The following is a 115,343-nucleotide window of genomic DNA, read 5'->3' on the forward strand; positions in this document are numbered from 1 at the left end:
TCACCGATCTGCATCCGCCGGGCAGCCTGAGCGAGCAACAGGACGCCCCCGTCCGAGGTCAGGCGTCCGCCATCGAAGGCGGCTGTGAGCTTCTTGCCCCGAACGGATGGAAACGCGAACGGGAGACACGTAGGATCGGACATGGCGGGCGTGGCGGGCTCGATCTGGTCTGAGGACTTGGCGTCAGCACCCAATCCCTAAGCCACATCAATGCTTTACGCTACGCTCGCCACCACAGATCCACTGCCCTCGTGAATAAGACGGGTTAGAGACACGAACACTGGTGGCGGTGCGCCTGAAAATGGTCTCGATCGATCCAAGATCGACCATCGCATCGCCGCAGAAAAGCCGGCCCGACCCCGCTGTTTCGCTTTGAGCGGGGCCGGTCCGCCCGCGGCGATTCCTCACCCTGTGGTGGAAGGCTGCCGCCGGTCTGCCCCGTCTCGCGACGAGGAGCATGGGCAACCGCATGGCTGTCGAATCCGTGCCGCTGGACGGCCTCAAATCCCAGACTGCGCGCGGCGCCTGGCTGGCGCCCCTTTCGGTGCTCACCGGCGTGGTAGCCCTCGCTGCCCTCGGAGGCAGCGTCCTGCACCGCGCCCCGGATCCGGCCGCCGAGATCGAGATCGCCCGAACGGAGGCGTCGACCGAAAGATCGGATGCCGCTGAGACGGCGGCGGCCACCGTCGTCGAATCGGAAACGGTGGGATCGCCTGATCCGTGGCGGGAAGCCGCCGGCGGAAAGCTGTCGCGCTGGGCTTGGACCCAGATCGCGCCGCCCGCTTTGACACCAGAACCCGTGCCGGAGCCCGGCGCCGAGACCGAACCGAAAGCCGCGGAGCCGCCGCAGGCCGCGATGGTCGTCCCGCTTCCGATTCCGCGGCCGCCCGAATTCCGTGCGCCGGCCGGAACCGGCTTCGCGCGTCGGTCCGACCGGCGCATGGCGCGCCGCGACGTCCCGCCTGTGGCGCAGCCCGCTCCCCAGACCGACGAGCGGTCCTTCCTCGAGAAGCTCTTCGGCATCGAGCGCGGACCGGCTCTCGCCTACGCCGCTCTGGAGAGCAAGCCTGCGGACGTGGCGCCACAACGGCGCATCTCGCCGCCGCTGGCGCTGTCCCCGGCGCCGAGCCCGACGGGCGGAGTGGCCGTCTACAACATCGCCGCCAAGACCGTGACGCTGCCGAACGGCGAGCGTCTTGAGGCCCATTCGGGTCTCGGGGAGGGGCTGGACGATCCCCGCCTCGTCAATGTGCGGATGCGCGGGCCGACGCCGCCTGGAACCTACGATCTCACCGAGCGCGAGCGGCCGTTCCACGGGGTTCGGGCTATCCGGCTCACGCCGGTGGGCGGCAACGAGGCGGTCTATGGCCGTGTCGGCCTTCTGGCGCACACTTACATGCTGGGGCCGCGAGGTGATTCGAACGGCTGCGTGTCGTTCCGCGACTACGAGCGGTTCCTTCAGGCCTTCCTGCGCGGCGAGGTGCAGCGCCTCGTCGTGGTCAGCGGCACGCAGGATCCGCTCCCGAGCCTCGCCGCCGGTACGGTCACGACCCGGATGGCCCGCAACGGCGGTTGAGCCCGCCCCGCGACCTGAGCCGGCGGCGCGCCGCGCATCGCGCCTTGAACCGGCCGGTCGTGCCGTCCGAGGTCACGGACCGAGAGGCCGGCCCGCTCATCGATGCGATGGGCAGCGTCCGCAAGCTGGAATCCTCCGGCCCGTTCGGACCGCGCACATGGAGACCCTCGTCGCCGGTACCGTCTGCCACCGGATCGGGAGAGACCGGTGGGTCACCGGCGTCCAGACCGCCAAGGCGCCCGAAAGGCTCGCCACCGAGCTGCGACGCGCCACCCGGATGGACGGCGACTGAACCGACTTGACGACGCCAGGGCGCGTCATGCCGCACTGAACCGACGGCCGACCGTCGCGCAGCATCAGCCGTTGCCAGTCCATCCGATAACGTCGATCGCGGATCCGGACGCACGATCCCGGACAGTCTATCGGCGGCGCCCGATCGTGCTGGCCTGTCATACCGCGGTTGGTCGTCAACCTTCGATGCTTGCATCCGGGCCTGACAGGCAGACGGTGAATGCAACCCCTGCAGCGATTGTCCTTTCGAGTCTCGTCCTCTAAGAGGCCGACATCAATCTGCTGAGCTAAGCCAGCCAGCGTCTTTCCTCCCCCTCGGCGATCGCGTTTGTGCGCGTTCGAGGTCTTGGACCGAAGATTACGGCTCCGGCCGGATCGAGCGTCCGAGTGGCAGGAGACACGCGCGTCGCATCGGTACGTTCCGTCGCCTCGCGATCTGCGCGGGCACCGGAATTTCGCACCGCTGCGGACACGCGCCGGACCGTCGTGTCGGGTCGATCGAGACCGCCGGCACGCCGCCACGGCAACGGGGAAACGATCCGGAAGGCCTGACGAGCGGGGCTCTCGCTCGTCGTATCGAGTGTCTTCCGTACGCGGATCGGCCGATCGGGCCTGTCCGGTACGCAAAAAGCGGGATCTGCCCATGCGTGGCGACGACGATACTCACGACCTGCGTAACCGCCGTGCCTCGGCCGCGCTGCCTCTCAGCCGGCGTCAGATCCTTGGAACGGCCGCGACGGGCCTAGCCGTGGCCGCGCTGCCGGGCTCGCCGGTCCTAGCCGACGGTGCCGACGGCACGGTCGACGTGCTGCTGATCGGCGGCGGGATCATGAGCGCGACCCTCGGCATCTGGTTGAATGCACTGGAGCCGGATTGGTCGATCCAGATGGTCGAGCGGCTCGATCAGGTCGCCCTGGAGAGCTCCAACGGCTGGAACAATGCCGGCACCGGACACTCGGCCCTGGCGGAGCTGAACTATACGCCCGAGAACAAGACGGGACAGATCGAGATCGCCAAGGCGGTCGAGATCAACGAAGCTTTCCAGGTCACCCGTCAGTTCCTGGCGCATCAGGTCAGGACCGGCGTGATGAAGGATCCGCACACCTTCATCAACTATACGCCGCACATGAGCTTCGTCTGGGGCGACGACAACATCGCGTATCTGAAAAAGCGCTGGGAGGCTCTCAAGGCGAGCCCGCTCTTCGCCGGCATGGCGTATTCGGAGGATCCGGAGCAGCTCCGCAAATGGGTGCCCCTGATGATGGAGGGGCGCGACCCGAAGCAGAGGGTCGCCGCGACGTGGTCGCCGCTGGGCACCGACTGCGAGTGGGGTGAGGTGACCCGTCAATACGTCGCCCATCTGCAGAAGCAGCCGAGCTTCAAGCTCCGGCTGTCGACCGAAGTCGAGACCATCGCGAAGAATGCCGACGGCTCGTGGCGTGTGACCGCGAAGAACCTCAAGGACGGCACGCGCCGGACGGTCGACGCTAAGTTCGTCTTCATCGGCGCAGGCGGCGGCGCCCTGCACCTCCTGCAGAAATCCGGCATTCCGGAGGGTGACGATTACGCCGGCTTCCCCGTGGGCGGCTCGTTCCTGATCAACGACAATCCCGACGTCGCCATGCTCCACCTCGCCAAGGCTTACGGCAAGGCGTCCGTGGGCTCGCCGCCCATGTCGGTGCCCCATCTCGACACCCGCATGCTCGGCGGCAAGCGCGTGATCCTGTTCGGGCCCTTCGCGACCTTCTCGACCAAGTTCCTGAAGGAAGGCTCCTATTTCGATCTCCTCAGCTCCACCACCACCAGCAATCTCTGGCCGATGATGAAGGTCGGCGTCGACGAATTCCCGCTGGTCGAGTACCTCGCCGGACAGCTCATGCTGTCGGACGACGACCGGATCGCGGCGCTCCGCGCGTACTTCCCGAACGCCAAAAAGGCGGAGTGGCGTCTCTGGCAGGCGGGCCAGCGCGTCCAGATCATCAAGCGCGACGCGAACAAGGGCGGCGTCCTGAAGCTCGGAACGGAGATCGTCAACGCCAAGGACGGCAGCATCGCGGCCCTGCTCGGGGCCTCGCCCGGGGCCTCGACGGCGGCGCCGATCATGCTGCAGGTGCTGGAGAAGGTGTTCGCCCAGAAGGTCGCCACGCCGGAATGGCAGGCCAAGATCCGGGCGATTGTCCCCAGCTACGGCACGAGGCTCAACGACGATCCCGAGCGCGTCGCCCAGGAATGGGCCGAGACCAGCGCACAGCTCCAGCTGCCGACGCCGCCGCAGATCGACCGGGCCGTGCTGAAACCGGTCCCGACCGGAAGCACCGTGCTCAACAGCAGTGCCACGCCGGTGAAGGAGCCGGTCCACGACCTCGCGCCGTAGGACCGGTTCGGCGTGCGCGACTGCGCGCACGCCTGCCAGGGTGGTGGCCGGATCCGCCGCTCAGAGGCCGAGCCGGCCCACCGCCGGCAGCTTGATCCCGGGTCGCCGCAGGTCGATCCCCGCGACGCCTCCGAGCAGGTTCAGCTCGAATCCCTCGACCCAGCCGAGGGTCACTCCGGCATAGCCGCCGAGATTGACGCAGATTCCGGTCCGGGAGGGCGTCAGGCCGGCCCAGCGCCCGTCGTAGGGGAAATCCTTGCCGATCGCCGTCGTCGGCAGGCTGGCGCGGATCTCCGGCACCGCCGCCATCACGGCGGCCACGAAGGTGTTCGAGTTGGGCCCGGGCCAGACGACATAGTCGCCGGGCCGGCTGTAGCGGTACTCGGCCACAGCCCTGCGGATCCGCGGGAGCATCGCCTCCGCCTCCGGCCCGTCCGCCGCGAACACGACCGACGGCGGATTTCCAAACCAGCGCCCGTCCGGCACGAACCGGTCGACCCAGATCGGCTGGCCCCAGGCCGTGTAGTCGAACCGGCTGAAGGCGGGGGCGTCGCGGTCCTTGATGACGATCCAGCTATGCGTGGCCACGATGCCGCGCCAGCTCACGGTCCGCGCCGAGAAGATGCGCAGCACGGCGCCGGGATGCGCATCCGCGCGTGGCAGCAGACCGACGCTGGACCGATCCGCGAGACGCCAGTCGCCACTCGCCCGGGTCGCGTAGAGCACGGCCGATGCCGCCACGGGCAGGACGAAGAGCACGGCGAGCGCGAGGAGGACGATCCTGAAGCAGGTCACGAACGAGGGGGCTCCCGATGATGGGCCGGCCGGATGAAGGCTGCGCGTGCCCCGACGTATGCCGCCAGTGGAACGCGGCCGCGCGGATCGGTTCGCACCGTCGCTCTCAACCAGCGGCGGCGAGCGCGTCGAGCAGAAGCGTCGCGGCGAGGAGATCCGCGCAGCCACCCGGGCTGAGGCGCGTCGCCACGAAGGCGCGGTGGATCGCAGCCGCCCGGTCCCGCCAGCCCGGCGCCGCGATTCCGCCGTCCGCGAGAAAGTCCGCCGCCGCCGCCTGCGCCCATCCGAGGCCGTCGGGTCCCCCGCGATGGAGCAGATTGGTATCGTCGACCACCGCCAGCAGCGCGAAGAAGCAGTGCACGCGCGCCGCCTCAGGCTCGCCCGGCCGGCAAACGCGCCCGGCGCGCAGCGCCGGCAGGCCGACCGTACGGATCGTCGGGAAGCCGGCCGCCGCCTCGGCGCTGGCACCGCCGACTCCGAAGCGGCGCACCGCCCGTCCGCCATGGCTCACCGGCGAGACAGGGGCCCCGGCGATCGCCGCTCCCCACAGATGCCCGACGCGTTCGGCCCGCGCCTCGGCGGAGCCGCGCCCCGTGTCCGGCGTGCCGGCCGCCGCGCAGATCAGACCGAGGGAGAAGATGGCGCCGCGATGCGCGTTGACGCCGCCGGTGGCCCGCATCATCGCGGCCTCGGCCCGCAGCCCGATCCCGCGGAGTTCCGCCATCTCCGCCCCTCGGCTGCCCGCCGAGACCAGATCGGCGAAGAACGGCCGGATCGCCACGGCGCTCCGGTGGAGGGTGTCGGCATCCATGTCGTCGTGGCTGCCGGAATCCACCAGGCTGACGAGGCCGGGCTTCGGCCAGGTCTCCAGTTCCTCGATCAGAGCCGCATGGGCGAGGTCGGCGACGCGCTCGGCCCAGGGGGGCTGGGCGCGTCCGGCATCGGCCGTCGCGACGGCGAGGTTCTGATGAGCGTGCAGGAGCGGACCTCCCCGAGGCGTGCGCCGACATGGCCGGACGGAACTGGGCCGGCCCAACCTATACGGGAAGAAACGGCGCGTGCATGCGTCGGAATCAGCCCCAGTCTGCTTGGGCGTATCCGGCCTGGAGATCCTCCGGAAACACTATCGCCGCGGATGGCGGGTCGGGCTCGGCGAACGCGTGATCTGTCGATAACCGCGGGGAGCCGGGGCTTGGCCCTCCCACGAGAGCCACCGACGACGCGCTGAATGCCGGCCCCGGACGGTCCACCACGCCGACCCGTCCGGGACGGCGCGGCAAATCCCCCGAACTGCCGGCCGCCTGCAGCCGGCACTCTCCTCAGGCCGCCGAGGCGACCGCCGGAGAGATCCGCTTCCGGGCCTTCTTGTCCTCGGTGCTGCTGACGAAGGCCTGCGCCTCCTCCTTGCGCTCGAAGACGTGTGGTGCGACCCCGCGGTTGTTCAGGGCCTCCTCCATCTTCAGGCGCAGGAACGCACTCGTCGCGTACCGGGTCGTGGTGGCGTAGTAGTTCGCCTGCAGATACTGGACCATGCCGGCGTAATCATCGACAAGGTTCTCGTTGAGCCGGAAGCCGTCGTGGTTGATCACGGCGTTGACCCGCTGGCCGGCCTTGCGGCAGGCCTCGACGATGGTCATGCGCAGCTCGTCCATGTCGCCCTTCACCCGGCAGTACCAGCCTTCCAGGTTGATGAAGAGGATGTTGCGCTCGCCATCGTAGCTGACACGCGACTTGAGATCGAGGTTGAGCAGATCCGAGATCAGCTCCATCGGCTCATCGCGGAAGATGCGCGGATCCATCGGCACAGGATTGCGCACCACGGGGGCGAAATCCATGTGGGCGATGATGTCCCGCTCGATATCGATGCCGGGTGCGACTTCGATCAGTTCAAGACCGTCCGATGTCAACTGGAACACGCAGCGCTCGGTCACGTAGAGGACCGGTTGCGACCGCTCCACCGCGTAGGGACCCGAGAAGGTGTTCTGCTGCACCTGCGTGACGAATTTGCGCGCCTTGCCCTCGCTGACGATGCGCACCTGACCGTCGTTCACCGCGATCTCGAGGCCGCCGGCCGTGAACGTGCCGGCAAAGACCACGGTGCGGGCGTTCTGCGAGATGTTGATGAAGCCGCCGCAGCCATTCAGCTTGCCGCCGAACTTGGACGTGTTGACGTTGCCGGCGGCATCGCACTCGGCCATGCCCAGGCAGGTCATGTCGAGCCCGCCGCCGTCGTAGAAGTCGAACATCTGATTCTGGTCGATGATGCAGTCGGCATTGGTCGCCGCACCGAAGCTCGAACCGGAGGCCAGCACCCCGCCGACCGCGCCCGCCTCGGTGGTAAGAGTGATGTAGGGCGTGATCTTCTCCTCGTTGGCGACCGACGAGATGCCCTCCGGCGCACCGACGCCGAGATTGACGACGCCGTTCGGCGGCAGCTCGAAGGCGGCGCGCCGGGCGATGATCTTGCGCTCGTTGAGCGGCATCCGCTTGATGCCCGTCACCGGAACGCGGATCTCGCCCGCGAGCGCGGCGTCGTGCATGACGCCGTAATTCATGCGGTGCATCTCGGGCTCGGCGACCACCACGCAGTCGACGAGGATACCGGGGACGCGCACGTCCTTCGGCAGAAGATATCCGTCGTCGACGATGCGCTCGACCTGGGCGATGACGATGCCGCCGTTGTTGCGGGCCGCCATGGCCTGCGCGAGGCAGTCCAGGGTCAGCGCCTCCTTCTCGTAGGAGAGGTTGCCGGACGGGTCGGCCGATGTCGCGCGGATGAACGCCACGTCGATCTTGGTCGCCGTGTAGAACAGCCACTCCTCACCATCGACCTCGACGAGCTTGACGATATCCTCGGTGGTCAGCTCGTTGACCTTGGCGCCGCCATGACGCGGATCGACGTAGGTCTTCAGGCCGACCTTCGAGAACAGGCCCGGCTGGCCTGCGGCGCAGGCCCGGTACAGCTGTGAGATGACGCCCTGAGGCAGGTTGTAGCCGCGGATCAGGTTGTCCTGCGCGGCCTTCGCGACCTTCGGCATGCGGCCGAAATTGGCGGCGATGACCCGCGAGAGGAGGCCGTCATGGTGCAGGCGGCCCGTGCCGAGCCCTTTGCTGTCACCGGCGCCCGCCGTCATGATCAGGGTGAGCCCACGGGGCGATCCGGTGTCGACGAACCGCTTCTCGAGGGCGGCGTGCAGGGCCTCCGGGATGCAGCTCTGGACGAACCCCGTTGTCGTCACGACGTCGTTCTCGCGGATCAGCGCGATCGCCTCTTCCGCCGAGATGACCTTGTTCTTCCTCATGGAGCCCGTGATCCTCCCCGGCCTTCGGAGGTGCGGCCGGCCGTGATGCCCGTCCCCTCCGATTCTGCCATACGCCGCCCCCGTGGTTCCGGGACATATCGGCCCCGGGAGTCAGCTGAGTTTTGAATACGATCGTTATTGCACCGCATCAATATTTGCGGCATTGCACGAGGGCCCATGCCGGCCGCGTGACAGTACTCCTAAAATGCAGACCGGCGCTGCTGAAAAACTCTTCGGTCCACGATCAGAAAAATTGCGCGGTGTCAGCGCCGCAGACGAGGATCGGCTCGAGCGTGACCGCATGTGCTCCCCCGCACGCGGTTTCCGCGGTTCGCGTGCGCGGCCTCACCGCGGAGTCCCTGGATTCGGCGTCTCTCTCTGTCACGCAGGGAGGCGATCATGAATCGAGATCCGAGAGACCGAAACAGCCAGCGCGAGGGCAGGGGCCGGCCGGCCGATCCGACCAGGGGCGCAGAGGCCGGAGCACGCGAGGCCGTCGTGGCCGCCTGGCGGCGGGCGCTCTGCAGGATGCGCGAACGGCGGGCCGCGCAGGATCGGACCGATCCCAGCGGCTGAGCCACGGGCGCAAGCGCGCAGGCCACACCCACCGCCGACGTTGCCCGAATGGTGACGGGACCGACCCCTTTTTCCCTACTTTGCGCGGCGCCGCGCAGGCGGCACAGCGGGCCTGACGGATGAGGAGTGCATAGGCCGATGGACGACGACGTCGCAGACGGTACGGACGGCGGCGACGCGAGTTCAGACGCGGCCCGGGAGGCGAACGGGATCGCCTTCCTGCTGGCGAGCGCGGCCTATCTGACCCTCGCGGACGCACATCTCCGGAGGGAAGGTCCAGAAGGCCTCGCCCTGATGGACGAGATCGAGGATCGGATCACGGAGGCGCTGCAGAGTTTCGTCGACGAGACGTCCTACGAGGATGCCCGACCGGATATCCTGCTGCATGCAACCCGCAAGGTTCGGGCCCTGCTCGAGGCCGGACGCTCCCTTTCACCGGAGATGCGGCGGTTTCAGTAAGCCGCTCCACCGGCGCGGCAGGCCTGTTCCGATGCGGCTCGATGGCCGGGTCGCGATTGCCCCGAGAAGCCGATAGCGTCCGCTTCCCGACCTGTCGGTCGGGATCCTGGCACCTCCGCCCGCGGGGGTCTCGCTGGATCGTCGAGACGCCGGGCCTTGCCGCCTCAGCGGATGCCGCCATCGCTCAGGCGATACCAGGCGATGATCGCCGACACGTACAGTCTGTGGAGGGCGTGAAGCGGCAGCGGCGCGATCGGAGTGAGCGGGAGCGGCAGGTTGTCGGCATCGCCGGTGGCGATGTAGGCGGCCATCGCACGCCCCATCGCCGACTGGAGGCCGACGCCCCGGCCCTGGCAGCCGATATCGATGAGGAGGCCGGGTGCCGGCTCGTGGAGATGGGGCAGGTAGTCCCGGGTGATCGCGACGCGGCCGCACCAGCGGTGGTCGAAGGCGGTCCCGTCGAGCTGCGGGAACAGCTTGCCGACGATCCGTTCGAGATGGGCCCAGTCGGCAGGACTCCGCGGCTCCCGGAACGGACCGCGGCCGCCCATCAGCAGGCGACCGGTATGGTCCAGCCGGAAGTAGAGCAGGAGCTTGCGCGTGTCCGACGAGACATGGCCTTCGGGCAAGATCGAGCGCCGCAGGTTGTCGGAGAGCGGCACCGTGGCGACCTGGAAGGAGTTCGCCGCGATCACGGTCCGCGCGAGGTCCGGCCAGAGGCCGCCCGTGTAGCCGTTGGTGCACAGAACGACCCGTTCGGTATTCAGCCGGGCCCCCTGGGCCGTCTTGACCGTCCAGCCCGACCCCGTCCGTTCGAGAGAGGTCACCGGCGATGCGCCGTGGATCGACGCTCCGGCCTTCAGGGCCGCCCGGGCGAGGCCGCGGGCATAACTCAAGGGCTGGATCGCGCCACCGCGTCCGTCGAGCCAGCCGCCGCGATAGCGACCGGTCCCGAGGAGCCGTTCGGCCTCGGCCTTGTCGAGGACGCGGGTCGGCGCGCCGAGATCGGCCCATTGCGCCGCCCGTCGCTCGACTTCGGCGAGCCCCGTCTCGGTATGGGCACCCTGAATCCAGCCGGCACGCCGGTGCGGCACGTCCATCCCGTGCCGGGCAATCAGGTCGAACACCACGTCGGCGGTTCCGCCGGCGAAGCGTGCGAGCCGCTCGCCGCGCTCTCGCCCGAACCGGGCGACGAGATCCGCGGGATCGTATTTCAGGCCCGGGATCACCTGGCCGCCGTTGCGACCGGACCCGCCATAGCCGACCTCCCGCGCTTCCAGAACCACCGGGCGGATGCCGCGCTCGGCCAAGTGCAGGGCGGTGGACAGGCCGCAGAATCCGCCGCCGACGATCACCACGTCGGCCGTGCCGGATTCGGCGAGCGGCGGTGTGTCCGGCGCGGGCGCCGCCGTAGTGGCCCAGAGCGAGGGGGCGAGGGGGAACGGTTCGGCCACGGCCTTGTCCTAAAGCGGGTGCAGCACACGCTGCAGGAAATCCTGCGTGCGCGGGTTCTGCGGACGGTTCAGGATCTCGGCGGCGGGTCCCTGCTCGACGAGCCGGCCGCCATCGAGGAACAGCACCCGGTCGGCGACCTCCCGGGCGAAGCCGATCTCGTGGGTCACGACGATCATCGTCATGCCCTCGTCGGCGAGCCCGCGCATCACCCGCAGCACGTCGCCGACGAGTTCGGGATCGAGGGCCGAAGTCGGCTCGTCGAACAGGATCGCCTCCGGGCGCATGGCGAGCGCCCGGGCGATGGCGACGCGCTGCTGCTGGCCGCCGGAGAGTTCGTCCGGCCGGGCGTGCTCCTTGCCGGAGAGACCGACCCGCGCGAGGAGCGCCCGGGCGCGCTCCTCGGCCTCCGCACGGGGTTCGCCCTTGACGTGGATCGGCCCCTCGACGACGTTCTCGAGGGCGGTCCGGTTGGCGAACAGGTTGAATCTCTGGAAGACCATGGAGACCCGGGTCCGGATCGCCTTGATGCTGCGCTTGTCCCGGTCGACCCGCTGACCGTCGACGCGGATCTCGCCGCCGTCATAGGCTTCCAGGCCGTTGATGCAGCGCAACAGGGTCGACTTGCCGGACCCCGAGGGTCCGATGATGCACACCACCTCGCCCTTGGTGACTTCGGCCGAGACGCCCTTGATCACCTCCAGGGTGCCGTAGTGCTTCCGCACGTCCTTCAGCACGATCATCGATGCCGCCCCTTGGCCTCGAGATGCCGGACCAGCAGGATGAGCGGCAGGCTGAGCGCGAGGTACATCAGCGCCACCATCGTGTAGACGCTGGTATTCTTGAAGGTCGACGACGCGATCAGCTTCCCCTGGAGTGCCAGTTCCGCCACCGTGATGGTGGAGGCCTGGGACGAATCCTTGAGCATCATGATCATGATGTTGCCGTAGGGCGGCAGTGCGATCCGGATGGCCTGCGGCAGGATCACCCGCCGCATCGTCATGCCCCAGCCCATGCCGACCGACAGCGCCGCCTCGACCTGGCCGCGATCCACCGCCTCGATGCCGGCGCGGAAATTCTCCGCCTGGTAGGCCGAATAGGCGATGCCGAGCCCGATGATCGCCGCCTGCACCGCGGTCAGCGACAGGCCGAAATCGGGCATGACGAAGTAGATGTAGAACAGCTGCACGATGATCGGGATGCCGCGCAGGATGTTGATCATCACCGCGCTGAAGCCCGCCAGCACGGCGATGCCGGAGACGCGCATCACCGCCCAGACCAAGCCGAGGAGCGTCGAGACCACCAGGGAGGCGAGGGTGATCAGGACCGTCAGTTGCACGCCCTGCAGCAGGATCGGCAGGTATTCCTGAGCATCGGCGAGGAACTCGCGCATGGAGCTCAGGACCGGTCGGCCGATGGCGGCAGGCCCCATTTGGTGAGAATCGCCTGGAGCGTCCCGTCGGCCTTCAGCTTGGCGAGCGCCTTGTCGATCTTGGCCAGCAAGTCCGCGTCGGTCTTGCGGACGCTGAGGCCCACCGAGGCCACCACGGTCGGCTTGAAGGTCTCGACCAGGCGGACGCCGGGGAACGCTCCCTGCTTCACGTAGTAGGCCAGGATCGGCGCATCGGCGAAGCCGGCCTTCAGCCGTCCGGAGTTCACGTCCCGAATGATGTCGGGGATCGTATCGTAGATCTTCACCTCGCCGAACAGGCCGGATTTCTTCAGCGGCTCGACGAAGGCGGTGCCGACCTGGGCGCCCACGGTCTCGCCCTTCAGGTCAGCGAAGGACATGTAATCCTTCGTGTCGGCCTTCGGGACGATCAGCCCCTCACCGTAGCTGTAGACCGGCGCCGAGAACGCCACGACTTCCTTGCGCTGCGGCGTGATGAACATCGCCGCCGAGATGATGTCGATCTTCGAGGCGGTGAGCGCCGGGATCAGCGTCGAGAATTGCAGCGGCTCGACCGCCACGGTGAAGCCCGCCTCTTTGCCGACCGCGTTGACGAGGTCGACCATCACGCCCTGGATGGTGTTCGTCTTGGTGTCCAGGAAGGTGAACGGCAGGCCTGTCGGCGTCGCACCGACCTTCAGGGATTGGGCGCCGACCGCGCTCCCCAGGATTCCCAGGAGCAGCGTCGACGACAGACACAGCCCGGCCAACCGTCTTCTCATCCTGCCGCTCCCATCATGACCGGATTGCGCGACGAGAGCCGCCACCCGATTTCATTCTCGTGAAGAATACCGCACGTTTCCAATATCGACGCAAGGGACTTTCACGTGCATGAAGAGACACGCGAGAGGCAGGTTGGTGCGACGGTGAGCATTCCCCAAGGCGACGCAACGGGTCCGGAACCGGTCGACCGGGCCGTGGGTCAGCGCCTGCGCGGCCTCCGGCGCGCCAGGGGGCTTTCCCTCGAGGCGATCGCATCCAGCACCGGTCTCTCGATCGGGTTCATCAGTCAGGTCGAACGGGGTCTGTCGTCGCCCTCGCTCCGGGTCCTGGCGCTCCTCGCGGACACGCTGCAGATCGGTATAGGCGGCCTCTTCGAGCCCAGCCCGCACGAGCCCGATCCGGACCCGATCGTGGTGTTCCGGAAGGACCGGCCGGAACTTCAGCTCTGGCGGGCCGGCATCACCAAGCAGTTGCTGACCCCGCCCGGCGGCACGCACGGGATGAGCCTCTTCCACATGGTGCTGAGGCCGGGGGCGAGCACCGGCGACGAGCCGTTCAGCCACGAGGGCGAGGAGGCCGGCCTCGTTCTGGAGGGGCGCCTGACCCTGGTCGTCGAGGCGCGGACCCTTCAACTCGCGGAAGGCGACAGCTTCCGCTTCGAGAGCCGGCGACCACACCGGTTCAGCAATCCCGACCCGCATGGCCAAACCATCGTGCTTTGGGTCAATGTCCTCGGACCGACGCCGGCCGGATCGCCTTAGCGGAACGCAGGGCCGCCGACAGGCAGGGCCATGCCGGCCCCCGGAGTGACCGGAACCCGTTCAGTTGCTGATCCGGACGGATGCCACCGCGGTGGAGAACAGCTTGAGCATGGCGGCGGTGATGTCACCCCCGGACGCAACGGGGAAGTACAGCCCGTCCGACGCGCAGGACCGCAGCGCCGGCCCGATCTGGCCCTCATAGGGTCTGACGTACCGATTGTAGAAGTCGTTGTCGTAGATCGGCAGGTATTGCGTATAGATGATGCCGATCCGCACGTTCTTGCTCTTCAGCGCGTTGCATGTCGATGGGCTGAATGGGCCGATGAAGCGGTCGCTCTGGATTTGAAAGCCGGCGCTCTGGTTCGTGACGCTGCCACCGGTATCCTCGACCCCGTCGGTGACCAGGAACAGAAAGCGGATCGGAGAGGACGCCGTGATGCCGGTCCCGCTCGCCGGGATCGTGGTATTCATGACCGCGATGGCGCGCTCGAAATCCGTCTGGTTGTCCGACTGGTTGTAATACGCGTACGCGATATCGATGTTCGGCGCCGCAGCCTTGATCTGGCTCAGGGTCGGCGTCATCGCCTGGAGCCGGGTCTGCGTCGTGGAATCGTTGAACGTCCACATTTCCATTTGATACTGCTGCGACAGCGACATGCTTGCGTTCGCCTGATCGACCAAGGCCGACACGGCGTCACGCAGGACCTGAATGCGCAGCTTGATGTTGTTCTTCAGCGCCACGTGATAAAAGTCGGTCTGGCTATCCCCTGTGATACGACCTTTATTGTCGTAGGTGTGCTGATGACACGCGAAGGCACAGCCGCCTGTCGCGATCTTCATGTTGGCGACATCGGTGTCGGTCGCCGCCAGCCCCATCGACGGCGAATTGTCGAGCAGAAGGTAGAAGTTGATATATTGGAACATGTTGCGGGTGCTGGACGAGCTCCCGTTGATGTTCATGACCGGCACCTGCATCAGCGATGAGATCGTCGTCTTCACCGTGGCCGTATAGCTCGCTGCCAAGCTGAGTGTGGCCGAGTTGCTGACGGGTGTTCCCGGGTTGAAGGAGGTCACGGTGACGCCCGGAACCTTGGCGGCCTCCGCTCGGAACTGCGTCTCCATGTTCAGCAGGCTGGTCGATGAGATCGAATTCGTCTTCTGCGAGATCACCGCCAGGACGGCGCCGTCGAGGGCCGCGTCGAGCTGTGCCTTGGCGGCGTTGCGTCGACCGTAATCCACCGCCGCCCCCGTGGCGAACAGCACCGGCAGCATCACGAGGGCGAAAGTGATCGCGACCTGGCCGGATCGCGAGCGCGCACACGTGCGGACGCAGCGCGTGAGGAGGCGGCTCATTCCGGCTGGAACAGCGGACACGTTGGGCCCCCGTCGCGCTAGTTGAAGATCGGGCAAGCCACGCCGCCCGGCATGATGATCTCGCTCGCGGTGCGCTCCGACCACGGGATCTGCCGCGTGAAGGTCAGGCCGCGGTTGCCGAAGATCCAGCGGTAGAGGGCGCTGCCGATGATCGGCGTATAGGTCATCGTCACTTCACCGAGGATGTAGCGGGCGCCGTCGAACTGATAGACGGCCGGCGTCTGGGGCAACCCGTTGGTCCCGTTGCGCTGCTGCGCCGGCCGCTTGGTCGCGTTCTGGGCCCAGCTGGAGCAGACCCCGCCATAGAGCGTGCCTGAGACCGACTCGACACCCATGGCGTTGACGACGATCTGCAGATTCGAGGCATCGAGGGGACGCAGGATCGCGGTCGCGGCGCCCGCGATCGTCGCCATGGCTTCGACCGTCGGACTCGGATTGTCCGCGCGTCCCGACAGATCACTCAGCGTGCGCGCGAACAGCGTCAGCTTGCGGTTCGCGTCGACCAGGCGCGTGAGTTCCGCGGTGGCAAAATACAGGATGATGAGGAGGGGCAACACGAACGCGAACTCGACCGCGGCGATCCCGCGCTCGTCGCATCGGTAGCGCGCGAGACGTTCCAGAATCCGGCGCATCAGGAGCACACGGACTGGGTTGTGTACGGTTCGACCTTGAAGACCGTCGCCGCCTGAATCACCCGACGCCTGTTGGGCAGGCTCGGCGTCGCCGCACCGAGCAGCGGGAAGAAGATCGGGACGTCCACGGCCGCCTGCACGATCACGATCGCGGAGGCGCCCGCGCAGGAATAGCTGGGGAAGCTCGCGTTCCAGTCGCTGGCGCCGCTGGCATTGGTCGCCACGGGCGAGACCGGGTTGGCGGCCGCGTAGCTGCTGGCCTGCGTGACGCTGACCCGGACATTGGCGCAGTTGAAGATCGTCACCCGCGGGGTGCCGTTCGACTGCGTGCAGATCGCCGTCCGGAACCGGCTCATCAGGGTCGCAGGATCGGTGGTGCCGGTGTTCGCGGTCTGAAAGGAGCCCGTATAGATCTGCCGGCCGGCATCGGACACTGCCTGCTGGAGGATCTCCTGCTCCCAGAAGACGATCCCGTTCTCCAGGCAGGCCCCGATCAGCGCGAAGAACGGAAGGGCCACGAGGGCGAACTCCACGGCAGTCGCACCCCCGCGCGCCCGCACGAAGCGCGCCGCCTGCGCTCGTCCATCAAGCCAGCGAACCACCGTTCGGATTTCCGTGCTCAATACCCAGCCTTCGACCGGACCACGCCGCTAGAAGAGCATCAAAAGCTTACTTTTTTTTCGCGCAGCATTGTTCAAAATCGATCCATTCGGAATGCTGTCACTTAACATGCAATTGCAAATTTAACCGTCACGTCCACCTCAAGTTGAAAGAACTGGCAGAGATTCCACGAGGCTTGCGACGGCGCCCCGGATCGCTGCCGCTTGTCAGATCAGCAGATCACCGTTGCACGCCCTCGAAGACGCCGCTGATGAGTCGGCGGAGATCGAATTGACCGATCGTCCGGGTCGAAGCGCAAAATCATGAAATCTTTAAGTCATCAATCGTACGATACGCTGACGAGACACGGAAACAATCGGCATTAAGCCCAGCTTAAGACATGGTCGATAGTTTCGGCGCCTAAATTAAAGCGCATGGTGATCGTCGATCATGGCCCGTGCTGTACCGGACGTCGTTTCCATCGAAGAGGGTGTCGGGCTCCTGCGGAGCCAGCTCGTGTCGATCTCGGACGCGATCGCGCGGACGCGCCAGGAAATCGCAGACCTTCGACAGGAGCAGGAGACCAGTCGCGCCTGCGACGAGCTCCACGCCGTCGTACAAGGCACGGAAGACGCCACGAACGCGATTCTGACGGCGTCGGAGACCGTCGATGGGCTGGCCCGCGGGATCGTGAGGCGTTCGGAACACCCTGCGACCCGGGCCGACGCGGAGGCCATTCAGGCCGAGATGCAAACCATCTTCGAGGCGTGCAACTTCCAGGATCTGACCGGGCAGCGGATCTCGAAAGTCGTGCGCACGATCGTTCTCGTGGAGGAGCGGATCGGCGAGATGCTGCGCGTCTGGTCGGCGTCCGGCGATGGCCCGGCACGGCCCAACCTGCCGCACGACAGACGCAGCGGCGAAGCGGCCCTGCTGAATGGCCCCGTGCTACCCGGCGACGCCTCGGTCTCGCAGGACACGGTTGACGCAATGTTCCCGTAGGCCGCGATCAGAAAGCGTGCCGATGGGCCGTATCCTTCTGATCACGGACGATCCCGTACGCAGCCTGGGCTTGCAGGGGGACCTGTCCGATGGTCTGTCTTGCGAGATCCACGACCTCCGCGCCGCGGCGGCGCCGGTCGGCACACCGACCGCGATCGTCACCGACGTCCTCGATCTCGGTACGGCATCCGTCGAGCGACTGCGGCGCCTCCTGGTGCAGATCCGGCACGGGGTCCCCCTGGTCGTCCTTTTGCCGACCGAGAGCCCGCGCACCCGGCTCGTCGGCGTCGCGCTCGGTGCGACGCACACGCTGTGCGCCCCCATCGACATCGATCACCTGCGGGATCGGCTCGGCGCGCAGCGACCGCCGTCACCCGTCGCGGCGCATGTCGAGGAGCCGGTGCCCGCCTGCGCGGTCCGGATGGCGGCAGAGGTGCGCGGGTTCTACGCATCGGTCTTCGTGGCGGATCAGCCGATCACGCCCGCTGTCATCGACAACGGCACCCAGGCCATCGACGTCGCGATCCGGGATACGGGGATCCGCGACTGGATCCGAGCGGTGCGCCAATTCGACGATGCCACGCACCAGCACTGCCTGCTGGTGGCCGGGCTGGCGGCCGCCTTCGCGACAAGTCTCGGCCTCGGCGTGCAGGAGCGTCACCGGGTCACCAAAGCGGCCCTGCTGCACGATGTCGGCAAGATCCACATCCCGGCCGCCATCCTCAACAAGCCGGGCCGGCTCGACGACACCGAGATGGCCGTGATGCGGCTGCATCCGGAAAAGGGATACAGCATGCTCGCCGAGCAGGGCTTCGAGCAGCAGATGCTTCTGGTGGTCCGGTCGCATCACGAAATGCTCGACGGTTCGGGCTATCCGGACCGGCTCAAGGGACGTGACATCCCCGACCTCGTCCGGCTCGTCACCGTCTGCGACATCCACGCGGCCCTGATCGAGCAGAGGCCCTATAGAGCGCCCATGGCGAGCGAGGCGGCATACGCGATTCTGGAAGGCATGGCCGGCCGGCTCGATCCTGCGATCGTCGGCGCGTTCCGGCCGGTCGTCGCCGCCTTCGCACCCCAGGCCCTCGCGCAGGGCTGACGGCCGTGGATCGGCCCTTGGAGTCCCGGGACAGCCGCCCGCCGGTCTGCGCGGGCTGATCGCATATCGCTTGTCTAGGATGTGGCCGTCGCGAGCCGCACCCGCGGCCCGCGACGGCCGCGGCTCACTCGGCGGCCTGCAGGGCCGGCGTGTGGCCGGCCGGTCGGGTGGTTTGGCCGGCAAGGGCCGCCGCGAGCTTGTCCTCGTCGACCTCGTTCTCCCAGCGCGCCACCACGATGCAGGCCACGGCGTTGCCGATGAAGTTCGTGAGCGCCCGGCACTCGGACATGAAGCGGTCCACGCCCAGGATCAGCGCCATCCCCACCACCGGCACGGAGGGCACCACCGCCAGCGTCGCCGCCAGCGTGATGAAGCCCGAGCCGGTCACGCCCGCCGCGCCCTTGGAGGACAGCATGGCCACGAGGAGCAGAAGGGCCTGTTCGCCGAAGCTCAGGGGCGTATCGGTCGCCTGGGCGATGAACAGGGCCGCCATCGTCATGTAGATGTTGGTGCCGTCGAGGTTGAACGAGTAGCCCGTGGGCACGACGAGGCCGACGACCGGCTTGGAGCAGCCGGCCCGCTCCATCTTCTCCAGCAGCGAGGGAAGCGCCGACTCGGACGAGGACGTGCCGAGCACGAGGAGCAGCTCCTCCTTGATGTAGCGGATGAGCCGGATGATCGAGAAGCCGTTGTAGCGGGCCACCGCCCCGAGCACGACCAGCACGAAGATCGTCGAGGTCAGGTAGAACGCGCCGACGAGATAGGCGAGGTTGGCGAGCGAGCTGATGCCGTACTTGCCGATCGTGAAGGCCATCGCGCCGAAGGCGCCCACGGGGGCGACCTTCATGATGATGTTGACGACGCCGAAGATCGCCTCGGACAGCACCTTGATGATGTCCAGGACCGGCTTGCCGCGGTCGCCCAGGAAGGCGAGGCCGAAGCCGAACAGCACCGAGAAGAACAGCACCTGCAAGATCTCGCCGCCCGCGAAGGCGCCGACCGCCGTCGTGGGGATGATGTTCATCAGGAAGTCGACGATGCTCTGCTCCTTCGCCTTGCCGGCGTAGGTGGCGATCGCCTTCGGATCGAGCGACTTCGGGTCGATGTGCAGGCCGTTGCCCGGCTGGAGCACGTTGGCGACAATGAGGCCGACGATCAACGCCAGCGTCGAGAACGTCAGGAAGTAGATCAGCGCCTTGCCGCCGACGCGTCCGACCTTCTCCAGGTTGGTCATGCCGGCGATGCCGGAGACGACGGTGAGAAAGATGACCGGGGCGATGATCATCTTGACGAGCTTGATGAAGGCGTCGCCGAGCGGCTTCATCTCGGCACCGAGCTGCGGATAGAAGTGGCCGAGCAGGATGCCGATCGCGACGGCGACCAGGACCTGGAAGTACAGCGTCCGGTACAGCGGCTTCGGTTTGGCGGGCGGATGCGGGGCGGTGAGTGGTGATGGCACGGCAGCCATGGGGCGTTCTCCCTGTCGATAGCTTCGGTTTGGGCGGCTGGCGTCGAAATGGTCCGACGCTGTCCGCGCTTGCTCTTGGCCGTTTGGCTAGCAGCCGTTCACTGACGACATGGCTGCGTTACGTGGCGGGAATGGCAACCGGCATGCCATCGAAAGGCGGCGAGTTGCATTTCATCATTTCATTGAAAGGAAACGGTTTTTTACGGCCGTGGTGCAACCGCCTGATCGGTTCTCTTGCGGATTTCCGCACGCCTCGGGCCGAAGCGTTCCGGCTTTCCGCACGGGTTGGAGCCCGTTGATCCGCTCGGCGGCACGCGAAAGCGGAGCCCGGACGCCGGACGGAACGCCGTCGCGGCGGGGTCTCGCGATTCTTCTCGGGCTCTGCGCAGTCCTGGCGGCGACGTGGCTCGCAGGCCGCACCGCAGAACGCTGGGCCCTGTCGGATCTGCGGCGGGCCGCCCGCTCGGCCATCGGGCTTCAGGTCGGCGTGCTGCTGGCCGAGATGCAGAAGCAGGCCTCGCTGCCGCTTGCACTCGCCACCGACCCCGAAGTCGTCGCCGCACTCGGGCCGGATCCGGACCGCGGCCTTCTGGATCGCGTCGACAAACGGCTCGCACAAATCGCAGCCGCCACCGGCTCGGCTGTCATCTACGTGATCGGCGCCGATGGGCTCACGGTCGCAGCCAGCAATGCCGGGAGCGACCGCAGCTTCGTTGGACAGGATTACGGTTTCCGTCCCTATTTCAAGCAGGCCCTGGCCGGCGGCGCCGGATCGCAATTCGCCCTCGGCACGGTCAGCAGCCGGCCCGGCCTGTACCTCGCGCGGCGCGTCGGCACTGGCGCCGGGGTCGTCGTGGTGAAGGTGGAGTTCGACGCGGTCGAGGCGGCGTGGCGCGCGGCCCACGAGGTGACCTTCGTCACCGATGCCCGGGGCATCGTCCTCGTCACCAGCGAGCCGGGGTGGCGCTTCGATACCCTCGACGCCATCGATGCCGCCGAGCGTGCCCGGATCGAGGCGGGGCAGGAATTCGGGGCGGCGTCCCTCAAGCGGCTGCCGCTGCATCCGATCGCCGGCAAGCCGGACGCCGTCCGCGTCGCCCGGGGTGCACTGCCGGCCTGGACCGCGATCCTGTCGCAGGCCCCCGTGCCCGGCACGGACTGGCGGTTGCATACGCTGACACCGGTCGGCACCGCCGTCGAGCGCGAGCGGCTTCAGGCCTGGATCATCGCGGCGCTGGCCACGGCGCTCGTCGGGTATGGGCTCTTCGCCCTGGCCGACCGCGGCCGCCGGACGCGGACCCGGCTGGCCGAGGCCGCTGCGCGCCGGGCGGAGCTTGAAACCCGGGTGGAGGCGCGGACACGCGCGCTGCGCGAGACCAACGCGCAGTTGCGCGCCGAGATCGCGGAGCGGCAGCGCGGCGAGGCCGAACGCGAGCGCCTCGGCCGCGAATTGGCGCAGGCCGGCCGGCTGGCGGCCCTGGGCCAGTTCGCGGCCAGCATGGCGCACGAGATCAACCAGCCGTTGGCGGCGATCCGCTCCTACGCCGACAACACCGCGATCCTCATCCGCCGCGGGCGATCCGACGACGCGGCCGAGAATGCGGCCGCCATCGGCCGGCTCACCGACCGCATCGCGGGCCTCACCCGGCAGCTCAAGGGCTTCGCCCGCCGCGCCTCGCCGCGACGCGAGCCGGTGGCGCTGCGCGACGTGGTGGCAAACGCCTTGGAACTCGTGACTGCGCGCGCGGCGGCCCTCGACGTCCCGCTCGCGGCAGACCTGCCCGACCCGGATCTGCGCGTGCTCGGAGACGGTCCGCGGCTGGAGCAGGTTCTGGTCAATCTGCTCCAGAACGCCCTCGACGCGGTGGCGGGCCGACCGGACGCCCGCGTCGGACTGCACCTTCGCTCCGACGGTGGCGAGCGCATCGCGGTCGAAGTGGCCGATACCGGGCCCGGCATTCCCGACGCCCTACGCAGCCAGGTCTTCGACGCGTTCTTCACGACCAAGGCGGATGGCCTCGGTCTGGGTCTCGCCATCGCCCGTGGGATCGTGGAGGATTGCGGCGGCAACCTGATCCTGGCGGGCGGCGCGGACGCCGGCACGGTCTTCCGGATGGAGTTGCTCCGGGCGACGGAGAAGAGGCCGGGCGTGGACAAGCCCTTGGGAGCAACACCGTGAGCGGATCGGCGGACGCGGAGGCGGCGACCGAGCGCGTCGTCTTCATCGACGACGAGGCGGAGGTTCGCCGGGCCAATTGCCAAAGCCTGGAACTGGAGGGATTTGCCGTCGAGGCCTTCGCCGCCGCAGAGGCGGCTCTGGCGGCGATCCTGGCCGCGCCACCCGGCGTGGTGGTCACCGACGTGCGGCTGCCCGGACTCGACGGCGTCGGCCTGCTGGCGCGCCTGCGCCGGGTGGATCCGGACCTGCCTGTCATCCTGATCACCGGCCACGGCGACATCCGCATGGCTGTGGCCGCCATGCAGGGCGGCGCCTACGACTTCCTGGCCAAGCCCTATCCCGCGGAAGCGCTCGTCGCCTCCGTGCGCCGGGCGCTGGAGCGGCGGCGGCTCGTGATGGAGAACCGGGCGCTGCGGGCACGGCTCGACGCGGCGATCGAGGAGGATCCGGCGTTCCTCGGGATCTCTCCGGAGATCGCGAACCTGCGCGCCCTCGTGCGCGAGGTGGCGCAGGCCGATGTCGATGTGCTCGTCTTCGGTGAGACGGGATCGGGCAAGGAGGTGGTGGCGAGCGCCCTGCACCGCTGGAGCCGGCGCTCCGGGCGGAATCTCGTGGCGATGAATTGCGGGGCGTTGCCGGACAGCGTCGTCGAGAGCGAATTGTTCGGCCACGAGGCCGGGGCCTTCACCGGGGCGCTGAAGCGCCGGATCGGTCGGATCGAGCACGCACAGGGCGGAACGCTCTTCCTCGACGAGATCGAGAGCATGCCGCTGCCGCTGCAGGTCAAGCTGCTTCGGGTGCTTCAGGAGCGCACCGTGGAACCGCTGGGCACGAACGAGGTGCGGCCGGTCGACATGCGGGTCGTCGCTGCCACGAAGGTCGATCTCGGGCAGGCGGCCGCTCAGGGCACCTTCCGGGACGACCTCTATCACCGCCTCAACGTCATCACGATCGCGATCCCGCCCCTGCGCGACCGGGGCGAGGACGTGATGCTGCTCTTCCAGCACTTCCTGCGCCGCGCCGCCGAGCGGTTCGGACGGCCGGTGCCGCCGGTCACGCCGTCCATCCGCGATCATCTGCGCCGTCACCCCTGGCCGGGCAATGTCCGCGAACTCGGCCATTTCGCCGAGCGTTGCGCCCTCGGGCTCGGAGCCGTGCCGCAATCCGCCACTGAGGCGGCGGCCGGCAGCCTCACCGATCAGGTGGATCGTTTCGAGCGGCAGTTGATCCGCGACGAGTTGATCATGGCCGGCGGCGATGTCCGGGCCGCCGCCGAGGCGCTCGGACTGCCCCGCAAGACGCTTTACGACAAGATCGCGCGTCACGGCCTGACGCCGGGCGACTTTCGCTAGGGGCGCCCGTTCGACCTGTTGCCCGGACCGAAGGGCGCGACCGACGCGTGTGGCGCCGCGGTCCGGGCAAGCTACCGAAAAGGGGTAAGCGGACAAGTGCGGAAACGGCTTAGCGTGGCGGACGGATCAGCCTCGCCGAGCCGCCTATGCCGCGTTATTTCATCGATCTGCACGACGGAACCGACATCGTCCGCGACAGAGACGGCTACGACCTGCCGAGCCTTGAGGCCGCCCGGTCTCAGGCTGTGAAGATCATGACACGTATCGCGCAGGGATTCTCCGACGCGCCCGGCCGGCAGGACTACATGGCGGCTGTCCGCGACGAGATGGGGGTGGTGCGGATGCGCCTGCGCGTATCGCTCGACGCGGACCCCGTCGGCTGACGCCGCGGCAGCCACTGCGGGCGTACGCGGTCAGAAGCGCCCCGACGCAATACCGGTAATTCGGACCGGGCCGAGGGAGAGGCGACTGCAGGGCCGCTGCATGGGCGGCGGATGCCCCGACGCCAGAGGACTATCTTTATCGCGCTCGAAGGCGCAGAGTGAGACCATCATCGGATCGACTGATCCAGGCGCCGGTGACTGAGGGCCTGCGCCCCCGCCTGCAATGGACAGGCGTGCTTGGCAAACATCCCGTCAGTTTCAGGACGGTTCCGCTCTCATCAGGTGCGCCAAGCCTATCGGCGACATCGGCCTGCATCCGAACGTGGGGTGCTGACGCTTCGTTCCTATACCGGGTACGGCGCGCATGACGGCCCAACGGAGATTCGACCGCTTGCCATCCGGCCGTCCGACAGATCCCGGAGTCGGTCCTATTCTGCCTCCGAACGTGACGCGGAGCGCGATCATGGCAACCGAATCGAGCCGCGGGCCCAGCGAGTCAAAGAAAGCGGAAGAGCCGCCGGTGACCGTCAACAGGGCGGCTCAGTCGATTGTGGGCCTCGCCGAGCCCCGCTGTCGTGGCTGACACGATGGCGGAAATTGGGAGATGACAATCGTGGTCGAGCCGTACTCAGCACCGCCTTGCCCGGTGATGCAAAGATTGATCAGGATGGTTGCACGTTCATCGCAGCTGCCTGGTCTTCAGGAGCGTGGGTGGCTGATCGATCAGCTCACGGACCTCGAAGCCGAAGGTATTGCCACAGATGCGCATCGGCGCACCCTGGACGCGATCCGGGCGACGCGGCTGAAGCTTCGCATCGAGAGCCTTTTACCGATGGCTTCGGCCTAGAACAGGCACTGATCTATCCGCAGACGGTCGCATGCGCGGCCATTCAGGACTGCTCTTCAAGCGCCCGTCGAACCGGGGAGGGCGGATACCGAGCCGGATACCCGGATCCGCGAGACGGCGCGACAGCACCGAGCATCGCTCAACGGCCCTTAAGTCAGGAGGACAGAATGCACGTCATGCGCTGGTTGACCAGCAAAATCATCGGTCTTTTCCTTGGCGAAACTCAGAGTCGCAGGGCGAATACGATGTCCAAAGAGCGCGAAGCCGGCACCTTCGAAGGCGGGTATTCCACAAAATCCCGACAGTTCGAAAGCGATTACAATGCAGCAACGCGAATGCTCAAGCTGCGGATCGATGAGCGCTTTCCGGACAGCTACTATGCCAGGCTGAGTTCCGACAGAAACAGCTCTTACGATTATGGTCAGGATCGCGCGCTGGCGATCGACACCATATCGACGGCCATCGCCATGGCCCTGCGCGGCGGTGCTTCCGTGGAACAAGCCGCGGCCGCTGGGGCGGCGAGTGTGAGGATCTGAAGGCAGCGTGCAGCTTCGTTCGGGTAACCGGGGACCCGGATTGGGAATCCATGGCGCGGTCGGTATGGAAACCGCCGCCTAGCTTCGCGCCGCTGATTTGCACCGCCAAAATCTTCTGCGCCGCGTGTCAAACATCCTGCATTTTGACTTAGTGCTTGTGATTATCTCTCCGATGCCGTACAGATGATAAATCGACTTTTGGCCAGATATTCGGCCGCATCGCCTCAACAGGGCGAGCGCTCTGCATCTCTCCCATTTTCGAAAATTCGCGACCGAGCGCGTGCATGGCGTGCGCTCGACCTATTTAACTACCTATAACGATATGGAATACCTATGAGCATCGGCACCGTTAAGTGGTTCAACGACACCAAGGGCTTCGGCTTCATCCAGCCGGATGACGGCGGCAAGGACGTGTTCGTGCACATCTCCGCCGTCGAGCGTGCCGGCATGCAGGGTCTGACGGAAGGCCAGAAGGTCTCCTACGAAATGGAAACCGATCGCCGCAGCGGCAAGCAGTCCGCCGGCAGCCTCCAGGCCGTCTGAGCCACACTCCGTCTTCCAAGACGCGTCTCGAAGCCGTTCCCCCGGGGGCGGCTTCATCTGTATTTCGCAGCCAAAGCTTAGCTCTGGCGCGCACAAGGAATATTCGTGGGACCATACAAAGCAAGTCAGCTTGTTGACCATCTGGCGACGATCGCCAAGTCGCGACAGGACACCCTGGCCCGGTTCCGGGCCCGCCCGTCAGCCGACGATCCGGCCCTTCGCGCCCGGCAGGCAGCCCGCCAGGCTGTGGTCGCGGCGCGGACTGCACGCAACACCGAGCGTGTGGTCGCCCGCCTCGCCGACGAAGCCGCACGCGAGGCTGAGAGTCTCGCTGCCAGCGCGCAGGCCGAAGCCGACCGGATTAGGTTGGTGGCCGAGGCAGCAGCTTTGCAGACGGCCCGCGCCGCTGAGCAGAAGGCCGCCCGCGACGCGCGCTTCGCCGCTCGCAAAGCCAGAGCCCGCCGGTAAGCCGGTCGCTCCCCGCCCAGCGCTTCTTTGGAGGACGAAACATGTCTCACAAGTTCAAGATCGGCCAGCACGTGCGGCAGCTGGGGACCAGCTATACGGGCAACAAGGGTATCGTCGACGGCCTGTTCGAAGTGGTCCGCCTGACACCGGATGACCGCTCCGGCGAACCCACCTACCGGATCCGGTCCGACGGCGGTGAGCGCGCGGCACGGGAAGGCGAACTCGTTCCGGCCTCTTGATCCATCCGGCCCGACCGGGCTTCCGCACGGCCGCTGCGTCCGGCAACGCTGCGGGGGGCGATCGGGCCAGAGAAGAACGCCCTGAGGGAACGCTGCTGAAGCCGCCGCGGCTGTGGCCGCGATCGACGCGGCGAGCCGAGCGCCACTCTCAGGTCCGACAGGGACGATGATCCGTCCCGGCCTCGCCTGCCGCGTCGAAAGCCGCGGGAGATTGGCGGCCACACGGTGCCATCATCGGTGCGCCGCGCGAACTGCTGCGAGCAGAGCTTAGGCGTCCGGTCTTGTTTCTTTAAACGATCAGCAAAGCTGCGACGATTGTTTCGAGCAGGGCATCTCGGATGCTCTGCCATGCCCGTACCGATCATCCGTCGCGACGGCACGAGCGATTGAGTTTGTGATGCACAGGCGCGCATCCTCTCGCTCGGCCTTCGGCTGCCCGTCGGCTCACGGCGAGTGTTCCCGCGCGGGAACCGGGTTCCGGAGCCAAACCATCATCGATCGCTGCTGCGAACTCGACATGTTCAAACGTGAGGATGTTTCATGCCCCCGGCCGGCGCCCATTCCCCCGAGGCGGCCATGATCGAGCCCAATCAGACCGCCTATATCCTCAAGGTGACGCGCCCCGACGAGGCGGAACTATCCGGTTCCTTGGTGATGTTCTACGCCGTGATCACGACCTCCGAAGACGAGGCGCTTGCGGTCGTGCGCCAGGCCGTGAAAGCGGATGCGGTGGTCAAGCCAACGGGCGTCCGCCTCGCTCAACAGACGGCCAGCGCCCTCAACCTGGAGGCGGGTCTCGCAAGAGCACTCTGACGCGACTTCCAGGGCTTCCCCGGTCCTCGAGCGGGCTCTCGTGTCGCCAGCCCGGCGGTGCGGCGACAGGCAGTAAACGGGGAACCTCCGCCATGGATATCGACCGCTTGGCAGAAACCGAGCGCGTGCTTGCGGTCACCGACCGTCTCTGGCGTGCCGAGATGCATCGGGTCTTCGGTCCCGACGCGGTGCTGCTCCACGGCTTTGGGGAGGAACGTCGGGGCGCGCCTGGAACACGCCTGCGGTCGACCTTCGAAGACAGACGCAGCGCGATCGCGGCTTGGCGGCGGGTGAGGAGTCCGGCGCCTTCGCGCGCCTTTACGGGCAGGCCGGTCGTCCCGGGAGCCTAACGCCCCTCATCGCAGAGCGGCGATGACCGTCCGCGCGAAAATCGGACACGGGGCCCTTTTGATGCGCGTTCCGCATGCGCAACGCAGCCGCCGCGGATCTCCGAACTGGCGAAACCCGCGCTCAGCCCCCTCCGAAAGTCGTCCCACCGTCGACACCCTGCGTTGGGAGTGGCGTTTTGGCTTCGGACGGCGCATAGCTTCGGCATCCCTCCGCGCAATCCCGTGCCCTGGGCGACGAAGCGGAGGCCGAGATGGCACGCGAATTTACGACCGGCAAAGCGCAGGCTGTTACGCCCGAGGACTTCAACGAGCGCGTCAAGCGTCTTTTCGCCGACAAGCCCGACCCGCGAAAGGCCGAGCCGAAGGGCAAAAACTACAAGTCGAACAATCCGTTCACAAAGAGCTGAGACCGAGCGCCCCGGGATAATTGCAGACGGGCCGCTATGAACTTGCGGCGCGTCGGGGATCCTGATCTGGGCATGACGCCGACGAAATCGGTGATTGTCCTGCTGCTGGACTGGTGGAGGCAAGTCTGATCGATGCGAGCTCGGTTCTCCAGCTCGACCGGGCCAGGCTCGCCGAGCGTCTACGACGCCGCGTTGCGTCGTAGACGGGCCCGATATCATCGAAGACGTCCACCTGCGCCTCGTCCCGCATGCAATGGGTCCGCGCCGGGCCGTCCGCTCGGCGCGGACACGTTCAGCGCCGCACCCCTTCAGGCGACCGACCGACGGCCCCGACGCGCATTCCGTGGGCTTTTCATCCGGCCTCACCGAACCGCTGAGGCCTCGCAGCTTCAGCCTCCTCGGGTCAGGCCGGACGGACAATCTCTTGAAGCTGCGGATTTAGCCAAGAGCGTCCTCGAACGTGCTCGACGCCGCCGCAAGGTCGGTGAGCAGGCGCGGAATGGTCGTTGTCGCGTCCGCCGCGTAGACGGCGAAGAATTCCACCAGCGGCCCCTCCGGGCAGGTCTCCAAAACCCGCAGGGCGCCGGATGCGATCTCTGCCCGGTAGCATTGGATCGGGAGAAGGCTGACGCCCACGCCGGCCTGCGTCAGGGAGGCGACGGCGCCCATGCTGTTGCAGAGATCGACGACGCGCGGCGCGTCGCCCCGTTCGTTGAGCCAATGCTCCACGGTTCGATGATGGAAGCTGTTCTTGCCGAGCGACAGGATGCGGATCGCCCGGAAGTCCGCAGGCTCGATTCTGCGGTTCGGAAGATCGAGGCCGCGGCCCGCCATCCAGGCGAAGCGCACCTGTCCGAGGGAGCGCGTGGCGAGGTGCGGGTCGAAGCGCGTGCCCGGCATCAGCGCCATGTCGATCTCGCCATTCGCCATCAGGTTCTGGAGGTCGGCCGTCAGGGCGACCTGCAATTCCAGGGTCAGGCGCGGATAGGATCGATGGATGAGGTCCACGAAATGCGGGAGCCACGTCACCGCGACCAGTTCGGCCACGCCGAGCCGGACGAGGCCGGACAGGGCGTCGCCGCTGCCGACCCGCGTCCGAATTTCAGCGCAGGCTGCGATGGCGCGCTCGGCATAGACCTGCAGTTCCCGGCCTTTGGCGGTCAGCCGGACCCGCCGCTGCGAGCGGTCGAAGAGGGAGACGCCGAGATCCAGTTCCAGGTCCTGGATCCGGGCCGAGATCGTCGACGGCGTCGCGTTCAGACGGTCCGCGGCGGCCGTAAAGCTTCCGCACCGCGCGATCTCGAGGAAGGTCTCGAGCTGTTTGATGTTCACGACCGAGCAGCCTTGATGACCGTGTAGCCTCTTCGGGATCTACGGGGAGAGAGCCCGCCAATCTGGAGGCGCGCGGGACGAGCCGGATCAGGCCTAGCAACCTGATCCCAGTCCTGCAAAATATCGATCGGGCGTCAACGATGACACGATGGTTCGGCATTTTCGAACGTTTGCCTGCGGAATAATTCGCTTTTTTCGTGTCCTGCCAGCGCTATCGTGTCGTTCGTCGAGATGATCGCCGGTCAGAGCAACCGCTCCACCGCTTGTCCGGCCTGTCGCGTGGATTGCGGGACCGGCCGAATGCTGCGCGCGCCGTGACCGCAGGAAGGATGTGTTGTGATGATCCCGTCCCAGAGCATATCGGGAGATCAGTTCAAGTCGGTGATGCGGCGGTTCGCGGCCTCCGTGAACGTCATCACCTCTGCCGACGGGGCTGTGATGAACGGCATGACCGCTACCGCCGTCTGCAGCGTCTCGGCCGATCCGCCGAGCCTGCTCGTCATCGTCAACAAGTCGAACCGCTCGCATCCGGTGATCAGTCGATCCGGCACCTTCGCCGTTAACGTGTTGTCGAGCGATCAGGAGGAGCTGGCCGGGCACTTCGCCGCCAAGAAGCCGGATCCGTTCGCCGACATCGACCATCGGATCGGCCAGACCGGCTGTCCCCTGATCCGCGACGCCGACGCGACGCTCGAATGCGCCGTCGTGCAGGAGACGGATTTCGGCACGCATACGATCTTCATCGGGCGCATCGTGACCTGCGCGGTCGCGAGCAAGTCTCCGCTCCTCTACCACGAGGGTCGCTTCTGCCGTCTGGAGGACATGGCCCTGCACTACGCCTGACGGCGACCCGATCCTCTCCCGACGCAGCCGGCCCGTGACGCCAACGGGAACCGGCCGGAGAGCAGCGTGGCCCCAAAAGGATCTGCACCAAGAAGAAGAGAGCGCAATCGCTCAAGACGCCAACACGAGGGTGGAAACGATGGCCTCTGCAGAAGACAGCCGGCCCGGATTGGATCCGGGTCAGGCGAAGCACGCGCGTCGCGCCGTGATCGCCGCCACGATCGGCACGATGATCGAGTGGTACGACTTCTACCTCTACGGTCTCGTCGCCGCGCTCGTCTTCGGGAAGCTCTACTTCCCGTCGCATGACCCGTTCGCCGCGACGCTCCTCTCTTTCTCGACCTTCTTCCTCGGCTTCGTGGCCCGTCCCTTCGGGGCGGCGATCTTCGGACATTTCGGCGACCGGATCGGCCGCAAGGCCACGCTCGTGGTCACGCTGATGCTGATGGGGGTGAGCACCGTCCTCATCGGCCTGATCCCGACCTACGACTCGATCGGCATCTGGGGGGCCGTCGCCCTGACCACCCTGCGGATCCTGCAGGGCGTCGGGGTCGGCGGCGAGTGGGGCGGGGCCATCGCGGTCGCGACCGAGTGGGGTCAGTTCAACAAGCGGCGCGGCCTGGCCGGGAGCTGGCCGCAATTCGGCTCGCCGCTGGGCATGCTGCTGGCCGTCCTCGTCCTCACCGTCGTCACCCATGCCGGCTCGCCCGAGTGGTTCGAGACGATCGGCTGGCGCATCCCCTTCCTGCTGAGCGCCGTCCTGATCGCCGTCGGCCTCTACATCCGCCTGGGCGTGCTGGAGACCCCGGTCTTCGAGGAGATGAAGGCCAAGAAGCAGGTCGCCAAGGCACCGGTCCTCGACGCCGTGCGGCTGTACTGGAAGGACATCCTGCTCACCTGCCTGATCCGCACCGGACAGCAGGCGCCGTTCGTCCTCTTCACCACCTACCTGCTCTCCTACGGCACCGGCGTGCTGAAGCTCGAACGGTCGTTCCTGTTCAACTGCGTGCTGGCGGCCGCCGCAACCTCGCTGATCACGACGCCGCTGTTCGGCTACCTGTCGGACCGCATCGGCCGGAAGCGGATGTACCTGATCGGCGCCTTCACGATGCTGGTCTTCGCCTTCCCCTATTACTGGTTGATCAACAGCGCGATCCCGGCCGTGATCGCCCTGACGGTGGTCGCCTCTCTCGTCGTCCACGACATGCAGTACGGGCCGCAGGCCGCCTTCATCGCCGAGAGCTTCCCGCCGAACGTGCGCTACAGCGGCGCCTCGATCGGCTACCAGCTCGCCTCCCTCACCTCGGGCGGCCCGGCGCCGATCATCGCGACGTGGCTGATGCACACCTACGGCACCTCCACGGCGATCAGCTGCTACCTCGCGATCATCGCGGCGATCAGCCTGATCTCGGCGGCGCTCCTCAAGGACCGCTCGCAGGAGGACTACATCTCGGTCGCGCCGCGCGCGCCCGATCCGGACGCTGGCCAACCCCTCGTCGCGTCCAGCGCCAAGCCCACGCTCTCCTGACCACCGCCTGACCCGTGAAGGTGACGAGCATGCTCACGCAGAACCCCCTCACGCCGCACGCCCACGACGCGCCGGTCTCGCCCCTGGAGCGCCTCGCGCCGAACAAGCTCATCCTCGGGCTGTTCCTGCCGATGCAGGAGGGCGCCTGGAGCCCGTCGCGGGCCCCGCGCTCGACCTCCTGGACCTTCGACTACCTCGCCCAGTGTACGCGGCAGGCCGAGGATCTCGGCTTCGACCTCGCCTTCGGCCTCGCCCAGTGGATGGGCAAGGGCGGCTACGGCGGCGAGATGCATTTCCGCGAGCACGAGCTCGATCCGATCATCGTCAACACCGCGCTGGCGGCGATGACGAAGCGGATCGTCCTCATCAACACGGTGCACATCCTCTACGCGTGGCACCCCCTGCATCTCGCGAAGTTCGGGGCCGCGCTCGATCACATCAGCGGCGGCCGCTGGGGCGTGAACGTCGTCACGGGCTACAAGCCGAGCGAGTACCGGATGTTCGGCCTCGACATGATCGAGCACGACCTGCGCTACGACATGGCCGACGAGTTCACGACGCTCCTGGAGCGCCTCTGGGCCGAGGACGAGAACCTGACCTTCGCGGGGCGCTGGTGGAAGACTGAGAACGCCTTCCTGGCGCCGCGTCCGGGGCCCCGCCGGCCCTTCCTGGTCAACGCGGCCTCGTCCGGCGCCGGGCTGGCCTACGCGGCCAAGCACTCGGACCTGATCTTCATCACGAGCCCCGGCGGCGCCGAGCCCGCCAAGGCCTACGAGACCCTGCCGCCGGTCAACGCCCGGATCAAGGACCTCGCCGCCTCCTTGGGTCGGCAGGTCAAGACGATCATCAACCCCCACGTGATCTGCCGCCCCACCGAGAAGGAGGCGCAGGAGGCCTACCGCCGCATCCTGGAGCACGAGGATCCCGTGGCGGCCGACAACTTCGTCCAGACCTTCGTGGGTGGGGACACCAAGTCCTGGCGCGGTCACAGCCGCGCCCAGTGGGTGATCGGCGGAAACGTCCACCTTGTCGGCACGCCCGAGCAGATCGTCGAAGGCTTCGTGAAGCTGCAGGCGGCCGGCTGCGACGGCGTCCAGGTCAACTTCTTCGACTACCTGCCGGACCTCGCCTATTTCGGCGAGGCGGTCATCCCGATGATGAAGCAGGCGGGTCTGCGGACATGAACAGCGGCGATCGGTGCCGGTGAGCGGCGCCGCTGCGCCTGTCCCGGCCGCGGTGGAGGCAGGAGGCCGGCTGCCGTTCCCGGCCCTTGCCGCCGGCTTCCTCGCGCTCGCCGTCGCGATCGGCATCGGTCGCTTCGTCTACACGCCGATCCTGCCCGCCATGGCGGACGGGCTCGGCCTCACCCGGGCAGAAACGGGCCTGATCGGCTCCGCCAACTTCGCCGGCTACCTCGCCGGCGCCCTGGCCTCGGCGCACCCGCTTCTGCTCCGGGCACGCAGGCTCTGGCTCGCCAGCGCCCTGGGGACCTGCGTCGCCACGCTCGTCGCCATGAGCGCGTGTTCGACGCTCGCCGCCTTCGTCGCCCTGCGCTTCGTCGGCGGCGCGGCGAGCGCCCTCGGCTTCGTCCTCGCCACGGCCCTGGTCATGGACCGGCTGACGCGGACCGGGCGCTCCGATCTGGCCGCGCTCCATTACGCCGGTGTCGGGAGCGGGATCGCGCTGTCCGCGGCGGTCGTGTCCATCGCGCGGGAAGCCGGATGCGGGTGGCGTGCCCTCTGGATAATTAGCGGCGTGCTGGCCCTGGGGCTCGCGGGACCGATCCTCTGCCTGCTCCAGGGATCCGCCCCGGCCGCCTCCCGGGCGCAGGCGGGGACCGCGACCTCCGCGTCGATCGCCCGGCTCGTGATCGCCTACGGTCTGTTCGGCTTCGGTTACGTGATCACCGCCACCTTCCTGGTCGCGATCGTCCGGACGTTGCCGCAACTCGCGACGGCCGAGGCCTATGTCTGGCTGTGCGTCGGTCTCGCCGCGGCGCCGTCCGTCGCGATCTGGGGCTGGGTCGAGCGGCGCTTGGGCTTTCGGACCAGCTTCGCCCTCGCGTGCCTCGTCGAGGCGTCGGGTGTGATGGCCAGCGTCCTGGCGGCCCATGTGCCGGCCATCCTCTACGCGGCCGTCGCCCTCGGCGGGACGTTCGTGGCCCTGACGTCGCTCGGCATCGACGGGGCGCGGCGGCTGCATGCCGGAAATCGTCAGCGGATCGTCGCGGTGATGATGGCGGCATTCGGGACCGGGCAGGTCATCGGTCCCGTGGCGGCGGGCGTCTTAGCCGATGCGACCGGAAGCTTCATCGTGCCGTCCCTCGCCGCGGCGGCCGCGCTCCTGATCGCCGCGGCCCTGGTCCTGTCGTTGCCGGGCGCCGACGCGGCGGCCTGAAGGCCGGCGGTGCCCACCCGGCGGCGGGGGCGGTCTCCCGCGGGGTTCTGAGAGAGCCGTCGCGCGTCCGGGGCGTCGTGATGCCCAGGAGAGGGGACCGTCACCTGCGTGCGCGGATCAAGGAACGGCCAGCAGGCTGCGCAGCGCCTTGCGATCGGTCTTCCCGACGCCGTTGACCGGCAGCACATCGAGCTTGTGGATCTGCGCCGGCACATAGATCCGCGCGAGGGAACCGCGCACAAAATCCTTGAGGCCCGGCTCGTCGAGGCCCTGGCCCTCCCGCAGCACCACGAAGGCCACCGGCACCTCGCCGAGATCCGCGTCGGGCGCGCCGACCACGCAGCAATCGCGGATGGCGGGATGGGCGGCGAGCTGTCGCTCGATCAGCGCGGGCGAGATGTTCTCGCCACCGCGAATGATCACGTCCTTGATGCGCCCGGTGATGGACAGGAAGCCGTCGGCATCGAAGCGGCCGAGATCGCCCGTGCGCAGCCAGCCATCCACGATCGGCTGGTCCGTGCTGCCGAGATAGCCGGCCATCAGGGCGGGGCCGGAGATGCGGATCTCCCCCTCCCGACCGGTCTCGACCGGGCGACCCGTAACGGGATCGAACAGGCCGACATTCTGCCCCTCCAGCACGGTTCCGATCGTGCCGATGCGGCGCCGGCCTGGCGGATTCATGGTCGAGGTGCAGGTTGCCTCCGACAGGCCGTAGGAGACGAGGAGCGGCACGCCGAAGGCGTCCTCGATCTGACGATGCAGGGTCGGCGTGATCGGCGCCGAGCCGCAGCGCAGGAAGCGCAGGCCCGGGAAGCGCTCGCCCTGGCGCAGCAGGGGCAGCATCCGCGCGTAGATCGTCGGCACCCCGGTCATGTAGGTGATGCCGCCGGTGCGCAGATGGTCAAGGGCGGCCTCGGCCTGGAAGCGCTCCATCAGCACGATCTCGGCCCCAGCCAGGAGCGGCACGATCAGCTGGTTGTTGACGCCGTTCGTGTGATGGAGCGGCATGACGTGGAGAAGCCGGTCTTCGGGCCGCGTGCCGGTGTGGCGGAGCACGCCTGTGGCGTTGCAGATGAGCCCTTCGTGGCGCAGCAGCACGCCTTTCGGCCGGCCGGTGCTCCCCGAGGTGAAGAGGAGCATGGCCTCGTCCCGCGGGCCGATCTCCGCCGCGAAGGCCGCCCCGCCGCTGAAACCGTCAAGCGCCCGGACGTCCAGGCCGGCCAGGGCGCGCCCGGTCACCTGCGCCGCGTAAGCCTCGGCGACGATGAGGTGCCGCATGCCGACAAGAGCCGCCTGCTCGGCCACAACCTCCGGCGCGAGCCCGGGCTCGAGGAAGCAGACGCAGGCGCCGGCCTGCAGGGCCCCGAAATAGGTCGCGATGGCCGCCGCGCTCTTGGGTGCGATCAGCCCGACCCGGTCGCCTTTCTCGACGCCCCAGTCCCGGACCGCCCCCGCGGCGGCGTCGATGCGTGCCCCGAGATCGGCGTAGGTGATGGGGTCCGGGGCCGCGAGGGCCGTGCGGCCCGCCTCGGCGTGATGCGCGATGGCCGCGCGCAGCCGCGCGCTGAGCGAGTCCGGCATGGCGGCGATCTCCTCTTCCCTTGGTCTGTCCCGCGCTTCAGCGCAGGCGGATGCCCGCATCGACCGCGAAACGGCCCGCCGGGTCGAGGGAAGCCAGCGCCGCCCGCTCCTCCGGGGTCGGCGGCGGCGTCGGCCCGGCATCCTCCGCCGAGAAGGCGAAGCCGGTACGGTCGCGGACCTCGTCGAGGCTCGCCTCCGGATGCCAGGAGGTTAGCGCGAGCCGGCCCTCGCGCTTCGTGAAGACGGCGATCGGCGTGACCACGCCGTGCATGCCGCCGGCCGCGGTGACGAAGTCGAGGGTCTCCACCAGGGTGCGCCGGGAATGCTCCGTGCGCCATGTGACCGCCCGGCGGGCGGTGGGCAGCATCACGGCCCCCCCACCGCCGCCCGGCAACCGCACCCGCGGGGCGTGCCAGTCGCCGATGCAGGAGACGTTCGTGCGGCCAAGGCCATCGACCTGGGCGGCGCCCAGGAAGCACAGGTCCATCAGGCCGCGGGTGCAGAGATCGTAGAAATCCTCGTTGGCGAAGATCGCCCGCGAGCCCTCGGCGAGCACGGGGTCGGAGGAGGAGATCGGCACCTCCGACGGGTTCGGATCGACCCCACCGGCGACGTTGATGTAGGTGAACGCGAAGGGATAGGCCTGCTTGGCCAGGAGACAGGCCAGCATCGGCAGGGCCGAGTTCACGCCGCTGAAGGTGATCTCGTTCGGCCGCACGAACCGGGCGAGGTTCGTGACGATGTAGGAGAAGCCCGACCAAGTCCCGGTCACGTTGGACGCCGCCTCAGACATGGGCGACCTCCCGCGCTTCGGGACCGGCGGCGAGGTGGTCGGCGAGCACGCCCGGGGCGTCGGTCATGTAGGCCTCCACGGCCGGGTAATCGATCGCGTAATCCGGCCAGAGCGAACCGGGCCACGCCCCGTTCGGCACGATGCTCACCGCCTCGACGAGGAAGTGGGGCACCAGCGTCAGTTCGGGCTGGTCGCGGAAGGAGGCGTCCGGCGCGATCCGCTCAGCCACCACGAGCACGCGCTTGGCCGAGCGGCTCATGATCCGGTCCCAGTGGGAGGTCCCGAAGACGCGCACGTCTCCCGACTCGCTGACCTCGTTGGCCTGGATCACCGCGAAGTCCGGCTGGATCCGCGGGATGGCGTAGACCGCCTCGCCGCTGCCGTAGGGGTCCTCGATCGTCTTCCAGCCGTTCAGGGCGGCCAAGTCCGAGCCGTGGATGCCGCCGCAGGGCATGAACGGCACGCCGAAGGCCGCCGCCCGCAGGCCCGCGGTCAGGCTGGCGCAGGCATGCTCCTCCAGGCGGACGGCGCCGGATTCGATTGCGCGGCGGTACCAGGGGGCGAGGCCGAAATTGCCCTCCATGGCGACGATGCCGGCCCTGGCCCGGGACAGGGCGCCGGCGCGGCACAGGATGTCGATGTCGTAGCCCGGCGATTGCTTGACGACTTCGAGGTCGCGACGTCCCTGACGGATCAATTCGCGCACGAACGCGAAGGGGCCGCGATGCAGGAAACTGCCGCCCAGCGCGAGGGAGCTTCCGTCCGGCACCCGGGCGGCGAGATCCGCGAGGGGGATGATCTTCTGAGGTCCGGCGCTCACGGGGCGTCCTCCGATCGGAAACGTGTCAGGCCGCGCGGTAGGCGCGGATGCGATCCTTGAGACCCGGGCGCGCGGCCGAGGCGACGAGATCGGCGAGGTCGTCCGCGCGGGTGTCGCGGGCGGCAGCGCGGTTGAGGGCAGCGCCGGCCCAGGGGGACAGCCGCGTCGCCGCCTCCGACGCGGCCGCGACGGTGTCGGACCAGGACTCGGTCGCCGCGATGGCGGTGAGAAAACCGTCGGTCAGGGCCTCCGGGGCATCGAACACCCGGCCCTCCTGCAGGACGAGCCGGGCCTTGGAGCCCCCGACGCGATCGGCGTAGCGCCGCGTGCCGAGCACCAGCCCGAAAGACAGACCCGGCATGCGGAAGGTGGCGGCCGGATCGCCGACCCGCCGGCCGCAGGCGCAGACCACATCGACCCCCGCGCCGAAATTCCGCCCGTGCGCCAGCGCCAGGGTGTCGAAGGGCGCGTGGGCGAGCGCCTGGAGAAGCATCTCGATCCGCACGAAGCGGAGCAGCAGGTCGCCCTCCGACTGATCCTCGTAGCCGCCGAAATCGAACCCGGCGCTGAAGTTCCGGCCCGCTCCCTTGAGCACGAGGAGCCGGGTCCCGTCGCCGGCCGCCTCTCCCACGGCGTCGAGGAGCGCATCGACCAGGGCGGCCGACAGGGCGTTCATCTTGTCGGGGCGATTGAGCGTCAGGGTCAGCGTCTCGCCGCTGCGCGCCTTCAGGAGTTCGTCCATAACGCCGCCCTCAAGCCGTGCGGATGCGGGCCGGCGCGCCGTCGCCGAACAGCTCGGCGTTGTGCTGGCCGAGCGCCGGCGGCTCCCGGTAGATCGGGAAGCCCTCGCCGGAGAATTTCAGCGGCGACACGAAGGTGCGCGTCTCGGACCCGGACGGCAGGGTGAGCGGCTGGACCCAGCCCATGTGCTCGACCTGCGGATCGGCGAGCGCGTCGGCGTAGCCGTTGATCGGCGCGCAGGGCACGCCCGCGGCGCGGAACCGGGCGAGCAGGTCGGCGCAGGTGCGGTCGGCGAAGTCGCACTCCAGGATCCCGAGGAGGTCCTTCTGGTTCTGCGCCCGCAGGGCGGTGGTGGCGAAGCGCGGGTCCTCGGCGAGATCGCTCCGCCCGATCGCTGCGCAGGCGGCGCGGTAGAGGACGTTGTTGCCCGCCGCCATGGCGAAGTAGCCGTCCTTGGCGCGGAAGGCCTGATAGGGCGCGTTGCGTGGGTGGGCCGAGCCCAGCCGCTTCGGGTCGCGGCCGCTGCCGAAATACTCGCTGGTCTGGAGGGCTGCCATCGCCAGGGAGGCCCCGAACATCGAGGCGTCGATGTGCACGCCGGTGCCGCCCGCCCGCACCTGGAGCAGCGCCGCCGCGATGGCGTAGGCCGCGTAGAGCCCGGTGCCGAAATCCGAGATCGGCACGCCGCACTTCACGGGCGGCGCACCGGGCTCGCCCGTGACGCTCATCACGCCGCTCATCGCCTGGAGCGTCAGGTCGAACCCGGCCTCGGACGAGCGCGGTCCCTCCTGGCCGAAAGCCGAGATCGAGCAGTAGACGAGGCTCGGCCGCCCGGCGCTGACGCTGGTGTAATCGAGGCCGAGCCGCTTCATCACGCCGGGGCGGTTATTCTCCAGCACCACGTCGGCGGAGGAAATGAGCTCAAGGGCCCGCGCCTTGTCGGCCGGATCCTTGAGGTCCAGCGTCACGGAGCGCTTGTTGCGGTTCAGCGAGGCGAAGTTCTCGCTGAAGCCCTCGTTGAGGGGTGGCCAAGCCCGCATCGTGTCGCCGCCGTCCGGGTTCTCGACCTTGACGACGTCGGCCCCCATGTCGGCGAGCAGCATGGCGCAGAACGGCCCGGCCGCAACACTGCAGAACTCGATCACGCGGATACCGGACAGCGGTCGCACGGGCCTACTCCTCGATCAGACAACCGTCGCCGACGCAGGCTCGGGCGCGAGGCCTCGGGCGTGGCGCGGCGCCGGATGGGATGAGACGGTGATGGGGTTGTAGCCGAGGGCACGCGACAGGCTGCGCGCCGCGTCGACAACGACGTCGCTGAAGCGGCGCAGAGCCGTCGGGTTCAGGCGGTCGGCCGGACCGGAGATGCCGATCGCAGCCACGGGACGGCCCATGGCATCGTGAACGATGGCGGCAAGCCCGCAGACGCCTTCGCGCCACTCCCCGCGATTGACCGCAAAGCCCTGGATCCGGACCTGCTCCAGCTCTCGCCGCAGCAGGTCCAGCGTCGGGATCGTGCGCGGCGTGTGAAGCGGGAGCGTCTCCGGCAGATGGGCCAGCGCCTCTTCCTGGTAAGCCAGCAGCGCCTTGCCGGAGGCCACGCAGTAGGCCGGGGCGCGGCCACCGATCGACGAGTAGGCGCGGACCGGCTGCGGGCTCTCGATCTTGTGCAGGTAGATGACGTCAGCCCTGTCGAGCAGCGACAGGTGGATCGTCTCCTGCGTCTGCTCGGCCAGGACCCGCATGAAGGGCTCCGCGACCTGCCGGACGTCGATCCGCGCCACCACCGGGCTGGCGAGTTCGAACAGCTTCAGGGTGCAGGCGTAGGTGCCGCCCGGGTTGGCGTGCACGTAGCCGGCGGCCACCAGGGTCTGCAGCGTGCGATGCACATTGCTCTTCGTGAGGTTCAGGGCGCGCGCCAGTTCGCTGACGCCACGGGGCGCGTCGCTTCCGGCGAGGTGCTCCAGAAGCGTCAGTCCTTTGAGGAGTGTGCTGTCCATCGTTCTAATATCCGATACAGCGTTCTGCTAAACGCTATCGCCTCGCATCCGGACCCGTCAAGGGCGTGCTTCCGGATTGCTGCGGAATGTAAGTGCTTGCCCCCGACCAGTTGGTTCGATGATCGCGCAAGCAACAGATTCGACATTGACGGCGGCCAACGACCTTCATAGCCTAACAAATCATGAGACGGCGTTCTAAATAATAGAACAACCTGCGTCGCTTCTCGAACCAGCGGTAGACTTCTGCGGAAGTGACCGCTCCGCTGACGGAGGAGAAACCATGGACGCCTCGGCCCAACGCCCACCTTCCAAGAAGGATGTCTTCCGCGTCGTCAGCGGCAATTTCCTCGAGATGTACGATTTCATGGTCTACGGCTTCTATGCGGCTGCCGTGGCGAAAGCGGTCTTTCCCAACGACAACGAGTACGTCTCGTTGATGCTGTCGCTGGCCACCTTCGGGATCGGTTTCCTGATGCGCCCGCTCGGCGCCATCGTGCTGGGCGCCTATATCGACCGGCACGGCCGACGAGCCGGCTTGGTCATGAGCCTCGCCATCATGTCGATCGGCGTCGCCCTGATCGCCTTCACGCCGACCTACGCCTCGATCGGCATCGCCGCGCCCATTCTCGTCCTGATCGGCCGCCTGCTGCAGGGGTTCTCCGCTGGCGCAGAATCGGGCGGTGTGTCGGTCTACCTGTCCGAGATCGCCACGCCGGGCAACCGTGGCTTCTACGTGAGCTGGCAATCGGCCAGCCAGCAGGTCGCCGTGGTCTTCGCCGCCATCATCGGCGTGTCCCTGCGCGGTTTCCTCTCCGAGGAGCAGATGCTCGCATGGGGCTGGCGCATCCCGTTCCTGATCGGCTGCCTGATCATTCCGGTCCTGTTCTGGATCCGGCGCTCGATGCAGGAGAGCGCCGATTTCGCGCAGCGGGCCAAGCATCGCCGCGCGACACTCGGCGAGATCTACCGGTCTCTCCTCCAGAACTGGGCCATCGTTCTCAGGGCCGTGCTGCTCGTCACGCTGACGAGCGTCTTCTTCTACATGATCACGGCTTATACACCGACCTATGCGCGTCAGGTGCTCGGCCTGAGCGCCCATGACAGCTTCGTCGTTACCGTCTGCGTCGGCATCGCGAATTTCATCTGGGTTCCCGTCATGGGGGCGGTGTCGGACCGCGTGGGACGCCTGCCGGTGCTGCTGACCTTCTCGGTGCTGATCGGCCTCACGGCCTACCCGGTTATGGCGTGGCTCGTGTCGGACCCGTCCTTCGGCCGGCTTCTGGCCGCCCTGATGTGGATGTCATTCCTCTACGGTGGCTATCAGGGCGTGATGGTCGTCACGTTGACCGAGATCATGCCGGCCGAGGTACGCGCCACCGGCTTCTCGCTGGCCTACAGTCTCGCGCAGGCGATCTTCGGCGGATTCACACCGGCGGTCTGCACCTATCTGATCCACGAAACGGGGAACCGTGCCATGCCGGGACTCTGGCTCGCCTGCGCGGCGCTGTTCTCGATCGTGGGTACGCTGACGCTCTATCGCAACGCCGACATCGCGCGACGCGGGACGGCGGCCGTGACGCCGGCTTGAGCGCGGATCGGAACGGTGCGCCCCCGGGAGGGATGAGAACCGTGATGGGCAGGCGAAGTCGTCTGACGACGTCGGCCCTCGGCGCGGGCGGCCGGGTCGTCGCGCCGCTTCGCAGCGGGGCGGCCGACGCCGCGTCGCCGACCTTCGGCACCGGGCAGCGTCCGCGGGTGGCGTATCCGGGCAAGCGCCCGCTCCGGCAGATGCCCCTGCGCCTGCCGCAACGGGAGACGCCGTTTGCCGTATCCGACGCGGGCGCGACGGGCTGCGCCCTGTGGATCGGCATGTCGCTCAAGCAGGTGGTCGACCAGGCGATGATCGAGGGGCGGCAGGCCAAGGCCAGCGCCGCATGTCTCGGCGCAACCATTAGAAGGCCGGACAAGGAGGTGATGCCATGACCGCCAGGATGGCCACCCGGGTCGCACCAGACAGTGTGCCCGCGGTCCGAGCCGGCAGATCCTTTCGGGCCGGTGCAGCGGGCCGGCTGATGCCGGGGCTTTTCCTGTGCCTCATCCTGACCGTCATGGCGCAGGCGCTGCAGGCCGGCGAGGAGCACCTGACCGGCCACCCCTATGTCGAGGCCCTGGTGCTCGCCATCCTGCTCGGGACGGCCCTGCGCACCGCCTGGGTGCCGGGAGCGCGCTTCAAGGCCGGAATCGCCTTCTCGGCCAAGCAGGTGCTGGAGGTGGCCGTCGTCCTGCTCGGAGCCTCGGTGAGTCTCGGGGCCATCGTTGCGTCGGGCCCGGCGCTTTTGGCCGGCATCGTCGGCGCAGTGGCGCTCACCATCCTGGCGAGTTGCGCCATCTGCCGCGCTCTGGGCCTACCGGTGCGCATGGCGCTGCTGATCGCCTGCGGCAACGCCATCTGCGGGAACTCGGCCATCGCCGCGGTGGCGCCCGTCATCGGTGCCGACAGCCGGGACGTGGCAGCCGCCATCGCGTTCACGGCAGTGCTGGGCGTCCTGATGGTGCTCGGCTTGCCGCTGTTCGTACCGCTCGCCGGATTCGGTGAACATCAGTACGGCGTGCTGGCGGGGCTTACGGTCTACGCAGTCCCACAGGTGCTGGCCGCGACCGTGCCGGTGGGCGCGCTCGCGACGCAGGTGGGCACGCTGGTCAAGCTGGTGCGGGTGCTGATGCTCGGACCCGTCGTGGTGGTCCTGTCGCTGATCGCGCCGCGCCTGCCCGCGGACGGGGCATGGGCCGGTGCTCCGGGCCGGCTCGGCTTCTTCAAGCTGGTGCCCTGGTTCATCCTGGGCTTCCTGGCGCTCGCCACGCTGCGCGCGCTCGGCTTCATTCCGGAGGACTGGCTGCAGCCGCTCTCGCGGATCGCCGGTTTCCTCACGATCGTCTCGATGGCCGCCTTGGGCCTGGGCGTCGATGTGCGCATCCTGGCCCAGGTCGGCGGCCGGGTGACGCTCGGAGTTACCGCCTCGCTCCTCGTGCTCCTGGCCATCGCCGTCCTGCTCATCCGCGGCCTCGGGATCGGCTGATCCGGCCGGCAACCGAAGGCGATGAATTTCACGCGCGATTTCTGCGACGGATCTGCTCGCAACACAGTCCTCGCCACGACTTTGTAAGATCCGCGTCCGGAACGCCGACCTCTTCGGCAGCGCGGCCGATATCGGCGCGTAGCGACCGGCCGGATCTGGCCGAGTGCCACCAATCCGCGTCAGATGAGGCCCCCCGGACAGGCGGGTACGGGGCATGTGAGCCGCCGCGTTCATGCAGCCCGCGGCCGCTTCGCACCTGAACAAGCGATGCAAGTCCATACGCGCAGAGTGTGACTGCGGAATTCCAGGCTCTTAAGTTGTGCCCGGATTCGGCGCATGGAACTCCAGCGGAAAGTTGTTCAGGATCCGCCAGAGCTCGTAGCCGATCGACACCGTCTCCATCTGGATAAAGCCGCGCACTTTCGCACCCAGCGGAATGAACTCAGCGTCGGGCCATGCGGGCTTGCCGGGATCCTGCTCGACCAGCACGCGGAACCGGCCAGTTTGTTGCGCAGAGGGATCGACCGCACGCACGCGCCCGTCAAACATGCCATGGGCCACGGAGGGCCAGCCGCTGAACTGAACGGCTGGCCAGCCTTCGAAGGCCAGGCGCACGGGCTGGCCGGGCCTGATCAAGGCGACATCGCGTCCGTCGACCATCAGCTCCACCACGCGGGCCGGTGCGTGCGGCGCCAGAGTGGCCAGGGTGTCCCCTGCGTTCACCAAGGTGCCGCCGGTGGCCGCGTTGATGTGGAGGATCCGGCCGTCCCGCGGCGCGCGAACCAGCTGCGCCGATTGGCGGTTTACGGTCACTTCGAGCCGGCTCAGTTTGGCCTTGGCCTCGGCCAGGCGCGCGCGCCGCTCAGCGACCAGGATCTGTGCCGCCTCGAAGTTGCGCCGCGTAACGAAGCCCTTTTCGGCGGCCTCACGGGTCTGGCTGACCTGACTTTCCGCAACCTTCACCGCCTGCTCGGCTGCCGCGATCTCGGCCTCGATCTGCTCGCGCTCGGCGGCGAGCCGCTGCAGCAGGAATGGATCGTTGTCGACGAGGCGCGCGATCGGATCTCCGGCGCGGACCCGCTGGCCATCCTCCACGTACCAGTGCTCGACTCGGCCCTGGACCAGGGCGGTGATGGCCTGCACGCGGTCCGCTGGATTCGGGGCCATGACGCGGCCCGTGCCGGCCGAGGTCTGTACCCAGGGAACGTACAGGAGGATCAGGACCGCAAGAAGGGTCCCGATCCCGAGCATCCAGCCGACCGCGACAGCTGCGCGAGGGGCCTGGATCGATGTCAGAGTCGGGAAGTGATGCAGGTGTTCAGGCCGCGACAGCATGAGACCTCTCCCGTAGCGTCACTTGATCGGTGCGGCCGTCGTGATCGACGGTGCGCTTCTGCTCAGGCAGGCCGAGCCGGAGGTGGCGATCGTGGATCGGCTGGGCCGGGCGCTGCGTGACATGCAGCACCGTCGTGCCCGCCTCCCGGAACCGCGCGAACGCCGCTGCGATCCGATCCGGGGGCAGCAGATCGTAGAGCGTCGACAAGACGACGAGCTTCGGCGGATGCGAAAGGGCGGCGGCGAGCTTGAGAGCCATGGACTCGACCGTCGTGAGCGGCCAGCCGGACGACGAGAGCAGCGTATCGAGCCCCTGGGGCAGGTGCAGGACGCGCTCGGACAATCCGACGCGCTCAAGGCTATCGTGGATCGTCGCGGCGTTCCGGCCTGGGTCCATCGACAGGTAGGCGCGGATCGTCATCTCGGGGAGCGTCGGCCGATCCAGGACGAGGAGCCCGGAACGTAGGCTGTCCGGGTCGAACGCAGCGATATCGGCACCGCCGATCATCACCGATCCCCGCCGCGGACGGAGCTCCTGCCTGAGCAGCGCCGCGATCGTCCGCTCGACAGTTTCGTCGGCCGTCACGGACAGGATTTCACCGCTCTGGATCGCAACGTCGAACCGGTAGCCTTCGGCCTCGACCTCACGCAGGCGCAGGGATCCATCGACCGGGACCGCACTGGATTGTCCCGCCCGGTCCTCCTGCTCGATCCCGTCGAACTGCGCCAGTTCGTGGAGTGACGCGACCAGCCCGTAGAAGGTTTCCACGTGGGAGCCCAAATGCGAGAGACCATAGAACGCCCCGGACAGGACGAGTTCCGCGGCCACGAGCTGTCCGAGCGACAGCTGGCCCTGCAGGATCAGCCATCCGCCCAACGCAAGCAGTCCGGCGCTGGCGACAGCGTAGATCAGGAGAAATCCGATGGTCTGCGCGAAGGTGTGTCGGAAATGGCGGCGATGCGCCCGCACATAGGCCGCGGTCATCGTCTCGGAACGCCCCATGGCAAAGTCGAGGCGACGGTCGTCCTTGTAGAAGCCGTTCGAGCGGCCGACGCTCTCGAGCCAGGACGCCGTCTCGTGCTTCGCGTGGCTCAGGGCCGCGGCCGACCGGAGAGCCGGTCCCACCCAGAGGAGCCAGATCCCGAGCAGCAGAGAGGCGACCAGGAGATTGAAGGCGAGAAAGAAGGGGTGATAGAAGCTCGTCAGAACAAGACCAATCCCGGATTGCAGAAGGATTGCAAATCCGCCGATCAGGAGATGCGGGACCGCCTTCTGAACCGTCACGAGATCGAAAAAGCGGTTGAACAGAGCGCTGCGCCGAGCGTCGTCGAACTGCGGATCCCTGGCGTGGACGGCGCGCACGGTGATATCCGCGACGATTCTGGCGAAGACGCGCCGTTCGAATAGGGCCATCACGTAGATGCGGGCCGCACTCAGGGCGGCGACGACCAGCAGCAATCCGAGCAAGAGACCCGACAGGACGAACAAGGGCGCCGGCAGCCCCGTGTTCGCCACGGAGTTGATCAGGAGCTGGACGGAAACGGGTGCCGCGAGACCCAGGAGCGCGATGGCACCTCCGTAGACGATCGCCAGCCAGACAAAACGCGCCTCCGGGTTCAAGAGGCGCGCGATGAGCCTGCAGGCTTCCACGACAGTCAAAGGGGTGTGTCTGATCGCATCCATCGATCGAGGACTTTCCAGAACAGGTTCGATTTGTGCGTTCTGCATCACGATTTCGATCGGATGCAGTGCGTTGCTCGCCAGTCATTGGTCAATTGCTGTCTCCCGGCGTCCGGATTGCGCCGCGGATCGGCACCAGAGAGGCACCTTTCCGGGTCGGGGCGCGATCGCGCTGCGGTCTCGCAGAGGACGCGGCGGACGATTTGCGGGAGGACTCCCGGAGGAGACCGCCGGGACGCGCCCTGTGAGGCGAGGATCGGGAGAGCGGTCCGCCATGACACGATGGCGTGGCGGACCGATACGTTGCCGGCCCTCACGTGAGACACGGCCGGCTGTCGGGCCGAGGACGCTGGCCCCGTTCAGCAGCGGTAGCCGCCCGCCGTCTGTCCGTATTGCTGCACCGGAAAGTGCTGCTGATCAGCATTGCCTTCCTGCGCCGAGCTTCTCCGGCAGCCACCAGTGGAAAACCGCGGGGCGTCCGACATGTCGATCGCGCCGGTCGACAGTCCGTCCCAGGTCGTCTGGGGCAGGGGCCGCATTTGAGATCCGACGCGGTAGTCGGCGACGGCCGCAGAGATCGGCGCGATCGCACAGAGGGCCGTCACGAGCGCCACACGGGCTGTCTTCAGCGAAGTCTTCATGGTTCGTCTCCACTCAAGATCACGGTCATATCGACCTGTTCGCGGCTGAGGCGCACCGGCCCGCCAATGCGTGACCGACATTCTCGCCTCATCCACGCAAATGATCTGGAAACGACCGGGCCGCAGAACAACGCTACGGAGCCAATGATGATCATTGTGAAAATAAATGGACACAGGATTGGGCATGGCAGGGATAATTTTTAATCCTGCGACAACTTGTGCAAGCTTATGGTCATGTGCGTTTCATCACGCAGCGGCGTCGATTTTGACAGTGAGGCGGCAGGAAAGCGGCCCGGGTGCTTGCAGGGCGCCCGGAGAGATTTGATGTCGGGACGATGCCGGGTCCACCCCTTCCGTTCGACCTCGATTTGTTGCGCACCTTCGTCGCGATCGTCGACAACGGCAGTTTCACGCGTGCCGCTCAACGCCTGAGCCTGACGCAGTCGACCGTGTCGCTGCAGATCAAGCGCCTGGAAGACGGGCTCGCGCGCCGCTTGTTCGACCGGGACGGCCGGGACTTGCAGCTGACGCCCGAGGGCGAGATCCTGCTCACCTATGCGCGGCAAATCTTGCAGCTGGGAGCCGAGGCGCTCTCGCGCCTGCGCGAGACGGATGTATCGGGCGTCGTCAGGCTTGGAACGCCCGAGGATTTTGCGACGACGCACCTGTCGGAGGTTCTGGCGTGTTTCGCGAGGACCCATCCGCAGGTCGCGCTTCAGGTGCAGTGCGACTTCACCGTCAACCTCCTCGCTGATTTCGCGAAGGGTCGCTACGACCTGATCTTGTTCAAGCGCGAACCGCAGGGGCCGAGCGGCGGGACCAAGGTCTGGCGGGAGGTGCTCGACTGGGTCGCGTCGCCGCGCCTCGTCACGGAAACCGAGGGCCCGATCCCCCTCATCCTCGCACCGGCCCCCGATGTCTATCGCAAGCGTGCGCTGTCAGCCCTCGACGCGGCCGGACGCGACTGGCGCATCGTCTACACCAGCCCAAGTTTGGCCGGGCTTCAGGCCGCCGTCCAAGCCGGGCTCGGCGTAACGGTTCTGCCGACGGAAATGATACCGGCGGACATGGTCTCGGTGTCTGCTCGGCTTCAGCTTCCAAAACTGCCCGATACGGAGATCGTCCTTTACCGGGCTCCCGGACATGTCACGCCGGCTGCCGAGCTGCTGTCGTCGACGATCATCGCCGCCCTGGAGCAGCGCGTCGTGGTGTCCAAGGCCGTCGCCGTGTGACGGCCTTGGAACCGGACCCTGACGCCCGCAGGAGCGTCAGTCGGCTCCCTCATCGGGGATGTTCAGGAGGTTGCCGCAGGCCTTGCAGTGCACCGCGTCCGGCTCATGGCGTTGCAGCCCGCAGGCGTCGCAGGGGAAGCGCACCTTGTACGGCCGGAACACCACCTGCGCGAGGCGGAAGAACAGCGTCACGCCGCAGATCATCACGAAGACCGAGAGCAGCCGGCCCGTCGGTCCCGGCAGTGTGATGTCGCCGTAGCCCGTGGTCGTCAGCGACGTGACCGTGAAGTACAGAGCGTCGATGGGCGTCTGAATGGCCGGATTGGTGTTGTGCTGCGTGGCGTAGACGATGCCCGTCATCGTGAACACGAACACCACCAAGTTGGTCGCGGCCAGGATCGCATCTTCGTTCCGGCGGAACAGTTCGCTGTCCTGCCGCAGCCGCTCCAGCAGATGATAGGTGCGCAGCAGACGGAGCGTGCGCAGGATCCGCAGGAAGCCGACGCCCTCGACGAGCACCGGGGCCAGGAACGAGGCGACGGCCACGAGGTCCGTCCAGGTGCTGAGATGTCGGAATTCGCGGAGCGGGGTGCGGCTGATGCCGAGGCGGGCGGCGAAGTCGAGTAGGACGAACACGCCCAGTGCCACATCGCAGGCGATGATCCAGGGTATCAGCGGCAGGAACGAGGTGACGATGACGAAGGCGATCGTCGCCACGTCGAACACGAGCAGGACGTAGCGGAAGCGGTGCGCGCGCCGCGTGTCCCCCTCGTACAGTTCACGCAGCGTCGCGGTCAGTGTCGTCATCGGTCGTCGGGCTACGGGGTCAGAGCTCAAGAATCCTGCATCCCCGCGTACCCGACCGCGGCTCCCTCTGCACCGCCGCCCAGCCAGGAGAGCAGCAGGAGGATCATCGCCCCGAGGAGCATGACCCCAGTGAGCGCCAGCACGAAATCGGACAGCCGGCCCTCGATGGTGCCGGGACGACGCTTTGGAAGGTGACGGCGCATGGTGCTCCACCAGGTTTCGCGGGAGATCGACGGATCGAGGCTGTCGCGCCCCGTCGCCGCGCGGCGGCGGCTTCGGCTCAGCGGTGAGACGGATGGGCCGGGGCAAACCGCAGAACCAGAGCCCCGGCGGCCATGCAGGCGAGCGACCCGAGCAGCACGCCGATCTTGGTCTCGGCTTCCAGATCCGGCTGCGTCGCAAAGGCCAGCAGGCCGATAAACAGGCTCATCGTGAAGCCGACCCCGCAGAGCACGGCGACGCCATAGACCTGAGCCCAGCTCGCACCGCGCGGGCGCTGCGCCCAGCCGAGCTTTACGGTCGCGAGCACGAAGCCGAAGACGCCGACTTGCTTGCCGAAGAACAGGCCCAGCGCCACGCCCAGCGTCACCGGGTCGAGCAGCATCGCCGGCCTGACCCCGGCGAAGGACACGCCGGCGTTGGCGAAGCCGAACACCGGCAGGATCAGGAATGCCGACCACGGGCTGACGGCATGTTCGAGGATGTGCAGCGGCGAGGTCGGGTCGTCCGGCCTGCCGACGCTCAGCCGGAGCGGCACCGTGAGGGCCAGCAGGACGCCCGCGACGGTCGCATGCACGCCCGACAGGAGCGTGAACACCCACAGCACCGCGCCGAGGGCAAGGTAGGGCCACAGGCGGCTGACGCCGGCCTTGTTCAGCCCGTACAGCGCGGCGAGCGTCGCGGCCGCACCGCCGAGCATCGGCAATGACAGGTCGGCGGTGTAGAACACGGCGATGACGATCACCGCGCCGAGGTCGTCGAGGATGGCGAGCGCGGTGAGGAACACCTTGAGCGAAACCGGCACGCGCGAGCCCAGCAGCGCCAGCACGCCGAGGGCGAAAGCGATGTCGGTGGCCGCCGGGATCGCCCAACCGCGCAGGGTCTCGGGCGTGCGCCAATTGACGGCGGCGTAGACGAGCGCCGGGAGGATCATGCCGCCGAGTGCGGCCACACCCGGCAGGATGCGGTCCGGCCACGTACGCAGCCGCCCGTCCAGCAGCTCGCGTTTGATCTCCAGGCCGACGAGCAGGAAGAACACGGCCATCAGGCCGTCGTTGATCCAGTGCAGGACCGAGAGTGGGCCGAGATGGGTCTTGAGCCCCGCGAAATAGACGTCGGCCAGCGGCGAGTTGGCGACGACCAAGGCCAGCGCAGCGCTCGCCATGAGCACGAGGCCGCCACCCGCTCCGCTCGTGAGCAGGCCGCGCAGGGACGACCGGGGACGATAGGTGAGTGTCGGCACGCGCACAGGCCTTCCGCCGCTGGCGGCCCGACCAACGCTGAAGCCTGCCGATCCGACCTTCGGATCATGCACCCGGGTCGGGATATCTCACCGATGAGCGTTGCCGGCAACCACCCTCCGTGTCGCTGTACAAGGGGCCGGCGGAGCACGGTTCACCAGCACGCGATGGCGAGCTGGCTCATCGCACCTGAGCGCCCCCGGAAGCCGCCGGTTAATCGGGCACCCGGCCCGATCGGCTGCGAAGGCGGAGCCCGTGGCCGCCTCAGGGTGGATCTTCGGATCCGCAGGATGGTCGAGATGGGTGCTCAGGCCGCTCGAAGCTGCCGCAGCGCTGCGATCCCTTCGCGTGCAACCGCCTCGACGGTGGTGGCCGTGGCCGGTCGGCGTTCGGCGTGACGGGCTTGAACGCCACCGGTCCGGTGGCTGCACTGCGTCTGTGCACCGGGCAGAATGCGGAGCCCGACACCTCTGGAGGCTTCGCGCTTCGCCGCGTCCTGGGCCGCACAGGTATTCATGGCCGCGGGGCACGGATCGACGATCCCGGGCCACAGCCGGTTCCACGGAGGAGGCGGACCTTACGCCGAACAGCGCAGGCCTTAACACTTACGCAAGCGATCCGATGCAACTACTGAGTGGTATCGACTCCGAGCCACCACAACTATAAGTGAGTCGGAGGCGACGACGGCGTCGCTGGTTAACGAGGCCTGAGAATCATGAAGAAACTCGACCTGAAGACCTTGAAGACTGTGTCCGGCGGTCATGGCTCCCAGCAGGGCCTTGCTGTCGGCTTAAATCTCGGCGGCCTCAGCGTCGGCGTTGGACTTGGGCTCGGATCGTCCTCCGGCAAGTCTCGCTGACCCAAGCGACCGGCGCGCGGGGCTCCGTCCCGCGCGCCAGCACACAGGCAGCCTAACATCGATCGTTCCGCGGCGGCTCCCGCACCGGTCAGTCAGCGACTTCCAGGGGCGTCGGGCAATGGAGCCGATCTCGGGTATCTCCAGGAAGGCGGCGCTCATCGCCGGACTGCCGCTCCCCCTGCGCCGCCTGGCTTTGCGAACCGTGTTCCGCGTGTACGCAGCGGTCGGCCGCAGCCCGCGTTCCGGCCTCGCGGACCGGTTCGAACGCGTGCTCCGTCTGCCGCGGCGGGAGGCGCGGCGCCTCGACCGCGAGGCGGCCTTCCATGACGCGCTGGCCGAGCTGGAATGGCTCGCGCTCCTGACCCGCAGCCGGGCCGCGATCCAGCGGGACCTCGCCCATGTGGTGACCCAGTCGCCCGAGGTCCTGAGGCGGATCGCGGCGAGCGGTGAGCCGGTCATTCTCGCGCCCCTGCACATGGGTCCCTACGTGATCGGGCTCCTCAGCATCCTGGTCACCTTCTTCCCCGGCCGCTCCGTGCTGATCCTGAGACGCCGGGACGACAGGCCGCTGGAGACCCGGGTAATGGAACGCATCACCGAGTTCGGGATGCCGGTGCGCTTCCTCACCGTCACGGATCGGGCCGGCTATCTCCCCGCCATTCGCTATGCCCGACGGGGCGCGGTCATCGTCGTGTTCGCCGACCTGCCGCCGCGCTACGGCAAGCCGGCACCGATGCCGATCTTCGGCCTACCGACCGCGTTCGCCTTCGGCATCGACAGCTTGGCGCACCTGACCGGCGCGACGGTGGTGCCCTTGGCGATCGGCGCCGAGGCGGGCGGTGCGTTGGTGGTTCCGCGCTATCCCTTCGCCGTGCAGGCAAACGATGCGCACGAACGCGGGCGCGTCGCGGACCTGATGCGCCGGCATATCGAGACGACGATCCGGGAACGTCCCGAACAATGGCACTTCTGGCCGTCGCTCCAGGAGTACCTGGCGGCCGAGGATCCCCTGATGCCCATCGAGAGGGCTGCGTGAGCGACACCATCGCCGCGCCCGGACGGACGCAACTCGGCTTTCTGCAGCGCCGAACGGGTGCCCTCCACCTCCATCGTGATCGTGGCGCCTCGGCCATGGCGTGGTTCTTCGGCCTGATGATCGTGCTGGTGATCAGCGCCCTCTTCTTCGGCCGTTTCGCGCGAACCGAGTCCGTGCGGGGCTATGTCTCGGCGGTCTCCGGGATGTCGCGTCTGGATGCCCGCGCACCCGGCATCGTCGCGACGATCGACGTGCGCCAGGGCGAGACGGTGCGGCGCGGCCAGCGGCTGATGCAGGTGAAGCTGCGCGAGCCGACGGTGGGCGGCGTCTCCACGGTCGCGGCGGATCTGACGAGCCTGACCGAGCGCCGGGCCGTCCTGGAGCGTGAACGCGACCGCCTGACGACCTTCCTCGCGCGGGCCGACCGGGAGACAGCGGAGATCGACGCCAATGTCGAGGCCGTGAGCGCGGCCTTCGCGCAACAGGAGACGATCCTGCGCATGGGCCTCCGGGAGCAGGGGGCAATCGTAGCGCGCGTCCAGACCTATCTCGACCAAGGTTACGCCACCCGAGACGCGCTCAATCTGCAACGCCGGACGCTCCTCGATTACGGACGGCAGATGGCCGAGTTGCAGGCCCGGCGCGCCGAGCTGCGGCAACAGGCGGACGAACGCAAACGCACCCACCGCTTCGGCTTGGCCGAGAAGAATGGACAGCTCGCCGCCGTGCGCAACGAGCTGAGCGGAATCGTGGCTCGGATCGCCGGGCAGGCGGCGCAATCCCAACTCGACATCGTCGCCCCGGTCGATGGGCAGGTTGCCGGCCTGTTCGTGGAGACGGGCGCGTCCGTGGCGGCCGATCAGGTTCTTGCCGTCGTCGGCGACATCCGCGCCGACCCGGTGATCGTGCTCGGCGTGCCCGCGCGAGCGGTCGGCCTCGCCAAGGTCGGACAGAGGGTGGTGCTCAAATACGATGCCTTCCCGTTCAAGACCTTCGGCATCGGCCACGGGACCATCACGTCGATCTCGGAATCGCCCCTGCGTCCGGCTGCCGACCTGCCGCCTGCCCAGGACGCGCGGGAATCGAACCGGCAATCCACCTACCGGATCGAGGTCCTCCCGGAATCCCGCACCATCCGCGCCTACGGCATCGACGAGCCGATCCGGATCGGTTCGACCCTGAGCGCCGACATCGTCGTGGAGCGGCGGCGGCTGATCGACTGGGTGCTCGATCCGATTCGGGCCATGCGCGGCAGGGGCTGACATCATGACGGGTTGGCTGAGCCGTATCCTGGCGCGGCGGCGCAGGATCCGCTGGATGGCCCAGAGCGAGGCCAAGGAATGTGGCCTCGCGTGCTTGGCGATGGTGGCCAATTACCACCGGCACCAGATCGACCTGAGCTACCTGCGTGCGCTTTTCCCTCTGTCGCAGTCCGGCATGTCCCTCGCCGACATCGTCGAGGTCGCCGACGGGCTGGGATTCGATGCCAACGGCTTCGCGCTTTCGAATGTCGGCGAGTTGTCCGGGGTGGCGCTCCCGGCGATCCTGCACTGGAATGGCAACCACTTCGTCGTCCTGGAGCGCATCGGGCGCGACGGCTACCGGATCCAGGACCCTGAATTCGGGCTGCGGATCTACGACCGCGCCGATATGGAACGCCTCTTCTCCGGGGTGGTCCTCGAATTCCAACCGCGCATGGATTTTGCGCGCCTGACGGCCGAACGCCGCCTCGGCTTCATGGAGGTGTTCCGCGCGACCCGGGGGCTCGGCGGCACCGTCTGGCAGATCTGCCTGATCTCGCTCGCCATCGCCCTGCTGGGCCTCGGCATGCCGATCCTCCTGGAGATCGCCCTCGACGTGGTCATCCCGCAGGTCGATCTCGATCTGCTGCGCGTGCTCGCCATCGGGCTGGCGGCGATGATGGCCTTCGAGGCCGTGGGCCGCTGGCTGCGGGACGCCATCGTGCTGCGCTCATCGACGCTGATGCAGTTGCAGTTCACGCGCAACGTCGTGGGGCACGCCTTCCGGCTGCCACTCGGCTATTTCGAGCGGCGCCATCCCGGGGATTTCGTCGTGCGGGTCGATTCCATCGACCACATCAAGACCTTCCTGGTCGGCGGTCTCGTCACCGCCATCGCGGACACGCTCACGTCCGTGCTGCTCGTCGGCCTGATGTACTACTACGCGCCACTCATGGCCGGCTTGACCCTGCTGACTCTCGCGGCCGTTCTGCTGGTCCGGGCCGTGACGTTTCCGGCCCTGAACCGGTACACCGCGACCTCCCTGGAGGCCCGCTCCGAGGAGCAGGGTCGGCTCTTGGACGGTCTGCGCCGGGTCGACACCCTGAAGGCCCATAACGCCGCGGACCTGTTCGCGATGCGATGGTTCGAAAGCTTCGCGCGCTTCGCCAACACGGATTTCCGCGCCCGCCACGCGACCATCGATGCCGAACTCTTCATGCATCTCGTCATCGCGACGAGCACCGTGACGACGCTGTACATGGGTGTGACCGGCGTCATCGGGAACACCCTGACGATCGGCTCGCTCTACGCCTTCTTCGCCCTGCGCGGCGACTTCTTCGAACGGGTGAACCGGCTGACGGTCAACCTGATGCATCTCTCGGTGATGCGGGTTCATTTCCAGCGGCTGGACGATCTCGTCGGCCAGGAGGCGGAGCCGGGCGCGGACGATGTCTGCATCCACCGGAAAGTGCGCCGGACGGTGGCGCTCGAAGGCGTCCGCGTGCAATTCGGCCGGGCGGATGCCCCGCTTTTACGCGACGTCGACCTGACGATCGACGTCGCGGCTGGCGAGAGCATCGCGATCGTGGGTGCCTCCGGCTCGGGCAAATCGTCCCTGCTCAAGATCCTGGCGAGCCTCCACGAGCCGGCGGCGGGCCGTCTCAGTGTGGACGGAGCCGCGCTGCAGCAATTCGGGCGGCGGGAATTCCGGGCCAATCTCGGCGTCGTCTTCGCCGACGATGGCGTGTTCGCCGGGACCGTGGCCGACAATCTCGCCTTGTTCGACCCGTCCGTCACGCGGGCGCAGATGGAGCGGGCCCTCGATCAGGTCGGCCTGCGCGAGGCGGTCGAAGCTTTGCCCCAAGATTTCGCCACCCTGATCGCGGAGGAGAGCGGCCTGCTGTCGACCGGCCAGCGGCGGCGTCTGCTCATCGCCCGGGCCCTGTGCCGGCAGCCGCGCCTCCTGCTCCTCGACGAGGTGACCGCCAACCTCGACCCGGACACCGAGCGGTCGCTGATCGACAGTCTGCGGCGTGTGGAGGCCGCAAAGGTCTATGTCACCCACAGCCGGCAGGTCCTCGCCGGTGTCGATCGGGTGCTGCGGATCCGCGATGGGCGCCTCGTCACGGAGCGTCAGCTGGATCGATCCGCGACAGACGCAGCACCGGTTCCGGAGCCGGCTTGAGCTCCGTAAGGCTTCCCCGCAGCGGGGGGACGCCGGATCGGACCAGCGGCGATTCCGCAACCCGAGACGCGGCCCGCGGCAGCACCCGCGCCCGTTTGCCGACGGCGCCCGGATGGTCGACGTCGAGCAAGCCGGCGGCGGCTGCGAGCGCGAGCGACAGGGCGTCCCGCTCCGCCGCGACGGCCGCCGCGCCGGCCTCCGCGTCACCCAGCTCGGCCCGGAGGTTCAGCGCGTCGAAGATCGTCCGAAAGCCGGCGACACGTTCGATCTCCATGCCCTTGACGGACTGACGCAGGGCAACCACCCGGGCGTAAAGCCGCGCCGCCTGCTCGGCGACGGTTTTGTGCCGGAGGAAGTCGACGCGCGCCGTGCTGAGCGTCGTGCGCTCGATATCCTGGACCTCATAGCCCCGCTGGCGCGCCGCCGCGGAAGCCTCCGCGACGCGCGGGAATGCGCCGGGCTCGTAGAGGGGGATCCGGGCGAGCAGGCGCGTCGTGGTGTCGGTGATCCGATCCAGGGCTGCGCTGTAGCCGAATTGAGAGATCCGCGAGACCTGCAGATTCACGCTCGGCAGCAGATCGGCGGTCACGGCGTCGGCCCGCGCCGCATCCGACTGTACGCCGAGGCGCGCCGCGATCAGCCCTGGATTGTTGGTGCGGACGAGCGCCTCGTAGGCTTCCGGCGTGCGGGGCAGCGTGCCGGGCAGGCGCGGCGGGGCAACCCGCTCTGGATCCATCCCGGTGAGACGGATCACGGTCGCCCGGGACGCCGCGAGATCCGAGCGCGCCCGCTCGCGCTCAGCCTCCGCCGCCTGGAGCCGGGATCGGGCCAGCGCGGCATCGGTGCGCGTCGCGTCCCCGACCGCGAGCTGGCGCTCCGTGGCGTCGAGGATCAGGCCGATCGCTGCGCATTGGGCATCCCTGAATTCCAGGATCTGCGTGTCCCGCATGACCGATAGGACGGCGATCGCCGCGTCGAGGAGCACCTGCTGACGCTTCCCCGCGACGAGGGCGCGTCCGGCATCCGTCTGTGCATCGACGGCACGGAGCGTGTTCAGTCGTCGAAACCCGTCGAAAAGCGGCAAGTCGGCCACGAGTCCGAGTTGGTAGGGCGCGGCGCGCGGCGTCACGTCGAGGCCCACGACCGTCGGAGCGATCTCGGGGCTGTAGCGGATCCGGCTGCTCAGCGGCGCGTCGGCCAGCACTGCGACGGTCGGCATGAAGGCGTCCTTCGCGCCCCGGAGCCGCGCCTCGGCACCCTCCTGCCGTGCATTCTCCGCTCGGAGGGTAAAGCTTTCCACGAGCGCGGCCGCGGCTGAATCGAGCTTTTCACCACCGACAGCCGGTCGCGTCACAGGGATGACGAGAAGTCCGATCGTCATCGCAGCAGCCGCGACTCGGGATCTCCGAGCCGGCATCCACGTCCCCATCGCTTACGACACATTCGAAGCCACTGCGCATCGCGGAGTCGCCTGGGCCAGATCCGTTCGCGTCGCCTGCCCGCCACCGATGTTGTGGCAAAGAAAATATTAACTACAACTTAAAGGTGCGAAAATTGCAGAGGTTCAGGCTGGGGTTCCCCCCTCGGATTCCCGGCGGCAGCGTACACGGCGGGCGAGCGGACGTCGAAGCGGCCGATGCCTGACATTTCCAATCCGGACCGACGCGCAGGCCCCGGAAGCGGTTACAACCTGTGTTTGGGTGCCATGCCCCGGCATGATGAAGCTTCCATCCGAAGCGCGGAGGGTTGCCCGTCCAATCGTGTCCCCCGGCAGGAAGCCGCCCCGAACGTACTGGTCGAGCTCGAATGGCCGGCCAACGCGCATATCGAGGCGCATGCCACCGCTATCGCCGCCGGGGAGGTCGATGCGTTCCTCGGCCGCGACCTTCTGGTCGGTCGTCCCGGAGCGACGACCTTCTCCTTGAGCGTCGTACCGGAGGGGAGCGGCCGCCTCGTCGCCAGAGGCCTGTGCCGCCGGACGAGGTGAGGGCAGAGACCCCGGTGCTGTCTGCCGGCAGCGGCGCCGCCGCGCGTTGGCGAGATCACGTCGATCGGACTCTGGCCGCGTAGGTAGGCGAGTCACCCCGTGAACGGGTGATCCTGATCCGGATCGTCGAGGCCCTGCGCAGACGCGGACAGCGCATCCGACGGATCACCCGACACGGATCGATGACCGGCAGCAGGCAGCGCGTCAGGCTCCGCACGGACAGCGCGACGTGAAAAGACGCGAGGTGCCGCCGACCATCCGGAAAGCCCTTCATCAGGCCGGAGACCCAGTTCTCGCCGAATGGTCCGGCGACGTGGCTGCCTCCGGCGACGTGACGCGGGCCTCGCGATCGACCGCCGGACGCGGAAAAATATCCGTCCTATGAAGGAGCGGGTGTCTGATAATGGACCTAAGGTACTATGTTGCCCTTTGCCACCGTGGCCCGATGCAAGATGCCTTGATCCGCAAGCTTGAGAGCTTCGAGGACCTCACCGACGGCGATCGAGCTGCGCTGAGAGCCCTCGTTCCCCGCGTGCGCCAAGTGCCCGCACGTACGGACCTCATCGAGGAAGGCCATGTTCCCGAGCGGATTCATCTCATCCTCGACGGCTATGCCTGCCGTTACAAGGTCTTGCCGGACGGTCAGCGCCAGATCATGGCCTACTTGGTGCCGGGCGACTTCTGTGACCTGAACGTCTTCATCCTCGATCAGATGGACCATGCCATCGGCACGATCTCCCCTTGCCAAGTGGTCGAGATCTCCCGGAACGCCATCGAGGAGGTTACGGCGCATTACCCTCAGGTGACCCGCGCGTTATGGTGGTGTGCCCTCGTGGACGAGGCGATCCTGCGCGAGTGGCTGGTCAACATCGGCAGCCGGCAGGCCCATCAGCGGATCGCACATCTGTTCTGCGAGCTGTTGTTGCGCTTGGAAGCCGTCGGGCGCGTCAGCGACAACAGTTACGCGTTCCCGTTCACACAGACCGACATCGCGGACACGATGGGCCTGTCGGACGTGCACGTGAGCCGCACGCTGAGGGAGTTGCGTCGACTTCAATTCATCACGCTGAAGCGCCGGGTCCTGACGATCTTGGACGTTGAGCAACTCAAGGCGTATTGCGGATTCAACCCAAATTATCTGCACCTCAGAAACACGCGGTGGAGCGCCCGCCGGCAGGTGCCGTGGCTGAGCAGCAGCCACGGAGCGTAGCGGTTGCGGGCCTGGAGGGCGTCCGAGATCGTGGGCGCTCCAGCGGATCTCCGCCGACACCGGGCTCTGATCACGAAGGCATGCCGGCAGTCGCGAGCGAGCTTTGGGTAATCGTTATCACGGGTCTTGTCGCGCTGAAGGACCCGGCGAATGAAATAGGCCTTTCATCGCTTAATTCGGCCTCTGAGCCGACATACGCGCGCCAGCACCCTATACTGTCGAAGGCACAGCGCCTTTGATACGCGAATTTGTACGTGGAATACGCATAAGGTTTGCAGACTCAGGGCGCAACACCATCGCGAGGCGCTATATGGACCTTTATCTACATCTACAGAAGCAGGATCGTCGAATTGACGATCCTGGGTTGCGTCGGTGTAGCGATCGGCACGCCGTTCTCGCCGGGACCTGGCGAGTCTGACAACCAATTCCAAAAACTGATTTACTCCTCTACGTCGAATACTTGCGCAGAATTGGAACGCCGGCGCGATTCATCCACGTTTCGCGGATGTCACCAAAGGGCGTCCTGACCCGTCGTATCGGCCATGCACCTCATGGCGGCTTGGCGTAGGAGGATGGCGCTGCCGTCCGTGCATCACGGCTTTCGACCTTTCGGTCGCAGGGTTGGCGCCGGAGCACTCCGACACGCCGAAACGAAGGGCGACCAGGGCCAGAGCTCGGCAGCTCCGGAGGGTACCCAGCCCGTAGCGCCCGCAAGAACGCGGCTCGGGTTCTGGTCCGACACCGTGCGCAGCCACATCGCGCGCAGGTACGGTGTGACCGGCGTCAAACGAAACGGCGTCGGCGCTCTATACGCCGTGAGACGCCGGACCGAACAAAATCATTCATTTGATAGATTTGTAAAAATTCTGAGACTAAAACAACAAGCGCAAATCACTCAAGCTGGATCCCGAAGTTTTTAAATAGAACTTCGGAACATCTCGCCAGGCGCGGTCATTGAACAGGAGTACCCCGCTCGATTTTGGCATCTCGGTGGCGGCCCAGCCGGCAACCGAGGTGAGAAAGTTCTGTCGCGTAATCACGCCGTGACCTGATCGCGCTGGCTGTCGGCACGATCAGCGGGGACATCCAGCCGGGAGCCGCGGCCCCGATCGAGGCGCGGTGCGCCGGGACGGAGACGACCCCGAGACAGGCTCACCGTCCTGCACGAGGCGGTCGGCCTCGCAGCGCGTCGAACGCCTGCCCCCATCGGCGCCGCTCCGGTGCCGGAACCCTGAAACGCGCCGCGAACCGGAGACGTTCATGTCCCTCCTTGCCTGGATCATCCTCGGCCTGATCGCCGGCTTCATCGGCAGCAAGATCGTCAACAACACCGGCCAGGGTGTGCTCGTCGATATCTTGCTCGGCGTCATCGGTGCCGTGGTCGGCGGATTCCTGTTCGAGCAGTTCGGGCAACCCGGCGTTTCGGGCCTCAACCTCTACAGCCTGCTCGTCGCGGTCGTCGGGGCCGTGGTCGTGCTGTGGCTCTACCACGCCCTCGTGCGACGCGGCCGGATCGTCTGATCCGCTTCAGCCGCCCGTTCCCTCGCAAATCACAGATCCCGGAGAAACCACAATGGCTACCGTCACCGATACCACCCTCGCGGCGACCGGCCGCGCCATCCCGGACCGGCCGGTGCTCGACCGTGGCCCGCCTCAGGGCAGCGCCGTCACACCGTCCGAGGACATCCGCACGATGATGCTGCACTCGGTCTCGTGGGGGGCGGTCCTCGCCGGCGCCACGGTCGGGCTGATCGCCCAGGTCATCCTGAACATGCTCGGCCTCGGCATCGGCCTGTCGACGGTGGATCCCCTTGGCGACGGCACCCCGGCGGCGAGCGCGATCGGCATCGGAGCGGGTCTCTGGTTCGTCGTCTCCGGCGTCCTCGCCGCGGTGGCGGGTGGCGCTCTGGCCGGCCGGCTTTCGGGCAAGCCGTCGGCCGCAACCGCCGGGTATCACGGCCTTCTCGCCTGGGCGGTCTCAACCCTCGTCGTGCTGTACATGCTCTCGTCGGCGGCGAGCGGCCTCGTCGGCGGCGCCCTCGGGACGGCTTCGACGGCCATCGGTGGGATGAGCAACGCCGCGGGCGGATCCGTCTCGACCCTGGCGCAGGCGGCCGCCCCGTCGTTGACGAGGGTCACCGATCCGTTCTCGGAGATCGAAGCCGGCGTCCGCAGCAACACCGGCTCCGATCCGGCCGCGCTGAAGGACGCTGCGGTGACCGCGATGCGCGCCGCCGTCTCGGGTGACGGCGCCCAGCAGGCCGCCGCCCAGGAGAAGGCGGCCGTCGCCCTCGCCAAGGCACAGAACATCCCGGTCGAGCAGGCCCGGACCCAGGTCGGCCAATACACCCAGCAGTTCAAGGAAACCCTCGCTTCGGCCAAGGAGCAGTCGAAGCAGATCGCCGACGCCGCGGCCCGCCGGGTGTCCCAGGGGGCGCTGTTCGGGGCCCTTGCCCTGATCTTCGGAGCGCTGGCCGCCTTCTTCGCCGGCCGCAGCGCCGCCGTCGATCGGACAGACGCCCGAGCGGGAGGTCAGCCGCTGACGCCGCGCCGCGCATGAGCACCGACGGTCGAGGCCAACCGCGCCTCGACCGGCCTTTCACGTCCCGGACCCGATCCGAACCGGTGCCGGCCCTGGGCGTCCTCAGTCAGACCTCTCCGGCACCGCCCGGCGGCGCGACCGAGCTCCATCTCGCCATCCTGCTCGCGACGGCCTCATGCAAGCCGCTCGGCGCGCGGGCCGAGACGCCATCGACCCGTCCGCCACGGCACCCCCGCCGCGGATCCACCGCCCGCCAGACTTCCAAGGAGTCCACCATGAAGACCGTCTCCACACTGACCGGCGCAATCGCCGCACTGCTCCTCTCAGCCGGCCTCGCCGCAGCCGCCCCGTGCACGACCGGAACCACCACGAACAGCACGAGTCACCAAGCCGGAGATGCCTCCTCGAACGTCGATGGTGGCTCGACCGCGAATGTGACACCGGGCGCCAAGGCCGAATCCCCAGGCACGGTCGGCGCGATGAACAACGTGGGCGCGCAAGCGAAGCCATCCGCGGCCCAGGCCAAGGCGCCGGAGGGCAAGGTGATCAAGCCCGGCGACGACGATTGCTGAGGACGGGACCACGGCACCCCGTTTTCGCCTGGGCGACGCCCGCGGAGGAGCGCGCGTCGCCCAGGTTCGTGAATTCCTGGGCTCGGCATATCCAGGGCCCCTGCGAGACCCTCGCCACCCCCAGCGCAGACGCTGGGCGCGGGGAGGGGGGCCGGCTCTCGCCTCGCCGTCCGCACCCTCGTAGCGGTTTTTGGGGATACCGGTGCCGCTGCACCGATGTGGCGCCGGCCAATCTCGACACCGGACCGGCTGGTCCCCGTCGACAAGCGGCCGGCTCGGATCGTGGCCGGCGCGACTGCCGTCATCCTGTCCGCGGGATCGCCAAGGCTAGGCGGCGGTGAGCGTCACCGGTTCAGATGATGTCGCACCCAGCGCGTGGCGTGGTCGAGGGTGGGGAAGGCATCCACCCGCACGCCCTGGAGCGGTCCGAACCCCGCCTCCAGGAACCAATAGCCCGGATGCGCATGCTCGGGTGCATCGAGGCGCACCAGCACGCCAACCAGCAGGCCGTTGGCGATTATCAGCATGCCGTCGCGGTCAAGGCTGCCGGTGTCCACCGCGATCGGCTGAAGCTTTAGCACGAGCAGCGTCTCGACGTTGCCCCGCCTGGCCATTCCTATCCTCCTTCGGCGCGGCCGGGCCAGCTCAGGTCACGCCGCTCGCCCCAGCGCGTGTTGCGCAGGTGCAGGTAGTTCGGCGTGAAGTCGCAGAAGGCCTTAAGCCGCTCGACGGCGAGGATGGTCAGCACCCGCTGCTTGAGATGGATCAGGCCGAGGGCGCGCAGATCGCCCAATGTTCGGTTCACGTGAACGTCGGACAGGCCCATTGTCTCGGCAATCTCGGTCTGCGTGAGCGGGAACGCGTAGCTGTTGTCGGTCACCCGTCCCACCGCCTCCAGGCGCATCAGAAGTTCGCAGAAGAGGTGCGCGATGCGCGGAGCCGGAAGGCGCCCGCCGATGTTGACGAGCCACTCGCGCAGGACGGCGCCGTCGACTAGCGAGCACCACCAGAAGGCGCGCGCGATGCTCGCGTGGTGCGTCGCGGTCTCGTCGATCGCCTGGCGCGGGATGTCCACGACCTGGCACGTCGAGATCGTGCCGATGGCGTGGTCCATCTCGTCGAGGATGAAGACGTTCAGGTCGCAGAAGTCGCCGGGCACGAGCAGGGCCATGATCTGGCGCTGGCCGTCCGGCAGGACCTTGTAGCGGCACGCGAAGCCGTCGAGGATGAGGAGGACGTTCTCGGGCTTGTCGCCCTCCTGAATCAGATCCTGGCGAGCCCCGACCTGCCGGACCTTGATCACCAAACCGTTCAGGGCCCAACGGGCCTGATCGGAGAGGGGCTCGAAACTCTCGAGCTTGCGTGTCAACGCATGCTGCATCGGACCGCCCTCCCAAGTGAGCGGACGGCGCGACCGTCGGGGCGCGGCCCATGGGAGGAACGCGCTGCCCGGTCTGAGTGATCCCCGGCGAAGATCAGACGTTCGATCCCGGACCTTTGCGCCCAAAGCGGCGAGGGCCGGCCAGATCGAAAAGAAGCCCCGCGGCCCGGAGGGGGCTGCAGGGCCTGAGTGGGTTCGGGTCGGAAGAAGCCGTGCGGGCGATGAGGAAGCAAGGAACGCTCGCGGTGTTCGCTGCACTCACGTCACCGGGCAACAGCCAGATGCTTGTGCCAGGAATCGTGGAGACCCATTCGGTCAAAAAGCAGGATTGCGCGAGATTTTCCGATGTCAGCGCACTCTATTGGTGGTTTAATTCAAAAATAACAGCTCTTGGGAGCGCGTTAGCGATGATCCGGCTGACGCCGATGACCGGGATCGGACCTTGCGCCCTCAACCCCACAAGGCGCTGAAGGTGCGTTCGAAATCCCCGATCAAGGTCCGGTTGCAGAAGCGGTGCAGGACGGGGCCGTCCGTCGTTCCCTCGCGCATCTCGATCGACTCGGTGTTCTGGTCGTAGGCGAAGGTCAGATTGCGGCCGCCGAGGGTGGTCGACAGGATGGCTTTAGCGCCCCCCGCGTCCTGCATCATCTCGGTCGATCCCGGCGCGGCGCGCCACATGATCCCGCCGAGCAGCGCCAGGGTGACCGCCTTCATCTGCAGGTCCTCGGCTTCGGATTGCGCGATGACGCGCACCGCGTAGCGCCGCACGGCGTCGAGGTCAGTCGTCTCGGACCGGACCGGGGCGAACAGGGCCATCGGCTTATTCCCGTCTCGTCGTGATCTCGGTTGCACCGGTCGCAGTGGCGGAATAGCCGCCCCACCCCTCTGTCGAGACGGGCGACGTGCCGCCCCAGCCCTCGGCACCCCACGTCGCGAGGCGCAGCGTCGTATCGACCGAGCCAAGGTCCTTCAGGATGCCCATGACGCGGTCACGCTGAGCGTCCGCGACCACGAGGTTCAGCATCGCCGCGCCCAACCTCAGCTGCGCGCAGCAGGCGTCCAGCGCCTCAGGAGGCACGCCACACGTCTCGAGCCGATCCCGGAGGGCCTGGCCCCCGCCGGTATCCGGCGCGTCCGCCTCGGCATGGTCGGCATCCGGATCGGGAGGATCGACCACGAGCCGGATCGCCTGCTCGGGGATGCCGGCCGCGACGAGCGTGGCTGTCGCGGCCTGTGCCTTTCTCCGGCTCTCATAGAGCGCGAAAATTCCCAGCCTCGCAGTCGCACCTTCCCGCGAGGGGAGGGGTTCCTCCGGCTGAGCGGCCGAATGGCCCTCGGACGCGATCTCCGTCCGCGCCGCGGCGATGAACGCGGCCTGCTGGTCCACGCTCAGCGCGAAACCGGCGCTCATCGTGGATCCCGCCATAGGGTCAGGATCCGACCACATCCGGTCGCCCGGCCCGTTGTCGAGGAAGTTGCGCTGCGCGCGTTCGAGCACCGCAGCCTCGACCGGATCGTCGTTCGCCTTCTCAGCCGCGGTCATGGATTGACGCTGCGCAGGGCGGGCTGCGGGTACGCCGGATTCGCGCCCGGCACGGCCGTGCTGTTGGCCGATGACGGGGTGTCGGCTTTGCCGGATTCGGAGCCGGTGATCTGCTTGCGCGAGGCCGCTTGGCTTTGGCTGGCATAGTCCGGCGGTGCGGTCGCCCCCTGCCAGATCATCAGCCCCGCCAGGGACGTCAGCATCAGGCCGACACTGACGATCAGGACGTAGAGGGCGGGCCGACCGCGCTTGCCCTGGCGGCTGTCCTGTCCGGAAATATTGTCTGACACACGTGAACCTCGCTGGCGCGAATCTGTCGAGCCTGGGCGAACAACGTGCAATGTATGACCGAAGTTCTAGCCGTGTGACGTTATGAGCCTGTTATTTCAAGTATTTACTGCATAAGATGTCAAATGATCATTATCGGGTATTCATTTGACCTCATACTGCGGAGAGGCCTCCGTCGTGATGGCCGGAACCGGAGGATCAAACCATGTCGCTCATGATGTCCGTCGCCCTGGCCGTGGCAGCCGCCGGGGGCGCCCTATCCCTGGTGACGGATTCCGGCGCTTCGGTCTCCGAGCAGGTCGCGGGTTCGAATCTCGCCTTCTTCGGAGGCATCGGCGCTGTGGCGCTCGGCGGATCGGCCGCGTTGGTCTCGATGGTGACCGGTTGACGCTCGCGCCGATGCCGCGCGCCGGGCGGACCCGGTCTGCGCGGCCGGCTTCGGTCGCCCGACACGCACAAGAGGGCCGCCCGCCCGTGTCTCGGGGAACAGGCGCGGCGGTGCGGCCGCCGCGCCCGATGTCAGCCGTGCGGCTTGAACACGACCTTCGTGCAGTTGTCGGTCTTGTCCCGGAACGCTTTGTAGAGCGCCGGACCTTCCTCCAAATTGGTGGAACGGTGGCTGATGATGAAGGACGGATCGATATCCCCGTTCTGGATGTGCTCCAGCAGGGGCTTCATGTAGCGGACCATGTGGGTCTGGCCCGTCTTGAGGGTGAGACCCTTGTTCATCAGGACGCCGAGCGCCACCGGTCCGACGGGACCGGCGAAGACACCCGGCATCGAGACGTTGCCGCCGGGACGGCACGCCAGGATCGCCTGATTGAGCGCGAAGGGCCGCTCCAGGCTCACTGTATGCTCCATGATGGCGGAGGACACTTTCTGGAGGGTCGTGTCCGCCCCGTGGGATTCCATCCCGACGGCCTCGATCACGGAATCGGGCCCCAGGCCGTGGGTCATCTCCATCAGCGTGTCCTGCACGTTCTGCTGGCCGAGGTCGATGGTCTCGGCACCGGCCTCACGGGCCAGCGCCAGCCGCTCGGGCACGCTGTCGATGGCGATGACGCGCTTGGCGCCGAGCAGGTAGCAGCACTTCACCGCGAGCACGCCGACCGGGCCGCAGCCCCAGATCGCGACCGTGTCCTCCGGGCCGATGTCGCAGTGTTCCGCGGCCTGGTAGGCCGTCGGGAAGATGTCGCTGAGGAACAGGACCTGCTCGTCGCTGAGGCCCTCGGGAACCACGATGGGGCCAACATCCGCGTAGGGCACGCGGAGATACTCGGCCTGGCCGCCCGCGAAGCCGCCGGTGATGTGCGAGAAGCCGAACAGGCCGGCGAGCGGATAGCCGTAGGTCTGCGCCTGGAGCTTGCCGTTCGGGTTTGTGCGCTCGCAACAGCTCCAGTTGCCCCATTTGCACTGCCGGCATTCGCCGCAGCAGATCGTGAACGGCACGACGATGCGGTCGCCGACCTTCAGTTTCCGGTTGTCACGCCCGACCTCGATGACCTCGCCCATCGTCTCGTGGCCGAGGATGTCGCCGCATTCCATGGTCGGCATGAACCCGCCCATGAGGTGCAGGTCCGAGCCGCAGATGGCGCAGGCGGTCACCTTGATGATGACGTCCCGCCCCTCCTCGATCTTCGGGTCGGGCACCGTCTCGCAGGTGATCGTTCCGCGGCTCTGCCAGGTGAGTGCTTTCATCGCAAATATCTCCATCGCCAAACAGCGGCGTTCTGAAATCAACCGCCATTTCACGTCGAATGATCCGGATAATTCCGCACCTCATTCCGGCAAATTACGTTACCGATTATTTATTCACAGGATCGGGATCGATCGCTCAACTCCGGTGTTGGCATATTGCAGTGCGTCATCCCCCTGCGATCCGACGCCATCACGACGCATGCGCCGAGGACCCGCGCGCGGCGGGCCTTCCACTCGGAACCGACTCGCCCCGCGACACGGGCCGCGCCGCTTCCGATCGATCCCGCTGATCGCGGCGCACGTCCTCTCACCCATAAGGCTCACAGCATGACGCGACGCACCGACTCCCGCACATGGCTCGTTCCGGCGCTGCTTGGATCGGCCGCGGCCCTGGGCGCGTCCGCGCTCTACGCGGCGACGATGACACGCCGGGCGGAATGGGAGACGCCACCCGTCGGCTCGTTCCTGACCGTCGATGGTGTCCGCCTCCACTACCTGGAGCGCGGACAGGGCGAGCCGCTGGTGCTCATCCACGGCAACGGCACCCTGATCCAGGACTTCCTCGTCAGCGGCATCGTGGACGACCTCGCCAAGCGCCACCGGGTCATCGTGTTCGATCGCCCCGGCTACGGCTACAGCGACCGGCCGCGCGGCTTCTGGACGCCCCGCGCCCACGCCACGCTCTTCCAGAAGGCGCTCCAACAGCTCGGCGTCACGCGGGCCGTCGTCCTCGGCCATTCCTGGGGCACGTTGGTCGCGGTCGCTCTCGCGCTTCAGGCACCGCGGCTCGTGCGCGGCCTCGTGCTGGCCTCGGGCTACTACTATCCGACGCTGCGCGCCGACGTGATCCTGGCGTCGCCGGTGGCGATCCCCGGCATCGGCGACCTGCTGCGCCACACGGTCTCGCCGCTCGCAGGACGCCTCATGATGCCGGCCATGATCAAGGGGCTGTTCGCCCCGGCCGATATCCCCGAGCGCTTCGCGCGCAGCTTTCCGACGGCCATGATGCTGCGCCCGCTACAGTTGCGTGCCTCAACGGAGGATGCCGCGATGATGACGCCCGTCACGGTCGAGCTGCAGGCGCATTACCGGGATCTGGACCTGCCCGTCGTGATCATCACCGGTGGGGACGACCAGATCGCCGATGTCGGCCGCCAGTCGCGGCGGCTCCACGACGACGTGCCCGGCAGCGAGCTCGTGATCGTGCCCGGCATGGGCCACATGATCCATCATCTCGCGCCCGAGCGTGTCGTCGCGGCCGTAGAGCGCGCGTCGGAGCGAATCCGTCCGGCGGCCTGAGGGAGGACGCAGCCATGCGGATTGAAACCTGCTTCCTGTTCGACCTCGACGGCACGCTCGTCGACAGCGTCTACCAGCACGTCCTCGCGTGGAATCAGGCGCTCGACGCGGAGGGGATTTCCCTCTCGGTCTGGCGCATCCACCGGAAGATCGGCATGAGCGGCGGCCTGTTCACGAACCAGCTCCTGCGGGAGACGGGGCGGGAAATCAGCGACGCGCATGTCGCCAAGCTGGGCCGGCTGCATGCAGAAGCCTACGGACGGCTCTCGGGGCAGATCCGGCCGCTCCCCGGGGCGAAGGCACTGCTCGATACCCTGACGGCGGCCGGGATCCCCTGGGCGATCGCCACGAGCGGCCGGATGGAGACGGCCCGGGTCAATCTCGACGCGCTGGGCGTCGATCCGGACCGGGTCCCGGTCGTGACGCGCGACATGGTCAAATACGCCAAGCCCGACCCGGACCTGTTCCTGGCGGCCGCCGACCGCCTGGGCAAGCCGATCGAGACGGCGGTGATCGTCGGCGATTCGATCTGGGACATGCTGGCTGCGCGCCGCTGCCGGGGTCTCGGCGTCGGCCTCCTCTCGGGCGGCTACGGCACCGAGGAGCTGGAGCGGTCCGGGGCCATACGCGTCTACGAGGATCCGGCGGATCTGCTGGACCATGTGGACGAGGTCGGCGGACGTCGCTGATTCGGGGCGGACATCTGGGTGGCAACCGGCTCCGGCGCCCCGGCGCAGGGGAGTCAGGGGACGCGTTTTTGCGCCGTCCTCGCGTTGCGGACGAGACCGAGCACCCCCAGAACGCCGGCGCCCAGGCAGGCCGCCAGGATCAGCGAGGGCCGGATGCCGCTGCGGACGGAGGCGCGCTCCAGAGCGACTTCGAGGCTGCCGGCGAGATTGGCCGCCAGCGGCACCGCCCTGGTGTCAAAGAACAGCTTCGCTTCCGAAGGCCCCTCGGACTTCTTGAGCATGTAATCTCTCGTGACGGTCAAACGAACCTCCGTTAAAGAACACTATTTTCGCGAACAATTTAACACGTCGGCGTGTTGAAATGTAAACGCGTCCCGAGCGCCGGTGTTTCCCAAAGTTTTTTCAGGCCAGGAGTTCTACCCTTGGACAAGCCCGTATTCAGGCCCTACCGCCTTCCCTCCGGCGGATGGGGCTCGGCGCGCTCGGTCGGCAACATCCTCCGGCAGGAAGGCGTGCTGGCGAGCGGGCCGATCGCGCTCACCCGCCACAACAAGGTCGACGGCTACCAGTGCAACAGCTGCGCCTGGGTGAAGCCCGCGAACCCGCTGCCGTTCGAGTTCTGCGAGAACGGCGTGAAAGCCATGGCCTGGGAACTCACCGCCCACCGCTGCACGCCGGACTTCTTCGCCAAGCACACGGTCACCGAGCTGCTGGACTGGGATGAGTACGAGCTCGAGCAGACCGGCCGCCTCACCCATCCGCTGCGCTACGATGCGGCGACCGACAGGTACGTGCCGGTCTCCTGGGGCCACGCCATCGAGGAGATCGCCCGCGAACTCCTGGCCGTGGAGGACCGGAAGACCGGCACCGTCTTCTACAGCTCGGGCCGCCTCTCGAACGAGGGCAGTTACCTCTACCAGCTCTTCGCCCGGCTCTACGGCAACAACAACCTGCCGGACTCGTCCAACATGTGCCACGAGACGACCTCGGTGGCGCTGCCGGTCAGCATCGGCCAGGGCATCGGCACCGTCTCGCTGGACGACTTCGCAAAGTCCGACTGCATCCTGTTCTTCGGCCAGAACCCGGGGAGCAACTCGCCCCGCATGCTCCACCCGCTGCAGGAGGCCAGCCAGCGCGGCGTACCGATCATCACCTACAACCCGCTGCGCGAGCGCGGGCTGGAGCGGTTCCTGAACCCGCAATCGCCCGCCGAGATGCTGAGCCGCACGGAGACCCGGATCAGCTCGCAGTACCATCAGGTCAAGGCGGGTGGCGACCTCGCGGCTTTGGCGGGAATCTGCAAATCCGTGCTGGACGCGCACGACGCTTCGCTGGCGGCCGGCGGCCCGGCGATACTCGACGAGGCCTTCATCCGGGAGCACACCCACGGCTTCGAGACCTTCGCCGACTGGTTGCGCGGCCAGGACTGGGACGCGCTGGAGCGCCGCTCCGGACTGCACCGGGCCGACATGGAGGCGACCGCGAAGGTTTACGGCGCGGCGAAGGCGACCGTCGCGGTCTACGGGATGGGCCTGACCCAGCACCAGGCCGGGGTCGAGACCGTGCAGATGCTGGTCAACCTGCTGCTGATGCGCGGCAATATCGGCCGCAGCGGCTCCGGCATCTGCCCGGTGCGCGGCCATTCCAACGTGCAGGGCCAGCGCACGGTGGGAATCACCGAGAAGCCCGAGCTGTTCCCCCTGGACCGGCTCGGCGCGCAGTTCGGCTTCGAGCCGCCGCGGGAGGCCGGCTACAACACCGTGGAGGCCTGCGAGGCGATCCTCAGGGACGAGGTTCGGGCCTTCGTCATGCTGGGCGGCAATTTCGTCCGCGCCATTCCCGATCACGGCCAGATGGAGCCGGCCTGGCGGCGGCTGCGGCTGACCGTGAACGTGATCACCAAGCTCAACCGCAGCGCCCTGCTGCCGGGCGCGGTCAGCTACATCCTGCCGGTGATCGGCCGCCTGGAGATCGACGAGACCACGAAGGGCCAGCAGGTCCTGTCCATGGAAGACACCTCGGCCTGCGTGCACGGCAACCGCGGCCTGCGGCGCCCGGCCTCGCCGCACCTGATCAGCGAGATCCGGCTGATCTGCGAACTGGCGCAGCGGGTGCTCGAGCCCAACCCGCGGGTCCGCTGGGAGGATTACAGGACCGACTACGCGGAGATCCGGAAGGAGATCGGCGAGACGCTGCCGGAGTCCTTCTGGGACTACGAGCGGCGCATGTGGGAGCCGGGCGGCTTCCAGCGGGACCTGCCGGCCAAGCGCCGGGACTGGCACACGGAGACGGGCCGGGCCAATTTCGTCACGCCGACCGGCCTCGACGAGGATGCCGACATGCCCGAGGTCGGGCACGATTCCCTGCGTCTGATGACCTTGCGCAGCAACGACCAGTTCAACACCACGGTCTACGGCTACGACGACCGCTTCCGGGGCATCAAGAACACCCGGAAGGTGGTGCTGATGAACCGCTCGGATATCGATCGCCTGGGCCTGAAGGTCGGCCAGGCGGTGACGCTGCGGACCGTGGCGGACGACGGCGTCGACCGGGCGCTCTCGGGCCTGCTGGTGGTGGCCTACGACATCCCGATTGGCTGCATCGGCGGCTACTACCCGGAATGCAACGTCCTGATGCCGATCTGGCACTATGCCATCGGCAGCAAGACGCCGGCCGCCAAGGGCATCCCCGTCACGATCCGGTCCGACGGCGACCGGGTGATCGCTCCCCTGCTGGAATACGCCGAAGGCTGAACGGACGCCGGGCCGGGTCTGAGCCCCGCTTCAGCGCAAGCCTCGAGGCCGGCGGCTCCGGTCATGACCCGCCTCCAGGTCCGATCTCCTCGGTCAGCCGGTCAGAGGCCAGCCGTGTGGGTCGTCGCCGAGCGGCAGCCGCGTCGACCGGCAGAAACTGCGCGGTACCGATGATCAATCAACTCGCGAATCTGTCTTATGACAGAACACGAGACTGACATTGGTTTAGTCTCGCGATTATCATCAGCCGATTTGGTACAGGCTCTGGTGACTGGGAGAGCCGCGCGCTTCCGCCTGCAATGCCATGGTGGAACGATATGAGATCAGCGCCCGACCAGCATGCCCTGGGCATGCTCATCCGCAAGCTGGAGAGCATCGCCACCCTTTCGGACACCGAACGTCAGGCCATCCAGGGCCTGCCGGTGCGGATCCACCATCTCAACGCCCGGCAAGACATCGTACGCGATGGCGACCAGCCCACGCATTGCTGCCTCGTCCTCGAAGGATGGGCCTGCCGGTACAAGCTCCTCCGTCAGGGTAAGCGGCAGATCATGTCGTTCCACATTCCGGGCGACATCCCGGATCTGCAAAGCCTGCACGTCCGCACGATGGATCACAGCCTCGCCACTCTGACCAAGGCCCTCGTTGCCTTCATCCCCCACGAGAGCCTGCGGGAACTGACAGCGCGCCACCCCGGGCTCGCGGCGGTCTTCTGGCGCGACACGCTGATCGATTCGGGCATCTTCCGCGAATGGCTCGTCAGCATGGGCCGCCGCTCGGCCTTCGAGCACGTCGCGCACCTGTTCTGCGAGCTGTACCTGAAGCTGCAGGCGGTGGGCCTGGCAGGCAATTTCCGCTGCCCGCTTCCGATGACCCAGACCGATCTCGCCGACGCACTCGGACTGACACCCGTGCACATCAACCGTGTGTTGAAGGAGATGCGCGGTCAGACCCTGATCACGCTCCGCAGCAACGCACTGGTGATCGAGGCATGGGACGAGCTTCTGCGGGTCTCCGAGTTCGACTCTACATACCTGCAGCTTGAGAATCGGGCGGTCGGATGAGGCCCCGTCCGCGCCGGTGCGAGGAGCTAAAATCTTGAGACCGGCACCCCGTCGCTGACGGTTTTCGCTCGCATGGTCCCGCACGCAGTTCAAGAGATCGCGCGGATCGCGCCGGAACTTCGGACGGCAACCCCGGGACCGATGGATAGGTCCGCCCGGCCTGAATTCGCCGACCGTGGTGGCACCGCAGCTCGGATCGCGCAGCCGGTGACGCGCGTGGCCGGTCGCGACCAAACCCGGATCCTTCGGGCGAGCCATTCCGCACCGCCTGCGCAACCTCCTCGCTCGCGTCCCCAGCCGTCCGGCTCAATCCGGCGGCAACCCCCATCATCGATCGTTCGGAGAGCTGATGCCGAGAGACGCTTAGGGGAGATCCTTGCCGGAGCCGCGAAGAGCTTTACAGCCACAGCATCGAGACCGCCAGGAACGCGATCTGAAAGGTGAGCATCACGGTGATGAGGGTTTTGGCGTCGCGGTCGTGGAGCGTCTGATTCTCCTGCTCTTTCCCACTCATCCGAGAGCCCCGGCAAGGCGGCCGGAATAGATGAACATGATCTGGCCGGAGCCGTCGGTGGCGGTGGCAACACGGGGACGGTCAGGCTTGCTCCCATCGACCTCGTAAGTCGCGATCGTGACGGCATCCGCCACGTTACTCGCATTGTAGATCCGCGGGGCGCTCCGCGGCACGCCGGTCTTCCCGATGCGATCGATCCTGACGCGGTAGGCCATGTGGGACGCCTCCATCTAAAGGCCTGCGCGGCCCGATCGGAAGACCCTATGCCGGCGCAGTCCGTGCCAAAGCCTTCGGTCCCCGGCGTTGACGCACCAACATTGCACGAGCCTAGGCTCGTAAAATTAAAATTTGACGCCTTTCTGACTATTTATCTTGCACAGATCAGAGACGATTTTCTTTTCAGCTTCCTAGCGGAAGCGATGCATGAATTCGCAACAAGCTCGGCCCGTGAACATCGCTTCGGGCTGCAGATCGCGATCCATTCTCATAGGGGATAGGCAGACTCTGCTTGTCGCCGCGTGACCGCCAATCCCGTTGCCGATCGCAGCGTTGTGGGGTTCGACCTCATGACGTTCGTCACTGGGCGGATCAGGTCAGTTTGTGGGCACGGTCCGGGAGCCGCCGGCGTCCCGAGACGGAGGGCGCCCGGAAAGCGGCGTCACCGGAATGAAATGGCTATCCAAGGTGGAACGAAGAATATGAAGGCCGTCTGAGCCATGGAAATACAGCGGACGACGTTTATCGATACCGATGTTCGATGCCGTTCCGGCTCATCGGGCGCCGTCGACGCCCAAGGACCCATGTCGATCCACCGGCGAGCGAAGCGATCGATCGCGCCCGCTTGGACGCTCATTCGACATCGGATGGAAACCCCGCGTCCGAACGCGCGGCTTCGGCGCTCGTCAGACCGACTTCTCGCTGAGGCGCTCCCGGTAAATCGAAATGATCTAGCCCGCGCAGCCGGGAAGCCGGATGGCCGTCGCGGCCAGCTATCCTCTGCCGAGGCACCTGCAGCGCTTCGAGCTGGGCTTCAGGCCACGCAGCGCCGACAGATACGCCCAGACTGTCCGTTCGGCATCACCGATGCCCGCGGGCCGCTCCTCTCCGCGAAGCCAACGCAAGACATACAAGGTCTGATTCAGGAGGGCCGTGCCGCCTTGGTCCGATGGGTGGCGCCAGCGAACTCAGTGTCCCAACCAGATGGCGGCACTCAGCACGATCCCGATCGCACCGATGAACCCGCTGAACCCCAGCACGATCCAGGCGTCCAGGCTGGGCGACCGTGCGGCGCGCCTGACCTTCGCGGACGCCGCCTCGGTCTCGCGCGCCAGCGCGATACGCTGATGCGACGGTGCGGAGCCGGCCGCCTCGTCATCGGTCCCGAGCGACGACAGGCCCAGGTCGTAGACGGCGATCTTGTCCCCCGTGGCGCCGCTGTCGATATCGGCTTTCAGCATCGCCGTGGTCGGCCGGTCGGAGGCGCCCGGCTCCGACACGCGCAGGTTGCCGGGCGGCCGCGGGGTCTCGGATCGAAACAGCATGACACTCGCCTCTCGGACAACGGCTCTGTTTGCTTCATGGGCCACGCCCATGCATGAGTTCCGATGACTTCACCGTATGTTGGTGCACGGAACTGAGGCTTTGACCGCGGCAGGCCAGGGCTGCTCCTAGTCGCGTTGCTTGCAGGAACAGCCCCAGGTCTTGATCTGACGTGCTCACTGGCGCTGGATCAGCGGCCCTCTTCGGCAGCGAACCGTCTAGCCGCCGCTGCCGCTGGAGCCGCCGCTGCTGTTGGGCGCACCAACCTCGGGTCGGCTGGCGTTGCCGCCCGCGGCCGAACTGCTGCTGAACGCGTCTACGCCGGTCCCACCTGGAGATTCCGTGAAATCGTCCCCGCCACCCGTGTTGTTGGGCTGATTCGAGATGATGGATCCCGTCGCCCCAGGATCGCGATAAGACGAGTCTTGCGCCAAAGCCGGTCCTGCCGCGGTCATGGCCGCGATCGCGAGGAGCAGTCGCTTCATGGGAGATCCTATCGATTCAGGTAGCACCGGCAGCGGCCGCCCCATCCGAACGGCGGGCGGACAGATCCGGTAGAGGCGGCAGGGTTGACGAGTCCGCGGACTCTTTTGCCGGGGACTGCAGCCGGCCGACCGTGCGAATTCCCGCCCTTGATGAAGCTCTCCCATGCCGCGAGGTTCCGCACCGCGGAGGCTTTCGATGCGAATTGCTTTCGTTTTTCGGTAAATTTCGGATCTGTATTGCTGGTTTCTATCAAAAGACAGATCAAAAAGACGCTCCAATCCAATTTATGTTGAAGCATCGACCTGTAGCCGTGAGCCATGTTGCATCGCCGAACCCCAAGGAGGCGCGACGTGACAACCATTCCTCAGCTTGATCAGAACGAATTGAGCATCCTACAGCGACTGGTGACAGACTTGGTGACAAAACAACTCGGTCACGCGACCGCAGGCCATGTGGATATGATTGCTCGGTTGCAGCACCTGGAACAGGCCGCGTGGACAACGGGCGCCGATCGCCAGACCCTCCAAGTGATCACCTCCGGCCGACGACTGCTCGGAGACGCGAGCGACCTCACGCCGGATGCGCTGAAGCGTCGACCGGTGCGGAAGCGCCCGGCAGATCGTTCATACGCTCTCCGGCACGCCTGAACCGTCTGGGATACCGCGACGGGTGAACAGCCGCCCTGATGGCGGCGGGACACGGATGGCTTCCGCGGACGGCCCTGGCCAGCGGTCGGAAGCCCGCAGTATTGAGCATTGCCTGTCCGCGCTTCGCCATACGACCGGCGCCGCCCGAAGGCGGGAGCTCGGGCGGGGGCGTTCAGACGCCGCAACGGGAGATCGGCAGCGGACTGCGACAGTGAGCGTGAACGCTGCCCGTTCCTCGCAGAGGCAGAGTCGGGCGACACGTCCGGCTGGTCGGCAAGACCTTCGTCACGAAGGGCGCGTGACCCGCTCTCTCACCTGACCGCAGCGGGAACCCGGTGGGGCAGATGGCCCCGCAGCCGTGCGGCTGGGGGCCTGTCGTGCCGCGGTCCCGTCAGAGGCCGCGCAGATCGTTACGGGCAGGAATGGCGCTGACCATCGTTGCCCAGATACGTGCCGCTCCGACGGTCGTACGACCGGAAACGCTGAACGCAGTAGCTGACCGAGTCGCCGGCAGGTGCCACCTCCGTCTCGACGGCACCGTAACCCTGCCCGTATCCGGCTGGGGCATAGCCACCCCCGTAAACGCCGTAACCGGCAGGCGCGTAGTCCCCGCCATAATATCCGTCGTCGAATCCGCCGTAACCATAGCCCAATCCAGCGCCAGCGAGGCCGAGACCGACGCCCAGCCCCAGGCCGCCATAGCAAAGCCATAGCCGCGTCGGCCGTAACCCCGCCCGCCGAACCCTCGGTTGCCAGCGAAGCCTGTTCCGCGGATCCCACCGCCCCCGAGGCCCCCGCGTGCACCGAAGCCGCCACCCGCGAGAGCACCGCCGCCGAAGCGATTGCCGCCGAGCCCGCCTCCGAAGCCGCGACCTGCTACGCCACCCCGGAAGCCGCCACCGCCGAACCCGCCCCCGTGGAACCCACCGCCTCCGAAGCCGCCGCCGTGGAACCCGCCCCCACCGAAGCCGCCGCGCGCATCGGCGCTCGCCGGAAGTATCACCAGCGTTCCGAGGACGACGGCGGCCGTCAGGATTGTCTGTTTCATCGTGCCCTGCCAATCGAAGATAAATATTTCTTCCGATCCGACAACGCGCCGTCGGGCAAATAGGTCATGCTACATTATGTCCATATTCAGATGAGCAATATTAATACGGCAAGCCGAAACCATCTTTCGGCACGGCGCCGGGCTCTCGCCGCACGGCGGATCCGTCTGCATGGAATGTCATGTGACGGGCGTGTCGTCCGAATGCCGCAGGTCGCCCGCCCTGTCTCCGCGACCTCGTCCAACGCGCGCAACAGAGGACGTTCCATGTGTCGAGGCTTGTGAGCCGAGGCCGGGACGCGGGTGATGGCTATGCCCCCGGGGCGAAGCCGACCCTGAACCGGCGGATCGCAGAAGCAACCGAATAATTACGATACTGCTATCGAGAAGCGCACCATCAAATGATGGAACGACGATAGATTAAATCCGTCACACCGCGCAAAAAACAAGCTCATCGAACTCGCACTCGACCATGATTTGGACAATCTTTGATCTGTTCCTCAGATTTGCCGATAATAACGTGTTCCGAAGGCTAAATTTTTGGCTGCTTACACCCTCAGACGCAGGCCTGTCCCGCGTTTCATGCCGCAAGGCAACAAGACGACGAGGCGAGGATTGTCTCGATGCTACCCTCGCATCGACCGGTGAGGGACGGCATCGGATTATGCGCTCTCCGAGCGGATCCCGGATGCTGCCGACCCTTGGAAAGTCCATTCGCCGATGCGCCTCGTCCTGGCCACCCTCACCATCCTGACCGCCGCCTTCGCGCCTTTGCCGGCGCTGGCATCGTGCGACGCCGAGCGAATCGGTACCATCGAACAGCGTCTCGATCGCGCCGGTGCCGTCCAGGCGATCGGCCTGCAAGCAGGACTCATCCTTCGGACCGGATCAGCCGGGGGCATGCGGGCTACCCGCCGCGATGCCCCGAACGATCCCGCCAAGGTCTCGACGGCCGAGGGCGTCGGGCACGCCAGCAGCCTCATCGTCCATGACGCCGACGCGGATCGGCGCGGCGACAGGGGGGCCTGCGAGAACACAAGGCGCGCGGTGAAGGGAATGATCGGTACGTTGTCGTAGCCCGACCCGATTGCCGCAGGTTCAGTCACTCACGAGAGCACCCCAATGAGTCAGTCCCTCGGGACAGCCCTGACACGCCCGTCGGGGCTGGCCATCGACCGGCCGCGCGCGCTGGCGCGCCGGTTCGGCAACGCCGCCGGAAGCCGGGCCTACGACCTGTTCGTTCCGTCCGGATATGCAGGGACACCGCTTCCGCTGGTGGTGATGCTGCACGGTTGTTCGCAGACGTCGCGCGACTTCGCCATCGGTACGGGAATGGACGCTTTGGCGGAGGCGCAGGGCTTCCTCGTCGCCTATCCCGACCAGCCACGGTCGGCCAACTTCGCCAAGAGCTGGAACTGGTTCAGGGATGAGGACCAGAGACGCGGCCGGGGCGAGCCGTCGATCATCGCCGGTCTGACATCCGCGATCATGGCCGAGTTCGCCGTCGACCCGTCGCGGGTCTACGTCGCCGGCCTGTCCTCGGGCGGTGCGGCCGCCGCGGTGATGGCGATGATGTACCCGGACCTCTACGCGGCGGTCGGCATCCATTCTGGATTGGCGTGCGGTTCGGCCGGCTCGATTTCGGCCGCCATCGCCACGATGCGGCGGGGTGCCTTAATCCGGCCGGTACAGGCCGCGCATCCCGTGCCGACTATCGTTTTTCACGGAGACAGGGACACGACCGTCTCGCCGGTCAACGGCGATCAGGCGCTCGCCCAGGCGCAGCCCGAGGGACGACTGACCGTTACCACCGTCGCGGGACGCTCAAGGGGCGGGATGGCTTATACGCGGAGGGTCCTGACCGAACCGGACAGCCTGTGGTCTTCGGAGCACTGGGTCCTGCACGGCGCCGGCCATGCCTGGGCCGGCGGCCACCCGGCCGGCTCGCACACCGATCCGACCGGTCCGGATGCCAGTGGCGAGATGCTGCGCTTCTTCCTGTCGCACGCGAAGCACCGTCAAGCGCACCGCCACTGACGCTCTTCAAGGATGCGCCAGACTGGGCGGATTCTTGAGGATCGCGCCTCAGGCGACCTTCCTGTCCAAGTTTTCGACTGATGGGCCGGCTCGGGCCGGAGGCGAGGGCGGACCAAGGTGCGGCTTCGGGCGGTCTGGCACGAACCGTCGCTTCGCGCGGAGGAGCCCCGGCGGACCGACCGTTGCAGACGGTGCGGGATGAGGAACGAGCCGGGCCCCAACGCGGTTCATCGTTGAATGGAAACCTATGTCCTCGTCGTCGCCGGGTTCGGTGTCCTGGTGCTTCTGACGGCATGGCTGCCGATGGTGCTGCGGGCCCTTCCTCTGTCCCTGCCGATCTGCTGCGTCGGGATCGGGGCCGCTCTGTCCGCCATCCCGGCTGTAGCCGCCATCACACCCCATCCGAGCCTGCATCTGAAGCTCATCGAGCATGCGACCGAGGCGGTCGTCGTCATCTCGTTGATGGGCGCGGGCCTCAAGATCGACCGGCTCATCGGGTGGAAGCGCTGGGCTGTGACGTGGCGCCTGCTCGGCATCGCCATGCCGCTGACCATCCTCGCCCTGACGGCTTTGGCATCGACGCTGCTGGGACTCGGGCTTGCCGCCGCGCTTCTGCTGGGTTCATCCCTGGCACCCACCGACCCGGTCCTCGCGTCCGACGTTCAGGTCGGTCACCCGGCCGAGGATCACGAGGACGAGCCGCGCTTCGCCCTGACTTCCGAGGCCGGGCTCAACGACGGCCTCGCCTTTCCCTTCGTGAACCTCGCCATCGCGCTCGCCGCAGGCGGCGGATTGGCCGGCCTGTCCTGGTCGCACTGGTTCGCGGTGGATGTCCTCTGGAAGATCGCCGTGGGTGCCGTGCTGGGCGCGATCATCGGCCGTGCCCTCGGCTGGCTGACCTTTCACCTCCCGAACCTGTCGAAGCTCTCCCGAACCGGTGACGGCTTCGTGGCCCTGGGAGTGACCTGCCTCGCCTACGGCATCGTCGAAGCCGCAGACGGCTACGGCTTCATCGGCGTGTTCGCCGCGGCCCTAGCCCTTCGCTCATCGAGCCGGGGCCATGGATATCATCGCAAGATGCACGACTACGCCGAGGAACTCGAACGCCTCCTGATGATGGTGCTCCTCGTCGGCTTCGGCGCCGTGCTCGTCGGCGGCGGCTTACTCGAGGCTCTCACCTGGCAAGCCGCTCTGTTTGCCCTGATCGCCCTGCTGGTCGTCCGTCCTCTTAGCGGATGGATCGGCATGCTGGGCAGCGACCGAGCCCTTGAGGAGCGCGCAGTCGTGAGCTTTTTCGGCATCCGGGGGCTCGGGACCGTCTACTATCTCGCCTATGCGTGCGGACAGGCCACGTTCGAGCGCGCGGACCTTCTCTGGGCCACAGCCGGCCTGACGGTTCTGATCTCGATCCTGATGCATGGCGTCACCGTCACGCCGACGCTGCGTTTGGTGGACCGAAGGATGGGACGGGGGACGGAGAGCTCACAGCTCGGCTTGGTGTTCACGGCACCCCCACCCTGAAGCGGCCTCGGAACCAAACCGTTTCCCGAGCCCTCCAGTCATGAACCGCGCCGGGTTTTCCGGAGGCTCCAACGCCCGGGAGATTGGAGCCAGGACGCCGAATATTACGCCCGTTCGCCGAGGTTCGCGAGCGGGCGGTCCGGCCGGTCCGGGAGCATGAGGGCGAGCACGGCTCGCAATGGGCTGCATCCGGTCGATCGACCCATCGATGGCCCATGCCCATGCAGCGCGGCCGGCCGATCCGAAGCGGCTGCCGGCCCGAGCCGAAGGAGACGCGCGGTGGCGCGCGGCACGATGGCCCGGCCGATGCGGGGGAGGGGCCTGACCGGCGTCGTCCGACGGCGCAGGATCCGCACCACCGGTCCCGATCCGGCGGGGCCTCGTCTGCTTCTCCGCCCGCGGGTCGCAGCGATCCTTGGACGCTATCAGTTTCGCCACTCTCGAACGGGTCGATCGGTTCTACCACCGGCGGCGGCTCGAACTGGTCGACCTCCGGGAAACACGGCGTGGCTCAGAAGGAACGGAGCTTTGAGCGTTTGGCCCGTCGGCTAAAGCGCCGAGGGGCCGCGAATCCAACGCGGCAGCTCTTCGCCCACACCCGGCATTCGATCAGGGCACGCAGACGCGCCGACGCGGTTCCGGACCGGCAACAGCAGGCGAGCTCCTTGCATCCTGTGATCCGAGGCTTGCTGTTGCACGGCCGGAGCACCGGGCCGTGTCGGTCACCGGATCGGCACGATCATGCGGAAATGGAGACCGGCATCGTCGATGGTCCGCTGGAACTGACCGGCCAAGCTGCGTTCAATGGTCTGCGTGAGGAGCCGCGATCCAAAGCCGGTGCCGTCGGCCTTGGCGGTTCCTGACGGAGCCGCGCCTTCGGTCCAGTCGAGGGTCAGGGCGTGATCAACGACACGTCCGACCAGGTTCAGGGTGCCTCCGTTGGCGAGCGCGCCATACTTGGCCGAATTGGTGGCGAGTTCGTGGAAGATCATCGCGTAGTCGTCGACCCTGTCGGGGGCCGCCACGGCGGCGTCCTCGATATCGACCGCGATGTTGGCGCCCTGCAGGTACGGCGACAGGATACGCGCGGCGAGGTCACGCAGCCGCACGTCGCCCTGCTCGAGCCCGTGCGACCGCGTCGCCAGGGTGGTCGCCTCGTGTAGGACGTGGAACCGCCGCGACAAATCCTCGGCGAAGCTGGCGGTGGACTCGGCCTCCCGGGCGACGATGTTGGTCAGCGCGCGGGCGACGGTGAACATGTTCGATACCCGGTGCGCCAGTTCCAGGGTCATCAGCCGCTCGGCCTCCTCGGCACGCTTGCGGTCGGTGATGTCGAGGAAAATGGCCTGGATCCACGCGCCGACCCGGCCCTCGTCCCCGCCGATGCCGCGGGCAGAGATCCAGCGGACGTCCGGGTCTTCCCCGATGCGGAAGTCGAAGCTGTAGGCCTTCGGGCTGGTCGCGCTCGCGAACCAGTCGAGCATCATCTTGGGTCTGTCCTCGGCATTCACCTTGGCGAACAACGCGTCGATGCTCACCACCGGCTCCGTTGTGCCCCAGAAGGCCATGCAGAGGCCGTCGAGCCGGGCGAGGCGCGCCTCCGGGGCCCAAGCCCACATCCCGACGCCCCCCCGGTGGATGGCCGCGGTGAAGCTGGCGAGCGTCCATTCGTCGCCAGTCAGATCCGTGCCCTCGACCATGCTGCTTCCCAAACCGCACCTGAAGTTCTTGGCAGGCGCATCGCTACCGTGACGGTACGAAACGCTGCCCCGCGGCCTTTGCTCCGGACCCGATCACGCCCGTCGAACCGGAGTCACAGGTCGCCCTTCCTGGGATCCACCAGCCGTCCGTCCGCGACACGCGTCGTGAAACCACGGGCGTCGAAATAAGCCAGCACCGGCATGGTCATGTTCCGACTGATCCCCGTCGCCTCGCGGAAGCGGCCGACCGTCAGGAGCGCCTGCGGATGGTCCGCCGCCACCGCGCATGCTCGCGCCGCCAACTCGGCAAGGACGCCCGGCAGCACGTAGTAATGCCCGGATATGCGCCGCAGCCATCCGAGCCGGCCGAACCTGTCGAGATGCGGCCGCAGGGTTTCCGGCTCCCGACCCACCTGTTCCGCGAGGTCCGCGAGGCGCGGTTGATCGAGACCAGCCGCCTCCAGGCGGATCCTGACCGCCTCGTAGAGGGCGGCCTCCGGCGGGGCTAGGCGGACTTCGTGGCCGGGCAGGTGGTAGAGATGCTCCCGCCGAAGAATACGGGCGTCCATGAGCAGCCGATCGAGGGCAACCCGCAGAGCGGGACGCTCCGGCAGCGCCACAGGCGCGCCGATCTCCTCGGCCGACAGGCCGGGATTGTCCGGCTCCGACCGGTGTGCGGCGTCGAGACGTGCGACCACGGTTTCGCCGAGTGCTGCGATCCGCGCGCCGGCGAATCCCCGCAATCCGGCCGGCCCCGCTATCGCGACGACGCCGTGCGCGCACGTCAAGGCTTCCAGGGCGGGCCTCGGGATATTCCGCACGCGGGCGAAATGGTCGAGGTCGGCTCCTGCCTCGCTCACGTCGAGGAGGCCGGTGAGCGCCGCAGCATGATCCGGCGTGTCCAGCGCCGCGACCACCGCGCGTCGCCCCGGCGCCCAGGCTCCCCGGCGGGGTCCCTCGATGTCGATGACCCGGCCGCCGCCGAGCGTGCGGGCGGCGGACGCGTCGCGTAGCACAAAGCGGTCCCCGTGCAGCGCGCCGAGGCTGCCGTCGAGGGCGATCCGTGCGTGCGCCGCCGCGCCGGGCTCGACCGCGATTCCGGGTGACAGGAGCACCCGTCCGGTCACGGACGCCGCCCCGAGATGGATGTGGACGGGCGTGCGGTGACGCAGCGGACGCGCCTCGCCCGGCAAGACGCGCAGCGCCACGTCGAGATGGCTGGCGGGGCCGTGGAGTTGCGGCGCCAGGATCCAGTCACCCCGGTGGATACCCGCGCGGGACAGGCGGGGACCGGACAGGTTGATGGCGCAGCGCTGACCGGCCTCCGCGACATCACACGGTTCGTTGCCGGCGCGCAGGCCCCGCACCCGCGCCTCGAACCCGCTGGGGGATACGACGAGATGATCGCCGACCCGGACGGCGCCGGCATGGATCGCCCCCGTGACGACGAGGCCGGCGCCGACGACAGTGAAACAGCGGTCGACCGCGAGCCGGAACTCTGTCCCGGCGGCCCCAGGGGACGGGCTGGCTGCAGCCTCTTCCAGGTACCGGGCGAGGTCGGCGATGCCGGTCCCGCGCAGCGCCGAGCAGGCGATCATGGGCGCTTGGACGGGCGCTTCGAGCGGCGCGTTGCCGGGTGCGTGCGCGAGGCCGGTGCCGGAGAGCGCGACGCGGACCTGCGCCTCGACTTCGGACAGGCGACGATCGTCGACCCGATCGCTCTTGGTGATGGCGACGACCGCCCGGCGCAGGCCGAGCAAGTCGAGGATCGCGATGTGCTCGCGGGTCTGAGGCATCACGCCGTCGTCGGCTGCGACGACGATCAACGCGAAGTCGACGCCCGTGGCGCCGGCCACCATCGTACGCACCAGCCGCTCGTGACCAGGCACGTCCACGAAGCCGACGGTTCGGGTCCCAAGACGCGTGTAGGCGAAGCCCAGATCGACGGTTATGCCGCGGGCCTTCTCCTCCGGCAGACGGTCGGCGTCGATCCCGGTGAGCGCCTTCACCAGAGCCGTCTTGCCGTGGTCGATATGGCCGGCGGTGACGACGATCACGCTGTGCTCGCTCCGGATCAGAACACTTTCCTGGGGTGGCGGCGCAGGAAGCCCCGCGCCGCCTGCCGCTTCAACCCTTGATCCGGGTCTCGGCAAGCTCCGACATGCAGGTGTCGTAGGGCGTAAACGCCACGCGGTCCGACACGGCGAACAGCGTGTAGGGCGCGTACAGGAACAGGGCCTTGGCTTGGTCCTGCAGGTAGCGCTCGACCGCCCGCACCACCTCCTCCTGCTGCGGCTCGTGCGGCGTGTGCAGGAGCTTGTCGTAGAGGGCGTCGAAGTCCGGATCCTCCGGACCCTGGCGCAGGGTCGCGTCCTTCCCGAAGAACTCCCGGTGGACGCAGGCCACCGGATATTGCGGCGTCCAGTCGAAGTACCATTCGAGCTTGACGTCGAACTCCTCCGGCGGCTCCTCCTTGGCACTGACGAACCGGCAACCGAGCCCGATCTTCGCGAGGCACTGCCCGATCGCCGCGACCACGCCCTCCCAGGCCGGCGAGGCGACGAACACGAGCTCCCGCCCCCCGATCCCGGCAGCCTCGAGGGCGCTCTTGGCGGCCTCGGGATCGTGCGGGAACGGCTTCATCTCCGGATCCGCCCCGTAACGGCCGGGCTGGATGAATGCCGGGATGACCGTGCCGTAGCCGTGCGCGCCCTGGTGGAGCACGAACTCGCGGTCGATGGCGAGGTTCAAGGCCCGGCGGGCCTCCGGGTTGCGCCAGGGTGAGTCCGGACGATTCTCGTTGAAAACGCCCGTCAGGATCGTCTTCGCCTTCTTCGTCTGGATCTTTCCATGCTCGCTCGCCGGGAAGGCGTGCGCCTCGTCCGGCGTCAGATCGAAGACCACGTCGACCCGGCCGTCACCGGCCGCCACCGACTTGATGCCCTCCGCCTTGCCGATCACGTTGTCGTAGACGATCCGGACCGTCGGCTTGCGGTCGGGATTCCAGTAAGTCTCGTTCGGCTCCATGACCACGCGGTCGGAGCGCGAGTCGATCAGCGAGACGCCTTCGGTAAGCACGAACGGGCCAGTCCCCCACGGACCAGGCGCGTCGATCACTCACCAATGGCCTTCGGCCGATCCCGTCTTCGGGTCGACGAAACCCCATTCGTTCCAGAATCGTGTCGAGGGCAGATGCATGCCCCGCAGCTTCATCAGCGCTGCGGAGTCGCCGCCGGGGAAGCGCATCCGCACAGTCCGGTCGTCTACAACCTCGCAGGTGACGTCCCGGGCGAAATTCAGGAAGGCGCCCGGCGGGTGCGGGTTGGTCCATTCCTGGACCTTGTCGAAGCCGAGCTTGAACATGCCGGCGTTGAAGGGCTCGCCATCCTGATAGACGGCCTGCCGCATGGTGAGTTCGAGCGTCTCGCTGTCGAGCCAGCGCCAGGACTCCGCGAGGCTCGGCTGGCCGATGCCGTCGTGGTCGACGCGGTTGGCCTCCTCCATGGTGTTCCACGTGATGGAGAGCCAGTTGACGGGCGACGGATCGACCACCGTCACCGTGTTGTGGGGTCCAAAGGGCTGTCCGCCGACCGGATCCCCCGTCGCATGTGCGTCCATGTCTCCTCCTTGTTTCCATGCTCCGCATCGCGTGCGGGCACCGTCCGGAACGGTTCGAGCCGGATCAGGGGAAAGATAGCGCGCTACCGCATTGCCCTCAATCGATCCGCTGATACCAGATGGCTGAATCGCCGCTCTGCAGAGGAGGGCAGGTGTCTTAGGCTGGTTTCCGGGTTCGCGCGCTTGGCCGATTCTGGCGGCCGCGATGTGACCGGGCTGAGAAGACGGCGACGGCTGTCCGCAGGGCCGACATGCGTCGGTAGGGGCGCGCACATGTTTCCGGCGACTCTTCTCCGGGACAGACCAACGGTTCTGGGCGAGCTTCCACCCCGACACAGAACGCGGGAAAGTGTCTCCGTCGGCTAGAGCGGCGTGGATCCGCTTTGGAGAAACCGATCGAAGCGACCACCATGAACAAATTTCGGTTCTCTCCACGGTAACCGTACCCCGCGGGGCTGAACTCGATCCCAGCGTCGAATATTATATTTTGGCGCGCAACTCTGACTCTGATGCACTTCCGCTTCTCATCCAGGCCTTGGGCCAGCGATCGTGGCCGCACCACCTCAGCATAGCTGCCGCGGTCGCAGGGACTGATCTGGATCGAGGCGGTCTCCTTCAGCCAAGTCTGCCCAGCGGCCGGCCGCGGCCCGGAAGAGGTCCATGACCACGATGTCGATGGGCTCCCCGGTGGCCGACGGGCCTTGGACCTCGCCGGTTTGTCTGCCCTGGAAACGCGGCCGCCCTCGACGACAGGCCACCACGCAGGATCGCGGTGAGCGTGCGGATACCCGCGGGGCCGCGCACCTCGAAGTCGAGGCCCGGGTCGGGTCAACGAGATCAGGTGCGATGCTGGCCTCCCACCGAATCTCGTTGCGGTCGCGGACGCTTCAAAAAAGGCGCGGACGAGCCGCGCCCTGTCATCCATCATCAGCGCAGCGCGCCGGGCTCGTGGATCGGGCAGCGGTTGAAGCGCTCGCGGAACTCGGCCGAATGCCGGTAGGGGGCGTTGCGGGCGCGGTTCACGTTGCCGAGCGGCCGATGCGCGGCGAGCCCGGTCCAGACGCTGAAGCGCATCTCCTCATCGACCGCCTGGACCCTGTCCGGGTGCCAGCTGTCCTGCGGCTGGACACGGACGACGCCGACCCGCTGGAACGGTGCCTCGTCCTCCTTCCACTCCACCGTCGGATCTTCGACCGGCTGGCGTTCGAGGTCGCGGCAGAGTTGCACGCGGAACTCCCATTCCCCGGCGATGCCGGCCATCTCGGACTGGACCGTCTCGCGGATGGCGTTCGGGCGGCCGGAAGCGTCGATCTCGGTGCCGGTGAGGGCGGTCAGCGCCGGGGCGACGGGGACCAGCGAGAACTTCGCGATATAGTCGCCGTACCGGAACGGGGTCAGGCTGTTATAGGTCTCGCCAAGTGGGTCGACGTTGGGGGCTCCGCCGAGGGAGCCGATGGTGGGGCTGTCGATACCGACCGCGTGGAGGGCTTTGTTGACCCCGCGCAGCACGGTGGAGGCGGCGACCTTCAGCCCCTCCACCCGGTCGGTCGTGCCGGCGAGAAGCTTCAGGCTGCCGAGGAATTTCTCGGCGTTCGGCGCCTGGAACACCGTGCCGTTGACCATGATGAAGTTCTGCGTTGTCCCCTCCGCATCCGGGAGACGCTCGCCTTCGACGTCGAGGACCTTCAAGGCAATGCCCCTGGGTAGGGAGACGGCGTCAGGCAGGATGTCACCGGCGTTGGTCGACATCCGCATGTAGACCTTGTGCTCGCCCGCTCGAGCGAACAGGCCCTGGGCCAATTCGGGGGGCAAGTCTGCATCGATCGTCAGCGTACCTTCGAGGATGCCGTGCGATTTGGCGTGGACCGAGCGCACCGCGTGCCCGGAATCCTCTGCGACCCTGGTCAGGATCTTGTCGAAGGCTGCGTTCAGCTCTTCGATGATCTGCCCTTCGTCTGGCCTCACCGCCTCGACATCGGGACTGTATCGCACGGGTGGTTGCACGGTCTGTCTCCTGCTGTCTCCTGGCGACGGCCGAGAGAGAACAGCCACGGGTAGCTGACGTTCCGCATTGCGCGACATTCAATTGCCCATGAACGAACTATGGAACGTCCGCCGGGCGGACGGCTTATCGGCGGTGCGGCTTGCCAATTCGCGCCGGAGCGATCGCCTTGCGCCTGCCTCCCATTCCCCCGAGTGAGCTCAACGACGAGCAGCGCGATCTCTACGACACGCTCAGGGCCGGCATCGCCAAGCAGTTCCAGGGATTCCAGACGGCCACGGCAGACGGTGCGCTCCTCGGCCCGTTCAAACCCTGGCTCCACGAACCCCGGATCGGCAGAGCGGTTTGGGAACTGACCGAGGCAGTTTCAGCCTGCGGCGCCCTGCCGGACAACGCACGACAGGTTGCCATCCTGGCCACTGGCGCCCGGTTCAAGGCCGCCTTCGAACTCTACGCCCATGTGAGGATCGCCCGCGACAAAGGCTTGGCCCCGGACAAGATCGCCACCATCACGGCCGGTCAGCGCCCCGCGGACCTCTCGCCCAACGAAGCGGCCGTTTACGACGCGGCCACCGCGCTCAACGCCGGCGGCGTGTTGCCGGGACCTGTCTACGCCCGTGTCCAGGCGGCCTTCGGACCCCGGGGCATCGCCGAATTGATCCACCTCGTCGGCCTCCACGCGATGGTGAGCACGACGCTTGACGGCTTCGACGTCCCCATCCCGGACTAGCAGGTCGATCCCGCGCCCTGACTTCGGCTTTCGTCAAACACTCCCAGAGGCGAGCCGCACGCCGAGGAGACGCTCATGACCTACCTTCGCTATGCCCCCGACATCGAGACGCCGGCGCCGGACGAGCAGACGTCCATCGACGGCATCATCCAGGGGATGACCCAGCAATCGCAAGTCGTGGAGAAGCGCCAGCATCAGGCGGTGCGCGCGAGCCACGCCAAGAGCTCAGCCTGCGTCGTCGGCGAATTGGTCATCCCGGAGGGCCTGCCGCCCGAACTCGCGCAAGGTCTGTTCGCCAGGCCGGGGACACACAAGGTAGCCGTGCGTTTCGCCCAGGGGCCGGGCGAGACCCTGGGCGACCGGGTGTCCACCCATCGCGGCATGTCGATCAAGGTGTTCGGAGTGACGGGCGAGAAGCTGCCCGGCCACGACGTCGACACCCAGGACTTCGTGCTCGCGACCGGCACGACCTTTCCGTCCGGGACGGCAGCGGGTTTCCTGCGTGACGGCACGGTGATCGGCAAGGCGACCGGACTGCCCGAGGGTGTGAAGAGTGCGGTCGCTGCCACCGCACGCAACCTCAACCGGATGTTGCATGCCTTCGGCACGGAGAGCGCCATGGCCGACTTTCTGGGCCATCCCTACAGCCATCCGCTCGCCGACAGCTACTTCAGCCAAGCCCCGATGCGGTTTGGCGACTACGTCGCCAAGCTCGGCGCGGTCCCGGCTTCGCAGGCGCAGTGGGACTTGGCCGAATGGCGGCTCGACCCGCACGGTGACGAGGACGGTTTCCGCCATGCAGCCGCGGCGTTCTTCCGCAACCACGAAGTGGTCTTCGAAATAAAGGCGCAGCTTTGGGCCGATGCCGAACGCCAGCCCATCGAGGATGCCTCGGTGGACTGGCCGGTCGCGATCAGCCCGTACCGCACGGTGGCGACGCTCCGGCTGCCGCGCCAGGATGCCTATTCCCCCGAGCGGGTGCGCTACTTCGATGAGGTGATGACCTTTCGGCCCGCGCACAGCCTCTCGGAACACCGTCCGCTCGGTTCGGTGATGCGGGCACGGCTCCAGGTCTATCGGGCCCTCAGCGATTTCCGACATCGCGCGAACGGTGTCACCGGCGAGAACACGGCCACGCCGGACAGCATCCCGGCTTGAGCATTTGCCACTACGCCGGAACGCGGGGTCGCGCCAGCAGTCAGTCTGCATTGAGAAGCATGGGTGCCTGAGTTGCCCATCCGCAAATCAGCGACCATTCGGTGGAGCTGGGTTCACCGAATACCTGCTTTCAGGATGCTTGCTTCTTCAACGGAATGACTGGGTTGCGTCGGGAGAGATCGTCCGCCTTTATGGCGAGCCTTTTCCGAACCAGGCATAACGCTCACAAACTGACTACGTCACGCCGGTAGGCCGGCGCGCGCAGGACTGTATGGTCCCGGAATGTGGTGTGACGGATCGAGCTTGAAGCGTTTGGGCTGTTTGGTCCAGACCTGAAGGACATGCTCGTAGGGCGTGAGGCCACAAAGGGTCTTCAGCCGACGGGCATGGTTGTAGGCGTCGACGAAGAGCTGCAGGTGCGCCTGGAGCTGTTCGTGCGTGTCGTAGTGGTAGCGCTTGACCGCAGCGTCCTTGATGGTGCGGTTCATCCGCTCGACTTGACCATTGGTCCAGGGATGGTTGGGTTTGGTCAGGCAATGCGCGATGCCGTGCTCATGGCAGACGCGGTCGAACATGTGCCGGCTGTAGAGGGCAGTCGGGCCTGAGCGGTTGCGCGGGGCATGGCAGAATTGCACCCCGTTGTCGGTCAGCGCCGTGTGGATCTTGTACGGCACGAACGCGACCAGCGCGCGGAGGAAGTCTGAAGCGGTGTCGCGGTTGGCCTCCGTCTCCAGCTTGGCGAAAGCCAACTTCGAGGTTCGGTCGATAGCCACAAACAGGTAGAGCTTGGCTTCCTCCGTCCTGACCTCGGCGATGTCGATGTGGACGTAGCCGATGGGGTAATCGGCAAAGCGCTTCCTCTTGGGCTTGTCGCCCTCCATCTCGGGCAGGCGGCTGATGCCGTGCCCCTCAAGGCAACGGTGCAGCGACGAGCGGGTCAGTTGCGGAATCGTGGGCTGCAGGCCGTAGAGGCAGTCGTCCAGCGGCAACAGGGTATGCCGGCGGAAGGCGACGATGGTCGCCTCGTCCTCCAGTGTCAGGACCGTCGACCGAGCTTCTTTCGGCCCCATGGCGGCATCGGCCGTCGACTGCCGTCCGCGCCATTTCTGGATCGTCGTCGGGCTGACGCCGTGGCGCTTGGCCGCCGCTCTCACACTCTCTTGACGTAGCTGTATTGCGCGACGGATCGCCTCCGTCGTGCGGGCGCTGCCGTGGAGAATTTGGCCCATAGCCCATCCCTCACCGCATGGTGGTCAACCGTACCACCACATCGCGGGATCAAACACCTAGCGGGAACACCTCCGCCTCGTAGAGCATCACCCCGTCTCGGGGCGACATCGGCGAAGAACGGCTGTCTTCGAGCCAGACGGTCGTTCACGTTCTGGTCGCTTGCGCACGATGACGTTGCGCGGCATCGCCAGCCCCTTCGTCACCGTCAGCACGCTGCTGCCATGTAAGCCCCAGCGCTCCGTAAACCGACCTTATGCGACGCTCGATTCGAGTTGGGAGCGTCCGTTTAGAGGGTGCCGTCACAGCCCGTTGAATGGCCGGGATAGGCGCAAGGGCGAACGACCGGTTTCGCGCGCGATGGCGGTCAAGTACGACGGAGACTGGCCGCAAGTGGAAGGTGTGCTTTGAGATAGATCTGCTGTAAAGGCAGACGGGCCCGTCGCCAACCGACTGATGCGCTGAGCGGCATATTGGTTTCATTCAATGCAGTAAATCTGTAGATGTCATTTCGCTTATATTTCTAATTTATTTAATAATGTAAGCATAGATAATTATCATAAGCTGATATATTGTAGTTTTTACCTTGATCGAAATCGAAAATAAATCAAACCCGACAATAATAAAATAATTGCGCGATTCAAAGTTTGATCGCGTCGTCGTTGCCTAGAATCCGACAAAATCTTGCCCGACAGAATATTATAGTTGGATTTACCAAAACTCAATATCAAGAGTTATTTTATAGTATCAAGGCCGCTCCGATTCGGGACAATTTTGAAATATACAACGTTTGACAGCCCGTGGAATCTCCTTCCCGGTTGCTCCCCCCGTCTACGTAACTTTCCGTTGCCCTTTTTCAGGGCCAGGCAACCTAAAATATGCAAAATGCGATCGATCCCCCTTCACAGCGCCCTGAATATGGCTAAGCTTAGATCAGGACGCGGCCACTTCTGAGCCTGGTCTGTAGAGGGTGAGTTGATGCGAGGGCGTTTCTTGTTGTCGGCCGGCGCGGCTGGTGCGATCATCGCACTGGGTCTGGCTCCAGCGCCCTCCCACGCGCAAAGCGCGGGCGCCGTATTCGGCGGCTTGGCTGGAGGCGTCCTCGGCGGCGTCATCGCCGGCTCGATTGCCGCGCAGGCGGCGCGTGAGCGACCCGTCGTCGTTTATGCCCCGCCGCGCCGTACCGTCCGTGTCATCCATGAAGTGCGGCGCGTGCCAGCTCCCCGGCGGAAGGTAGTCCGTGCGAACCGTCAGCCCATGCAGCCCGCCGCCGGCCCGACGGGGGCGCAGGTCGTGAACGCGTCCGCAGATCCCTTCGCCTCGCCGCGGGGCAATGCCACGACCTCGATCAACCAGACGCGCTGAGAGCCACTTCCAGGACGCACGCCGGATCGACGCGCATGTCTCGCATAAAGGTTGCCTTCGCTGTTCTGGCGGTCGTCGGCGGCGTGGCACACCCCGCCGCGGCATCGCCCGCGCCACCGAAGCTGACGGTCGACAAGAGCTTCGGGAAAGTCGCGGGCTGGTCCATCGGCTACAGCGAGAGCCTCGGCGGCTGCCTGGCGGCGGCGAGCTACGGCGACGGGACCACGCTGTGGTTCGGCTTCAACGGCGCCCGTGGCGCGTCGTACTTGGCCCTCACCAACGCCAAGTGGCGCTCGCTGGAGGTCGGCGGGCAGTACGAGCTCCGGATGATAGCGGGCCGCCAGAAGTGGCAGGGGACATTCACAGGGTTCGAGCGCGGGGACGCGCACGGGCTGTACCAGTCGGGGCTGAAGGAACGCTTCGTGGCCGACCTGTCCGCGTCCGGCAGCATCAACGTGATCTTCCAGGGACGTCAGATCGCCGTCCTGTCCCTCGTCGGATCCACGGAGGCCTTCGACGCCGTTATCGGCTGTCAGAAGGACGTGACGACGGCGGCCGCAAAGGCGGAGCCCGCGCCCGATAGCCCGCGCAAGCGCGAAGCCGGCATGACCAGCACCGGAACCGGCTTCTACGTGTCGGAACGCGGGCATCTGCTGACCAACAACCATGTGGTCGAAGCGTGCTCGGATATCTCTGTGCAGCAGCCCGGCCATACCGCCCTGCGGGCCCGTCTCGTGGCCCGGGACGCCGCCAATGACCTCGCGGTGCTGACCACCGATTTCCCGCAGAAAGCGGTGCCGCCGCTCTCGATTCGCGCGCGGCTCGGCGAGAACGTCTATGTTTACGGCTATCCCCAGAGCAATGTCTTGGCTTCGACCGGCAATTTTACCATCGGCAGCGTGACGGCGACGGCGGGTTCAGGCGACGACACCCGCAAGATTCAGATCTCGGCGCCGGTCCAGCAGGGCAATAGCGGCGGCCCCGCCCTCGATCAGTTCGGCAACGTGATCGGGGTGGTGCAATCGAAGCAGGTCGCGTTCGCCTCAGGCGATGTGCCGCAGAACGTCAACTTCGCAATCAAGTCGACGATCGCCCTCAACTTCCTCGAGGCGAACGGCGTCGAGGCGCCGATAAACGTGCGCATGACGGACCCAATGGACGGAGCCGCGATCGCCGAGAAGGCTCGCGATTTCACGGTCCAGATCACCTGTCATTGAGGCCGGCACGGCCGCAGCCGCATCCACTTGCGGCCGCTGCAGGTTTCGGCGGCGTTCTACCACGATGGGAAGCCCCGGGACGTGTGTGGCTTCCTCGCCATGGCGTGCGGCAAACACTCTGAGTCGCCGTGTACAGGCAGCTGCGCGACCGCTTTAACCACTTGAGATTGTATATGCGTTAACCCGCAAGCGCTTAGGTAGAAGCAGCAATCGTGTTCGAGAGACACTCTAGTGCTAGCCTTGAGCAGATCTAGCAGAAGCAAGCTAGTATTCACGATAAACCTTGTGTCCTCCGTGCTGAGCGCTGCGATGTCCTGCGGCGCGTCATCTGCACGCGACGGCGATATGGGTGTGGGGGTTATCCAGTCCTGCGACCATCTGGCGAGCGCTCCGTGGGATCCGGACGCCCCCGACGCACAGCGGACCGTCAACTTCCGGGATCTGCGCGCCAGCGCGGCCGTCGCGGCGTGCCGGGCAGCAATCGCTGAGGCCCCGCGCCTGCGTCGCCTCCACTTCCAGCTCGGACGCGCCTACGACCGGCAGGGCGCAAACCACGATGCCTTCGAGGCCTATCGGCGCGCGGCCGAACTGGGCAGCGGTGCAGCCAAGGTCAATATCGGCATCCTCTATCAACAGGGGCGCCGATTCGAGAAAAGTGATGCCAAGGCGCGCGCTTGGTTCCGCGATGCGGCCGAGACAGGCATTCCGGAAGGGATGTACTGCTACGCGGTCGCCCTCGACAACGGGATCGGTGGCTCTCCGGACGCGGCGGCGGCCAGAGCCTGGTACGTGAAGGCCGCCGAGCGCGGCACCACGAAGGCGCGGGACGCGCTCGTGCGCCTTGAACTCGACGGCTCCGGCACGGGCGTGCGCTGTGATTAGCCGGCGGCCGCAGGCCGCGTGGGCGGTGCGGTCATGACCGGCGCCACGCGCTTCGTCGCCAGCCGGACGCTGAGCGGACTCGATGCGGTGCGCCTCGATGACCGGCCGGTCATCGAGGCGTATGACCGGCTGCGGCGGCTCCTGCGCCAGCACGGCGGCGACGCCGCTGCCGAACTCTTCGCCGAACCGGTCATCTCGCGCAGCAACGGGGCGGCCGCGGCACGCGTTGACTGGTACACGAATCTCAAGGGCGCGATCCGGCCGCTCGCCGACCTCGATCCAGACAGTGCAGCCCGCCTCAGGCACCGCCTCGGGGCCGCGCTGGCGGCGCTGGAGCCGGTGCTGCGGGACCGCGAGGCGGGGGCGTTCACGGCGGCGTGCCTCAACCTCGCGGGACCTTCCGCCGTGCTGGCGGTCGGGGACGTCCCGCTCCTCGTCGACTGGGGATTGCTTCCTCAGGGATTGGCCGCGGACGAGCGCGGACGCGTGCGCCATCACGCATCAACGCTTGGCGCGGTCGCACCCGAACACCTGCCCTATCCGCCGATCAGCCGTGAGGACTGGGCCGCACGCTTCAAGCCGACGGCTTCAATCAGCCAGGATCCGTCGCCTGGACCACGGCACGGGATCGCCGCGCGGCCGGCCTGGCGCGGCAGCATCGCGCCGGTCGTCGCCGCCGGGACGGCGGCGGCCCTGGTCGCGCTCTCCTACGTGCCGGGCGTGCTGGTCTTCCCGCCTCTGCCCCGGGTGGTCTCGGCCGAGTCCAGGGCCTTCCAGACGGCCTGGCTCGACGGCCTTCGCCGCCGGCGCGATGCCCTCGCCGCGGCGGAAGGCTTCGCCTGCCCCCGTCTCCGGACGGAACTTCCGGGCCTGGTTCCGCAGAGCCCTGCGGGTGTGCGCCTGCCCGCGGATCCGACCGCCCCGCCCGCGGCCCGCGCCGCCGTCGAGCCGTCAACGTCGCCGGCAGAATCCGTTCGACCCGGCACGCCGGCCACCGACGGGCTCATCGACCGGCTGGAGCGCAGCACGGTCCTGGTCCTGGCCGGCGACGCGACCGGCTCGGGGTTTTTCATCGCGGACGATCTCGTCGTCACCAATCGCCACGTCGTCGAGGGCGCCGCAACGCTGATGATCGCCGGGCGGCACGCCGGCGTCGTCCCGGCGACCCTGGTGCAGGTCGGCGCTCCGGGTACCCTGACCGACTTCGCCCTGCTGCGGGTCCCGCCGCGCTCGGGGGGGCGGCCCCTCGCCCTCGCGAAGCCGGGCCGGCCGCTGACGCCGGTGGTCGCGGCCGGGTTCCCGGGCCTCTATCTCGGCACCGACCCGACCTTCGCGCGGCTCCGGGACGGCGACGCTGCCGCGAGCCGCGACTTGGTCCCGGTGGTTCAGACCGGCGTGGTCAACCATCTGCAGCGCTACGACGAGGCCGCAGTGACACTCGTGCTGCACGGTGCTGAGATCGCACCGGGCAACAGCGGCGGCCCGCTCGTCGACTATTGCGGCCGCGTCGTCGGCGTGAACGCCTTCGGCCGCACCGATGACCGGATGCCGGTCACCGCGCGCTACGCCCTTGGCGCCGACGGTCTCGCGGCGTTTCTGGCAGGCGCCGGCGTGACCGCGGCTCTCGATGACCGCCCGTGTGATCTCCAGGCGACGCCCCGCCCTGCAGTGACTGCCGCGGCGGAGCCGGCCGAGGCTGCCGCAACGACGCCGGCCCAGGCGCCAGCCGCACCGGCGGGTCAGACGGCTCCGCGGCCGGACGCGCGAACCGCCCCTCGGCCGGGGCGCGACGCCCGCCCGCCGGCACGCTGAGGGGCCGTCATCATGCCAGCGACCACAAAGCTCACCGAGACGCCGCGCCTCGGCCTCGACCCGGTCAATCCGAAGCTCGGGCAGCAATACGAGCAGCTCGTGGACCTGTTAGCGCGCCGTCTGAGTCCGGCGCATGCACACCTGTTCGCCGAACCGGCCCCCGTCGCGGTCGCCGGCACTGGACGTCCAGGCTTCGCGTGGTTCGCCGCGGTCGACGGTGACGCGCGGCCCGTGACCGCGCTCGATCCCGTCGCCGCCACGACCCTGCGCGAGACCGCGGCCCGTCTGGTCGCCGAGATCACCGCCTTCGCGGATGGCCTGGAGCACGAGGGCGAGGCCTCGCGTGACCTTGCCCGTCTGCTGCGGGACGCGCTCGTTGTCCCGGACGCCGACCACCTGTGGTCGGTCGACGGCCAGCCGGTCCTGGTGGCCTGGGGCTTCCGGCGTGCCGGCTCGGACGGCCCGGCCGTCGCGCGGGGCGCCGCGATCACGGCGAGCGCCGCGGCGGTGGAAGCGCCGGCCAGCAGCCCCTGGGCGCCGCCGCCGGCTCCGCCTTTAGACACGGCCGGAGCGCCCGCGCCGCGGCCCGGCGTCCGGCTCGCGCCCACGCGGCGGCCATGGCTCGCGCCGATCCTCTGGCTCGTCTTCGTGCTGCTCTGCGGCGTCTTGGCGGATCGGCTCCTCCACGCCTGCGCCGTCGGCAGCGGCGACTGGCCCGCCTGGATGCGCGCGGCGCTGCCCGATCACTGCCCGGCACCGTCGGTGGCCCTCGATCCCGACGGCAGCGCGATCCTCGCGGCGATACGGACCACGGATGGCGCCGTGCGGGCCGCCGAACTCGCCCTCACGCGCCGGGCGCTCACCTGCGATGCGAACTGCCCGGTGCCGCCGCGGCGAGCCGCACTCGAGGCCCCGCAGGTGATCCCGCCCGACCTCGCGCGGCGTCTCACCGGCATCGAGCGCGGGCAGGGTCTCGAACTGACGCTCGCGTGGGAGGGCGCGTCCGATCTCGACCTCCAGGTCGTCTGTCCGGACCGCACGCGCATCAGCTTCGACCACCGGGCCTCCTGCGGCGCCCGCCTCGTGGCCGACCAGAACGAGAAGGGCGGGAGCAGCGCCAGCCGGCCGGTGGAGCACGTGATCTGGGACGATGCCCCCGCCCCAGAGGGCCGCTACGGCGTCGAGGTCGGGCTTTTTGCCCGTCACGGTGAGGCGAGGCCGGAGATCCCGTTCCAGATCATCCTGTCGCGTCACGGCGAGGTCGTCCAGCAGCGCACCGGCCGGATCTCGGCGGAGAGGGTCGCGCAGGCCGTGCTGTCCTTCGACCTGCCGATTCCGGCAACGCCGCAGAGCGGGCCCCAGGCCCCGACCGGGAACGCTGCTGTGCCCTGACCGACCCGACGCCCAGAGTTGCTCCCTGACCCGCCGTCCCGCGTCACACGAGACCCGCCACCCGCGATGTTCGTCGACCCCGTCCCCTTCGGCCCCACGATCCGGCTGGTCCCGCACAGCGGCGTCCAGTTCGTGGAATACGCCTTCCACATCGACACGGTCGGCCGCCTGTCCCGCCGCTTCGTCGAGCGCGCTGTCTCAGGCTCGCCCGGAGCCGACGGACGCCGGACCTACCGCCTGCTCCCGACCTAGAACGAGGACGACCCGGGCGCCGACGCGGTCGAGACCGCGCAAGGCGACGACCGGGAATACGCGGTCGGCGAGCGCGGCGCCCTCGAGGTCTTCCTGGAGAAATGGACCCCGGTGCCGATGCTGCGGGTCAAGGCCGGAGTCGAGGGCGGCGAGGAACTCGACCTCGGACCGACCAACTGGGCGCGCGTGCGGATCGTCGAGGTCGCCGACCGGGCGCCGGACAGCCCGATCAGCCACCGGGTGATCTTCGCCTTCGACACCGAGCTGCTCGAGCGGCGCCCGAACCGGCCCTACACGGCGCCTTGCCTGGAGGATGCCGCCAACGAGCACGAGTTCCGCTTCGCCCACCGCTTTCGCGACATCGGCTGGTTCCTGGGCGCGGCCGGGGAGGACGAGGAGACTCGCCGGCTGGCGGGCTTCCAGGAATGGGTCCCTGCGTGGCTGATGGAGCAGTTCCGCGAGTTCAAGGCGGCGCAGCGGCCCGATCGCCCCCTGCGCGATACCGACTTCCCGAATGCGCTGGAGCATTATGCCCGGTATCTCGTCTTCCTCGAATACCTGCAGATGGCGGTCCGGCCCCGGACCCTGCGGCTGACCGATACGGTGACGGCGCAGCCGGCGATCCGGCCGGTCACGGTCGACCTGATCCTCGATATCGGCAACAGCCGCACCTGCGGAATCCTGATCGAGTCCCACCCCAACGAGGACCGGGTCGATCTCAACAACTCGTTCGTGCTGCAGCTGCGCGACCTTTCCGAGCCCGAGCAGGTCTACACCGAGCCGTTCGAAAGCCATGTCGAGCTGTCGCACGCCCGGTTCGGCCGCGATCACCTCTCGCGCCTGTCGGCGCGCCCGCGGGCGTTCTTCTGGCCAAGCCCCGTCCGGGTCGGGCCCGAGGCCGGCCGGTTCCGCGAGCTTGCCCAGGGCACCGAGGCGGTGGGCGGCCTGTCGAGCCCGAAGCGCTATCTGTGCGACGTCCGCCCGGTGAACCAGGAATGGCGCTTCCCCGACCGCGACTACGGCGCCGACGGGACGAGCCCGCTGATCGACCGCACGATCCGGCAATTCGTCAACAGCCGCGGCGACGTCATCGCGCAGCTCGACGCCGACAGGAAGCGCTACGGAATCCGGGTCCTGCCGGACGACCGCGTCGGTGCCTCGCGCCTGACCTTCTCGCGCTCGTCCTTCTTCACCTTCATGGTCGCCGAGGTGATCTGCCACGCCCTTTCGACCATCAACAACGCCGGTGTGCGGGAGCGGCGGCGCACGAAGGACGCCCCACGCAAGCTGCGCCGGATCATCCTCACCCTGCCGCCCGCCATGCCGGTCCAGGAGCAGCGCCTGCTCCGGTCCCGCGCCGAGGGAGCAGTCAAGCTCATCTGGCAGCTCATGGGCTGGGCCGACAATCCGCCCCCCGGCCTGACCCAGCCCGAGGTCCACGTCGCCTGGGACGAGGCAAGCTGCGTCCAGTTCGTCTACCTGTACGGAGAGATCACGCAGAAGCTCGGCGGCGCGGTCGACGGCTTCCTGCGCCTCGTCGGCCGCCCCCGGCCCTTCGCCGAGCCCGACACCACGCCCGGCCCCGAGATACCCCCGGAACCATCGGTGCGGATCGCCAGCATCGATGTCGGCGGCGGCACCACCGACCTGATGATCACCACCTACTACGCGGAGGGTAACCGGGCGATCAAACCGGTGCAGAACTTCCGCGAGGGCTTCCGGATCGCCGGCGACGACATCCTCAAGCGGGTGATCGAGCGCCTCGTCCTGCCCACGATCGAGGCGGCCCTGCGGTCGGCCGGGCATCCCGACCCGCACGCCCTGCTGCTGGAGCGCTTCGGCGGCGACCGCGCCAACATGGCCGAGCAGGAAAAGCATCTGCGGCGGCAATTCGTGTCGCGGGTGCTGGAGCCGATCGGCCTGCGGATCCTCGGCGACGTCGAGGCGGGCGCGGAGATCACCGCGCGCCCGTTCGCCGAGTTCTTCCCCGAACGCGGCGGCCGGATCCTGCGCCGCGCCCTGCCGCAGCAGCGCCTGCTCGACTTCCTCGAGATCCCAGCCCGCGCGGGCGGCGCGGCGGATTTCGCCCTGACCGACTGCGTCTTCGAGAGCCGGGCCGACGTGGTCGGCGCCTGCGTGGTCGCGACGCTCGACCTCGTCCTCGACAACCTGTGCGAGGCCGTGCACGCCCTCGACGTCGACGTGGTCCTGCTCTCGGGCCGCCCCTCCCGGCTCCAAGCCTTCGTCGACTGCCTCGTCGACAAGCTGGCGGTCTCGCCGGACCGAATCGTGCCGCTCCACCAGTATCAGGCCGGCACGTGGTACCCGTTCCGAGAGCGGGACAACCGCCGCATCGGCGATCCCAAGACCACCACGGCGGTGGGCGGCATGCTCTGCGCGCTCGCGGAGGGCCAGCTCACCAACTTCACCCTGTTCACCCGCCGCCTCGCGCTGCGCTCCACGGCCCGCTACATCGGCGAGCTGGAGCTGAGCGGCCAGCTCCGCGACGCCGGCCTGGTCTTCCGCGAGGTCGATCTCGACGCCCCGGCCTCGGCCCGGCGCCAGGGACCCGCGATGAGCGCGAAGCTCCGGTACTACGCGCCGATGCGCCTGGGGTACCGGCAATTGCCGGTGGAGCGCTGGATCGCGACACCGCTCTACCGATTGCGGATGCGCGCCGGCCAGGAGGCGACGCAGCTGCGGCTGCCCCTGGAGATTACCCTGGAGCGCAGCGGCGACGGCCGGCCCGACGATGAGGGGCCGGATGCCCTGCTGCGCTCCGAGTCGATGAAGGAAGAATTCGAGATCACCGACGCCTACGACGCGGACGGTCTCGACGTCAGACGCAAGATCGAGCTCGTGCTCGATACCCTGGCCTCGGAGCAGGGATACTGGCTCGACACCGGCATCCTTGCCCTGGATTGAGATCAAACATGTCGACCGAACATCTGGCCCAGGATTGCAGGAATACGGGTCGTCTTGCCGAGGACGCCGAGCAGTGGCTCGACGACGAGGCCAATGCCGGCGCGGTCGGACGGGAGCGCGCGGATCTCATCCGCTACGTCCGGAAGGCGGCCAACCGGGCCGAGCGGCTGGCCCGCGCAGCGGCACGGCCGATGTGCGCGGGCGTGTTCGGGCCGAGCCAGGCGGGCAAATCCTATCTGGTCGAGGTCCTGGCGCGTCCGGAGGACGGTGCCCTGCGGGCCCGCTTTGACGGGCATGAGTCGGTGGACTTCCTGGCCGAGATCAACCCGATCGGCGAGAAGGAGGCGACGGGGCTGGTCACCCGCTTCACGGCCGGTGCGGGTACCACGGCCGGGCGGACGCCACCCGGTGCGCCGGTCCGCCTGCGGGTCCTCAGCGAGGCCGATCTCGTCAAGGTCCTGTCCAACACCTTCCTGCACGACGGCGACGCCATCAAGGAGACGCCGCCCAGCCCGGAGGCCATTGCCGCGCTGCTGGCGAGCCTGAAGGCGCAGGGCCGCTCTGGCACGTCGCGCTTCAACGACGTCGCGATCGACGATCTGCAGGACTACGTGCGCGACCAGGCCCGCGGCACACGGCCTCTCGACGATCTCGCCGGCTACTGGGATGAGGCCCGCAGCTTGGCCGGGGGCCTCGATCTAGACGGGCGCGCCCGTCTGTTCGCGCCGCTCTGGGGCGGGCACGCGGCCTTCACGGGCCTCTACCGCCAACTCGCGGAGGCGCTGGAACGCCTCGATCATCCGGAGGAGATCTACGCGCCGCTCGCCGCGCTGGTGCCCCGCGAGGGCAGCATCCTCGATGTGGCGACCCTGGCGGGTCTCGGGGCGACGAGCTCGGACGACACCCTGACCGTGCATGGGGCCGGCGGCAGGGTCGTCACGCTCGCCCGCGCCACAGTGGCGGCGATCACCGCGGAACTGCGCATCGAGATTGCCGATACGCCCCGACCCTTCCTGCAGGAGGCCGACCTGCTCGACTTTCCCGGCGCCCGCAGCCGGCAGAAGGTCGATCTCGCCCATTTCCTGACCGCGCACCCGGACGCGCTGAAGGAGACCTTCCTGCGCGGCAAGGTCGCCTACCTGTTCGACCGCTACGTCGCGGAGCAGGAATTGACCGCGATGATGTTGTGCGTCCGCCCCTCCAACCAGGAGGTCGTGACGCTGCCCGACCTCGTGGAGCGCTGGATCACGCTCACGCACGGATCGAGCCCGGAGGCGCGGGCGCAGCTGCCGAACCTGCTGTTCCTCGTGCTCACGTGGTTCGACAGCCACTTCGTCGACAAGGCCGGCGACGTCGGCCAGGATGCGGGCCTGCGCTTCCGCAACCGGATCGAGGCCTCGCTGCTCGGATTCTTCGGGAAGGCGCACACGTGGCCGCGGCAATGGATTCCGGGCGCGCCGTTCCGCAACACCTACTGGTTCCGGAACCCGAACTACCCGGCGGAATCGGTCATCCGCTACGACGGGCGGCGCGAGGTGGCGTTCCTGCCCGAAAAGCAGGAGCGGATCGCCGAGCTGCGCGCCGGCTTCGCCGCCCTGCCGGAGGCAACCGCGCATTTCGCGGATCCGGGCCGCGCCTTCGATGAGGCCCTCCGCCTCAACGACGGCGGCGTGAGCTACCTCGTCGAGAACCTGTCGCGGGTCTGCCGACCGGCCCTCAAGGCGCAGCAGATCGCCTCCCGGCTGGAGGCCCTGCGCGCCGAGATGCGGGAGCGGCTCGCCCGTTTCCACGTCGCCCTCGACATCGAGACGCGGTTGGCCGAGCGGCGCGAGGCGGCCGGCCAGGTCTTCGACGCGCTCGATGGGGTCGTGGCGGCCGGCCAGTTCGGCTCGCTCCTGCGGGCGCTCATGGTGGACCCCGCGGCGCTCGCGCACGCTCTGCACGGGGCCGAGGGCGCGACCACCGAGGCCGCGCTCCCCGTCGCGGCGCCGCGCATCGCTCGCCCCGGGGCGATCCCGCGGCCGGGCGCGGCGCCGGCGCTCCGGGCCGAGCCGTCGAGCCCGGGCAACGACCGGGAGCGCGCGATGGCGCGGGCCGTGGTCGCCGCCTGGATCGGGGCCTTGCGCCGCACGATCGAGGCCGAGGACTTCGCGCGCCGCTTCGCCGTCCCGCTGACCGCCCTGGAGATCGTGGTCAGCGAGCTGATCGTCCTGGCCCGCCGGGCCGACATCGAGGGTGGCATCGCGTCCGACCTGCGGGATTTGGCGACCGTCGAGCGCTCCGAGCAGTCGACGGTCAAGCTCGCGCTGATCGCCGCGACCCGCCTCAACCGGCTGACCGGCAGCCTCGGGTTCACCCTCGTCCCGCCGGCCGGCGAGCGCCCCGCGATCCAGGACGAGGCGGGGGATCGGGTCGCCTTCGCCCACCGGCCGGTCAGCTACGATGCCCGCAGCATCGGGCAGGCCCCCGCGACCTTCGCCCATACCTACGCCACCGACTGGTTCCACGGCTTCTACCGGGTCGTCGAGGACAACGCCAAGAGCGCGTCCGGCGTCACGGTCGACCTCGCTCAGAACGCCCGGATCGGCGCGATCCTCGCCGGTCTCCAGGCGCGCGCCGCCTGACCGCCCCCGCCCTCTCGCTCCGCTGTACGCATGAAGCCTTCGCCATGACGATCCGCATCACCGAGGACGAGGACGAGTCCGGCGGCTACGCCTTCATCGATCTCGGTCGCCCGCTGGCGTCGCCGCTGCTCTCGTTCCGCCGCCAGGACACCGAGCCGCGGCATCTCGGGACAGAGGGCTGGCAGCCGGAGGTCGCGTGGCTCGCGCCCCTCGCGGTGACCGAGCGGGACGGGCGAGCCGTCGCGCGCTTCGGTCCCAGCGTCGTCGACCGCATCGAGGAGCTGGTCCCGATCGAGATCGTCGCGCAGGATGGCACCTCCTTCGGCGTGGTCGCGTGGCCGTTCATACCACCCGCGCCGTCCGGTGGGGGCATCCTCGCCGGCCTTCCGGCACCGGCTCCGACGCTGACCCGGGACAGTATAGGTCGTCCGTCCGACGCGGCCGCCGAGGCCGTGCCGCTCCCGGAGCCGGAGCCCGCCCCGCCGCAGGACGCTGCGCCCGCGGCTCCGTCGGCGCCCGAGCCGCCCGCGCGCAAGAGCCGGCTGCTCTGGTCTCTGGTCGCGCTGATGCTGCTCGCGCTGGCCGCGGGCGGCGCCTACCTGTACCGCGACCGGCTGCCCGAGATCATGGCCCGCCGTGAGGCACCCTCCCAGGAGCCGGGCCCGCCGCCCGCGCCTCCCGAGCCGGAGTCCCGCCTGACGGCCGCCGAGCTGCGGCAGCGCTACGCCCGCCTCGTCGACGAGCGCGCGCCGGCCGGCGCTTTCCTGGCGCTCGGCGAGACGGCGCTCGCCTCCCGGCAGGGGAGCGCGGCCTTCCGCGCCTTCGAGGAGGCCGATCCGGTCACGAGCGCGGACGCGGCCTGGCAGCTCGCGCGCTTCTACGACCCCGGCAACGCCGACGCGGCGTACCGCGAGGCGGCGCGGCCCGACATCGTGCGGGCCGCCTACTACTACGCCCTGTGGCGCAACCGCTCCCCCCGCCACACCGAGGCGCTCCGGGCGCTGTGCGAGGGCAATGGCGCCAGCGACCGCCTCCGGGCGATCTGTCGTCCCTGATGGCCCCGACCCGCCCCGCGATGTTCGTCCGTCCGCGCGTTTCACCCCGTCCGATGCCGAGGATCCCCGACATGGCCCCGCCCGCCCGAACCGGCCGTCGCTGGAGGCGCCTGGCCGCCGCGACCGCGCTCGGTCTCGCCGCCGCCACCGGCGGGCACGCGGCCTCGCCCGGCCTGACGGTCCAGGCCGCCGCCGCGCGCAGCAGCGCCGTCACCGGGCAGCGGATCGCGCTGCTGATCGTGCCGCAAGCCGCGGCCTCCGGCGGCCGGGCGGCGACGGCCAACGCCGACGAGGAAGCCTATCGCAAGCGCCTGCGCGACATCGGCTTCGAGGTGTGGACGCTCGGGCCGGCCGACCGCCCGCAGCTGGATCGCGGATTGCGCGAGGCCGTCGGCCGCCTGCCGGAGGATGCCCAGGTGGCGGTCTTCGCCCTCGGGCCGACCATCGGCGGCGCCGACGACATCTATTTGATGCCGCAGGACACCCCGGCCGATGCCGGACAGCGCCCGGGCCTGCTCGACAGCGAGGGCGTGCGGCTGAGCGACGTGCTGCGCCGCATCGCCCGACGCCGGACCCGCGAACTCGTCGTTGTGATCGACGAGTGTCAATCCTCGGCGGGCGGGCGTTGCGACTTCGATGCCGCGGCGGGGAGTTCCGGGGCGAGTGTCATCGGCGGCGAACGCGCCGGCCGCCGCACTGCCTCGGGCGCGCCGCTAGCGGGCCGCGCCTCGCTGCGCGATCCCATGCTCGCCGCGATGGCGCAGGAAGGCGAGACCTTTCTGCAGTCGCACGAAACGCTGAAGCGGGGCCTCGCCGGCAGCGATCTGGAGCCCCGGGCGAGCGGCGCGCTCACCACGTCGTTCGCCTTCATCCCGCAGGGGTTCTTCGCGGGCCTGCGGACGGAGTGCAACAAGATCGACCCAAATGCCGAGCCGGCCGCGCTGCGCGGGGTGAACCTCGATCCCGCGATCCGCGCCTGCGAGACGATGACGGGGACCTATCCCTATGCCCGTCCCTTCGAAGACCGGCTGCAGGCGGGGCGGGAGCAGCGGGCCTATCAGCGGGCGGTCGCCTCCTGCGACGACGCCACAGCCACCGCGAGCTACAGCGCGTCCTATCCGGCGGGACGCTTCCGCGCCCTGGTCGACACCTTCGCGGTCGAATGCGCCCGCACGCGGGATCGCCAGGACGAGGCCCGGCGCCAGCAGGCGGACGAGGTCCGACGCCAGGAGGAGGAGAGGCGCAGACGGCAAGACGAGAGGGATCGGCAATGGGAGGAGGAACGGCGCCAGCGGGAGCAGGATGCCCAGCGCCGTGCGGATGAGGAGCGCCGCCAGCGTGAGCTGCAGCAGCGCACCACGGTCGGAAGCGCCTCCGGCTGGACGCTGAACTACTCGACCAACCTGCTCGAGATCTCGCCGCTCGCCAACGACCAGTTCGATCCGCAGAAGCAGACCTACACGACGATCTGGCACTCGCGGCAGCACGGCGAGCAGGTGGTGATGTACGTGCAGGTCAGCCCGAACGAGCGTTGCGGGAGCGCGCAACAGTTCATCACGGAGCAGATCCGGCCGCGACGGAGCCAGATCAGCCGCGCGCAGGAGGTCAATACATCTCCGGTTCGCGCCGGCTTCGTGCTCGAAGGCCGCGGCACGGCTGTCGCTCAAGGCAGCTTCGACGACAGAAGCTTCTACGATTTTGCGACGATCCGGCGCGACGACCGCAGCACGATCACGAATATCGGGGGGCGTTTCCCGGCCGAGTTCAGCGATCTGTACCGTGCCGAACTGCTCCGCATGATGAACTCGATGCAGCTGCCCGGCCGGGACGTCTTCAACAATCGCTGCAGCTGAGAGCGATGAGCCGCCCGACAAGCCGGAAGCAGGATTGATCGATTATGCGTGCACCATTACGCACCCTCACCGTATGTGTACACGCCGGCCTGATGGCGGCGATCGTGCTTGCAAGCCCCTCCGCTCTGGCCGATGCCGCCCAGGATTGTCGGTCTGGGAACCCGGAGATGCGCGTCGGCGGATGCAGCCGCCTCCTGGCCGAGGCCCGGACACCACGGCAGCGCGCGATCGCACTCGATGGGCGTTGCTGGGCGAACATCGACCGAGGTGCGTTTGCGGATGCTCTCGCGGATTGTAACAGCGCTATCCGGGCGGACGATCAGTACCCCTACGCCTTCCACAATCGCGGGGTCGCCTATGCCGGCCTGCAGAACCCGACTGCCGCGATCGCGGACTTCAACCGTGCGCTGGCGATGCGGCCGACCTTTTCCAATACGCTCATCAACAGGGCGAAAGCTAACATCACCCTCGGAAACACGCAGGCGGCTGTTCGAGATTACGAAGAGGTCCTTCGTCTAAAGCCTGATAATGAAGAAGCTAAAAGTGCCCTTAACATACTGCGCGGATCTGCGAGCACATCCTGGTCGATCAATCCAACTAATTCGCTCTGCGGTAGCGTTGGATGTAATTAATTTTTGTCCCCGGCGCATCGACCGATTTTGATCATTTTCCCCAGAGACTTGTATTTTTCACGCGCCAATCTCTTGAATGACAATCCGACCAGACGCCAACAAATAATTGTCTCGCGATCCCGCAACATTCAATTGAAAGTCGCCAACTGTGGCCGGCCCATTCAGAGCATATGACGATGGCGCGGTGCATGCCAGCCTTCTTGTGCTTCTGCAATCGAATGCACGGTTGATGTCCGCTTCGCGGCCAGTGCTGAACGCGCATAAACGGCCGGATTGGGCGCAAGGCCGAACGCCCGGTTTTGCGCGCGAGGGCGATCAAGTGTAACGAAGTCGGGCCGTAAGCGGCTGGTCTGCTTCGGTTTGGGACTTGCCGCAAAAGCGGACGGCCTTCTGCCAACACATCTCAGCCGTTCAGCTCCTCGGCGCAATCGTCCAGAGGCGGACGCCTGCGTCCTGCTCACATGTACATCGACTGGCTGGCGGCAGAGACGCGCCGAGCGGCTGACCGAACCCAGATGTGTCCGATCCTCCGCGCCCGGCGATCCTGCGTCACGTCCCGATCGGCAGGATGGACACGTGGGCGGACACCACCTTCCATCCGAGACCGGGCAAGCGCATCCAGGTCTGGCTCTGACGCCCGATGCCGGCCTTGCCGCGCGGCTTGAACTCCAGATTGACGGTGGCGAAGTCGCTCCCGAGCGTCAGGATCTCCAGCCGGATCCGTGCCTCCTTGGTGCCGCCCGGCGGCGGATCGGCCGCCACGCGGGCAGTGTGGATTTCGGCGAATCCGTAGCAGTTCTCGGCCAGCGCGTAGCGGATCGTGTGCGGACTGTCCCAGAAGGTCGCGTCGAGGACGGCGACATCCTTCTCGATGAGCGCCTGCTCGTAGCGCTCGAACAAAGCCGCGATCTCGGCCACGATCTCCGGGCGGTTCACCGTCACGTCCATTCAACCCTCCAGGGCGACCGCCAGGCGGATCAGATCGAGGTCGGTCCCGCGCGCCCCGAGGATCGACAGGCCGACCGGCGCGCCATCGACGTGGGCGCCCGGCAGATTGACCTGCGGGACGCCGGTGAGGCCGCCGTGGCTCGTCAGGCAGGCGATCCGCTCGCGCAGCGGATGCAGCGCGCCGAGCGGCAGCCCGCGCAGCGGCGCCGGGAACGGTGTGGTCGGGAGGCACAGGATCGTGCCGGGGGGCAGGAGCCGCGCGAGGCGGGCCCTTGCCTCGATCCGCATCAAACTCGCAGCGCTGCGCTCGGCATCGGTCATCATCGAGCCCTGGATCAGCGAGCGGGCCACCGAGAAGGCCATGCGGGGGTTGCAGGCATCGAGCCAGGGCTCGAAGGTCTGCCACGCCTCGCTGCTCTGCAGGACGCGCTGCGCCCGCTGCCACACGGACAGGCCCTGCGGCGCGAGCGTCACGTCGCGGCGATTGCCGATGAGGGCGGCCAGACGCTCGATCTGCGGGGCCAGCGCCTCCTGCACGGCGGCGTCCGCGAAGCCGAGCGCGTCGGCGGCCACGAGCAGCGTGTGGGGCAGACGGTCCGGCATGCCTTGGCCGAACAGGACCTCGCCGACCCGCGCGAAGGTCGCCGCGTCCCGGGCGAACCAGCCGCAGGTGTCCGAACTCGGCGCCTGGACGCAGATCCCGGAAAAGTCGATGCGGCCGTGCGTCGGCCGGATGCCGTAGAGCCCGCAGAAGCTCGCCGGCACGCGCACGGAGCCGCCGGTATCGGTGCCCAGGGCGAAGTCGCAGGCGCCCGCAGCCACCGCGGAGGCCGAGCCGCTGGACGAGCCGCCGGGCACCCGGTCCGGCGCCGCCGGATTGAGCGGCGTGCCGTCGTGGGCGTTCTCGCCGAGGATTCCCAGCGAGACTTCGTCGGTCACCGTCTTGCCGACGGCCGAGGCGCCCGCATCGAGCAGCGTCTGCACCACGCCGGCATGGCGGGTCGGCGTCGGGTAGGCCCGCGGCCAGTCCGGGTTGCCCCCCGCCGTGGGGCTGTCCGCGACGTCGATCAGATCTTTGACGGCGAAGGTGAGGCCGGCGAGCGGCCCCGTCGCGGATCCGGCGACGCGGACGCGCGGCCCGGGCAGGAACGGGTCCGTCGAGAGGGGCTGCGCGGTCGTCATGCGGGGATCGGGTCCTGCCATTGGGCGCCGGGCACCGCGGCGAACAGCGCCTTCGTGTAGGGGTGCTTCGGCGCGAAGAAGATCTCGGACGTCGGCGCGACCTCAACCACCTGACCGGACCGCATCACGGCGATCCGGTCGCAGACCTGCAGCGCGACCCGGAGGTCGTGGGTCACGAACAGCATGCTGAGATGGAGCCGCGCCTTGATGTCGGCGAGCAGCGCCAGGACCTGCGCCTGGACGGAGACGTCCAGGGCCGAGACCGGCTCGTCGGCCACCAGGATCTCGGGCTTCATGGCGAGCGCCCGGGCGATGCCGATTCGCTGGCGCTGGCCGCCGCTGAACTCGTGCGGGTAGCGCTGCGCCGCCGCGGGGTCGAGGCCGACCAGCGCCAGCATCTCGCATGCCTGGACCCGCGCGATTCCCGGCTCGGTGCCGTGGATGATCGGCCCCTCGGCGACGATGTCGACCACGCGCTGGCGCGGATCGAGGGAGCCGTAGGGATCCTGGAACACCATCTGCACGCGCCGACGGTGCGGACGCATCTGGCGGCGGCTCAGTTCGGCGACGCTGTGCCCGGCAAGCAGGATCTCCCCGCCATCGACGGGCATCAGGCGGGTGAGTGCCCGCGCCAGCGTACTCTTGCCGGAGCCGCTCTCGCCGACGAGGCCCAGGGTCTCGCCCCGCCGCAGCAGGACGTCCACGCCGTCGAGGGCCCGGGTGACGCGGCCCCCGAACAGGCCGCGGGCGCCGTAGGTCTTCTCGACCCCCCTGGCCTCCACCACCAGAGGGGCGGTGCTGGCGGCGCGCCGCGGCGGCGGCACGAGCTTCGGCACGGCGGCGATGAGGGCGCGCGTGTAGGGATGCTTCGGGGCGCCGAGGACCGAGGCCGCGGGCCCCTGCTCGACCAGAACGCCCTTCTGCAGCACCGCGACCGTGTCGGCGATGTCGGCCACGACGCCGAAATCGTGCGTGATGAACAGGACGCTCGTGCCGTGCTCGCGCTGCAGGTCGCGGATCAGGGAGAGGATTTGCGCCTGCGTGGTGACGTCGAGCGCCGTGGTCGGCTCGTCGGCGATGAGCAGCCGCGGGTTCAACGCCAGCGCCATGGCGATCATCGCCCGTTGCCGCTGGCCGCCCGAGAGCTGGTGCGGGTAGGAGCGCAGCAGCCGGGCCGGGTCCGGGAGGTGGACGCTTTCGAGCAGCGCGAGGATGCGCGCCCGGCGGTCCGCGCGCCCGAGCGGCGTGTGGATGCGCAGGACCTCGTCGATCTGCCGCCCGATCGTGTGGAGCGGGTTCAGGGCCGTCATGGGCTCCTGGAAGATCATCGCGATGCGCGCGCCCCGGACTTTGCGCATCTGACGCGGGGTGATCGCGGCGAGATCCGCGCCCTCGAACAGGATGCGGCCACCCCTGACGCGCACGCGCGGGCCCGGGAGCAGCCCGAGGATCGCGCGGGCCACCATCGATTTGCCCGATCCGCTCTCGCCGATCAGGCAGGTGACCGCACCGGGCCGCAGGACGAGATCCAGATCGGTGACGGCATTGGGCCGGTCCGCGCCGGGCGGCAGCGTGATCGTGAGCGTCTCGATCTCGAGGACGGCGTCGCTCATCGCTCTCGGAGCCTCGGGTTCAGGACCTCGTTCAGGCCATCCCCGACGAGGTTGATGGCGAGAACGGTCAGCAGGATCGCCAGCCCGGGAAAGGTACAGATCCACCACGCCGACCGGAGGACCGCGCGGCCCGAGCTGATGATCAGGCCCCAGCTCATCACGTTCGGATCGCCGAGGCCCAGGAAGGCGAGCCCCGCCTCGATCAGGATCGCCGTGCCGATCAGGAGCGTGCCGACCGCGATGATCGCCGCGGTGCAGTTCGGCAGCATGTGGCGGAAGACGATGCGGGCGTCGCCCGCCCCCAGGCCGTCGCAGGCCAGCACGAACTCCCGGCCGCCGAGCGCCACGAACTCGCCCCGGACCAGGCGGGCGATGCCGGGCCAGGAGACGGCCACGATGGCCACGACCTCGCTGAAGAGCGACGGCGACAGGATCGCCACGATCAGGATCGCCAGCACGAAGGCGGGGATCGTCTGGAAGAACTCCGTAAGCCGCATCAGTGCGACCTCGACGCCGCCCCGGTAATAGCCGGCGAGCCCGCCGATCAGGGTCCCGAGCAGGATCGCCGCCCCGGTCGCGCTGAGGCCGATGATCAGGGAGGTGCGGGCGCCGTACGCGATCTCGGCGGCCACGTCCCGGCCCAGCGTGTCGGTCCCGAGCAGAAACCGGCCGCCCGGCGGCTGGAGGGCGGGGCCGACGAGCCCGAACGGATCGCCCGGATAGAGGAGCGGCGTAAGCGCCACGAGGACGACCAGCCCGAGGAGCACCGCCGCGCCCGCGAGCGCGAGGCGGTTCCGGGCGAACCGCGCCAGAGCCGTACGCATCGCTAGAGCTCCAGCCGCGGATCGAGGCAGACGTAGACGAGGTCCACGGCGAGGTTGATCACCACCACGAGGCAGGCCGAGACGAAGAAGATGCCGAGGAGCAGGTTGAGGTCGCGCGACTGGAGCGCGTTGAAGGCCAGCGTGCCGACCCCCGGCCAGCCGAACACTGTCTCGACCACGATCGAGCCGCCGATCAGGTTGCCGGCCTGCACGCCCGCCATGGTGACCACCGGCAGCAGCGCGTTGCGCAGGACGTGCCCGGTCATCACCCGCGCCTCGGTCTGCCCCTTGGCGCGGGCGGTGGTGACGTAGTCCATGCCGACCTGTTCCAGCACGGAGGCGCGCATCACCCGGGCGTAGACCGCGAGGTAGAACAGCGCGAGCGCCACCGCCGGCATGACGAGGTGGCGGCCGACGTCCCAGACCTCGTCCCAGCCCTCGTTGTCGGCGCCGACCGTGTCGTAACCGCTGGTGGGCAGCCAGCCGAGACGGATCGCGAAGACCACGATCATCATCAGTCCGAGCCAGAACCCCGGCGTCGCGTAGGCCACGAGGCTGACCAGGGAGATGACCGCGTCGCGCCAGCTGTTGCGCCCGGTCGCGGCCACGAGGCCGAGGAGCGTGCCGATCAGCAACGCGGCCGCGAAGGCGGTGAGCATCAGGAGCCCGGTGGGCCAGAGCCGGTCGACGATCAGGCTTCCCACCGGGCTGTCGTTGCGGAACGAGTAGCCGAGATCGAGGTGGAGCATGTTGAGCAGATAGACGCCGAACTGCGTGGCAAGCGGCTGGTCGAGCCCGAACTTGTGGCGCAGCTACTCCATATATTCGGGGCTCGCCGCGCCGCTCTCGCCCGCCAGCACGGAGGCCGCGTCGCCGGGCGCGAGGTGGATCAGAAAGAAGTTGAGCACGACGATGCCGAGCACCACCGGGATCGCCAGCAGCAGCCGGTAACCGAGGAACCGCGCGAGCCGCACGGGACTACGTGTCCATCCAGGCCCGTTCGAAGGCTTGCTGGGTTCCGAGGGGGCCGGTCGTGTGGTCCTTGAGGCGCCGGTTGAAGACGCTGACGTACTGCACGTCGATGAGCCAGATCATCGGGCTGTCCTCCGCCAGGATCTGCTGGACCTTCTTGTAGAGCGCGGCGCGCTTCTCGGCATCCGGCTCGCGCGCGCCCTCGCCGAGCATGCGATCGACCTCGGGATTGCTGTAGAAGGTGTCGTTGACGAAGGTCACGCCCTTGCGGATCTGACTGGTGAGGAACTGCTTGTTCAGCCCGTAGACCGGGTCGACGCCCTGGCTGAGGAACGGCTCGTTCAGGTCGTAATCGTAGTTGGTGTAGACGCGCCGCAGCCAGGTCGCGGTGTCCTCGGAGCGCAGCGTCACGGCGATGCCCACGACGGCCAGCGCCTGCTTCAAATATTCGGCCTGCCGCAGCCACTGCTCGCCGAAGGAGTTCACCTCCAAGTGCAGGGCGAAGCGGGTCCCGTCCGCGCCGCGCGGGGCGCCGGCCTGGTCGAGCAGCTTATTGGCGATGTCCAGCCGGTCCGGCACGTCGTACTGGCGCACGTCGTCGGTGTAGAGGCCGGCGGTCTTGAACTTGCGGCTGAGCGGGCCGGTGGCGGGCAGGCCGTAGCCGAACATCACGTCCTTGAGGATGACCTTGCGGTCGATGGCGTAGGCGATCGCCTGGCGCACGTCCTTCTTCTGGAGATGCGGGTGACGGCCGTTCAGCTCCAGGACGCTCTGGGCCGGCGTCATCTCGTAGCCCTTGGTCGTGAGATCGAGGATCGGGTTGGTCTTCATCCGCGCGAGGTCGGCGTAGTTCACCGCGCTGTACCCGGCGAAATGCGCCTCCCCCGCCTCCATAGCGGCCGAGCGCGTGGCCGCATCCGGGATGAACCGGGCAACGATCCGGTTGAGATACGGCAGGCCGGGCTTCCAGTACTGCTCGTTGCGGTCCAGGCGCACGAATTGGCCGCGTTCCCAGCTCGTGAACTTGAACGGACCGGTGCCGATCGGCTTGTTGGCGCTGGGGTTCTGCAGGACATCCGTGCCCTCGAACACCGAGCGGCACAGGATCGGCAGGTCCCGCCCGGACAGCGCCTTCATGATGTAGGGCGCCGGATTGGCGAGCCGCAGGATCGCGGTCATCGGGTCCGGCGTGTCGACGGCCACCAGCTCCGCGAGCATGACTGGCGCGATCGGATTGTACTTCTTCAGGATCTCCATGAAGGAGTACTGCACGTCGGCGCTGGTGAACGGCTTGCCGTTGTGGAAGGTCACGCCGTCCTGGAGCTTGAACGTGATGGTCTTGCCGTCGGGCGCGACCTCCCACGACTTCGCGAGGTTCGGCTGCGGGTTCTGGTCCCAGTCGTAGGTGCAGAGCCCCTCATAGACCTGCGTGGCGATCGGCGGGATGTTGCCCGCCGACACCGCGTAATGGGCTAGGGTCGAGGGCTCGGGATGGACGATCATCACCATCGTGCCCCCGCGTCTCGGCTCGGCGGCGCGCGCGCCGCTCGCGGCCGCTGCGAGGCCGAGGGGAAGCGCCAGAACGGTGCGGCGGGAGAGATCGGTCACGTCGGACGTGCGGGACAAGCCAGAGGACTCCTGAAGCGTCCAGCCCGTTCGCAACACGCGTGCCAAGCAGGTTTCGGACCGACCGATCCATTACATCGCCGGGATGGGGAAATATTTTTCCGACACAAATTATTACACCGAAGTACGCAGTAGATCTTCCGTGTATCTCAGTCCGACACCGGGCGCGCCGAAGGCCGGCCCGACCTTGAGCGGGCGGCCGGCACGATGGACGACAACGGCCCGACCCACACCCGCACGACCTTGACCAACGGCCTCATGCGGCGCCTCATGTAGGCCATGCCCGTCCACACCGAGCACCACCTCTATCCGTCGATCCCGTTCCACAGCCTGCCGGACGCCCATACCGCGATGCGCGCGCGGCCCGGCGTGCCGCAGAGGGGCGACAACCGCTGGCAGGTCGGCTTCGTGCGGACGCTGCGCCCGTGAGCGGCTGGGCGACGGCCACCGGAACCTTCGAACTCGGTGACCTGACGCTTCAGTCGGGGGCGGTGCTGCCGGGCGCGCAGCTGCGCTGGAAGACGCACGGCACCCTGTCGCCCGGGCGCGACAATGTCGTGCTCTACCCGACGAGCTACGGAGCCCAGCATCCGGACCTCGAATGGCTGATCGGCCCCGACGGGGTGCTGGATCCCAACCGCTGGTTCATCGTCATCCCCGACATGTTCGGCAACGGGCTGTCGTCGAGCCCGTCGAACACCCCGGACTGGCCCGCCCTCGTCACCGCTTGGGACAACGTCCACGCGCAGCGCCGCCTGCTCGCCGAGATGTGGGGGATCGAGCGCCTGCACGCCGTCTACGGCTGGTCCATGGGGGCCCAGCAGGCCTATCACTGGGCCGCCCTGTTCCCCGACCGCGTGGCCCGCGCGGTGATCAATTGCGGCAGCGCCCGCACCGCCACCCACAACCGCGTGTTCCTGAAGGGCCTCATGGCGGTGCTGGAGGCGGCGCCGGAGCATGGCGGCGGGGGCCGCTTCTCGGCCGAGCCGGCCGCCGCCCTCCGGGCCTTCGGGCGCATCTATGCGGGCTGGGCGCTCAGCCAGGACTTCTACCGGGCGGACCTCCACCGCACCGCGCTCGGCGCCCCGGACCTCGACAGCTTCCTGCGCACCGACTGGGAGGAACGCTTCGCCCGCCGCCCCGCGGCCGATCTCTACGCGCAGCTCTGCACCTGGGAGGCGGGCGACATCAGCCGCGACCTGCGCTACGGCGGCGATCTCACCCGGGCGCTCAACGCGATCACCGCCCGGCTGCTGCTGATGCCGGGCGAGACGGATCT

The 115,343-nt window shown here is 67.9% G+C and carries 103 protein-coding genes and 4 pseudogenes (1 of these 107 running past the window's edge); 59 read left to right on the forward strand and 48 right to left on the reverse strand.

All coding sequences use genetic code 11. The annotated features are described in order from the left end of the window. Positions 1-143: pseudogene (locus BM396_RS20130) on the reverse strand (IS1380 family transposase); the annotation flags it as partial. 326 nt (positions 144-469) lie between these two features. On the opposite strand from BM396_RS20130, the gene BM396_RS20135 reads away from it, so the two are divergent. The 3 genes from BM396_RS20135 (at position 470) to mqo (ending at position 4,241) form a co-directional block, all read left to right on the forward strand. After that, a complete protein-coding gene (locus tag BM396_RS20135) occupies positions 470-1,576 on the forward strand; it encodes a tlde1 domain-containing protein (RefSeq protein ID WP_043346664.1) in 1,107 nt (368 codons plus the stop codon). A gap of 157 nt (positions 1,577-1,733) precedes the next feature. Further along, positions 1,734-1,868 (forward strand): hypothetical protein, encoded by a 135-nt coding sequence (locus BM396_RS33700; RefSeq protein ID WP_280142406.1) that lies wholly within the window; start codon positions 1,734-1,736, stop codon positions 1,866-1,868. Between the two features lie 642 nt (positions 1,869-2,510). After that, the gene (mqo, locus tag BM396_RS20140; protein ID WP_051976202.1) at positions 2,511-4,241 is read left to right on the forward strand and encodes a malate dehydrogenase (quinone); all 1,731 of its coding nucleotides are present in this window, start codon (positions 2,511-2,513) and stop codon (positions 4,239-4,241) included. Between the two features lie 60 nt (positions 4,242-4,301). Here the strand turns inward: mqo and BM396_RS20145 are convergent, their stop codons facing one another. The 3 genes from BM396_RS20145 to BM396_RS20155 all read right to left on the reverse strand — a co-directional run bounded on the left by BM396_RS20145 (position 4,302) and on the right by BM396_RS20155 (position 8,338). Further along, positions 4,302-5,036 (reverse strand): DUF3750 domain-containing protein, encoded by a 735-nt coding sequence (locus BM396_RS20145; RefSeq protein WP_081948736.1) that lies wholly within the window; start codon positions 5,034-5,036, stop codon positions 4,302-4,304. A gap of 106 nt (positions 5,037-5,142) precedes the next feature. After that, the gene (gene mdcB, locus BM396_RS20150; RefSeq protein ID WP_043386288.1) at positions 5,143-6,015 is read right to left on the reverse strand and encodes a triphosphoribosyl-dephospho-CoA synthase MdcB; all 873 of its coding nucleotides are present in this window, start codon (positions 6,013-6,015) and stop codon (positions 5,143-5,145) included. Positions 6,016-6,355: 340 nt separating this feature from the next. Further along, positions 6,356-8,338, reverse strand: a complete 1,983-nt coding sequence (locus tag BM396_RS20155; protein ID WP_043386260.1) for an acyl CoA:acetate/3-ketoacid CoA transferase — start codon at positions 8,336-8,338, stop codon at positions 6,356-6,358. Positions 8,339-9,052: 714 nt separating this feature from the next. Here BM396_RS20155 and BM396_RS20160 point away from each other — a divergent pair. Further along, on the forward strand, positions 9,053-9,373 hold the full coding sequence (locus BM396_RS20160) for a hypothetical protein (RefSeq protein ID WP_043386257.1): 321 nt from the start codon (positions 9,053-9,055) through the stop codon (positions 9,371-9,373). A gap of 164 nt (positions 9,374-9,537) precedes the next feature. Here BM396_RS20160 and BM396_RS20165 read toward each other — a convergent pair whose 3' ends face one another. The 4 genes from BM396_RS20165 to BM396_RS20180 are packed head-to-tail and all read right to left on the reverse strand — an operon-like array spanning position 9,538 to position 12,997. Beyond that, complete coding sequence (locus BM396_RS20165) at positions 9,538-10,827, reverse strand: NAD(P)/FAD-dependent oxidoreductase (protein WP_043386254.1); 1,290 nt, start codon at positions 10,825-10,827, stop codon at positions 9,538-9,540. Positions 10,828-10,836: 9 nt separating this feature from the next. After that, positions 10,837-11,568 (reverse strand): amino acid ABC transporter ATP-binding protein, encoded by a 732-nt coding sequence (locus BM396_RS20170; RefSeq protein WP_043386251.1) that lies wholly within the window; start codon positions 11,566-11,568, stop codon positions 10,837-10,839. Continuing rightward, complete coding sequence (locus tag BM396_RS20175) at positions 11,565-12,218, reverse strand: amino acid ABC transporter permease (protein ID WP_043386285.1); 654 nt, start codon at positions 12,216-12,218, stop codon at positions 11,565-11,567. Before BM396_RS20175 ends, BM396_RS20170 begins: the two co-directional genes overlap by 4 nt. 5 nt (positions 12,219-12,223) lie before the next feature. Beyond that, positions 12,224-12,997 (reverse strand): ABC transporter substrate-binding protein, encoded by a 774-nt coding sequence (locus BM396_RS20180; RefSeq protein ID WP_043386249.1) that lies wholly within the window; start codon positions 12,995-12,997, stop codon positions 12,224-12,226. A 144-nt stretch (positions 12,998-13,141) separates the two neighbouring features. Between BM396_RS20180 and BM396_RS20185 the strand changes: the two genes are divergently transcribed. Beyond that, on the forward strand, positions 13,142-13,759 hold the full coding sequence (locus BM396_RS20185; RefSeq protein WP_236952833.1) for a helix-turn-helix domain-containing protein: 618 nt from the start codon (positions 13,142-13,144) through the stop codon (positions 13,757-13,759). Between the two features lie 60 nt (positions 13,760-13,819). Here the strand turns inward: BM396_RS20185 and BM396_RS20190 are convergent, their stop codons facing one another. The 3 genes from BM396_RS20190 to BM396_RS20200 are packed head-to-tail and all read right to left on the reverse strand — an operon-like array spanning position 13,820 to position 16,367. Then, entirely contained in the window at positions 13,820-15,112 is a 1,293-nt protein-coding gene (locus BM396_RS20190) for a TadE/TadG family type IV pilus assembly protein (RefSeq protein WP_051976201.1), read from the reverse strand. Between the two features lie 38 nt (positions 15,113-15,150). Continuing rightward, on the reverse strand, positions 15,151-15,765 hold the full coding sequence (locus tag BM396_RS20195; RefSeq protein ID WP_043386279.1) for a TadE/TadG family type IV pilus assembly protein: 615 nt from the start codon (positions 15,763-15,765) through the stop codon (positions 15,151-15,153). Then, complete coding sequence (locus BM396_RS20200; RefSeq protein ID WP_091955289.1) at positions 15,765-16,367, reverse strand: TadE/TadG family type IV pilus assembly protein; 603 nt, start codon at positions 16,365-16,367, stop codon at positions 15,765-15,767. The genes BM396_RS20195 and BM396_RS20200 overlap by 1 nt, the downstream gene beginning before the upstream one ends. A 514-nt stretch (positions 16,368-16,881) precedes the next feature. On the opposite strand from BM396_RS20200, the gene BM396_RS20205 reads away from it, so the two are divergent. After that, positions 16,882-17,367 (forward strand): protein phosphatase CheZ, encoded by a 486-nt coding sequence (locus BM396_RS20205; protein WP_236952834.1) that lies wholly within the window; start codon positions 16,882-16,884, stop codon positions 17,365-17,367. A gap of 22 nt (positions 17,368-17,389) precedes the next feature. Further along, positions 17,390-18,466: an HD-GYP domain-containing protein gene (locus BM396_RS20210; protein WP_043346635.1), complete on the forward strand. Its 1,077-nt coding sequence runs from the start codon at positions 17,390-17,392 to the stop codon at positions 18,464-18,466. A gap of 124 nt (positions 18,467-18,590) precedes the next feature. Here BM396_RS20210 and BM396_RS20215 read toward each other — a convergent pair whose 3' ends face one another. Next, positions 18,591-19,934: a dicarboxylate/amino acid:cation symporter gene (locus tag BM396_RS20215; protein ID WP_043346633.1), complete on the reverse strand. Its 1,344-nt coding sequence runs from the start codon at positions 19,932-19,934 to the stop codon at positions 18,591-18,593. Here BM396_RS20215 and BM396_RS32255 point away from each other — a divergent pair. From BM396_RS32255 to BM396_RS32870, 11 genes are all read left to right on the forward strand, one after another. Further along, a complete protein-coding gene (locus tag BM396_RS32255) occupies positions 19,919-20,233 on the forward strand; it encodes a hypothetical protein (RefSeq protein ID WP_139231633.1) in 315 nt (104 codons plus the stop codon). The two genes, BM396_RS20215 and BM396_RS32255, sit on opposite strands and share 16 nt — an antisense overlap. Continuing rightward, complete coding sequence (locus tag BM396_RS20220; RefSeq protein ID WP_051976200.1) at positions 20,230-22,113, forward strand: ATP-binding protein; 1,884 nt, start codon at positions 20,230-20,232, stop codon at positions 22,111-22,113. The genes BM396_RS32255 and BM396_RS20220 overlap by 4 nt, the downstream gene beginning before the upstream one ends. Next, on the forward strand, positions 22,110-23,465 hold the full coding sequence (locus BM396_RS20225; protein WP_043386248.1) for a sigma-54-dependent transcriptional regulator: 1,356 nt from the start codon (positions 22,110-22,112) through the stop codon (positions 23,463-23,465). Before BM396_RS20220 ends, BM396_RS20225 begins: the two co-directional genes overlap by 4 nt. Before the next feature lie 146 nt (positions 23,466-23,611). After that, complete coding sequence (locus BM396_RS20230; RefSeq protein WP_043346619.1) at positions 23,612-23,848, forward strand: DUF6894 family protein; 237 nt, start codon at positions 23,612-23,614, stop codon at positions 23,846-23,848. A gap of 604 nt (positions 23,849-24,452) precedes the next feature. After that, positions 24,453-24,695 (forward strand): hypothetical protein, encoded by a 243-nt coding sequence (locus BM396_RS20235; protein WP_244538914.1) that lies wholly within the window; start codon positions 24,453-24,455, stop codon positions 24,693-24,695. 167 nt (positions 24,696-24,862) lie between these two features. Next, positions 24,863-25,231, forward strand: coding sequence for a hypothetical protein (locus BM396_RS20240; protein ID WP_043346618.1), 369 nt, complete (start codon positions 24,863-24,865; stop codon positions 25,229-25,231). Between the two features lie 333 nt (positions 25,232-25,564). Further along, on the forward strand, positions 25,565-25,774 hold the full coding sequence (locus tag BM396_RS20245) for a cold-shock protein (protein WP_043346616.1): 210 nt from the start codon (positions 25,565-25,567) through the stop codon (positions 25,772-25,774). 105 nt (positions 25,775-25,879) lie between these two features. Next, positions 25,880-26,242, forward strand: coding sequence for a DUF6481 family protein (locus tag BM396_RS20250; RefSeq protein ID WP_081948735.1), 363 nt, complete (start codon positions 25,880-25,882; stop codon positions 26,240-26,242). A 41-nt stretch (positions 26,243-26,283) separates the two neighbouring features. Next, positions 26,284-26,481: a hypothetical protein gene (locus tag BM396_RS20255; protein WP_043346614.1), complete on the forward strand. Its 198-nt coding sequence runs from the start codon at positions 26,284-26,286 to the stop codon at positions 26,479-26,481. 576 nt (positions 26,482-27,057) lie between these two features. Then, positions 27,058-27,294 carry a hypothetical protein gene (locus tag BM396_RS20260; protein ID WP_051976206.1) on the forward strand — a complete coding sequence of 79 codons (237 nt, stop codon included), beginning with the start codon at positions 27,058-27,060 and terminating at the stop codon, positions 27,292-27,294. Positions 27,295-27,895: 601 nt separating this feature from the next. Further along, a complete protein-coding gene (locus BM396_RS32870; protein WP_164706323.1) occupies positions 27,896-28,051 on the forward strand; it encodes a hypothetical protein in 156 nt (51 codons plus the stop codon). A gap of 438 nt (positions 28,052-28,489) precedes the next feature. Here BM396_RS32870 and BM396_RS20270 read toward each other — a convergent pair whose 3' ends face one another. Further along, positions 28,490-29,383 (reverse strand): LysR family transcriptional regulator, encoded by an 894-nt coding sequence (locus BM396_RS20270; RefSeq protein WP_043386244.1) that lies wholly within the window; start codon positions 29,381-29,383, stop codon positions 28,490-28,492. 339 nt (positions 29,384-29,722) lie between these two features. On the opposite strand from BM396_RS20270, the gene BM396_RS20275 reads away from it, so the two are divergent. The 4 genes from BM396_RS20275 (at position 29,723) to BM396_RS20290 (ending at position 34,151) form a co-directional block, all read left to right on the forward strand. Then, positions 29,723-30,226: a flavin reductase family protein gene (locus tag BM396_RS20275; RefSeq protein WP_043346606.1), complete on the forward strand. Its 504-nt coding sequence runs from the start codon at positions 29,723-29,725 to the stop codon at positions 30,224-30,226. 139 nt (positions 30,227-30,365) lie between these two features. Further along, on the forward strand, positions 30,366-31,754 hold the full coding sequence (locus tag BM396_RS20280; protein ID WP_081948734.1) for an MFS transporter: 1,389 nt from the start codon (positions 30,366-30,368) through the stop codon (positions 31,752-31,754). A gap of 29 nt (positions 31,755-31,783) precedes the next feature. Continuing rightward, positions 31,784-32,938 (forward strand): LLM class flavin-dependent oxidoreductase, encoded by a 1,155-nt coding sequence (locus BM396_RS20285; protein ID WP_043346595.1) that lies wholly within the window; start codon positions 31,784-31,786, stop codon positions 32,936-32,938. 19 nt (positions 32,939-32,957) lie between these two features. Further along, positions 32,958-34,151: a YbfB/YjiJ family MFS transporter gene (locus BM396_RS20290; protein ID WP_199807259.1), complete on the forward strand. Its 1,194-nt coding sequence runs from the start codon at positions 32,958-32,960 to the stop codon at positions 34,149-34,151. 117 nt (positions 34,152-34,268) lie between these two features. Here BM396_RS20290 and BM396_RS20295 read toward each other — a convergent pair whose 3' ends face one another. The 6 genes from BM396_RS20295 to BM396_RS20320 are packed head-to-tail and all read right to left on the reverse strand — an operon-like array spanning position 34,269 to position 40,086. Next, positions 34,269-35,732 (reverse strand): class I adenylate-forming enzyme family protein, encoded by a 1,464-nt coding sequence (locus tag BM396_RS20295; RefSeq protein WP_043386242.1) that lies wholly within the window; start codon positions 35,730-35,732, stop codon positions 34,269-34,271. A gap of 37 nt (positions 35,733-35,769) precedes the next feature. Next, a complete protein-coding gene (locus tag BM396_RS20300) occupies positions 35,770-36,525 on the reverse strand; it encodes a CoA-transferase subunit beta (protein WP_043386241.1) in 756 nt (251 codons plus the stop codon). After that, positions 36,518-37,345: a CoA transferase subunit A gene (locus BM396_RS20305; RefSeq protein ID WP_043386239.1), complete on the reverse strand. Its 828-nt coding sequence runs from the start codon at positions 37,343-37,345 to the stop codon at positions 36,518-36,520. The genes BM396_RS20300 and BM396_RS20305 overlap by 8 nt, the downstream gene beginning before the upstream one ends. 25 nt (positions 37,346-37,370) lie before the next feature. Then, positions 37,371-38,087, reverse strand: coding sequence for an enoyl-CoA hydratase/isomerase family protein (locus tag BM396_RS20310; protein ID WP_043386237.1), 717 nt, complete (start codon positions 38,085-38,087; stop codon positions 37,371-37,373). Positions 38,088-38,097: 10 nt separating this feature from the next. Further along, positions 38,098-39,255 carry a CaiB/BaiF CoA transferase family protein gene (locus tag BM396_RS20315; RefSeq protein WP_043386235.1) on the reverse strand — a complete coding sequence of 386 codons (1,158 nt, stop codon included), beginning with the start codon at positions 39,253-39,255 and terminating at the stop codon, positions 38,098-38,100. 15 nt (positions 39,256-39,270) lie between these two features. Further along, the gene (locus BM396_RS20320) at positions 39,271-40,086 is read right to left on the reverse strand and encodes an IclR family transcriptional regulator (RefSeq protein WP_043386232.1); all 816 of its coding nucleotides are present in this window, start codon (positions 40,084-40,086) and stop codon (positions 39,271-39,273) included. Between the two features lie 280 nt (positions 40,087-40,366). Here BM396_RS20320 and BM396_RS20325 point away from each other — a divergent pair, with 280 nt between their 5' ends. The 3 genes from BM396_RS20325 (at position 40,367) to BM396_RS20335 (ending at position 43,163) form a co-directional block, all read left to right on the forward strand. Beyond that, positions 40,367-41,674, forward strand: coding sequence for an MFS transporter (locus BM396_RS20325; protein ID WP_043346575.1), 1,308 nt, complete (start codon positions 40,367-40,369; stop codon positions 41,672-41,674). Positions 41,675-41,718: 44 nt separating this feature from the next. After that, entirely contained in the window at positions 41,719-42,069 is a 351-nt protein-coding gene (locus BM396_RS33810; protein ID WP_043386229.1) for a hypothetical protein, read from the forward strand. A gap of 89 nt (positions 42,070-42,158) precedes the next feature. Beyond that, positions 42,159-43,163: a YeiH family protein gene (locus tag BM396_RS20335; protein ID WP_244538919.1), complete on the forward strand. Its 1,005-nt coding sequence runs from the start codon at positions 42,159-42,161 to the stop codon at positions 43,161-43,163. 312 nt (positions 43,164-43,475) lie between these two features. Here the strand turns inward: BM396_RS20335 and BM396_RS20340 are convergent, their stop codons facing one another. The 3 genes from BM396_RS20340 to BM396_RS20350 form a co-directional block, all read right to left on the reverse strand. After that, positions 43,476-44,498 (reverse strand): efflux RND transporter periplasmic adaptor subunit, encoded by a 1,023-nt coding sequence (locus BM396_RS20340; RefSeq protein WP_043386225.1) that lies wholly within the window; start codon positions 44,496-44,498, stop codon positions 43,476-43,478. Next, complete coding sequence (locus BM396_RS20345; protein ID WP_043386223.1) at positions 44,482-46,182, reverse strand: ATP-binding cassette domain-containing protein; 1,701 nt, start codon at positions 46,180-46,182, stop codon at positions 44,482-44,484. The genes BM396_RS20340 and BM396_RS20345 overlap by 17 nt, the downstream gene beginning before the upstream one ends. A 356-nt stretch (positions 46,183-46,538) precedes the next feature. Next, positions 46,539-46,820, reverse strand: a complete 282-nt coding sequence (locus BM396_RS20350) for a hypothetical protein (RefSeq protein ID WP_043386221.1) — start codon at positions 46,818-46,820, stop codon at positions 46,539-46,541. Between the two features lie 335 nt (positions 46,821-47,155). Between BM396_RS20350 and BM396_RS20355 the strand changes: the two genes are divergently transcribed. Further along, on the forward strand, positions 47,156-48,052 hold the full coding sequence (locus BM396_RS20355; protein ID WP_043386218.1) for a LysR substrate-binding domain-containing protein: 897 nt from the start codon (positions 47,156-47,158) through the stop codon (positions 48,050-48,052). Positions 48,053-48,088: 36 nt separating this feature from the next. On the opposite strand, the gene BM396_RS20360 is transcribed toward BM396_RS20355, so the two are convergent. The 3 genes from BM396_RS20360 to nhaA form a co-directional block, all read right to left on the reverse strand. Then, positions 48,089-48,859: a potassium channel family protein gene (locus BM396_RS20360; protein WP_043351828.1), complete on the reverse strand. Its 771-nt coding sequence runs from the start codon at positions 48,857-48,859 to the stop codon at positions 48,089-48,091. 26 nt (positions 48,860-48,885) lie between these two features. After that, a complete protein-coding gene (locus BM396_RS32875) occupies positions 48,886-49,062 on the reverse strand; it encodes a hypothetical protein (protein WP_164706322.1) in 177 nt (58 codons plus the stop codon). 77 nt (positions 49,063-49,139) lie between these two features. Further along, entirely contained in the window at positions 49,140-50,321 is a 1,182-nt protein-coding gene (gene nhaA, locus BM396_RS20365) for a Na+/H+ antiporter NhaA (protein WP_081948737.1), read from the reverse strand. A 713-nt stretch (positions 50,322-51,034) separates the two neighbouring features. Here nhaA and BM396_RS32880 point away from each other — a divergent pair. From BM396_RS32880 to BM396_RS20380, 4 genes are all read left to right on the forward strand, one after another. Further along, entirely contained in the window at positions 51,035-51,178 is a 144-nt protein-coding gene (locus BM396_RS32880) for a hypothetical protein (RefSeq protein ID WP_158498431.1), read from the forward strand. Between the two features lie 118 nt (positions 51,179-51,296). Then, positions 51,297-52,214 carry an LpxL/LpxP family acyltransferase gene (locus BM396_RS20370; RefSeq protein WP_043386212.1) on the forward strand — a complete coding sequence of 306 codons (918 nt, stop codon included), beginning with the start codon at positions 51,297-51,299 and terminating at the stop codon, positions 52,212-52,214. After that, positions 52,211-53,476: an HlyD family secretion protein gene (locus BM396_RS20375; protein ID WP_051976198.1), complete on the forward strand. Its 1,266-nt coding sequence runs from the start codon at positions 52,211-52,213 to the stop codon at positions 53,474-53,476. Before BM396_RS20370 ends, BM396_RS20375 begins: the two co-directional genes overlap by 4 nt. 55 nt (positions 53,477-53,531) lie before the next feature. Beyond that, positions 53,532-55,640, forward strand: coding sequence for a peptidase domain-containing ABC transporter (locus tag BM396_RS20380; RefSeq protein WP_244538915.1), 2,109 nt, complete (start codon positions 53,532-53,534; stop codon positions 55,638-55,640). Here the strand turns inward: BM396_RS20380 and BM396_RS20385 are convergent. After that, positions 55,579-57,069 carry a TolC family protein gene (locus BM396_RS20385; RefSeq protein ID WP_081948731.1) on the reverse strand — a complete coding sequence of 497 codons (1,491 nt, stop codon included), beginning with the start codon at positions 57,067-57,069 and terminating at the stop codon, positions 55,579-55,581. The two genes, BM396_RS20380 and BM396_RS20385, sit on opposite strands and share 62 nt — an antisense overlap. A gap of 207 nt (positions 57,070-57,276) precedes the next feature. On the opposite strand from BM396_RS20385, the gene BM396_RS32260 reads away from it, so the two are divergent. From BM396_RS32260 to BM396_RS20405, 5 genes are all read left to right on the forward strand, one after another. Continuing rightward, positions 57,277-57,627: a hypothetical protein gene (locus tag BM396_RS32260; protein WP_139239523.1), complete on the forward strand. Its 351-nt coding sequence runs from the start codon at positions 57,277-57,279 to the stop codon at positions 57,625-57,627. Positions 57,628-58,084: 457 nt separating this feature from the next. Then, positions 58,085-58,837, forward strand: coding sequence for a Crp/Fnr family transcriptional regulator (locus BM396_RS20390; protein ID WP_306307440.1), 753 nt, complete (start codon positions 58,085-58,087; stop codon positions 58,835-58,837). 1,260 nt (positions 58,838-60,097) lie between these two features. Continuing rightward, positions 60,098-60,358: a GlsB/YeaQ/YmgE family stress response membrane protein gene (locus tag BM396_RS20395; protein WP_043351821.1), complete on the forward strand. Its 261-nt coding sequence runs from the start codon at positions 60,098-60,100 to the stop codon at positions 60,356-60,358. A 52-nt stretch (positions 60,359-60,410) separates the two neighbouring features. Continuing rightward, positions 60,411-61,397, forward strand: coding sequence for a hypothetical protein (locus BM396_RS20400; RefSeq protein ID WP_043388425.1), 987 nt, complete (start codon positions 60,411-60,413; stop codon positions 61,395-61,397). A 257-nt stretch (positions 61,398-61,654) separates the two neighbouring features. Beyond that, complete coding sequence (locus BM396_RS20405; protein ID WP_043388432.1) at positions 61,655-61,951, forward strand: hypothetical protein; 297 nt, start codon at positions 61,655-61,657, stop codon at positions 61,949-61,951. A gap of 344 nt (positions 61,952-62,295) precedes the next feature. On the opposite strand, the gene BM396_RS20410 is transcribed toward BM396_RS20405, so the two are convergent. The 5 genes from BM396_RS20410 to BM396_RS20430 all read right to left on the reverse strand — a co-directional run bounded on the left by BM396_RS20410 (position 62,296) and on the right by BM396_RS20430 (position 65,165). Beyond that, positions 62,296-62,565: a hypothetical protein gene (locus BM396_RS20410; protein WP_043388422.1), complete on the reverse strand. Its 270-nt coding sequence runs from the start codon at positions 62,563-62,565 to the stop codon at positions 62,296-62,298. Between the two features lie 2 nt (positions 62,566-62,567). After that, on the reverse strand, positions 62,568-63,332 hold the full coding sequence (locus tag BM396_RS20415) for a Crp/Fnr family transcriptional regulator (RefSeq protein ID WP_091994931.1): 765 nt from the start codon (positions 63,330-63,332) through the stop codon (positions 62,568-62,570). Positions 63,333-63,782: 450 nt separating this feature from the next. Further along, positions 63,783-64,148, reverse strand: a complete 366-nt coding sequence (locus BM396_RS20420; protein WP_043385485.1) for a hypothetical protein — start codon at positions 64,146-64,148, stop codon at positions 63,783-63,785. A gap of 4 nt (positions 64,149-64,152) precedes the next feature. Continuing rightward, positions 64,153-64,875 (reverse strand): hypothetical protein, encoded by a 723-nt coding sequence (locus tag BM396_RS20425; RefSeq protein WP_043385481.1) that lies wholly within the window; start codon positions 64,873-64,875, stop codon positions 64,153-64,155. Beyond that, positions 64,872-65,165, reverse strand: a complete 294-nt coding sequence (locus BM396_RS20430) for a hypothetical protein (RefSeq protein WP_043385478.1) — start codon at positions 65,163-65,165, stop codon at positions 64,872-64,874. The genes BM396_RS20425 and BM396_RS20430 overlap by 4 nt, the downstream gene beginning before the upstream one ends. A gap of 203 nt (positions 65,166-65,368) precedes the next feature. Between BM396_RS20430 and BM396_RS20435 the strand changes: the two genes are divergently transcribed. After that, a complete protein-coding gene (locus tag BM396_RS20435) occupies positions 65,369-65,551 on the forward strand; it encodes a hypothetical protein (protein WP_043351806.1) in 183 nt (60 codons plus the stop codon). Positions 65,552-65,682: 131 nt separating this feature from the next. Here BM396_RS20435 and BM396_RS20440 read toward each other — a convergent pair whose 3' ends face one another. Further along, positions 65,683-66,861: a zinc-dependent alcohol dehydrogenase gene (locus BM396_RS20440; RefSeq protein ID WP_043385475.1), complete on the reverse strand. Its 1,179-nt coding sequence runs from the start codon at positions 66,859-66,861 to the stop codon at positions 65,683-65,685. Between the two features lie 327 nt (positions 66,862-67,188). Here BM396_RS20440 and BM396_RS20445 point away from each other — a divergent pair, with 327 nt between their 5' ends. Both BM396_RS20445 and BM396_RS20450 read left to right on the forward strand, forming a co-directional pair. Next, positions 67,189-68,160 (forward strand): alpha/beta fold hydrolase, encoded by a 972-nt coding sequence (locus tag BM396_RS20445; RefSeq protein WP_043385472.1) that lies wholly within the window; start codon positions 67,189-67,191, stop codon positions 68,158-68,160. Between the two features lie 14 nt (positions 68,161-68,174). Continuing rightward, the gene (locus BM396_RS20450; protein WP_043385469.1) at positions 68,175-68,849 is read left to right on the forward strand and encodes an HAD family hydrolase; all 675 of its coding nucleotides are present in this window, start codon (positions 68,175-68,177) and stop codon (positions 68,847-68,849) included. A gap of 53 nt (positions 68,850-68,902) precedes the next feature. Here BM396_RS20450 and BM396_RS20455 read toward each other — a convergent pair whose 3' ends face one another. Then, the gene (locus BM396_RS20455; RefSeq protein ID WP_236952839.1) at positions 68,903-69,130 is read right to left on the reverse strand and encodes a hypothetical protein; all 228 of its coding nucleotides are present in this window, start codon (positions 69,128-69,130) and stop codon (positions 68,903-68,905) included. 141 nt (positions 69,131-69,271) lie between these two features. On the opposite strand from BM396_RS20455, the gene BM396_RS20460 reads away from it, so the two are divergent. Together BM396_RS20460 and BM396_RS20465 are read left to right on the forward strand one after the other, a co-directional pair. Then, positions 69,272-71,602, forward strand: a complete 2,331-nt coding sequence (locus tag BM396_RS20460) for an FdhF/YdeP family oxidoreductase (protein WP_043385466.1) — start codon at positions 69,272-69,274, stop codon at positions 71,600-71,602. 317 nt (positions 71,603-71,919) lie between these two features. After that, the gene (locus tag BM396_RS20465) at positions 71,920-72,666 is read left to right on the forward strand and encodes a Crp/Fnr family transcriptional regulator (protein ID WP_043385463.1); all 747 of its coding nucleotides are present in this window, start codon (positions 71,920-71,922) and stop codon (positions 72,664-72,666) included. A 510-nt stretch (positions 72,667-73,176) separates the two neighbouring features. On the opposite strand, the gene BM396_RS20470 is transcribed toward BM396_RS20465, so the two are convergent. The 3 genes from BM396_RS20470 to BM396_RS32265 all read right to left on the reverse strand — a co-directional run bounded on the left by BM396_RS20470 (position 73,177) and on the right by BM396_RS32265 (position 75,204). Continuing rightward, positions 73,177-73,395 carry a hypothetical protein gene (locus BM396_RS20470; RefSeq protein ID WP_139239524.1) on the reverse strand — a complete coding sequence of 73 codons (219 nt, stop codon included), beginning with the start codon at positions 73,393-73,395 and terminating at the stop codon, positions 73,177-73,179. 969 nt (positions 73,396-74,364) lie between these two features. After that, complete coding sequence (locus BM396_RS20475; protein ID WP_043385458.1) at positions 74,365-74,721, reverse strand: hypothetical protein; 357 nt, start codon at positions 74,719-74,721, stop codon at positions 74,365-74,367. A gap of 216 nt (positions 74,722-74,937) precedes the next feature. Next, positions 74,938-75,204, reverse strand: a complete 267-nt coding sequence (locus tag BM396_RS32265) for a hypothetical protein (protein ID WP_124263045.1) — start codon at positions 75,202-75,204, stop codon at positions 74,938-74,940. Between the two features lie 351 nt (positions 75,205-75,555). Between BM396_RS32265 and BM396_RS32270 the strand changes: the two genes are divergently transcribed. Then, the gene (locus BM396_RS32270) at positions 75,556-75,852 is read left to right on the forward strand and encodes a hypothetical protein (protein ID WP_139239525.1); all 297 of its coding nucleotides are present in this window, start codon (positions 75,556-75,558) and stop codon (positions 75,850-75,852) included. 410 nt (positions 75,853-76,262) lie between these two features. On the opposite strand, the gene BM396_RS33815 is transcribed toward BM396_RS32270, so the two are convergent. Beyond that, positions 76,263-76,373, reverse strand: a complete 111-nt coding sequence (locus tag BM396_RS33815; RefSeq protein ID WP_245282006.1) for a BA14K family protein — start codon at positions 76,371-76,373, stop codon at positions 76,263-76,265. Between the two features lie 395 nt (positions 76,374-76,768). Here BM396_RS33815 and BM396_RS33420 point away from each other — a divergent pair, with 395 nt between their 5' ends. The 4 genes from BM396_RS33420 to BM396_RS20495 all read left to right on the forward strand — a co-directional run bounded on the left by BM396_RS33420 (position 76,769) and on the right by BM396_RS20495 (position 80,455). Further along, a complete protein-coding gene (locus tag BM396_RS33420) occupies positions 76,769-76,963 on the forward strand; it encodes a hypothetical protein (RefSeq protein WP_043385456.1) in 195 nt (64 codons plus the stop codon). A gap of 654 nt (positions 76,964-77,617) precedes the next feature. Further along, entirely contained in the window at positions 77,618-77,974 is a 357-nt protein-coding gene (locus tag BM396_RS20485; protein WP_043385454.1) for a hypothetical protein, read from the forward strand. 45 nt (positions 77,975-78,019) lie between these two features. Then, positions 78,020-78,934, forward strand: coding sequence for an extracellular catalytic domain type 1 short-chain-length polyhydroxyalkanoate depolymerase (locus BM396_RS20490; RefSeq protein WP_043385452.1), 915 nt, complete (start codon positions 78,020-78,022; stop codon positions 78,932-78,934). A 237-nt stretch (positions 78,935-79,171) separates the two neighbouring features. Beyond that, a complete protein-coding gene (locus BM396_RS20495) occupies positions 79,172-80,455 on the forward strand; it encodes a cation:proton antiporter (protein ID WP_043385449.1) in 1,284 nt (427 codons plus the stop codon). 722 nt (positions 80,456-81,177) lie between these two features. Here the strand turns inward: BM396_RS20495 and BM396_RS20500 are convergent. The 4 genes and pseudogenes from BM396_RS20500 to BM396_RS20520 all read right to left on the reverse strand — a co-directional run bounded on the left by BM396_RS20500 (position 81,178) and on the right by BM396_RS20520 (position 87,777). Continuing rightward, complete coding sequence (locus tag BM396_RS20500; protein ID WP_043353903.1) at positions 81,178-82,155, reverse strand: HWE histidine kinase domain-containing protein; 978 nt, start codon at positions 82,153-82,155, stop codon at positions 81,178-81,180. A 113-nt stretch (positions 82,156-82,268) separates the two neighbouring features. Continuing rightward, positions 82,269-84,212 carry a selenocysteine-specific translation elongation factor gene (gene selB / locus BM396_RS20505; RefSeq protein WP_043385447.1) on the reverse strand — a complete coding sequence of 648 codons (1,944 nt, stop codon included), beginning with the start codon at positions 84,210-84,212 and terminating at the stop codon, positions 82,269-82,271. 70 nt (positions 84,213-84,282) lie between these two features. Continuing rightward, positions 84,283-85,773: pseudogene (locus BM396_RS20510) on the reverse strand (ABC transporter substrate-binding protein). A 927-nt stretch (positions 85,774-86,700) separates the two neighbouring features. Next, the gene (locus tag BM396_RS20520; RefSeq protein WP_170867490.1) at positions 86,701-87,777 is read right to left on the reverse strand and encodes a catalase family protein; all 1,077 of its coding nucleotides are present in this window, start codon (positions 87,775-87,777) and stop codon (positions 86,701-86,703) included. A gap of 167 nt (positions 87,778-87,944) precedes the next feature. Here BM396_RS20520 and BM396_RS20525 point away from each other — a divergent pair, with 167 nt between their 5' ends. Further along, the gene (locus BM396_RS20525; RefSeq protein ID WP_043385437.1) at positions 87,945-88,505 is read left to right on the forward strand and encodes a carboxymuconolactone decarboxylase family protein; all 561 of its coding nucleotides are present in this window, start codon (positions 87,945-87,947) and stop codon (positions 88,503-88,505) included. Between the two features lie 75 nt (positions 88,506-88,580). Beyond that, positions 88,581-89,663, forward strand: a complete 1,083-nt coding sequence (locus BM396_RS20530) for a catalase family protein (RefSeq protein ID WP_043385434.1) — start codon at positions 88,581-88,583, stop codon at positions 89,661-89,663. Positions 89,664-89,902: 239 nt separating this feature from the next. Here BM396_RS20530 and BM396_RS20535 read toward each other — a convergent pair whose 3' ends face one another. Then, positions 89,903-90,892: an IS481 family transposase gene (locus BM396_RS20535; RefSeq protein ID WP_043385432.1), complete on the reverse strand. Its 990-nt coding sequence runs from the start codon at positions 90,890-90,892 to the stop codon at positions 89,903-89,905. Positions 90,893-92,521: 1,629 nt separating this feature from the next. Between BM396_RS20535 and BM396_RS20540 the strand changes: the two genes are divergently transcribed. From BM396_RS20540 to BM396_RS20580, 10 genes and pseudogenes are all read left to right on the forward strand, one after another. Continuing rightward, on the forward strand, positions 92,522-93,472 hold the full coding sequence (locus BM396_RS20540) for a S1 family peptidase (RefSeq protein WP_244538916.1): 951 nt from the start codon (positions 92,522-92,524) through the stop codon (positions 93,470-93,472). 285 nt (positions 93,473-93,757) lie between these two features. Further along, on the forward strand, positions 93,758-94,354 hold the full coding sequence (locus tag BM396_RS20545; protein WP_236952841.1) for a tetratricopeptide repeat protein: 597 nt from the start codon (positions 93,758-93,760) through the stop codon (positions 94,352-94,354). Between the two features lie 33 nt (positions 94,355-94,387). Further along, positions 94,388-96,166 carry a trypsin-like peptidase domain-containing protein gene (locus BM396_RS20550; protein WP_043385504.1) on the forward strand — a complete coding sequence of 593 codons (1,779 nt, stop codon included), beginning with the start codon at positions 94,388-94,390 and terminating at the stop codon, positions 96,164-96,166. Between the two features lie 12 nt (positions 96,167-96,178). Then, on the forward strand, positions 96,179-97,558 hold the full coding sequence (locus BM396_RS20555) for a hypothetical protein (RefSeq protein WP_043385426.1): 1,380 nt from the start codon (positions 96,179-96,181) through the stop codon (positions 97,556-97,558). A gap of 66 nt (positions 97,559-97,624) precedes the next feature. Next, positions 97,625-97,810, forward strand: a complete 186-nt coding sequence (locus BM396_RS33425; RefSeq protein ID WP_244538917.1) for a hypothetical protein — start codon at positions 97,625-97,627, stop codon at positions 97,808-97,810. Positions 97,811-97,843: 33 nt separating this feature from the next. Next, positions 97,844-100,735 (forward strand): annotated as a pseudogene (locus BM396_RS20560) (virulence factor SrfB); the annotation flags it as partial. Positions 100,736-100,743: 8 nt separating this feature from the next. Next, positions 100,744-103,359, forward strand: coding sequence for a virulence factor SrfC family protein (locus BM396_RS20565; protein ID WP_043385423.1), 2,616 nt, complete (start codon positions 100,744-100,746; stop codon positions 103,357-103,359). A gap of 44 nt (positions 103,360-103,403) precedes the next feature. Beyond that, positions 103,404-104,414 (forward strand): hypothetical protein, encoded by a 1,011-nt coding sequence (locus BM396_RS20570; RefSeq protein ID WP_043385420.1) that lies wholly within the window; start codon positions 103,404-103,406, stop codon positions 104,412-104,414. 71 nt (positions 104,415-104,485) lie between these two features. Further along, positions 104,486-106,267: a DDRGK domain-containing protein gene (locus BM396_RS20575; RefSeq protein ID WP_043385417.1), complete on the forward strand. Its 1,782-nt coding sequence runs from the start codon at positions 104,486-104,488 to the stop codon at positions 106,265-106,267. Positions 106,268-106,359: 92 nt separating this feature from the next. Next, positions 106,360-106,899 carry a tetratricopeptide repeat protein gene (locus BM396_RS20580; RefSeq protein ID WP_081948720.1) on the forward strand — a complete coding sequence of 180 codons (540 nt, stop codon included), beginning with the start codon at positions 106,360-106,362 and terminating at the stop codon, positions 106,897-106,899. Between the two features lie 549 nt (positions 106,900-107,448). Here BM396_RS20580 and hpxZ read toward each other — a convergent pair. The 6 genes and pseudogenes from hpxZ to BM396_RS20610 form a co-directional block, all read right to left on the reverse strand. Continuing rightward, positions 107,449-107,847, reverse strand: coding sequence for an oxalurate catabolism protein HpxZ (gene hpxZ / locus BM396_RS20585; RefSeq protein ID WP_170867491.1), 399 nt, complete (start codon positions 107,845-107,847; stop codon positions 107,449-107,451). Then, the gene (locus BM396_RS20590; RefSeq protein ID WP_043385413.1) at positions 107,848-109,029 is read right to left on the reverse strand and encodes an amidase; all 1,182 of its coding nucleotides are present in this window, start codon (positions 109,027-109,029) and stop codon (positions 107,848-107,850) included. Next, a complete protein-coding gene (locus BM396_RS20595) occupies positions 109,026-110,642 on the reverse strand; it encodes an ABC transporter ATP-binding protein (RefSeq protein WP_043385410.1) in 1,617 nt (538 codons plus the stop codon). Before BM396_RS20595 ends, BM396_RS20590 begins: the two co-directional genes overlap by 4 nt. Continuing rightward, on the reverse strand, positions 110,639-111,466 hold the full coding sequence (locus BM396_RS20600) for an ABC transporter permease (RefSeq protein WP_043385407.1): 828 nt from the start codon (positions 111,464-111,466) through the stop codon (positions 110,639-110,641). The genes BM396_RS20595 and BM396_RS20600 overlap by 4 nt, the downstream gene beginning before the upstream one ends. Before the next feature lie 2 nt (positions 111,467-111,468). Next, positions 111,469-112,440: pseudogene (locus BM396_RS20605) on the reverse strand (ABC transporter permease). A gap of 4 nt (positions 112,441-112,444) precedes the next feature. Beyond that, the gene (locus BM396_RS20610; RefSeq protein WP_051976165.1) at positions 112,445-114,064 is read right to left on the reverse strand and encodes an ABC transporter substrate-binding protein; all 1,620 of its coding nucleotides are present in this window, start codon (positions 114,062-114,064) and stop codon (positions 112,445-112,447) included. Between the two features lie 279 nt (positions 114,065-114,343). Here BM396_RS20610 and BM396_RS20615 point away from each other — a divergent pair, with 279 nt between their 5' ends. Beyond that, a complete protein-coding gene (locus BM396_RS20615) occupies positions 114,344-114,493 on the forward strand; it encodes a fatty acid desaturase (RefSeq protein ID WP_244538918.1) in 150 nt (49 codons plus the stop codon). Beyond that, positions 114,490-115,343: the 5' portion of an alpha/beta fold hydrolase gene (locus BM396_RS20620; protein ID WP_043385404.1), read on the forward strand. The gene runs 181 nt beyond the window's last position; only the first 854 of its 1,035 coding nucleotides appear in the window; it begins with the start codon at positions 114,490-114,492; its stop codon lies beyond the right edge, outside the window. The genes BM396_RS20615 and BM396_RS20620 overlap by 4 nt, the downstream gene beginning before the upstream one ends.

The organism is Methylobacterium sp. UNCCL125 (genome assembly GCF_900116795.1).
Classification (GTDB): Bacteria; Pseudomonadota; Alphaproteobacteria; order Rhizobiales; family Beijerinckiaceae; genus Methylobacterium; species Methylobacterium fujisawaense.

Coding starts and splice junctions, on each gene's coding strand:
- BM396_RS20135 (WP_043346664.1), top strand. CDS start 470: ATGGCTGTCGAATCCGTGCCGCTGGACGGCCTCAAATCCCAGACTGCG.
- BM396_RS33700 (WP_280142406.1), top strand. CDS start 1,734: ATGGAGACCCTCGTCGCCGGTACCGTCTGCCACCGGATCGGGAGAGAC.
- mqo (WP_051976202.1), top strand. CDS start 2,511: ATGCGTGGCGACGACGATACTCACGACCTGCGTAACCGCCGTGCCTCG.
- BM396_RS20155 (WP_043386260.1), bottom strand. CDS start 8,338: ATGAGGAAGAACAAGGTCATCTCGGCGGAAGAGGCGATCGCGCTGATC.
- BM396_RS20160 (WP_043386257.1), top strand. CDS start 9,053: ATGGACGACGACGTCGCAGACGGTACGGACGGCGGCGACGCGAGTTCA.
- BM396_RS20170 (WP_043386251.1), bottom strand. CDS start 11,568: ATGATCGTGCTGAAGGACGTGCGGAAGCACTACGGCACCCTGGAGGTG.
- BM396_RS20175 (WP_043386285.1), bottom strand. CDS start 12,218: ATGCGCGAGTTCCTCGCCGATGCTCAGGAATACCTGCCGATCCTGCTG.
- BM396_RS20180 (WP_043386249.1), bottom strand. CDS start 12,997: ATGAGAAGACGGTTGGCCGGGCTGTGTCTGTCGTCGACGCTGCTCCTG.
- BM396_RS20190 (WP_051976201.1), bottom strand. CDS start 15,112: ATGAGCCGCCTCCTCACGCGCTGCGTCCGCACGTGTGCGCGCTCGCGA.
- BM396_RS20195 (WP_043386279.1), bottom strand. CDS start 15,765: ATGCGCCGGATTCTGGAACGTCTCGCGCGCTACCGATGCGACGAGCGC.
- BM396_RS20210 (WP_043346635.1), top strand. CDS start 17,390: ATGGGCCGTATCCTTCTGATCACGGACGATCCCGTACGCAGCCTGGGC.
- BM396_RS32255 (WP_139231633.1), top strand. CDS start 19,919: ATGGCACGGCAGCCATGGGGCGTTCTCCCTGTCGATAGCTTCGGTTTG.
- BM396_RS20215 (WP_043346633.1), bottom strand. CDS start 19,934: ATGGCTGCCGTGCCATCACCACTCACCGCCCCGCATCCGCCCGCCAAA.
- BM396_RS20230 (WP_043346619.1), top strand. CDS start 23,612: ATGCCGCGTTATTTCATCGATCTGCACGACGGAACCGACATCGTCCGC.
- BM396_RS20235 (WP_244538914.1), top strand. CDS start 24,453: ATGACAATCGTGGTCGAGCCGTACTCAGCACCGCCTTGCCCGGTGATG.
- BM396_RS20240 (WP_043346618.1), top strand. CDS start 24,863: ATGCACGTCATGCGCTGGTTGACCAGCAAAATCATCGGTCTTTTCCTT.
- BM396_RS20245 (WP_043346616.1), top strand. CDS start 25,565: ATGAGCATCGGCACCGTTAAGTGGTTCAACGACACCAAGGGCTTCGGC.
- BM396_RS20255 (WP_043346614.1), top strand. CDS start 26,284: ATGTCTCACAAGTTCAAGATCGGCCAGCACGTGCGGCAGCTGGGGACC.
- BM396_RS20260 (WP_051976206.1), top strand. CDS start 27,058: ATGATCGAGCCCAATCAGACCGCCTATATCCTCAAGGTGACGCGCCCC.
- BM396_RS32870 (WP_164706323.1), top strand. CDS start 27,896: ATGGCACGCGAATTTACGACCGGCAAAGCGCAGGCTGTTACGCCCGAG.
- BM396_RS20275 (WP_043346606.1), top strand. CDS start 29,723: ATGATCCCGTCCCAGAGCATATCGGGAGATCAGTTCAAGTCGGTGATG.
- BM396_RS20280 (WP_081948734.1), top strand. CDS start 30,366: ATGGCCTCTGCAGAAGACAGCCGGCCCGGATTGGATCCGGGTCAGGCG.
- BM396_RS20285 (WP_043346595.1), top strand. CDS start 31,784: ATGCTCACGCAGAACCCCCTCACGCCGCACGCCCACGACGCGCCGGTC.
- BM396_RS20295 (WP_043386242.1), bottom strand. CDS start 35,732: ATGCCGGACTCGCTCAGCGCGCGGCTGCGCGCGGCCATCGCGCATCAC.
- BM396_RS20300 (WP_043386241.1), bottom strand. CDS start 36,525: ATGTCTGAGGCGGCGTCCAACGTGACCGGGACTTGGTCGGGCTTCTCC.
- BM396_RS20310 (WP_043386237.1), bottom strand. CDS start 38,087: ATGGACGAACTCCTGAAGGCGCGCAGCGGCGAGACGCTGACCCTGACG.
- BM396_RS20320 (WP_043386232.1), bottom strand. CDS start 40,086: ATGGACAGCACACTCCTCAAAGGACTGACGCTTCTGGAGCACCTCGCC.
- BM396_RS20325 (WP_043346575.1), top strand. CDS start 40,367: ATGGACGCCTCGGCCCAACGCCCACCTTCCAAGAAGGATGTCTTCCGC.
- BM396_RS33810 (WP_043386229.1), top strand. CDS start 41,719: ATGGGCAGGCGAAGTCGTCTGACGACGTCGGCCCTCGGCGCGGGCGGC.
- BM396_RS20335 (WP_244538919.1), top strand. CDS start 42,159: ATGCCGGGGCTTTTCCTGTGCCTCATCCTGACCGTCATGGCGCAGGCG.
- BM396_RS20340 (WP_043386225.1), bottom strand. CDS start 44,498: ATGCTGTCGCGGCCTGAACACCTGCATCACTTCCCGACTCTGACATCG.
- BM396_RS20345 (WP_043386223.1), bottom strand. CDS start 46,182: ATGGATGCGATCAGACACACCCCTTTGACTGTCGTGGAAGCCTGCAGG.
- BM396_RS20350 (WP_043386221.1), bottom strand. CDS start 46,820: ATGAAGACTTCGCTGAAGACAGCCCGTGTGGCGCTCGTGACGGCCCTC.
- BM396_RS20355 (WP_043386218.1), top strand. CDS start 47,156: ATGCCGGGTCCACCCCTTCCGTTCGACCTCGATTTGTTGCGCACCTTC.
- BM396_RS20360 (WP_043351828.1), bottom strand. CDS start 48,859: ATGACGACACTGACCGCGACGCTGCGTGAACTGTACGAGGGGGACACG.
- BM396_RS32875 (WP_164706322.1), bottom strand. CDS start 49,062: ATGCGCCGTCACCTTCCAAAGCGTCGTCCCGGCACCATCGAGGGCCGG.
- BM396_RS32880 (WP_158498431.1), top strand. CDS start 51,035: ATGAAGAAACTCGACCTGAAGACCTTGAAGACTGTGTCCGGCGGTCAT.
- BM396_RS20370 (WP_043386212.1), top strand. CDS start 51,297: ATGGAGCCGATCTCGGGTATCTCCAGGAAGGCGGCGCTCATCGCCGGA.
- BM396_RS20380 (WP_244538915.1), top strand. CDS start 53,532: ATGGCCCAGAGCGAGGCCAAGGAATGTGGCCTCGCGTGCTTGGCGATG.
- BM396_RS20385 (WP_081948731.1), bottom strand. CDS start 57,069: ATGGGGACGTGGATGCCGGCTCGGAGATCCCGAGTCGCGGCTGCTGCG.
- BM396_RS32260 (WP_139239523.1), top strand. CDS start 57,277: ATGCCTGACATTTCCAATCCGGACCGACGCGCAGGCCCCGGAAGCGGT.
- BM396_RS20395 (WP_043351821.1), top strand. CDS start 60,098: ATGTCCCTCCTTGCCTGGATCATCCTCGGCCTGATCGCCGGCTTCATC.
- BM396_RS20400 (WP_043388425.1), top strand. CDS start 60,411: ATGGCTACCGTCACCGATACCACCCTCGCGGCGACCGGCCGCGCCATC.
- BM396_RS20405 (WP_043388432.1), top strand. CDS start 61,655: ATGAAGACCGTCTCCACACTGACCGGCGCAATCGCCGCACTGCTCCTC.
- BM396_RS20410 (WP_043388422.1), bottom strand. CDS start 62,565: ATGGCCAGGCGGGGCAACGTCGAGACGCTGCTCGTGCTAAAGCTTCAG.
- BM396_RS20415 (WP_091994931.1), bottom strand. CDS start 63,332: ATGCAGCATGCGTTGACACGCAAGCTCGAGAGTTTCGAGCCCCTCTCC.
- BM396_RS20420 (WP_043385485.1), bottom strand. CDS start 64,148: ATGGCCCTGTTCGCCCCGGTCCGGTCCGAGACGACTGACCTCGACGCC.
- BM396_RS20425 (WP_043385481.1), bottom strand. CDS start 64,875: ATGACCGCGGCTGAGAAGGCGAACGACGATCCGGTCGAGGCTGCGGTG.
- BM396_RS20435 (WP_043351806.1), top strand. CDS start 65,369: ATGTCGCTCATGATGTCCGTCGCCCTGGCCGTGGCAGCCGCCGGGGGC.
- BM396_RS20440 (WP_043385475.1), bottom strand. CDS start 66,861: ATGAAAGCACTCACCTGGCAGAGCCGCGGAACGATCACCTGCGAGACG.
- BM396_RS20445 (WP_043385472.1), top strand. CDS start 67,189: ATGACGCGACGCACCGACTCCCGCACATGGCTCGTTCCGGCGCTGCTT.
- BM396_RS20450 (WP_043385469.1), top strand. CDS start 68,175: ATGCGGATTGAAACCTGCTTCCTGTTCGACCTCGACGGCACGCTCGTC.
- BM396_RS20455 (WP_236952839.1), bottom strand. CDS start 69,130: ATGCTCAAGAAGTCCGAGGGGCCTTCGGAAGCGAAGCTGTTCTTTGAC.
- BM396_RS20465 (WP_043385463.1), top strand. CDS start 71,920: ATGAGATCAGCGCCCGACCAGCATGCCCTGGGCATGCTCATCCGCAAG.
- BM396_RS20470 (WP_139239524.1), bottom strand. CDS start 73,395: ATGGCCTACCGCGTCAGGATCGATCGCATCGGGAAGACCGGCGTGCCG.
- BM396_RS20475 (WP_043385458.1), bottom strand. CDS start 74,721: ATGCTGTTTCGATCCGAGACCCCGCGGCCGCCCGGCAACCTGCGCGTG.
- BM396_RS32265 (WP_124263045.1), bottom strand. CDS start 75,204: ATGAAGCGACTGCTCCTCGCGATCGCGGCCATGACCGCGGCAGGACCG.
- BM396_RS20485 (WP_043385454.1), top strand. CDS start 77,618: ATGCGCCTCGTCCTGGCCACCCTCACCATCCTGACCGCCGCCTTCGCG.
- BM396_RS20490 (WP_043385452.1), top strand. CDS start 78,020: ATGAGTCAGTCCCTCGGGACAGCCCTGACACGCCCGTCGGGGCTGGCC.
- BM396_RS20495 (WP_043385449.1), top strand. CDS start 79,172: ATGGAAACCTATGTCCTCGTCGTCGCCGGGTTCGGTGTCCTGGTGCTT.
- BM396_RS20500 (WP_043353903.1), bottom strand. CDS start 82,155: ATGGTCGAGGGCACGGATCTGACTGGCGACGAATGGACGCTCGCCAGC.
- BM396_RS20530 (WP_043385434.1), top strand. CDS start 88,581: ATGACCTACCTTCGCTATGCCCCCGACATCGAGACGCCGGCGCCGGAC.
- BM396_RS20535 (WP_043385432.1), bottom strand. CDS start 90,892: ATGGGCCAAATTCTCCACGGCAGCGCCCGCACGACGGAGGCGATCCGT.
- BM396_RS20550 (WP_043385504.1), top strand. CDS start 94,388: ATGACCGGCGCCACGCGCTTCGTCGCCAGCCGGACGCTGAGCGGACTC.
- BM396_RS20555 (WP_043385426.1), top strand. CDS start 96,179: ATGCCAGCGACCACAAAGCTCACCGAGACGCCGCGCCTCGGCCTCGAC.
- BM396_RS33425 (WP_244538917.1), top strand. CDS start 97,625: ATGTTCGTCGACCCCGTCCCCTTCGGCCCCACGATCCGGCTGGTCCCG.
- BM396_RS20565 (WP_043385423.1), top strand. CDS start 100,744: ATGTCGACCGAACATCTGGCCCAGGATTGCAGGAATACGGGTCGTCTT.
- BM396_RS20570 (WP_043385420.1), top strand. CDS start 103,404: ATGACGATCCGCATCACCGAGGACGAGGACGAGTCCGGCGGCTACGCC.
- BM396_RS20575 (WP_043385417.1), top strand. CDS start 104,486: ATGGCCCCGCCCGCCCGAACCGGCCGTCGCTGGAGGCGCCTGGCCGCC.
- BM396_RS20580 (WP_081948720.1), top strand. CDS start 106,360: ATGGCGGCGATCGTGCTTGCAAGCCCCTCCGCTCTGGCCGATGCCGCC.
- hpxZ (WP_170867491.1), bottom strand. CDS start 107,847: ATGGACGTGACGGTGAACCGCCCGGAGATCGTGGCCGAGATCGCGGCT.
- BM396_RS20590 (WP_043385413.1), bottom strand. CDS start 109,029: ATGACGACCGCGCAGCCCCTCTCGACGGACCCGTTCCTGCCCGGGCCG.
- BM396_RS20595 (WP_043385410.1), bottom strand. CDS start 110,642: ATGAGCGACGCCGTCCTCGAGATCGAGACGCTCACGATCACGCTGCCG.
- BM396_RS20600 (WP_043385407.1), bottom strand. CDS start 111,466: ATGCGTACGGCTCTGGCGCGGTTCGCCCGGAACCGCCTCGCGCTCGCG.
- BM396_RS20615 (WP_244538918.1), top strand. CDS start 114,344: ATGCCCGTCCACACCGAGCACCACCTCTATCCGTCGATCCCGTTCCAC.